Here is a 94,244-nt window from a genome sequence, read left to right on the forward strand (position 1 = left end):
AGTTCGTCGTGCGATACACAGGTGCGGCAGGTTTGGGCATCACGCCCATCTATCCCACTCGATTCCCTACGTGAATCCCCAACGTCAGTTTTGCAACAAAGCCCCTTTTTTGGCCAGATCGATTATCAGCCAATCGACCTGATCAGTATCACCGCGGGCGGTCGCTACACCCATGAGAAAAAGACCTTCGAAGGCGGCCAGCAGGACCTGAACGGTTTCAACTACAAGCTGTTCGGTTGCTCCGACGCGAACGGCAACGTTACGCCCAACGGGCCCTTTCCGCTTGCGCCGATCACGTGCTTCCAGGGGTTGAGCTACCCCGATCCGAGCAATCCGGTTCGGGTCTACGTGCCTGGCGTAAACCGCAAATCGTTCAACAATTTCTCGCCGAAGATCGGAATCCAGCTTCATCCGGCCGATCGGTTGCTGGTCTATGGCAGCTGGTCGAAGGGGTATAAGACCGGGGGCTGGACCACCCGGCTGACCAATCCGCAAGGGAATTTCGCGCCGGATTTCAACGAAGAAAAGGCGACAACCTGGGAATTCGGCGTCAAATCGACTTTCCTCGATCGCCGATTGCAAGTGAATGCGGCCGCCTTCACCACGGATTACAAGGACATTCAGCTCAATATCCAGATCGGCACCTCACCGACGATCGCCAACGCGGGCAACGCGCGCATTCGCGGGATCGAACTTGAGGTCGTCGCCGAACCGGTCGACGGGTTCAGGATCAATACCTCGCTCGGCTATATCGATGCGGTCTATACCTCGGTGTCTGCCGCTGCCGCCGCGGTCGGGGGTGCCAATGCCTTCCAGGCCGGAACGCTGGTCGGCACGAGCCTGCCCAAAACGCCCAAGCTGAAGCTCAACATCAGCCCGCGCTACAAGCTCGGGCTCGGCAATGGCGGGGCGCTGGTGCTGCTGGGCGACTATACCCACACCAGCAGCGTGTGGAACGATACGCAGCGGACTTTCCTGCTGCAACGCGTGCCAAGCGACATCTTCAACGCCAACCTGACATATCAGGACCCGCACGACAGCTGGACGCTGACGATCGGCGCCACCAACCTGACCGACAAGAGGTTCCTCACCGCGGGCAGCTCCAATCTCGCCGACGGCATTATCTATGGTACTTATAACCGGCCGCGCGAATGGTATGCGAGGGTCGGCTTCAAGTTCTGATTTGCGGCGATGCGCGAGATCGAAGCAGCGGTGGTCGAAGCACCGGGAGCGGCCTTTCGCATAGAAATGCTCGCGCTCGGTGCGCCTGGGCCCGATCAGATCCTAGTGGCGATCCGCGCTTGCGGAATCTGCCATACCGATCTGATCATGCGGGATGGTCATTTGCCGGTGACCTTTCCGAGCGTGTTCGGGCACGAGGGCGCTGGCATCGTTGCGGCGGTGGGAACCGACGTCCAGTCGGTCCAACCCGGCGATCATGTGCTCATCAGCTTCCACAGCTGTGGCCGGTGCGGGGCGTGCCATGATCACCAGCCCGGCTATTGCGTGGAGTTTGTACCGCGCAACTTCCTCGGCGTGTCCGGCCCCGACGATGGCCGGCTGTGGCGGGGCGGCGCGCCGATCGGCGGAGAGATTTTCGGGCAGTCGGCGTTTGCGACCCATGCTTTGGCGCATGCCCGCAATGTCGTGAAGATCGATCGCGATCTGCCGCTGGAGATCCTCGCGCCGCTTGGCTGCGGCGTCCAGACGGGCGCGGGCACCGTTTTGGAAACGCTGAATGTGCAGCCCGGCGAGTCGGTTGCCGTCCTGGGTGCGGGGGCCGTCGGCCTGTCGGCGGTGATGGCGGCGGTGATCGCCAAGGCCGGGCGTATTGCCGTGCTGGACAGGCACCAGCACCGCCTCGCTTTGGCAAGCGTGCTGGGCGCGACGGTGGTGACAGACGATCTCGCCACGCTTGGCGATGGTTTTGACCATATCATCGATACAACGGGCGCCGTCGATCTGGTGGCAGCGAGCATCGACAAACTCGCGCTCCGGGGTACGCTGGCGCTGGTCGGCGCTTATCCGGGCGACCCCCGGCTCGCGCTCGATTTATCGGCGATCATGAGCATGGGGCGGAAAATCATCGGAGTGGTCGAGGGCGGCATCGATCCGCAGCGTTTCATCCCCCGCCTGATCGACCACTACCGTGCCGGCGCTTTGCCGCTCGAAAAACTGATCCGCACCTATCCGTTCGCCGCCATTGCCGAAGCCGTGGCCGCTTCGGAATCGGGCGCGGTGGTCAAGCCGGTATTGATCATGGATAACCGCTCTAGCTGATTGGCTGTTGCTAGCCACGCCGATGAAATGCCGGAAAATAGCCCTACATTGGATCTTAAACTTCTGAGGGCCCGTTGGCATGACCAAGCATATGCAGATCGATTTCGTGTCCGACGTATCGTGTCCGTGGTGTGTGATCGGGTTGAAGGGGCTTGAGCAGGCCTTGGCCAATGTCGGCGATCTGGTCGAAGCGGACATCCGCTTTCAGCCGTTCGAGCTCAATCCGCAAATGCCGGCCGAGGGCCAGGATATTGCCGAGCACATCCAGCAGAAATACGGATCTACGCCCGAGCAATCCGCTGCCAATCGAACGATGATCCGTGACCGCGCCGCGGAGCTTGGATTTACGATGGCGATGTCGGACGGCAGTCGCATCTACAACACGTTCGACGCGCACCGCTTGCTCCATTGGGCCGGGATCGAGGGCCGACAGCGTGAACTGAAACACGCGCTGTTCGAGGCGTATTTCACCGATGGCCGTAATCCGGGCGATATCGCGGTGTTGGTCGCCACGGCGGAAAAGGCCGGCCTCGACGGGCCTGCCGCCCGTGCTGTCCTTAGCTCGGGGCAATATGCGGACGACGTCCGCGCGGACGAGCGGCTGTGGCAATCGCAGGGTGTGTCGGCGGTTCCTGCGGTGATCATCAACCGAAAATATCTGATCTCGGGCGGGCAGCCGCCCGAGGCGTTCGAGCGCGCGCTTCGCAACATCGCCGCCGAAGAATGACCCACGGAACCTGACAGGCGGTCGGACAACGCCGCCGACCTGGCGTCAGTTCGCCATGTCGATCCCGACCGCCGCCAGAATTGCGCTTATGCGGTCGCCAGTTCCAGCGTCTCGCTGATCTCGAACCACACGCTTTCCGCCGCATCGAGTTTCTTCGACACCTGCACATGTTGCTTGGCCAGCTCGGCGGGGCTGAGCCGCGCGAGCCATGCTTCCGCCGTGCTCGGATCGAGCAATGCGCGGTCGATCGCGTCGCGTTGCTTGGTCAGCTTCACGACCAACGCCTCCGCCTCATGCGCGCGCTTCTGGAGCGCGACTGCCGCGGCGCTGATCTGCGGTTTTTCGTCCTTTTTGACGGCGGTCTTGGTCTTGCCCGCGTCGCCTTCGCCCGCCAGCACGAAGGCGATGTAATCCTCCATGCTGCCGGCATATTCCTTCGCCGTGCCGTTATCGACCAGCACCAGCCGGTCGGCGGTCAGCTCGACCATGTGGCGATCGTGGCTGACCAGAATCACCGCACCGTCATAGGCGTTGAGCGCCTGCACCAGCGCCTCGCGCGCATCGACGTCGAGATGGTTGGTCGGCTCGTCGAGGATCAGCATGTGCGGCGCGTCGCGCGTGATCAGCGCGAGCGCGAGGCGCGCGCGTTCGCCGCCCGAGAGTTTGCCGACCTTCTGCGTCGCCTTCACCCCCGAGAAACCGAAGCGCCCGAGCTGCGCGCGAACGGCGCCCGGCGTCTTGCCCGACATCATGCGCGTCATATGTTCGAGCGGGGTGTCGTCGCCGTCGAGTTCCTCGACCTGATACTGTGTGAAGTATCCGACGCGCATCTTGCCCGACGCCGTCATCGCGCCGTCCATCGCGGGCAATTGCGCCGCGAGCAAGCGCGCGAGCGTGGTCTTGCCGTTACCGTTGCGTCCCAGCAGCGCGACGCGGTCGTCGGGATCTAGCCGCAAGTTCAACCGCTGCAGGATCGGCTTATCCGCATACCCCACCGCCGCCATGTCGAGCGTGATCAACGGCGGCCGCAGTTCCTCGGGCGAGGGGAAGTCGAACGACAGCGTCGAATCCTCCGCCATCGACGCGATCGGCTGCATCTTCGCCAGCATCTTCTGGCGGCTCTGCGCTTGCTTCGCGGTCGAGGCGCGCGCCGAATTCTTGGCGATATATTCGCTCAATTTGGCACGCTGCGCATCCTGCGACGCCTTGGCCGCGGCAAGCTGCGCGACACGCTCGGCGCGCTGCCGCTCGAAACTGTCATAGCCGCCGGTGTAGAGATGCACCTTGCCGCCTTCGAGATGCAGGATCGTATCGACGACATTGTTGAGCAAATCGCGCTCATGGCTGATGACGACCATCATCGCCGGATAGCTTTTCAGGAAGTTCTCGAGCCACAGCGTCGCTTCGAGATCGAGATGGTTTGACGGCTCGTCGAGCAGCAGCAGATCGGGTTCGGAAAACAGCAGCGACGCCAGCGCCACGCGCATCTTCCACCCGCCCGAATAGCTGTCGAGCGGACGCTGCTGCATTTCCTCGTCGAACCCCAGCCCGACCAGGATCCGGGCCGCGCGCGCCTCGGCGGTGTACGCGTCGATCGCGGTCAGCCGGTCATACACCGCGCCCATCCGGTCGGGATCGGTGCAGGTCTCCGCCTCCAGCATCAGCGCCGCGCGCTCGGTATCGCCCGCCAGCACCGCTTCGATCGGCGTGGTCGTGCCCGACGGCGCTTCCTGCGCGATATAGCCGATGCGCGTGCCGCGCGGCATTTCGATCTCGCCGAGATCGGGCTCGAGCTGCCCGATCATCACCTTCATCAGCGTCGATTTGCCCGCGCCATTGCGCCCGATCAGCCCGACACGGCTTTTCGGCGGCAAGGCGGCACTCGCGCCGTCGAGGATCGCGCGCCCGCCAAGGCGCACCGTGATACCATTGATGTTGAGCATAGGCCGCGCGCCTAGCAGATTGTTGCGCTGCACCCAAGGGGCGGGTTTGTGCGTTAGCGCCGATCTGCACATCGGTTTGGTGTAGGGAAGACACAAAGTGCTGACAAAGGACCGTATATGAGCGTAGCCTTCCGCCGCGAAAGCGACGAAGAACATCTCGAACCCAAATTCGAACGCCCGATCGCGCCGGGGCCGAACCTCGTCACCGCCAACGGCCTAGCGCTGATCGGCGAGAAAGTCGTGGCGCTCGAAACCGCAATTGCCGCCGCGCCCGAGGAAGACCGCGCCGCGCTCCAGCGCGAACTCCGCTACTGGCACACCCGCCAGACCACCGCCGAAGTGGTCCCCCCGCCGGCACCCGGCACGGTCGGTATCGGCAGCCGCGTGACCTATCGCCTGAACGGCGCCGAGCGCACCGCCCACATCGTCGGCGGAGATGAAGCCGATCCCGCCGCGGGCCGCATCGGCTTCCAGGCCCCACTCGCGCGCGCCCTGATCGGCGCGGAGGTCGGCGAGCGCGTGGATTTTGCGGGGAAGGACGAGGCGATTGAGGTGATGGCGGTGGGGTGAGGGGGGACGGCAGGTTCCGCCCCAAACGCAGACGTGCGGAAAGCTTCGCGGAGGGCGCTTCGAGCCAACTGGTCTCGTCCAGTTGTTACGCCTCCGAAAGGAGCGTATCGTGCCAACTTCCCGGAAGCGTAGCTGATCAGCGCAAGGGATGTTTCGGACGTAAACCTTTCGCAGGAGACGCAAGATGAAGAACTTTGTGCTTGGATCGGCGGCTGTCGTTCTGGCTCTGACCGGAGCTGCACCGGGCGTTGCTCAGACACAAAAGCGTCAGAACGCAAGTGTCGAACTGCGGGTGACTGACGCTGCAGGAAAAGGTGTTGAACTCCGCGCGTTGCCCCAAGAGGAGCAGCAGCGGATCAATAGCCTAAGAACCAGCCTTCAGGAGTGGGGCAACCAGCAACCGCAGCGGGTGCGGATCACGATCGAGTGTCGGTTCAAACCATTCGGTTGCACGATCACCGTCGCGTTTTAATCGCATCGTAGGCGCAGCACTCCGGTGCTGCGCCGAATGGTTGCAATGTCCGCTTTCAAAATCGGCCATGCGCCAATCTTCCCACCCGGAAGTCTGTCCTACAAACCCGCACAATGTCATAGTGCCGTCGCGGGCTTCTCGCCTAACGTTCTTTGACCCCGTCGCTCTCCTCAATCCCACCGCGCGGGACACCTGCGTCAAAACGCGTTTATCCCTAACTTTAGCCTAAACTTCCGCCGCCCCCCGTCACCGCACCAGAACAATCCGCGCCACCATCCCGCCGCCGTCGCGATTCTCCAGCGTGATATCCCCCCCCGCATCGCGCACGATCGTGCGGGCGAGCGCCAGGCCCAGCCCGATCCCGCCGGTCTCCTTGTTGCGGGAGGTCTCGATCCGGGTGAACGCTTCGAATACATCGCCGAGGCGATCGGGCGGGATGCCGGGGCCGCGGTCGCAGACGGCGATCGTCACGGTGCGCGCGTCCGCCGTGACCGACACCTCCGCCGCGCCGGCATATTTCAGCGCATTTTCGATCAGATTGCGCACCGCGCGGCGCATCAGGCCGGGACGTAGCCGCATCGTCAGCCGCGCGCCGGCCTCGAACGCCACGTCCGCGTCCAAATCGCGGAAATCCTCGACCACGGCGTCGACCAAAGCGGCGAGATCGACTTCGGTCGGCGGTTCGCTCGGGCGGCCGAGCCGCGCCAGCGACAGGATGTCGTCGAGCGTCGAATTCATCTCGGCGATCGTGTCGGCCATCCGCAACCGGTCGTCTTCATCCTCGACCGATTCGATGCGGACGCGCAAAGCCGCCAGCGGCGTGCGCAGATCATGCCCGATCGCGCCGAGCATCCGGTCCTTCTCATCGAGCATTGCCGTCACGCGCAGGCGCAGCGCGTTGAACGCAACGATCACGTCGCGCACGTCCTGCGGCCCGCGCGTTTCGACCGGATCGACCGCCGCGCCCGGCTGAAAGTCGCGCGCGGCAATGGCGAGGCTGCGCAGCGGCTGCGAGATGCGCCGCGCCGCCCACAGCAGCGGGGCGAGCGCGACGCCGTAGAGGATCAGCGTCTGCGCGATCAGCCGCCAGACAATCAACGCGTCGCTGCGCGACCACGGCAAGTTGAGGATCAGCCACTGCCCGTCGGGCCGCTCGACTGCCACCATCAGTTCGGCCCCGGCGCGCAGCAGCCGCTCGACGCGCGGCTTGCTGACATAGCGCAGCCGCGGGTCGTTGCGGTTGATCGGCAGCACTTGCGTCTGGATGCGCCCGACCTTGACGCCGGCATCGTTGAGCGCTCCGCGCAGCGCAATTTCGACCTCGGGCACGTGCTGCCCGCCCGCGACGACAGGAGAGGCGGCGGCAAGCTGTACGCGGCCCCAATTTCCCCCGCCGAGCGGGCGGCCGGCGTCGATCCGCTCATCGGCATCGATGATCCGCGTGACGACCGGGCCGGTCGCCTGGTCGAGCCGGGCCTGGCGGCGTTCTGACAAGAGCAGAGTGAAGTTGATTGCTTGCGCGACGAACAGCGCTACCGCGATCAGCAGCGCCATTTGCCCCGACAGGCTGCGCGGCAACAACCTCCCCGCGCCCCGCCTCAAAGTCGCGTTACTTCGGCGGCCAGCGTATAGCCGCCGCCCCACACCGTCTTGATCAGGTCGGGGGTCTTGGGATCGGCCTCGATCTTGCGGCGCAAGCGGCTGACCTGATTGTCGATCGCGCGGTCGAACGCGGCGGCCTCGCGCCCTTGTGTCAGGTCGAGCAACTGGTCGCGCGTCAGCACTTGCCGCGGGCGGGTGACGAGCGCGTGGAGCAAATTATACTCGCCGGTCGACAGCGGCACCGACACGCCCTCGCGATCGACCAAAGTCCGCTCGCCCGATTTGAGGACCCATCCGGCAAAGGCGAAGGAGCCGGTCTCGGGTGCATGCTGGCGCGCGCCCCCGGCGGCAGCGCGCCGCAGGATTACTTTCACGCGCGCCGCCAGTTCGCGCGGCGAGAACGGCTTTACGACATAATCATCCGCCCCCATTTCGAGCCCGACGATGCGGTCGGTTTCCTCGGTGCGGGCGGTGAGCAGGATAACGGGAATCTCGCCAGTTTCGCGGATGTGGCGGGTGAGCGACAGGCCGTCCTCGCCCGGCATCATGATGTCGAGGATGACGAGGTCAATGGCATAGGCCGTCATGCGGGCACGGGCACCTTCGGCATCGCCCGCTTGCGTGACGCGAAAGCCCTGCCGGGTCAGATACTGTGCGAGTGGCTCGCGGATCGAGCGTTCGTCGTCGACGAGCAACAGATGTGGCGTGTCCCCCATAGTGTCCGTCTGTAGCATGGCTGGATTTTCTGGAAAGGAGGGGGCGTTCCGTGGGGAATGCCGGACGAGCAACAGGGGAGGCGCTCGTCCGGCGTCCGGGCCCGGAAGGGGTTTACTGGCCCGGATTGGGTGCAGGCGCGGGCGCTGCTGGCGCGATGGCATCGGCCGGATCGGCGTGGCGTTGCCCGGCCATCGCGGGGGCTCGGTTCTGCCATACATCGAGCTCCGCGGGTGAGAGCTGCCCGTCCTTGTTCGTATCGATGCGGGTAAAGCGACGGTCGGCCTGCGCCATGAACTCGGCGCGCGTCATTGCTTCGTCACCGGCGCCGGCGCGTGCCATCATGCGGCCACCCGGGCCCTGCCGTTCATCGGCGGTGAGCGTGCCGTCCTTGTTGGCGTCCATCCGGTCGAAGTGGGCATTGGCCTGCGCCATGTCCTCGGCCCGGGAGATCATGCCGTCGCCATTGGTATCGGCGCGCATCATGCCCATCCCGCCGCCTTGGGCGAAGGCTGTCGTTGCTAGGACGGTGACGGCAAACGACGCGAGGAAGGTGTAGCGCATGATCGGGACTCCGCTCGACAGGATCGGGACGGCGCCCGGTTCGCGCTCCTTATGCTGCCCGAACTGTCGCGCCGCTGTGCCGGTAGGCGGGACAAAGTGTCGCAAAATGTCGCAACTATGCCCTTCCGTCACCCCGGGCTAGTGCCGGGGTCCACTGTGCCGCGTGCGCCGCGCCCACGATCATGAACTTGTACCAGGCCGCTTGGTGGACCCCGGCACAAGGCCGGGGTGACGGTGGAGCGGTGCGTGCGTTTACCCGAAGATCGCGACGCTCTGCATGCCCTGCGCGATCGGCACGCCATCGGCGTTCCACAGCATCATCGTTTGGCTCGATCCGCCGTTCACCGCGTGCTGCGATTCCGCCGAGAGCAGCCACCAGCCGTCGGTCGTCGCCGGGGCCGGGGTCAGCAGATTGACGATCCACGTCACCGAGCTGAGCGGCACGAAGTCCTTGCCGAACAGCTTGAACGCGGCGGGGGGGAGCGCGTCGGCGAGCGCCAGCACCTCGACCATCGGATCGAGCCCGGCATAGTCGCGCAGCCGCGCCCAGCGCAGCCATTCGGCCTCGCCCTTGGCCGCGTCCTTCATGTCGAGAAAATTGAAATTGCCGGTAAAAAACTCGTCCGGCCCGGTGTAGAGCGTCGCATCCGGGGCTGGCGGCGCGATGCTGCTGTCGAGGCGACCGGCCAATTCGACCCGTGAGGGCTGTTCGGCCATGAACACGAAGATCGCGCGGAAGCCGAGCCCTGCGTCGGACACGATATCGGCCTGAATGAAGGCGGCGGTGCGCCCGCGCCGCAACTTCGTCGCGGTGACGGTGACTGTACCCGACAGCGGCCCGATGAACGACACTTGTGCCGAGCGGAGCGGGGGAAGGTCGGGCTCGATTGCTTGCGCGGCATGCAAAGCGAGCGCGCTCGACAGGCCGCCATACGCGGTGCGGCCCTGCAGCCAGTCGCCCGGGATTTCGGCGCGGAACCCGCTTTCGAGCGGCGTCGCCTTGGCCAGAATCTCGCGGATCGGGGTCACGCTGCCGTCTCCGTCAGCCGGTCACGCAGTTCGCGTTTGAGCACCTTGCCAATCGCGCTGCGCGGCAATTCGTCGATCGCGTGCAGCGTCGACAAACGCTGGGTCTTGCCGAGCTGTGCATTGGTCCAGTCGAGAATCTCAGGGATACTCGCGTCGATCCCGGTATGCGGGACGTAGAAACCGACCGGCGTCTCGCCCCACGCTTCGCTCGCCACGCCGATCACGCTGCAATCGGCGACGGCGGGATGTTGTGCGAGCACGGCCTCAAGATCGGTCGGATAGATGTTGAACCCGCCCGAGATGATCAGATCCTTCTTGCGATCGAGCAGCGTGAGGAACCCGTCTTCGTCGAAGCGCCCGATGTCGCCGTGGCGGATGTAGCGATTGCCCTCCGCATCGAACCATTCGGCGGCCGACGTCGCCTCCTTGCGTCCGTGATACCCCGTCATCATCGCGGGCGAGCGCCCGACGACTTCGCCCATATCGCCCTGCGCGACTTCGGTGCCGTCCTCATCGATCAGCCGGATATCGTGCCCCTCGACCGGGCGACCGACGGTGTGGAGCTTGTCGGGGAATTGATTGGCGACGAGCAGGCATGTGCCGCCACCCTCGGTCATGCCGTAATATTCGACCAGCAAACCGGGCCAACGCGCCAGAACATCGGCTTTCAGCGCGGCGGAAAAGGGGGCGGAGGTGCAAGTTTTGAACTGGAAGCTCGCCAGATCGAACCGGTCGAAATCGGGCAGCGCCATCAGCCGCTGATATTGCACCGGTACCAGCATCGTGTGCGTCGCGCGGTGCCGCTCGGCGAGCGTCAGATAGCCGCGTGCATCGAATTTCTTCATCAGCACGACGGTGCCGCCCCAGCCGAGCGTCGGCAGGAAGCTGACCAGCGTTGTATTGGAGTAAAGCGGCGTCGCGATCATCGTGACGGCATTGCCGAAGCCCGCGGTGGCATTGCGGTTGATATGCGCCCAGCGCATCGCGTGGCTCTGCACGATGCCCTTGGGCGTGCCGGTGGTACCCGAGGAATAGATGATGTTGAAGCCGTCCTCGGGCCGGATCGTGACGGGCGCGGGGGTGGCCCCGGCGGGGGCGAGCCACGGCCCGAGCGACTTCAGATGGACGAGCTTGCCCGGAATATGCTGCCCCGCCAGCGCGGTCGCCGCCTCGGCATCGATAAAAGTGATCGGCGCGGCGCAGTCGGCGATCATCGCCACGATGCTCTCGGGCGTCCCCGATGGCGCGAGCGGCGTCGCCACGCATCCGGCGCGCAACGCACCCAGGAACACGGCGGCATAATCGATGCTGGCCGAGGCGACGATCGCGACGGCATCGCCTTGCTGCACGCCGTCGCGTTGGAGCGCGGCGGCGATGCGGTCCATCAAGCCACCGAGGCTGGCATAATCGAGTTCGCCGCTCGCATCGGCCAGCGCGACCTTGTCGCCGCGTTCGGCGGCATGCGTCCGGATCAGGTCGGGAAGGGTGGCGAAATCGCTTTCGAGCATTTCGGCGGCAGTCGTCATGCGTGGTTTTTCCGATACCGTAGCCGCGATCCGCTAGGCGAGACGGGACCAAAATGCCATACGCGACGTTCGAAAAAGCAGCGGGGCCAACCCAATATGATCCTTTACGACTCTCCAAACCCCGCGCCCAACCCGCGTCGCGTCCGGATTTATCTCGCCGAAAAGGGGTTGAGCGTGCCGCTGCAGACGATCTCGATCCGCGATGGGGAGCATCGCGGTGAGGCGTTCCTGCAGGTCAATCCGCTCGGGCAAACTCCTGCCTTGGTCCTCGACGGGGCCGACGTGCTGACTGAGAGCGTCGCGATTTGCCGCTTCTTCGAGACGCTGCATCCCGCGCCGCCGCTGTTCGGCAGTGGTGCGCGCGGCGTGGCCGAGGTCGATCAGTGGATCCGGCGTGTCGAATTGCGGCTGATGACACCGCTCGCGTTGGTGTGGCAGCATACGCACCCCTTCACCGCGCGCGTCGTGAAGCCGCAATATACCGACTTTGGCGAAAGCCAGCGCCCGCGCGTCATCGCGGCGATGCGCGAATTCGACATAGCACTCGCATCGCGCGACTGGCTCGATGGAAAGGGATACTCGATGGCCGATATCGTGCTGCTGACGACGATCGATTTCGCGGCCTTTGTCGGGATCGCCATGCCCCAGGACGCCACCGCCTTGCGCGCCTGGCATGCCCGCGCCACCGCCCGCCCGAGTGCGCAGGCATGAGCGCCGATATGCAGGGCGCGGTCGCGATCGTGACCGGCGGCGGCACTGGGATCGGCGCGGCGGTGGTGCGGCGGCTGGCGGCGCGCGGCGTGCGCTGCGTGGTCAACTATGCGTCGAGCAAGGACGATGCTGAGGCGCTGGTCGCTGAAATCGGCGCGGGTGCGATCGCGGTGCAGGCCGATATCGTCGAGGATGCCGCTTGCCATGCGCTTGCCGATGCGGCGATCACCGCGTTCGGGCGGATCGATTTTCTGGTCAACAATGCCGGCCGCACCAAATTCGCCAATCATGAAAATCTCGACGCGCTGAGCGCCGACGACTTTATCGACATCTACCGTCTCAACACGATCGCCCCGTTCCAGATGATCCGCGCCTGCGCGCCGGCGATGCGGGAAGGCGGTATCGGCGCGGTGGTCAATGTCGCGAGCGTTGCCGGGGTATTCGGCCATGGCTCGTCAGTCGCCTATGCCGCGTCGAAGGGCGCGCTGACAACGATGACCAAGAGCCTCGCGCGCGCTCTCGCCCCCGCGATCCGGGTCAATGCGGTGGCACCCGGCTATGTCGGGACGGGCTGGTTCGAGAAGCGCTTGGGCGAGGCGGGGTTCGCCGCGCTCAACGCGCGCATCGCCGCCGCGACGCCGATGGGCATGGCGGCGACGCCCGACGATATTGCCGGGCCGATCGTGATGCTGCTCGATCCCGCATCGCGCGTGATTACCGGCGAGACGATGCTGCTCGATGCCGGCGCGCATCTCGACGTTGGGCTGGCGCGGCGACCTGGGCGCGAAGTCTAGCCGCGCACGTTCACGCCTCTGCGACCGCCCCGGTCGTTGGGGGCACCGGTTGCAGCACCGTCCAGACGACGATGCCGAGCGCAATGACCGCGAAGCTCGCGGCGAGCAGAAAGGCCCCGCCGGGGAAACCGCGTTCGACCCCCGCTGCCAGCGCCTGCGTCATCAGGAATGGGCTGATTACCGAGGCGACGCTGCTCATGCTGCCGAGGCCCCCTTGAAGCGCGCCTTGCTGCGTCGGTCCGATTCGGCGTGACAGCAGCCCCTTCAATGCGGGCGCGACAAATCCCTGCAACGCCGCAGGCAGCATGATCACGTAAACCTGCCAGCCGACTTGCACGAAGGCGAACGCAAGGAACCCGGTAATTGCGCAGAGCAATCCGACGATGAGCGCGCCGCGATCGCCGATGCGTCCGATTGTCGGCGCAATGACAAAGATCTGAACGATGGCGGTCACCAGACCGACATAGGCCAGGCTCCAGCCCACCGCTCCCGGGCTCCAGTGAAAGCGGATGGTGGCCCAGAACGCCCAGGTGGTCGGATAGACCATATTGGCGAGCATCCACATCACGGTGGCGAGCAGGAGCGGCGCGGCGTTGCCCGTTTTGAACAGCGGCTTGAATGCCCCGACGATATGGGCGTCGCGCCAGCGGAACGGGCGGCGATGCGCGCGCGCCAGCGATTCGGGCATCAGCGCGACCATCACCGCGGCATTGCCAAGCGCGAGCACGGCCGCCGCGATGAAAGGTGCGCGTGGACCAAACCCCGCGAGCACCCCGCCGAGCGCTGGCCCAATGATAAAGCCGATCCCGAACGCCGCGTTCATGTACCCGAAGGCGGCGCTGCGTTTCTCGACCGGAGTCACGTCGGCGATCACCGAACTCGCCGGACCATAGACCGCCCCCGCTGCACCGGCGATCGCGCGTCCCAGGAACAGCCACGCCAGTGTCGGCGCGAGCGCCATCAGCGCATAATCCGCGCCGAACGCCAGCATCGACGCGATCAGCACCGGGCGACGCCCGAACCGGTCGCTCAAAGTGCCGAGCACGGGTCCTGCAAAGAATTGCGCCACCGCGAACGCCACCAGCATATAGCCTGCAATCCGCGTCGCATCGTCGATCCCCACGCGCCCGAGCCGGACGATGAGCGCGGGCAGAACCGGAAGCACGATGCCGAAACCGATCGTATCGATCAGCACGGCGGCCAGCACAATCGGTACGGCGCGATTCTCGAATCGCATCACGTCTCCCCCCAAACCCTTTCGTTGGAGCGAGCGTATTCGTTTGCGGCGGAATGTGCGAGACGGCGGGGATTTGGCCTTTCGCGCAAGCGCGATCTGTGCCATCGCCGGACCATACCCGATCTTCAGTTTTCGCCTTTCAGGAGAGGTTTTATGGCCACCGCGCCCGAACTCGATGTTGCAGCCAACCCGCTGGACAGCTTCCGCGCCGAAGCGCGTGCGTGGATCGCGGCCAATTTCCCGCCGTCGCTGAAAAACAAGGATAGCAGCCTGTCGTCGCTCGAAGGGCCGACCGATCTGTCGGCGGACGAAATCGCGTGGAAGACCGCGATGGGTGACAAGGGCTGGGGCGTGCCGGGCTGGCCGGTCGCGTATGGCGGCGGCGGGCTCGACAAAGCGCAAATTCGCGTGTTGCAGGAAGAGCTTGCGCGTGCCGGTGCCAGCAACCCGATCGGCGGGATGGGCATCATGATGTTCGGCCCGACGCTGCTCGAATATGGTAGCGAAGCGCAAAAGCAGGAGCATATCCTGGCGATCGCCAAGGGCGACGTGCGCTGGTGCCAAGGCTATAGCGAACCCAATGCCGGGTCGGATCTGGCGAATGTGCAAACCTTCGCCGAAGATGCGGGCGACCATTATATCGTCAACGGCCAGAAGACCTGGACGAGTGGCGGGCAATGGGCCGACAAATGCTTTGCTTTGGTGCGCACCGACAAGAGCCAGAAGCATGGCGGCATCAGCTTCCTGCTGATCGACATGACCGCGCCCGGCGTCGAGGTGAAGCCGATCCGGATGATTTCGGGCCAGTCCCCTTTCTGCGAAACCTTCTTCACCAATGTTAAGGTGCCCAAGGAAAATCTCGTCGGGCGCGAAGGGCAGGGCTGGGAAATCGGCACGCGGTTGCTCCAGCATGAGCGCAACAGCCTGTCGGGCGGCGGCGGTGCGTCGCGCTTGTTCGCGGGCAAGCCGATGGGCACGCTCGCCAAGGAATATCGCGGCGCGGACGATAAGGGCCGCGTGCCCGACAGCGATTTGCGGATGCGCATCGTCCGCCATGAAATGGACAGCCGCGCCTTTGCGCTGACGCTGCGCCGCGCCGCGCTCGAGGCGAAGTCGAACCAGGGCCCGTCGGCGGCGACATCGATCATGAAGAATGTCGGCGCGCGCATCACGCAGGACCGGGCGGAACTGTCGATCGAGATCATGGGCATGGCCGGGCTCGGCTGGGAAGGCGAGGGCTTCAGCGAAGACGAACTGACCCAGACCCGTACCTGGCTGTGGGGCAAGGCGGTGTCGATCTATGGCGGATCGACCGAAATCCAGAACAACATCGTGTCGAAGCGCATCCTGGGGATGCTCGATCATCAATAATTGACGTCCCTCTCCCCGCTTGCGGGAGAGGGTGGCCGAGCGAAGCGAGGTCGGGAGAGGGCAGTGCGGAGGGGGAAGTGCTTGTTGCGCTGCCCTCTCCCCGGCCCTCTCCCGCAAGCGGGAGAGGGAGTTTTTACAATGGCCGCACTGAACGACGAACAAACGATGCTGCGCGATATGGTGCGCGAATGGGCTGACAATGAATCGCCCGTGACCGCGTTCCGCAAACTGCGCGCGGCCGCCCCGGTCGAGGGCTATGACCCCGCGGCGTGGCGCGCGCTGTCCGAAATGGGACTGCCCGGCATCGTGATCCCCGAGGCATTCGGCGGCACCGCGTTCGGCTATCTGTCGCTCGGGCTGGTGCTCGAGCAGCTTGGGCGCAACCTTGCCGCCACGCCACTCGCCTCCACCGCGGCGGCGGCGAGCGCGATCGTGCTCGGCGGATCGGACGCGGCCAAGGCCGAATGGCTCCCTAAAATCGCCAGTGGAGCGGTCATTGCCACGCTCGCGATCGACGAAGGCCCGGTGCATGATCCGGCCAAGATCAGCGCGAGCGTCAGCGGCGGTAAGCTCAGCGGCACCAAGGCGTTCGTCGCGGAAGGCGACAGCGCGAGCGTGTTCGTGGTCGCTGCCAGCGATGGATTGTACTTGGTCACCGGCGATACCGGCGTGACGCGCGCGCCGCGCCACATGACCGATTCGCGCAGCCATGCGCAGGTGACGTTCGACGGCGCCCCCGCCGAGCGGCTCGGCGATACCAAGCTCACCGCCCAGGTGATCGACCGCGCGACCGCAATCACTTGCGCGGAAATGCTCGGCATGGCGGAGCAGGCGTTCCACACCACCAACGATTACCTGAAAACGCGCGTCCAGTTCGGGCAGCAATTGTCGACGTTCCAGGCGCTGCAACACCGCATGGCCAAGATGTTCACCGAGCTGGAATTGATGCGTTCGGCGGTTGAAGGCGCGCTCGAGGCGATCGATGCGGGCCGCTCTGATCTCGATCAGGCGGTGAGCCTTGCCAAGGCCGTGGCAAGCGACACGCTCCATCTCGTCAGCCGCGAGATGATCCAGCTCCACGGCGGGATCGGCATGACCGACGAGCATGACGCGGGCTTCTATATCAAGCGCGCGCGGGTGTTGGAGACGATGTGGGGCAATGCCGCTTTCCACCGGGAACGCTTCGCTCAGCTCAACGGCTATTGAACGACCTTCCAATCTCGCCGCATTGCAGCAAGAAATTCAAGGTTTTCGAACAAACGTTCTGGCCGAAACGGGAGTGTTGCCGGGGAGCAACAGGCCTTCCTATTAGCGGAAGGGGACATTGACGCGCGTCACGGAGCGCGGCATTGTCAGAATTCGATAAACCGGTACGGGACGCAGCGACGTTCCCGACCGCTTCGGGGAGAGTGCCGTGCTTAACCGTCTGCTGTATACCTGCGCTGTGTCGGCGCTGGCGCTCGGGATCGCTTCGCCTGCGATCGCGCAAACCGCGCCGGCTGCCACGCCGGCGCCGGCAGCAAGTACCGAAGATTCGAACGACGATATCGTCGTTACCGCGCAGGGTCGTTCGCAGTTGCTCGCCAACGTGCCGCTCGCCGTATCGGCAGTAACCGCGCAGTCGCTCTCGCTGTCCGGCGCGAACGACATTCGCCAGTTGAGCCAGCTCGCACCATCGCTGCTTGTTTCCTCGACCGGCAACGAAGCCAATGGTAGCCCCCGCATTCGCGGTATCGGCACGGTCGGCGACAATCCCGGTCTCGAAAGCTCGGTCGCGGTGTTCATCGACGGCGTCTATCGCTCGCGCGCTGGTATCGGCCTCAACGAACTCGGTGAGATCGACCGGGTCGAAGTCCTGCGCGGTCCGCAAGGTACGCTTGGCGGTCGCAATGCCTCGGCCGGTGTGATCAACATCTTCTCGAAGAAGCCGAGCTTCACCTTTGGTGGCAATGCCGAAGCGACCTATGGCAATTACGACTTCTACCGGCTTGCCGGCGCGATCAACGTGCCACTAACCGAGACGATCGCCGCGCGCGTCGATGCGGTCTACGTCAATCGGAAGGGCTTCTATAACGACACGACCAACAATACCGATGTCAACGACCGCAACCGGTATTTCGTTCGTGGCCAGATCCTGTATCAACCCAGCGCAGATTTCTCGCTCCGGCTGATCGGCGATTACACGCACCGTAACGAAAAATGCTGCGCTGCGACGTATGTCGGCAGCTCGGTCAATCCGTATATCGGCAACCTTAATACGCCAGCGACGCCGTTGCTCCAGCCGGGCGCGTCGCCTCCGCGGGTCAACGATAGCGGTAACAACATCATCAACGTGCTGAACGATCTCGGCCAGCCGCTTGCGGGTTTCAACCAGGGCTATTCGCGCAATATTTCGGTCAGCCCCGGGCGGAGTTTCGCCGGCCTGACCACCGATGCGGGAATCTCGGGAGAGGTCAATTGGAGCCTTGGCGGCGGGATCAATCTGACCTCCATCACCGCCTATCGCAGCTACAAAAACGATCAGGGCGGCGACATCGATTATAGCGCAGTCGACATCCTATATCGCGCCGCCGACGGCGGTTCGTCGCGTCAGTTCAAGACCTTCACGCAAGAGTTGCGGCTGAATGGCGAGGCTTTCAACGGTCATCTCGATTGGCTGGTCGGCGGTTTCTTCGCCAATGAAGACCTGACGGTGCATGACAACCTGAAGTTCGGCACCCAATATGGACGCTTTGCCACCTGCCGCATCATCTCGGGCGGCGGCCTTGCGGCCTTTTATTCGCCGACCAGCCCGGGCTGTTTCGCCCCGAGTGGTGCCGCCACGATCGGCGCGCTAAGCGGGTTGAGTGGGCCTGACGTGCTGGCCGGCTTCACCTTGCTCGATTCGCTCAACAATCTCGGATCAACCAACGATACGTACAAGCAGAACAGCCTGAATTACGCGGCGTTCACGCACAATATCATTCACGTCACCGATACACTCGATGTCACGCTCGGTGGCCGTTACACGCATGAACGCAAGAAGTTCGACGCGACGTTCGGCAACAACAACAACGTCTGCACGCAGCTGCAGGCCCGCCTGACCGACGACATCACCAACCCGCTGACGACGGCCACTGGGCGCGCGCTGGCCGGGTCGTTGGTCGGCCTCGGCTGCCAGGGCAATTCGACTGCCGAATTGAACGGCGTCAGCATCAATTCGCAGCGTAGCGAAAGCCGCTTCAGCGGCACTGCGATCGTATCGTGGAAGCCGATCAACCATCTGCTGGTCTATGCCAGCTATGCGCGCGGTTATAAGGCCGGGGGCTTTAACCTCGATCGTTCGGCCTTGAAGGCACCGATCACGGCGACCGGTACAACGACCTTTGCGGCAGCAGGCGGTGCGCAATCGCTGGCGGCCAATTTGCAATTCGCGCCCGAAACGGTGAACGCCTATGAAGTCGGTGCGAAATACTCGACCGGGCCCTTCTCGCTCAGCCTAGCGGCGTTCCGCCAGCAGTTCAGCAATTTTCAGCTGAATACCTTCAACGGCACCGTCTTCTTGGTGCAGAGCATCAACGGCTGCTCCTCCAGCCTGGCTGGCGGCGATCGCGATACCAACGCAGCAACCGGCGTGTGCCCGGCGGGCGATGTCGGTTATGGTGTGTTGTCGCAAGGCGTCGAGGCCGAGGCATCGCTCGTCCCGATCCGCAACGTCCGCGTCAATCTCGGCTTCACGTATCAGTCGAGCAAATATCGCGACAATCTGGTCGGCAGCGCGAGTGGCGGGGCGCTCGATCCGGCGCTTCGCAAATTGCCGGGAGACAATTTGTCCAACGCGCCGGAAGTGGTTGTGACAAGCTCGTTCGCGTGGACGCCGCGGATCGGTAATAGTGGCCTGTCGGGCTTGTTCTACATCGATAGCCGCCTATCGGGCGACTATAATACCGGGTCTGATCTGTTCCCGCAGAAGGAGCAGGATAGCTTTGCTTTGTTCAACGCGCGTGTCGGTCTGCGCGGCAAGGATGAGCAGTGGGCGATCGAATTCTGGGGCCAGAACATCTTCAACAAGGACTATGCGCAGGTCGCCTTCAACTCGCCGTTCCAGGCGGGTGCGACGTCGGCACCGTTCACCGATCCGCAATATCCCGGCGGCCGTCAGATCTTCTCGCAGTTCCTTGCAGAACCGCGGACGTATGGCGTGACGCTGCGGGGTAAGTTTTAAGCCGTAGCCCGGGAGACGGACCAGCGCCGCTGGCCCGCATCCGGGCAAGGCCGGGCGGCTCGCCGCGTCCGACGACATGGGCTTTGCCCATGTCCGGCCCGACCGATCAAAGGGCGCGTCACCCCGGTGACGCGCCCTTTGCCGTTTCCCCCACGCTCGCGTATCGCATTGCGCATGCCCAAATTCTCCAAGCCCGCCCCCGGCCTGCCGACCCGCGATCAGGTCCTCGCCTTCATCGCAAGTTCGGAAATACCCGCCGGCAAGCGCGAGATCGCCAAGGCGTTCGGGCTGTCGGCGCAAGACAAGATCCTGCTGAAAGCGCTGCTGAAAGACATGGCGGATGAGGGGCTGATCGATTCCGCCCCCGGTCGCGCGTTCCACAAGATGGGCGGGGTACCCAAGGTGACGGTGCTGCGCATCGCCGATGTCGACGATAGCGGCACGGTGTGGGCGGTACCCGAACGCTGGGAGGCGGAAACGCCTGCGCCGCGACTGCGCGTGCGTGAGCGTAAGCGCGGTGCGCTCGGCATCGGCGACCGTGTGCTCGCGCGAACCGAGGAGGCCGGGAATGGCTTGATCGCGCATCCGATGAAGGTGCTGCCCAAGGGCGAGGAATTGGTGCTCGGCGTGCTGCGGCAGGAAGGTGCGACGCTGTGGCTGCAAGGCGTCGAGAAGAAGGAGCGGCGGGAATTTCAGGTGTCCGATGCCGGCGACGCGCAGGTCGGCGATCTGGTGCTGGCCGAGAAGGCCGGTCGCCCGCCGCGCATCACGGTGCGCGTCACGCAAGTGCTCGGCGACCCGTTCGCGCCGCGCAGCTTCTCGCTGATCGCGATCCACAAGCTCGGCATTCCCGACGTGTTTTCAACCGACACGCTGGAGGAAGCGGTGCGTGTCGCCGCACAACCTTTGGGGGCGGGACGCGAAGACCTCCGCCATCTCCCCATCGTCGCGATCGATCCGGCCGATGCGCGCGACCACGATGACGCGGTATGGGCCGCGCCCGATGACGATCCCGCCAACGAAGGCGGGTGGAAGGCGATCGTCGCGATTGCCGACGTGTCCTTCTACGTCCGCCCTGGATCGAGCCTCGATCGCGAAGCGCGGCGGCGCGGCAACAGCGTCTATTTCCCCGACCGCGTCGTGCCGATGCTGCCCGAAAGCCTCTCGGCGGAGATGTGCTCGCTGAAAGAGGGCGTCGATCGCGCGGCGCTCGTCTGTCACCTGCGTATCGGCAAGAATGGCGCGCTGAAGTCGTGGCGCTTCACCCGCGCCGTCGTGCGGATCGCTGCGAACATCGCCTATGAGGATGCGCAGGCGATGATCGACTCTGCTCCCCCTCCCGCTCGCGGGAGGGGGCCGGGGGGTGGGGCTGCGGAGGACACAGGCGGTGCTCTGGATCATGTCGGGCCTGCCCACCCCCCAACCCCCTCCCGCGAGCGGGAGGGGGAGCTTTTGGCCGCCCTCCTGCCGCTCTGGTCCTGCTGGCACGCGCTCTACAAAGCCCGCACCGCCCGCGCCCCGCTCGACCTCGATCTCCCCGAACGCCGCGTCGTGCTCGACGAGAAGGGCCGTATTCTCTCGGTCGCGCCGCGCGAGCGGCTCGATTCGATGCGGCTGATCGAGGATTATATGATCGCCGCCAATGTCGCCGCGGCCAAGGCGCTCGAGGCGAAGAAGGCCCCCGTCATGTACCGCGTCCACGAGCAGCCGAGCCGCGAGAAGCTCGTCGCGCTGAAAGACTATCTCAAGACATTCGGCATCGAATTCGCGTTAGGGCAGGTGGTGCGGCCGAAGACCTTCAACCAGATCCTCGACAAGACGATCGACCGCGACGAGCGTCCGCAGATCATGGAGCAAGTGCTGCGCACGCAGACCCAAGCCTATTATGCGCCCGCCAATATGGGGCATTTCGGGCTCGCGCTGGGCAGCTACGGGCATTTTACCTCGCCGATCCGACGCTATGCCGATCTGCTGGTACACCGCTCGCTCGTTGCGGCGTACGATCTCGGCCCCGGCGGGCTAAGCGAGGGCGAGGCGGCGTCGATGGACAAGATCGGCGAGAGCATCTCGATGCTCGAACGCCGCGCAATGGAGGCGGAGCGCGACACGATCGACCGCTATGTCGCCGCGTTCCTGTCCGAAAAGATCGGCGAAGTGCTCGAAACGCGCATCACCGGCGTCACCAATTTCGGCTTCTTCGCAACCGTCGAGGGCATCGGCGGCGACGGGCTGATGCCGGTGCGCGATTTGGGCGGCGAATATTTCCGCTTCGACGAAGCCAGCCGCACGCTGATCGGCGATCAGTCGGGCATGGTCTATGCAAGCGGCCAGAAACTCCCTTTGCGGCTCGCCGAGGCCAACCCGGTGTCGGGCGCGTTACGCTTCGAAATGGTCGAGGGCAGGGGCGCGCGACCCGACCGCGACGACCGCGGCCCGAAGCGTGTGATCAAGCATCGCGGCCGTCCGGCGAACATCCGGCATCAGGGGAAGAAGCGCTAGCCGGTCTCAGTGGTGGGGCAACGTGATCGCCTCGCCGCCAAGCGCGGTCCGCTCGTTGAGGCGATACTGCGCTTGGGCGCTAAAGCCGAGCGTGTTGAGGGCGTTTGCCTCGATCAGTAGCAGATCGAGATCCTTGCGGAATCGGGTCCGGCCAGCGGCGCACAAAGCGACGACGCGCTCCTCCATGCCATGCGCCTCGCGTATCGCCTCGTGCAGGTCGAGCAGCGAATAATTGGCCGGCAAGCTGTCCGATGGCAGCGTCTGCGCGAAACTCCGGGTGCGCCAATTGGCGACGTCGTAGAGATGCGCGATTCCGCGGCCCAGCCGCTCGTCGCGCAGCGTCTCCAGGAAGACCAGATGCAGCGGGTGGCTGGCCGATCCGATATTCATGTGCTCGAAATCCTGTTCGAGATGACCGCCAGTATTCTGCATCATGTACAGCCGGACGCTGTCCGTGCCGAGCGCCTCCGCAAGATCGACCAACGCCGGCATTTCGTGAAAATTGTCGAGCTGGATCGTGGCGTTGATGTGGAATTCGCGGAAATCTCCGCGCGCGCGCTTGGCCGCGATAAAATGCAGGTTCGGCAGTAACTTGGCCCAGTTGCCGGGTCGGCGAACCGTGGCATAGACCCAAGGCGTGCACGAATCGATTGAGACGTTGACGGTCGGCTGATACCTTTCGAGCCCCGGATATTGCGCCCAGCGGCCTTCATTCATCAGCAGGGCATTGGTGTGCAGATCGAGCCGTGCATCGAGATGATGGTCCGACATGTAGCGCAGGATCGACCGGTAATGCGGGCTCGACCACGGATCGCCCTGACCCGAGACTGAGATCAGGACCTCGCCCTCGGCATTGAGCAGCGGGCCGAACACGTCGCGTTCGATGATCTCGAAGCGCCGCTCCTGATCCGCGTCGGCAACCTCGATGCCGCCGCGGCACGACGGGCACGCCAAGTTGCACGTCACGTCGTGCGCCAGGAACAACCAGCGCGGGCCCTTGGCAAGATCGGTGACGGTGTCGTCGATGATCGTGCGCAGATCGGGGTCGGTGATCGCGTCGCGCTTCGGAAGCACGTCGTCGATGATGAAGCTGCACCGCTGCTTGTTGCAATAGCGATAGCTGCCGTCGAGGATACTCGCGCGCATCGCTTGCGCGGCTTCGCTGTTCCAGATTTGCGCGAAGCTCTGACCGTCGAGATGGCCGAGCCGCTGCTGCGTCCAGATCGAGCAGCATGGCGCGACGGCACCGTCCATCAGCGTCTCGAACTTGACGAAGGGCGAGTCGCAGAAGCGGTCCGACAGATCGGCCGACGGGCCGGGCTGGCCGTGGCGCTGCACGAAGAAAAGCGCACCCGCGACTTGCGGACAAGAGGCGTGCTGCACCGCGAGCCGATCGAGGACGCCAAGACCGGCGTCGCGTTCGCCGCCAAGCGCGCGGAGGATGCCGAGCAGCACGGTCAGCGATTTGCGAACGGTGCCGGTCTGTCGATCGAGCAAACTCCCGGCAAGCGCGCGAAGGTCTGCGCTTTCCTGATCGGTAATGGCGCTCAGAAGCTGCCAGATGTCGGGGTGATCCAAGCCGTCTTCGAGCTGCGCGACGACACTCTGCAAGGTTGCCAGATAGTCAGTGCCCGGGTCGGCGATCGGGTCGCCTTGCTGAGTATCGCCGGATTGGTCGTGCTGGTGGTGCCCTGCGAAATCCATGACGGCCCGTTCTATGGTCTGCGTTACCTCCAATTATAGGGGATTGCCGGCCAGAACCGGCTGATGTCGGTCGTTGCGGGCGCAGGTTTTCACCCGCGTTACGCAAACAAGGCGAGCAAATTGCCGATGTTATGGAGCACGATCGGGATGAGCACACTTCCTGTCCTTAGCCGCAGCCACACCGCAATGAGCGCGGGCAGCGCGGTCAACGCCATGGTCAGCGGATCGAACGAGAAACTGCCATGCGCATAGCCGAAGGCGTGGGCGAGTCCGAACAGCGCGGACGAGAGAAGGGCACCCCAGCCCCAGTCGACCCCGAGAAAACGCCATCGCGCAAGAAACGCCCGGTCGAGCGCGAGCAGCAGGATACCGCGATAAAAGGCTTCTTCCTCGATCCCCGGCATCGTCAGTTGGAACGCGACGGTTTCGGTCGTTGGCGGATCGTTCGGCAGGATGTACGCCAAGCCGGCGAAGAACAGGCAGTAGAGCAAGGCGACCGGCAGGCAACGCGGCAGGCTGCCCTGAGCCTGGCGAATGGTCAGTCCCGAGCGTCGCCACCCGAAGGCGGGAAGGGCGGCGATCACGAGCGTGGCGGCGAGCGCTAGGATCTTGCCTTGCCAATTCCACGCCGAGGCGGGGAGCAGTTCGGGCAGCGCACCATAGCCCCGCGTCAGCATCACATCGTTTATGATGACCAGGCCAACCGCCGCGAACAGCCATTTCGCCGAAAATTGGTCGCGACGCGCAAGACCCAAGCCGCCGCCGACTAAAAGCAGCAGCGTGACGACGCCTGCAATCCCGATGATGCCGTTCATGGCCCCATTCGTCCAAACGATAAACCGCGGCTCACGCAACGCGCCGTTACGGGAGCGTATTGGCTTGAATCGGCGCCGTCAAATTGCGCTCAGCCCGCCCGGAACGTAAGCCCAGCGCGCGCCTGCAAGCGGTCCGCCAGCACTTCCCCCATCAGCGCGCCCGGCGTCCAGATGCCACCTTCGCCCGCGACATCCTCGACCAGACACAAAGCCGTCTCGGCGATCATCTTGCTGGTCGAGCCATAGCCCGGATCGCGGTCGCCGGTGACGACGCAATCGATCCGCTCTCCGCCCGGACCTTCGCCGATGAACAGCAGATCGTAGAAGCCGGCGTCGCGCTCTTCCTTGGAGGGGCCTTCGCCGGGTTTGGGGCCCTTGTCGCTGGAGAGTGGGTTCATCTTGGCGATCGCCTCGGCGGCGGCCTTGCCCATCTCGCCCAGGCCCGGCGCGACCATCATCTCGTCATAAACGAAGTCCGCGCCATAGCCCGCGCTTCCCAGCAGGAAATTGGTGCGGTGGACGTTCTTGGTGTTGATCGGCGCCATGATGAAGGGCGCGACCCACGCCTCGATCGTGCGGTCATATTCTGGCAGCAGGCCCTTGGGCTGGCTCGGCCCGGTAAAGCCGGGGGCCAGCGCGAACGGGTTGATCAGCAGGCCGAGCAGCGACGGATGCTTCGCCGCCGCCGCGAGCGTCGCCTTCAGGCTGGCCGCGGTGCCGCCGGAGAAGCCGCCCTGCATCTTTCGGACACGCCCCTTCACGCGCGGCATGGCGTGGCCGAATTTGGCCTTGGCCGCGTCCTGCAGCGTCAACACACCGAGATCGAACGGGATCGAATCGAAGCCGCAACTGAACACGATCCGCGCACCCGATGCCTTTGCGGTTTCGTGGTGTGCGTCGATCATCTGGCGCATCCAGGCGGGCTCGCCGCACAGATCGACATAGGCCGTGCCGGTCTCGGCGCAGGCGGCGACGAGATCGCTGCCGTAAAGCTGGTACGGGCCGACGGTGGAGATCACGACCTGCGTGCGTTGGCACATCGATCGGAGCGAGGCGGGGTCGTCCGAATTGGCAGTGACGAGCGGCGTATTGGCGGGCGCGCCGATCAGGTCGCGCACTTCCTCGAGCTTGGCGAGTGAACGCCCCGCCATCGCCCAGCGCTTCGCGCCGGTCTGCGTGAGATACTCGGCGACGAGCCGCCCGGTGAAGCCGGTCGCGCCATATACGATGATGTCGAAGTCGCGCATGTTACTGCTCCCCTCCCGCTTGCGGGAGGGGCTGGGGGTGGGCCTCTCTCTTCGCGCGGATCGTCAGCATCATGCCCACCCCTAACCCCTCCCGCAAGCGGGAGGGGGAATTAAGCCGCTTCGCTGAACTGCAAGCTCGCCAGCCGCGCATAGAGGCCGTTCTGGTCGACCAACGTCCCGTGCGACCCGCTTTCCACAATCCGTCCGTCATTCATCACGATGATGCGGCGCGCGGCGCGAACGGTGGCGAGGCGGTGCGCGATGACGAGCGTGGTGCGGGTCGACATCAGGCGTTCGAGCGCTTGTTGGACCAGCCGCTCGCTCTCGGCGTCGAGCGCGCTGGTCGCCTCGTCGAGCAGCAGGATCGGCGCGTCGCGCAGCAGCGCGCGGGCGATTGCCACGCGCTGACGCTGCCCGCCCGACAGCCGTGCGCCGCCTTCGCCGAGATAGGTATCGAGCCCCTCGGGCAGCTTGCGCAGGAATTCCGCGGCATTGGCTGCTTCGGCTGCCACCCACAATTCGTCGTCATGCGCGTCCCACCGGCCATAGCGGAGGTTGTCGCGCGCCGACGCGCCGAAGATCACCGTTTCCTGCGGCACCATTGCGATGCGCGCGCGGACTTCGGCCGGGTCGGCTTCGCGGAGGTCGACGCCATCGATCAGCACGCGGCCAGCATCGGGATCGTAGAAACGCTGGATCAACTGGAACAGCGTGGTCTTGCCCGCCCCCGACGGCCCGACGATCGCGACCGTCTCTCCTGGCGCGACCGCGAGCGAGAAATCGTGCAGCGCGGCGACATCGCGGCGCGTGGGGTAGCGAAATTCGACATGTTCGAACGCAAGCGTGCCGCGGGCCGGAACGGGCAGCGTGATCGGCTTGGCGGGCGCGCGGATTTCGGGTTCTTCGTTGAGCAGTTCGGCCAGCCGTTCGGCTGCGCCCGATGCGCGCAGCAAATCGCCATAGACTTCGGTCAGCGCGGTGAATGCGCCGGTCACGAGGCCCGCCGTGAAGATGAACGCGGTCAGCGATCCCGCCGACAACCGCCCGGCCGCGACATCGGCGAAGGTCGACCACATCAGCAACGTCACCGCGCCGAACAGCAAGCCGATGACCAGCGCGGTCATGATCGCACGGATCGTGATGCGGCGCTTGGCGGCGGCGAAGCTATTGTCGACCGCCTTGGCGAAGCGCTCGGCCTCGCGGCGTTCCTGTCCGAACGCCTGGACGATCTTCATCGCGCCGAACGTCTCGACCGCCATCGATCCGATATCGGCGATCCGGTCCTGGCTCGAGCGCGAATACTTCCGCACGCGGCGGCCGAGCAGGACGATCGGCAGCACGACGATCGGGATGCCGATGATCAGCATGATCGCGAGCTTGGGCGCGAGCGCGAAGAGCGAGATGATCCCGCCGATCCCGGTCAGCGTATTGCGCAGCGCGACCGAAACGGTGGTGCCGACCGCGACCTCGATCTGCGCGGTGTCCGACGTCAGGCGCGAGGCGACTTCGGACGGGCGGTTCTCCTCGAACCAGCGCGGCGCGAGCGTCAGGAGATTGGCCTGCACCGCCATCCGCACATCGGCGACGGTGCGTTCGCCCAGCCAGGAGACGAAATAGAAGCGCAGCGCCGTCGCGATCGCCAGCACCCCGACGACCGCGAACAGGCCGTAGAAGATCGTGTCGATATGGTGCGCATCGGTCGAGCCATGGGTGAAGCCTTGGTCGATGACCGACTTGATGCTCCACGGAATATACAGCGTCGCCGCCGATGTGGTCAGCAATGCGGCGAGGGCGATCAGCAATTGCGCGGGATAATGCGAGGCGAAGCGCCAGATCATCACCAGGCTGCTGAGTTTGCGCTTCTCGGGCGGCGCGGGCGTGGGCGTTGCTTCGATCGGGAAGGCGGGTTCTATATCGGCCATGCTGTTCGCCTAGCAGGACGCGGGGCCGGCCTCAATCCGCATCGCCGAAAGGATGGTAAACGATCATTGCCGTTTACCGCAGTGCGGCATAAGCTCACTATAACGTAACGATTGCCTTCTAGAAAGTCCGGTATGCTCTACAGTGCTTATGAAATGCAGAAATCGATGCTGGCCGGCGCGAGCGCGATGGCCGATTTCGGCGCCGAATTGCTGAATAACCCAGCCAATCCGTTCGCCTATTTCGGTGGCGGGCAGATATTGAGTTCCGCGCTCGAAGTGTTTGCGCATGCCGCGGCACCGCGCGGCAAGCCGGAGTTCGGGCTCGATAGCACGATCATCAACGGCAAGAGCGTTGCGGTGACCGAGGAGATTGTGCTGCGCAAAGCCTTCGGGCAGCTAAAGCGCTTTGTACGGGCCGGCGTGACGGGCGGGCCGAAATTGCTGATCGTGGCGCCGATGTCAGGCCATTATGCAACACTGCTGCGCGGCACGGTCGAGCGGATGTTGCCGGTGGCCGACGTCTACATCACCGATTGGCGCGATGCGAAGCTGGTGCCGCTGTCGGACGGCACCTTCGATCTCGACGATTATGTCGATTATCTGATCGAATTCCTCGAAGCGATCGGCCCGAATGAGGGGCAGGGCGGCGCGCACATGCTCGCGGTGTGCCAGCCCTCGGTGCCGTGCTACGCCGCCGCTTGCGTGATGAGCGCGGACAAGAATCCGTGCCGGCCCAAGACGCTGACGATGATGGGTGGGCCGGTCGACACGCGGATGGCGCCCACCTCGGTCAACACGCTGGCGACCGAGCGGCCGCATAGCTGGTTCAGCCAGAATGTGATCGCGACGATCCCGGCGCAATATCCGGGTGCGGGGCGGAAGGTCTATCCCGGCTTCCTGCAACTGACGGGGTTCCTGTCGATGAACCTCGGCAGCCACATGATGAGCCATTATGAGATGTTCAAACATCTGGTGCAGGGCGAAGACCTCGAGGCCGATCAGACCAAGGCATTCTATGAGGAATATCGCTCGGTCTGCGACATGACCGCCGAATTCTATCTCCAGACAATCGATGTGGTGTTTCAGGACCATGCGCTGCCCAAGGGCGAGATGCTGCACCGCGGGCGCCGCGTCGATCCGGCCGCGATCACCGACATCGCGATCCTCGCGATCGAGGGCGAGAAGGACGATATTTCGGGGGTGGGCCAGACCAAGGCCGCGCTCGACATCGCGACCAGCCTGTCCGATGCGAAGAAGCGCTATTACATGGCCGAGGGTGCCGGCCATTACGGCATCTTCAATGGTTCCAAATGGCGCACCAAGATCGCCCCCGTGCTTGAAGAATGGATCGCCGCGCACGGGTGATTGCCGGAACGGGCGAAGTCGCGTCGTCCGCTATGACGAGAGGCCATAAAAGGCGGCGGTTCGCGTAATTTCGGCCATCATATCTTTTAGCGCCACTGGTTTGCTGAGCAACGCATCGGCTCCCGCGCTCATGGCTTCGGCCAAGAGCGCGGCGTCAGCATGCCCTGTGAGCAATATGACTGGCGTATTCCCGTCCTCGGTTCGCAGGATGCGAGTCAGTTCGATGCCATTGGTCCCGGGCATCCGCACATCACTGACGACGACGCCGCACCCCTCCCGCCCCCGGGCGAGGAAATCGTCGGCGTCGACGTATGTTGCGGTGGTATAGCCGAACGCTTGCAGCGCCATGACAAGGGCATTGCGCACCGGTTCGTCATCATCGATGACACTCACGATCCAGGGTCTCGTCATGTGGTTATTGCGCCTCGCAAATCGGCAAAGTGAAGTGGAAACTGGTCCCCCGGGACGCGCCTGGCTCCGCCCAAATCTTGCCGCCATGATCTTCGACGATCGTGCGGCAGATCGAAAGACCGACGCCCATGCCCCTTTTCCCCTTGGCGCTGACAAAGGGCTCATACAGTCGCTCGACGACTTCGGCGCTGATCCCCGGGCCAGTGTCGCTGACCGTAATCATCGCCATGCCGTTGACACCGTCTTCGGTCGTGATGTGAATCTTCGACGCCCGCATTTCGCCCATGGCGTCCATGGCATTGCGCACCAGGTTCATGATGACCTGTTCGATTTGGACCCGGTCGGCGAAGACTGCAGTGTCTCTCTGCTTGTGTTCGAACGTCGTCGTGATGCCGCTTTCGCGCGATCCGATGAGCGCCAGGTTACAGGCCTCATCGACCAGCATCGTTAGATTTTCAGGGCATTTGAGGACCTCGCTGCCCGAAACGAACGACCGAACGCGCTTGATGATTTCTCCGGCGCGGTGGCATTGATCCTTGGCGAGGGCGAGCGAACGGAGCACCGGCTCCCGCTCGCCCTCGATCGCGAGCAAGGCACCAGCCGCTTCGAGATAGAGCGAGATTGCGGCGAGCGGTTGATTGATCTCGTGCGCGATCGCGGCCGCCATGTCGCCCATCGCCGTGCGCTTCGACACGTGAAGAAGTTCCTTGGCGAGCTCTTGGCGCTCGGTAATGTCGATCGACAGACTGACCAGGCCGGCGACCATTGCGTCGGATTCGAAAAACGGTGCCTTGGTCGACAGGAAGAGGCGCGGCCCGGTATCGCGTTCGTCGATGATTTCTTCAATCTCGCGGGTCGTGCCTTCCGCCATGGCACGACGATCGTTTTCCCGCACCGTCTCCGCCTGGTTGTCATTCCCGAAGATCGCGATATCCGGCCGGTGTTCGATCTCGGCGAAGGTCTTGCCGATCAGGTCGAGCGCAGCCTTGTTGGCGAACAAGATTCGTCCCTGTCGATCCTTGGCATAGATCGGGCCTGGGACAACTTCGACGACCGTATGCAACAATGCGGTCGATTGATTGAGTTCGGATGTGAGCCGCGCGTTGGCGGCGGTCCCACGCTTGACGTTCTCGATATCGGTACAGGTGCCGACCCATCGCAGGATCGAACCCGCTTCATCGCGAATCGGTCGTGCGCGCCCGAGCGTCCATCGATAGTCTTGTGCTTGATATCGAAGCCGAAATTCGATCTCAAACGGGTTGCCGGTCTCGACGCTGCTCCGCCAAAGCGCACCGGCGCGCTTGCGATCATCGACGTGCAACACGTCGTTCCACCCCGAGCCATCGCTCGACCCTTCCGGAACCCCCGTGACAGCGTACCAGTGGGCGTTAAAATAGTCGGGAAATCCATCTGCGCGTGCCGACCAGAGCATCTGCGGCATTGCATCGGCGAGCATCAGCGCGATGACGTCTGGGGGCGGCGGATGGTCTTGGTTCGCATCGTGATCCGTGGCCAACGGAGCGAGTCCTGCGCGCGCCGGATCGATTCCTTGGGGCGGGGATTCCGCCAGCACAGCATCTTGTGCTATGCGGTCGAGGCGACTTTCCCGTACCTGGTCATCCGTGGTCGATTCGGCTTCCCGGCGCGCAGCGGTCGCGCGTGTAACATAAACGTTTTGGTTGCGAATCTTCGGCATCGGCCCTCGCGCGATTGTGCGGGAGCGATCCAGGCTCTCAGTCTGCGGGATGCGTACACTGCCGCCGATCAGGTTTTGTAGCATGGCCGTGGGGTGCCGACCCCATCAATTCGAGGAAGTTGGCCGGTCGTTTCGGTAACGCTCATCTATGCCTCGGAGGCAGCTGGAGAAAAGCAAGACTGACGGTCGAACGTCGGCACCCGGCTCCGGCCCGCAACCGTTGATCCCAAAAAAAGCGGCGCCGGTTTCCCGACGCCGCTTCTCCTAACCCGCCCAAGCGCGCGCGATCAGAGGACTTCGAACAGCCCAGCCGCACCCTGGCCACCGCCGATGCACATCGTGACGACGACGTACTTCGCGCCACGACGCTTGCCTTCGATCAGGGCGTGGCCGGTCGCGCGGGCGCCGGTCATGCCATAAGGGTGGCCGATCGAGATCGCGCCGCCGCTGACGTTGAGCAATTCGTTCGGAATGCCGAGCTTGTCGCGGCAATAGAGCACTTGCACGGCGAAGGCTTCGTTAAGCTCCCACAGGCCGATATCGTCCATCTTCAGGTTGAAGCGCTCGAGCAGCTTGGGGATGGCGAAGACCGGGCCGATGCCCATTTCGTCGGGCTCGGTGCCCGCCACCGCCATGCCAACGTAGCGGCCGAGCGGCTGAAGGCCCCGCTTCGAGGCGAGCGACTCTTCCATCAGCACCGAGGCCGAGGAGCCGTCCGACAGTTGCGACGCATTGCCTGCGGTCACGTTCATGCCCGGACCCATGACGGGCTGGAGCGCCTGCAGGCCTTCGAGCGTGGTTTCGGGGCGGTTGCCTTCGTCCTTGGCGAGCGTCACGTCCTTATAAGTGACCTCCTTGGTCTCCTTGTTGGTGACGGCCATGCTCGCGGCTGTAGGCACGATCTCGGCATCGAAATAGCCGGCGGCCTGCGCAGCGGCGGTACGGCGCTGCGACTCCAACGCATATTCGTCGCAGGCTTCGCGGCTGATATTGTAGCGCTTTGCGACGACTTCGGCGGTGCCGAGCATCGCCATATACACGTCCTTGTGCATCGCGATCAGCTCGGGATCGGCGGCGACGCGCATTTGTGGCGTCTGGACGAGGCTGATGCTCTCGACGCCGCCGCCGATGGCGATCTGCATGTTGTCGGTGATGATCTGCTTGGCGGCCGTCGCAATCGCCATCAGGCCCGACGCGCACTGACGATCGACCGACATGCCGGGCACGGTGACCGGAAGCCCGGCGCGCAGCAACGATGTGCGCGCGATGTTGCCGGCCTGGTGGCCCTGCTGCAGCGCGCAGCCGAACACGACGTCATCGACCATGCCGCCCTCGATCCCGGCGCGCTCGACGGCGGCCCTGATCGCGTGGGCGGCGAGCGTCGGGGCGGGGGTGTTGTTGAACGCGCCGCGATAGGCGCGGCCGATCGGGGTGCGGGCGGTGGAGACGATGACGGCGGAACGCATGGGATTTCTTCCTTCTGCTTCTTGCTCCCCTCCCGCTTGCGGGAGGGGCTGGGGGAGGGCGTGTGGAGAGCGCCCGACAGGCCCTCCCCTAACCCCTCCCGCAAGCGGGAGGGGGATTTTGAGGGGGCGGGAAACTAAACGAAAATCTGCGACATCCATTCGGCGATCATCGCGGGCTTTTCCTCGCCTTCGATCTCGACGGTGAACTCGTTGGTCTGCTGCCACTGGCCGGGGCGTTTTTCGTCGAAGCTCAGCAGCTTGAAGCGCCCGCGCACGCGCTTGCCCGAGCGGACGGGTTGCAGGAAGCGGACTTTGTTGCCGCCGTAATTGACGCCCATTTTGACGCCTTCGATCGTTACGCCGTCGATGATCTTCGACGACAGCAACGGCATCAGCGAGAGCGTGAGGAAGCCGTGCGCGATCGTGCCGCCGAACGGCGTCATCGCCGCCATCGCGGGATTGACGTGGATGAACTGATGATCGCCGGTCGCGTCGGCGAACTTGTCGATCATTTCCTGGCTGACCTCGACCCACTCGGACACCTGTTCGGTGCCGATGCGGCCGGCCATTTCCTGGACTGTGATGCTGGTCACGGCATTCCCCTCAAGGACAAATCGTCGCATAGGCGCGTGGCGCGGCAAATGGCACCGAGGCTCGCCGCGCGCAAGCCTCACCCGACCGGAAACCGGAACATGACACCAGACGTAGCGTCCAATGCCCGCAAATCCATGCCCGCTTTGCACCGTGCGAGCGAACCCGATGTTCTAAAGCCGCTGCTGGAGCGTGCCGCGCTGACCCCCGAGTCGCGTGAACGGACGCTGGGACATGCGGCCGGGCTGCTGGCAGACTTGCGCGCGGCGCAAGGCAGGGGGTGGGTCAACCAGTTTCTGCAGGAATATCGGCTCAATTCGTCCGAGGGCGTCGCGCTCCTGTCGCTGGCCGAGGCGTTCCTGCGTGTGCCCGATCCGGAGACGGCGGATCTGCTGATTGCCGACAAATTGGGCGATGCCGACTGGCGCGCGCATACGGGCAAGTCGAACTCGACGTTGGTGAACTCGGCGACGTGGGGGCTGGTCGTCGGGCGCGCTTTGGTGGGCGAGGGCGAGAAGCAATCGGCCCTGCGTCGCCTGATCAGCCGCGCGGGCGAGCCGTTCGTGCGGCAGGCGGTCGGCGCCGCGATGCGGATGATGGGCGAGATCTTCGTGATGGGTCGCACGATCGACGAGGCGATGAAGCGGATGCGCAAGCCCGAGCATAAGGGCTTTACCGCGAGCTTCGACATGCTGGGCGAGGCGGCGCGGACGCAAGACGATGCGGCGCGGTACTTCCGGGCTTACACCGATGCGGTGGCGGCGGTGGGTCGCGACCCGGCGGCGGGGCATTCGATTTCGGTCAAGCTGTCGGCGCTGCACCCGCGCTATGAAGTCGCGCGGTGGGACGAATGCGTGCCGGCGCTGACCGAAATGCTCGAGGCGCTCAGCGTTCAGGCGGCGGGGCTGGGGATCGCGCTAACGGTCGATGCCGAGGAGAGCGAGCGGCTCGAGATGAGCCTAGATATCATCGGCACCGTCGCTGGCTTGCCAAGCCTGAAAGGCTGGGACGGTTTCGGCATGGCGGTGCAGGCTTACGGCAAGCGCGCGCGACCGGTGGTGGCGTGGGCGGGTGAGCTTGGCCGGACCATGAACGTGCGGCTGGTGAAGGGCGCGTATTGGGATTCGGAGATCAAGCGGACGCAAGTCGAGGGGCTGTCCGACTATCCGCTGTTCACCCGCAAAGCCGCGACCGATGTGTCGTATCTGGCGGTGGCGCGCGACATGCTCGATGCGCCTGCGATTCGCCCGGCCTTTGCGAGCCATAATGCGCTGACGGTGGCGACGATCATGGAATGGGCGGGGAATTCGCGCGATTTCGAATTCCAGCGTCTGCATGGGATGGGCGACGGGCTGTACGAACGGCTGGTGCGCGAGAATGGCTATCATTGTCGGGTCTATGCGCCGGTCGGCGGGCATCGCGATCTGCTAGCGTATCTGGTGCGGCGACTGCTGGAGAATGGGGCGAATTCGTCGTTCGTGCATCAGCTTGCGGATGAGCGGCTGACTGAGGCGGAGATTTTGGCGGACCCGGTGGCGAAGATCGCGGCGGTCGGTGGTGCGCGGCATCCGAGTATTCCGCTGCCGGTGGATTTGTTCGGGGCGGAGCGGCGAAATTCGGCCGGGCTGGATTTGGCGGATCGGGCGGTGCTGGAGGCGACGGTGGCGGCAATTGCCCACCAACCCGGCGAAGGCCGGGGCCCAGTTGCGCCGGCGGATGTACCTGAAGACGGCGCCCGCCAATCAATCTCTGCGCGACTGGGCCCCGGCCTTCGCCGGGGTGGTACAGTCGGAGAGGCCATCACCCGCGTCCACGCGGCTTTCGCCGATTGGGCCGGTCGCTCGATTGAGGATCGCGCGGGGATCATCGATCGCCTCGCCGACCTGCTTGAGCAGCACCTCGACGAGCTGATGGCGATTTGCGTGCAGGAGGCCTTCAAGACCATTCCCGATGCGCTCGGCGAAGTCCGCGAGGCGGTCGATTTCTGTCGTTACTATGCGCAGCAAGCGCGCGACGGGTTGCAGCCGGTCGAACTCCCCGGGCCGACCGGTGAGCGCAACGTGCTTCGTTTCGAGGGGCGCGGGGTGTGGGCGACGATCGCGCCGTGGAATTTCCCGCTGGCGATTTTCCTCGGGCAGACCGTCGCGGCATTGGTTGCAGGCAATACCGTGGTCGCCAAGCCTGCGCCGCAGACGCCGATGATCGCCGCGCGTGCGGTGGAGTTGGCTCATGAGGCGGGCGTGCCGACGGATGCGCTGATCCTCGTCCCCGGTGGCCCGGAGGTCGGTGCGGCGTTGACGGCCGATCCGCGCATCGCTGGCGTCGCCTTCACGGGCTCCACCGCCACCGCGCGAAAGATCGCGCGGTCGTTGCTGGAGGATGACGCCCGTCCGATCGTGCCGCTAATCGCCGAGACTGGGGGCATCAACGCGATGATCGTCGATTCGACCGCTCTGCCCGAGCAAGTGGTGGCCGACGTCATCACCTCGGCGTTCCGCTCGGCCGGACAGCGCTGTTCGGCGCTGCGGCTGTTGTTGTTGCAAGAGGAAATCGCCGATACCACGATCGAAATGCTCAAGGGCGCGATGGATACGCTGCGGCTTGGCGACCCGGGCGACCCGGCGACCGATGTCGGGCCGGTGATCGACCAGGCGGCGTATGACAAGCTGATGGCGTACCGCGCGGGGGCGAAGATTGAAAAGACGCTCGATGCGCCCGCCGAGGGCCTGTTCGTGCCGCCGACGCTAGTTCGGATCGACAGGATCGATGCGCTGACGCAGGAATGGTTCGGCCCGATTCTGCATGTCGCGACCTGGCCGGCGGGCAAGCTCGCCGAGACGATCCGCGCGGTGAATGCCAAGGGCTATGGGCTGACGATGGGCCTCCACAGCCGCATCGCCCGCGCGGCGGACGAGACCCAGGCGCTGGCCAATGTCGGTAATCTCTACGTCAACCGCTCGATGATCGGCGCAGTGGTCGGATCGCAACCGTTTGGCGGGGAGGGGCTGTCGGGCACGGGGCCGAAGGCGGGTGGGCCGCATTACCTCCACCGCTTCGTGGTCGAACGCGCGGTCTCGATCGACACGACGAGTGCTGGCGGGAATGCGACGTTGTTGAGTTTGGATGAGGGCGGGCTTTAGCGAGACTGCGCCACCCCGGCGAAGGCCGGGGCCCAGTCGCGCGCGTTCAGTTGGTGAGGACAGCCCTCACTTGCCGACCTCCCGCTACTGGGCCCCGGCCTTCGCCGGGGGGGGCACAAGGTGGCGCGGATCACCCTTCCGGCTCGCTCGCCTTGCCGAGCGTCGATTGGTCGGCAGTAAGGCGCGCAGTGTCGGTCGAAATCGTGACTACGGGCGCGGTGGCCTCGGCATAGGGCAAGATCAGCCCACCTTCGGGCGCGGCGGTGAAGGCGGTCTGGGTCGGGTAGGCAAGCGCGATCCCCTCATCGTTCATGCGCGCGATGATCGCAACGCCGACCGCGTGGCGCGCGTCGAAGAATTCCTTGAAGCCGGCATGTTCGGAATCGAATTCGAGATCGAAATTATAGCTGCTATCGCCGAACTTGACGAAACCGGCGCGGACGAACTTCTGCTCGCAGCTCTCCACCACTTCCTTGAGCAAGGCGGGGAAGCGCTTCAGCGTTTCGACCGGCGTCCACTGCACCACGCCTAGCGTGAAGATGATGCGACGATAATCGCGCTGCGTGATGTTCTGGATTTCCTTTTCGAGCAACTGCTTGTTGGCGATGATCCGCTCTTCGCCGGTCGCGGCGCGGATGCGGGTCGATTTGAGGCCGATGCTTTCCACCGTTCCGGTGGTCGCGTCGTAGGAGATGGTGTCGCCGCGCCGGAACGGCCGGTCGAAGATGATCGCGAGTGCGGCAAACAGATCGGCGAAGATGCCTTGCGCCGCCAGACCGATCGCAATGCCGCCGACGCCAAGCCCGGCGACCAGCCCGGTCACGTTGACGCCGAGATTGTCGAGGATGACGATGACCGCGATCGCGAACACCGCGAAGCTGATGAGCAAGCGGATGATGCCCATCGCGCTGCCGATCGCCTCGCCCGCATAATGGTCGCCGGCGGTACGGTGTTCGATCGCGCCGAGGATGATTTCGCGCGCCCAGATCGCGACCTGGAACCAGGCGACAAGCGTCCACAGGAACGTGATCGTCGCGGCCACTTCGACCGGCGTCGCGGCGAAATTCGCGGCAGTGACGATCTTTGCGGCGGCCAGCACCATGAAGACATTGCCGGTCTTTTCCAGCGCGCGCGCGATCACCGCGGCCCAGCCGCTCGGCCCGGTGCGGCGTGCGCAATAGTTGCGGGCAAGCCGACGGACGAAGTGAAACAGGATGACGAGCAGGCTCGCGACGCCGACCGCGATAAGGATTTGCAGCCAGTGCGTGCCGACCCATTGCACGGTCGAACCGAACAAAGCGCGCGTTTGTTGATCGACATCCTGCACCTTGATCGGCGGCAGGATCGCATTGCTGGTGTTACCGGTCTTCATATCAAAACTTTCACGCGGCGCGCTGGACCGCCGCTGGCGCGCCGGGTTGGAGGAACGCGATCAACCCGCGCTCGGCGCGCGATAGATAGAGGGTGCGGCGTGGCAAGCGCAATCGAGCGCGGAATTCGGCTTGGCCGGTCTTCACCAGCGCGAGCAAGGCGGGGTGCACATAGGATTTGCGCGCGATTGCTGGGGTATTGCCGAGCGCTTCGCTGACCGGCAGCAGCAGCGTCTTCAGACCGATATCGGCGCGCGCGGTGGCCAGCGTCTCGAACGCGAGGACGCTCGCCGCCCAGGTGCGGAAATGTTTGGCGGTGAAATCGCCACCGCTCGCCGCGCGGATATATTCGTTGACGTCAGAGGAGGAGACCGGATGCGGTTCCCCCTCAGCGTCGAGCCACTGGAAGAGATGCTGGCCCGGCAAATCCTGACATTTCTTGACGAAGCGGCTGAGCGTCTTGTCGGTGATCGTCATCACGCGCTCCTTGCCCGATTTCGCACGGAACTTGAGTTTCAGCGCGTTGCCTGCGACCTTGACGTGGCGGTTGCGCAAGGTGGTGGCACCGAAGCTGTTATTGGCTTTTGCATATCCTTCATTGCCGACGCGGATGTGGCCGAGATCGAGGAGCCGCACGACCGCTGCGACCGCCTTTTCGCGGCTCACGCCGGGCAGCGCCAAGTCGGCGGCGACGCAGGCGCGTAACTTGGGCAAACTTTGACCGAACGCCGCACAGCCTTCGTATTTCGCTGCCTCCTGCGTTTCGCGAAAGCCGGTGTGATAGCGATATTGCTTGCGGCCCTTCTCATCCCAGCCGACCGCCTGAATATGGCCGTTGGGTTTGGGACAGAACCACGCATCGCGGTACGCCGGGGGCAGGCCGATGGCGTTGAGCCGATCGATCTCGTCGCGCTCGGTGATGCGCGCACCGCTCGCGTCGAAATACCCCCAGCCGTGGCGCATTTTCTTGCGCGTGATGCCGGGCGCGCTGTCGTCGTGATAGCTGATCTTGGCCATGGCCGATGAGAATGCACGGGCCGTCGCATCGTTCCGGAACGTCTTGGGTGGCTTATCGGTTGAGCGGCGCGGACCCCCCAACCATTATCAAAGCCGGAGACACCCAATGGCCGACCTTTCCACCGCGCACGTCCTGATCCTCGCCACCGACGGATTCGAGCAAGCCGAACTGTTCGAGCCGCGCCAAGCCTTGCTCAATGCCGGCGTCAAGGTGACGCTTGCCTCGATCAGGACCGATCCGATTCAAGGCATGCAACACGACGTGAAGGGCGAAACGATCACGCCCGACCTGCTGCTCGAAGACGTCGAGACCGAGGATTATACCGCGCTGCTGCTGCCCGGTGGCGTCGCCAACCCCGATACGTTGCGGATGAACGATCGCGCGATCGAGATCATCGAGGAATTCGTCGATGACGACAAATTGGTCGCGGCGATCTGCCACGCGCCGTGGTTGTTGATCGAGGCCGATGTGGTCGAGGGCAAGCGCATGACGAGCTGGCCGTCGCTGCGCACCGATCTCGCCAATGCCGGGGCCGACGTGGTCGACGAGGAAGTCGTCCGCGACGGCCAGTTCATCACCAGCCGTAATCCCGACGATATCCCCGCCTTCAACGCGGCGATCCTGGCCGCGCTTCAAGAAGAACTGGCGGACGCCTGAGCCGGATCGGCTCCCCGCCAGCGGACGGGGAGCCGATTCAACCACGCCTGCGCAGGTCGCTCCACGAGATGGTATAGCGCGACCGAACTGCCCAGGACGAGCGCGAGATACAGCGCCACCAATATTGGCGGGATCGCGTGCGCGTCATCGACGAACGCGAGCTTGAACACCACGAATAGCAGGAAATGGCCGAGATAGGTCGCGTAGCTGATTTCGCCGAGATAGTGGATCGCGCGGGCATTGAGCAGGTTGCCGCGCCATTCCGAAGCCAGCGCGAGCGCGAGCAGGAGCGCGGCAAAGGCGGCAGGGATGGTCAGCGTTTCGGGCGCGCCAGCCGAACGCGCCGCCAGCATCGCACCCGCGACTGTCACTGCAGCGGCGACGGCGCGGGCAGGGGCATCGCGCCACCGCAACCACAACGCGCACAGCGCCGATCCGACCGCGAATTCGATCACGCAGCGCCGCAGCCCAAAGGTCCAGATATCGGTGCCGAGCGTCGGGGCGTCGGCCATCAGCGCGTGGAGCAAGACCAGCGCCGCCGTAATCGCGCCGACCACCGCCCAACTCGGCACGCGCCGCCAGTCGACGCCGAATGCGAGCAGCGGAAACAGCAGATACGCCGCCCATTCGGTGCTGATCGACCAGCTCGGGTCATTCCAGGCGAGATGATCAGTGAAACCCCAATTCTGCAGCAACAGGATGTGGAGTGGCAGCTCGGCGAACGGATAATCGACCGGATCGTGCCGTCCGAGCGCGGCGAGCAAGAGCGCGAGTAGCGCGGCACACCCCAGCATGAACAAATGGAGCGGCCAGATCCGTGCGATCCGCCGCCACAGGAACCCAGGCACTGCGCGCAATCCGCCGTCGCGCAGCCGTTCGCCCCAGCTCAAATAGATCACGAATCCCGAGAGCAGGAAGAAGAAATCGACCGCCAGATAGCCCTTGGCAAAGACCCCGACCCAGACCGGTGGCAGACCGGCGATCGATAGGCGGATATGGTACAGCACGACGAACCACGCTGCGATCCCGCGCATGCCGGTCAGCGCGCGCAGTTGGTATTTTCTAAGCCCCTCCCCTTCAGGGGAGGGGTTGGGGTGGGGCCTCTCCCACATTCTGCCATTGGGCATTTGCGGCACGGCCCCACCCCCAACCCCGCTCCGGGTGAACAGCGCCCCGCGCTGTTCAGGCGATGCCGGGGGCATCGCCGACTCGGAGCGCCTAAAGGGGAGGGGCTCAGATGATTGCGCCTCGCTCACGCCACCACCTCGACCGCCGTCGCGCGCGGCTTGCGCAACGGGCGCCATGCCGCCTGGCTCCGCTTGCGCGCCAGATAGGTATCGAGCCCGATCTGCGCGCCAATCAGCATGTAGACGAACGGCTGAAACGCGATCGCAATGAACGCCGCGCCGAGCAGATAGACGATGTGCGCCGACTGCAACGCGCCCGCCAGCGGCGTGATCCATGCCTGATCCGGCCCCGCCTTGCGATAGCGTTGCCGCAGCACTTCCATCCGGATGATGCCGATCAGGTTGATCAGCAGCCAGATCGCCAGACCGGGAAAGCCCTGTTCGCCGATCATCTCGAAATAGGCACTGTGGAAGGCGCGCGCCTTGTCGACGGTTAGCTTCTTGTCGATCGTTGCATTGGCGGCGGTGCCCCCGACCTTTTCGGTATCGTAGCGGATCTGGTTCTGGCGGTACATTTCGAAGCCGCCGCCCAGCGGGTGCTCCTTGGCATATTGCCAAGTCCAGCCCCACACCGCGAGCCGGGTCGAGGCGGATTCGTCGGCCTTGTAAGTCTTGATCGTGCTCATCCGGTCGGTGAAGGAGGCGGGCAGGAATGGCACTGCCATCAGCCCGGCTGCGCCGAGCACGCACAGATACAGCACCTTGCGCTTGGTATCGCGCAGCATCAGCACCGCAACGAGGCCGATGCAGAGCAACCCGGTGCGCGTCGAGGTGCCGACCGGGATCAGCAAGCAGGCGAAGACCAGCGCGTAGCAGAAGCCCTTCACTTTCCAGTCGGGCGGAAAGATCGTGCCGTATTTGGTGAACCACAGGATCAGCGGGATGATCGCGACCGCGACGGTCGAGATGGTCGATCCTTCGTACAGCCCCGAATTGTTCGACACCATCAAGTTGAGCGTGCCGTATCCCCCACCGCCGCTGGCGATCGTTTTGATCCCGCCGATGATGATGATCGAGGATGCCGAGGCAATCATCACCAGCAGCAGCGATTCGATCCGCAATTTGGTGCGCAGCGTCAGCGGCAGGAAAGCGGCGAAGGCCAGGCATTTCCAGACCCAATCCCATTTATCCAGCGCCTCGACCGGGAAATCCGCCGTGCGTGTGGTGATGCCGCAATAGAGCAAGAGCAGCACGATCAGCGCCTGACGCGGGGCGACGCGCGTGTCGGTCTTGTCGTCGGCCAGCATCCATCCGCCGACCGTGAGCGCGACCGCCATCAGCGAAATCGGGATCGCGTTGAGCAACAGATAGGTCAGCCGCTGCGGGCTGACGATGTCGATATAGACATAGGCAAGCACAAAAATGAACGGCTTGCGAAAGCCTGCCGCGAAGAAGGCACCCAGAAAGGCGACGAAGACGAGATCACGCACGCGGGCGCCCCTTCGGCTTGCGTAAGTCCTGCTCGGGGGGCGGGGAGTCTTCGCGGTCGAGGTCGGGGCGACGCAGCAGCACCCACACCGTCAGCGCGATCAAGCCATGGCTGATCGCGAGCGCGAGATTGTCGATCATGGCTGCGATCCGCCTTGCATCCGCCCGCCCTACGCGCGAGCGGGTTGAGGCTACGTTAAGCAGTCGGCGTTAGGGAAAGCGGATGCGCATTCTCCACCTCCTGGATCATGGCCTGCCGTTGCAGAGCGGCTACACCTTTCGCACCCGCGCGATCCTGAAGAGCCAGCAGCGGCGCGGGTGGGAGGTCGCGGCGGTGACCGGGCCACGAAACGGTCCGCGCGACCTGGCCGAGGAAACGGTCGATGGGATCGATTTTTACCGCACCGATCCGGTTCCCGAGACGATCAGCCCGTTCGGTGAACTGCGCGAAATCCGCGCCTTTGCCCGCAGGATCGATCAGGTCGTCGCGCAGTTCAAACCCGATGTGTTGCACGCGCATTCGCCGGTGCTCGATGCGCTGGCGGGTTTGCGCGTGGCGCGGCGACGCAAGCTGCCGATCGTCTATGAAATCCGCGCCTTTTGGGAGGACGCCGCCGTCGGCAATGGCACCGGCACCGAGGGATCGCTGCGCTATCGGGCCACCCGCGCGCTGGAAACCTGGGCAGTGAAGCGCGTCGATGCGGTCGCGGTGATTTGCGACGGGCTGCGGCACGATCTGATTGGGCGCGGGATCGATCCGGGCAAGCTGACCGTCTCGCCCAATGGCGTCGACATGTCGGTTTTCGGGGAGCCCTTGCCGTATGACCACGCACTCGCCGAGACACTGGGAGTGCAAGGGGCCGAGGTGATCGGCTTCATCGGCAGCTTCTACGATTATGAAGGGCTCGACGATTTGATCGCGGCGATGCCGTTGCTTGTCGACGACCGTCCCTCGGCGCAACTCGTGTTGGTCGGTGGCGGGCCGATGGAGGCCGCATTACGCGCGCAGGCAGCAGCCTCCCCGGTGGCACAGCACATTCATTTCATCGGGCGCGTCCCGCATACCGAAGTCGACCGCTATTACAGCATCGTCGATGTGCTCGCGTATCCGCGCAAGCGCATGCGGTTGACCGATCTCGTGACCCCGCTGAAACCGCTCGAGGCGATGGCGCAGCGGCGGCTGGTCGCGGCATCCGACGTTGGCGGGCACCGCGAATTGATCCGCCACAACGACACCGGCACACTGTTTCCGCCCGATGATCCCGCCGGCATGGCGCGGGCCCTGGCTGCGTTGCTGGCCGATCGCGACGGTTGGGAGGGGCGGCGCGCGCGGGGTCGTGCGTTTGTCGAGGCGGAACGCAATTGGGCGTTGAACGTGGATCGTTATGCGCCTGTTTACCAGAAACTTACCGATGGTATGGCATCCCATAAACCATGGCCGAGTCCCCCCGCTCTAAACATGTGATATTGCCGATTGCGCCGCTTGCCGCGAGTGTGATCGGCGTGCTCACCGCCGCGATGTTCGCGCTCATTCCAACCGATCTGCTCGAATCGATGGTCGTCGACAGTGGGATTGCGTCAGTGCTGTCCGCCGCCGAGCCGCCGCTCGGCTTTACCGCTCGACTGGCGCTGGTGCTGGTATGCGGCGGCGGGGTTGGCGCGATTGCGTGGTTTGGCTTGTTTCTGAGCTTCGGCGCGCGGACCATTGTCGTGCACCGTCGACAAAAGGGCGATGGCGCTGCTCCGGTCTCTGCGCCAGTGTTGCGCCGCGCCGATTCGCATCCCGACGCGCCCGCGCGGCGGCCGCTGTTCGCCAATACCGATTTGGGGACCCCGTTCCTCGAAGTGCGCGCCCGCCCCGTGCGGGGTCCGGTCCATGTCGATGTTGCGGCAGTGGAGCCAACCCCGGCGCCTGTTCCGGTCGAGCAGCCGCTGCCGATCGATCTGGATCAGCCCCTCGCGGCGTATGATCCCGCCGCCGTGCCGGAAGCGCCTCTCGACTGGTTCCCGGCACCCGTTGCGGTCACCATTCCCGAGCGCCGCCAGACCTTCGACCCGGGCGAGCGCTTCGAGACCTTCGCGCTGACCCCGATGGTGCGACCCGCCGCACCGCCCCATGACGCGCCAGCCCCGGCCCGGGCGGATCCGTCGGAGACGGTCCAGGCGCTGCTTGAGCGGCTCGAACGCGTCGCTGCGGCGCGCCGTCACGTTAAAACTGACCCTGCCGAAGCGGTCGCGGAGCCAATAGTTGCTGAGCCGGTTACGGAAACGATTGAAGACACGCTTTCGACCTTGCGTCGGATGGCGATGCGCTGAGCGCTGCCCCCCAGCATTCGCTGGGCGGTGCAGGCGCGACCAACACCAAAATCGGGAAACTTATCCCCGCAATTCGCGCTGCGACGGTTTGACCCGAACCGACGCGTCTGGGAGAAGGCGCGATGGCCACCGCATTTGCATCTCCGCCCGTTTCCCCGCCCGGTCCCGAAGGCGTTTCGCTGCCGCAAAATGTCGAGGCCGAGGCCGCGATGCTCGGCGCGATGATGATCGACAACCGGCTAGCCGATGATTTGATCGATGCGCTCGATCCCGATCATTTCTTCGAGCCGCTGCACGGGCGCATTTTCGCTGCAATCCGCACGCTGCGCGGGAACGACATGCTGGCCAGCCCGGTCACGCTGCGCCCGATGTTCGATGCCGATGTCGGGATGCGCGAGCTGGGTGGTCCCGCCTATCTCGCGCAATTGACCGGCTCTGGCGCAGGCCTGCTCGGCGCGCGCGAATTCGCCAAGCAAATTTACGATCTCGCGATGCTGCGCACGCTGGTGACGGTCGGGCGTGGCCTCGTCGAACGCGCGATGGACACGTCGGAAGAGGTCAACCCGCGCGCGCAAATCGAGGCGGCCGAGGAGGAACTCTACAAGGTCGCAGCCGACGGCGGCAGCGATTCGCAGATCAAGACCTTCGTCCAGGCCTCGACCATGACGATCAAGATGGCCGAGATCGCGCTCAATTCGGGTGGGCATATCTCGGGCATTACGACCGGATTAGACAGTCTGAACGCCAAGATCGGCGGGATGCACCGCTCCGATCTGATGATTCTCGCGGGACGCCCAGGCATGGGCAAGACGTCGCTTGCCACCAACATCGCGTACAATGCCGCGCAACGCTGGATGCGCGACATGGCCGACGGGATCGAGCCGGATCGCTCGCTCGGGGCCAAGGTCGCGTTCTTCAGCCTCGAAATGTCAGCGGATCAGCTCGCCGGGCGTATTCTCGCCGAGCAATCGGGGATCAATTCCGAGGTGCTGCGATCAGGCAAGATCAGCCATGCGGAATTCCACAAGCTCGCCGCTGCCGCCGCTAGCCTCGAGAGCTTGCCGCTGTTCATCGACGATAGCGCCGGTCTGTCGATCGGTGCGCTGCACACCCGCGCGCGGCGGCTGCAGCGCAAGCTCAACAATCAATTGGGCCTGATTGTCGTCGATTACCTGCAATTGCTGTCGGGCACTGCGAAGAGTTCGGGCGACGGGCGCGTGCAGGAAATCTCCGAGATCAGCCGCGGTCTCAAGAACATCGCCAAGGATTTGAACGTGCCCGTGCTGGCGCTGTCACAGCTCAGCCGCGCGGTCGAGAGCCGCGAGGACAAACGGCCTTTGCTGTCGGATCTGCGCGAATCGGGGTCGATCGAGCAGGACGCCGACATGGTGATGTTCGTGTATCGCGAGGATTATTATCTCAACATGAGCCAGCCCGAGATTCCCAATGCGAGCAGCCCCGGCGACGTGCAGGACAAGCATGCGAAATGGTCCGAGCATCTGTCGCGGGTGGACGGATTGGCGGAACTGATCGTCGCTAAACAGCGTCATGGCTCGACGGGTAAGGTGATGCTGAAGTTCGAGCCGAGCATCACGAAGTTTTCGGACTTTGTCGGCGCCGGGTATTGAGGGGGAGTTTTCCCCAACTTTAGCGCTTCCCCGGCGAAGGCCGGGGCCCAGTCGCGTCCGGTGAGAAATTTGAACGCCGCGCGCGGTTACCTAAACCTCCGCGACTGGGCCCCGGCCTTCGCCGGGGAAGCGCAATTTCAACGATTGAAACGCAGCCCGAACGCGAACGCTACACGCGCTCAGGCCGCCAACCTAAAATCCCCGCGCGCGATGTCGAGATCCAGCTCTAACTTGACGCAAAGCACTTCATGGCCGCGCGCACGACAATATTGCGGCTCGATACGCCCAGTTGGGGTGAAGCCGAGCTTCGAAAGCACGCGTCCAGAGGCAGGGTTGTCGACATAATGTCCTGCACGGAGGCGTTTCAGTCCCAACGCGTGCCGCGCAATCTGGACCATGTGCTGCCCAGCCTCGGTCGCGTAACCCCGCCCCCAGGCGTCTGGCGTCAGCCAATACCCCAGCTCGTGTGCGTCGCCCTCGGGATGAATCCCGATGCATCCGATGATCCGGGGCGTTCCCGTGTCGAGCGTGGTGATAAGCAAGGCGCTATCGGCGGAAGCTTGTCTGCGGGTCAAAAACGCGCGCGCGTCGTCCTCGGTGTACGGCCAAGGCGCACGCGAGATTTTGGTCACGACATCCTTATGCGCAATCGCCGCCGCAAGCGCCGGAGCATCCTCCGGCCAGCCGGGCCGCAGCGTCAGTCTCTGGGTACGAGCGAACATCGCTTACTCTCCTCGTCGCCGTCGCTTGCCCGTATCTCGTGACGGGCAAGCGACAATGGGTGGGGAGGGAGCATGAAAAAAGGGAGACCGGGGCGACCCGTCTCCCTTTTTCGATAGTACGAAGACTATCCGGATCGCCCTGGTGGGCAACCCGTCCGGTTACCCGATGTTATTCAGCCGCAATCGCAACCGGCATTTCGACCGAACAGAATTTGCGGCCAAGCTTGCCTTGATGGAACGCGACTCGGCCCTCGGTTAGCGCAAACAAGGTATGATCCTTGCCAATGCCGACATTGGTGCCGGGATAGAATTTGGTGCCGCGCTGACGCACGAGGATGTTGCCCGGAATGACGGCTTCGCCACCGAACTTCTTGACGCCAAGGCGACGACCGGCCGAATCACGACCGTTGCGCGACGAACCGCCTGCTTTCTTATGTGCCATCTCGAATTACTCCTTACGCCTGAGCGGCCGGTGCTTCGGCGTCCGCCGGAGCTGCCTTGACGGCCTTCTTCATCTCTTCGCCACCGATCGCGGTGATGCGCAGGATCGTATGCTGCTGGCGATGGCCGTTCTTGCGGCGATAGTTATGACGACGGCGCTTCTTGAAGACGATGATCTTGTCGGCCTTCGCCTGCGCGATGATCTCAGCCGAGACGGTGAGGCCTTCGACCGAGTGCAGCTCCGAGCCTTCACCCGCCAGCAGGATGTCGCCGAGCGTGATCGACGCCCCGGCTTCGCCTTCGAGCTTCTCGACGACGATCTTGTCTCCGGCGGCAACGCGGTACTGCTTGCCGCCCGTGCGCACGATTGCGAACATGGGCCTACATCACTTTCAAAAATGCCGTGCCCCCGGCGGGGCAAAAATACCTGTACCCCACGCACGGCGAGCCGAGCGCGGGAAAGAAGCGCCAGCTATGCGAGGAGCGCGCCGCTGTCAACCGCCACGGCGCAATCGAGCTCGGCGAAAGCGTTGCCGAAACGCCATAGTTAGGGCCGAAAACGCCCTAATCTGGACGATGTGGCCGAAATTGGTGAACTTTATGTTGCAATGGATAAGCCGATATGGCGTCATTCGTGACGGGACAGATGAGGCGATCGGGACTTGAGCAACCTAGTTGTGCTCGACAAGGATTAGCCCCGCGTAAATTCCCCAAGCAAAGTCCGGTTCTACCGATTTTATCTGTTTGGTGCGGCCGGATACAAAGAAGTTCGCAGGTCTACCGGTTGTCGCCTTTGCGGAAGGGGAACGAGTGTTTGCTGATGTCGACAAAACTGGTCGGCGCGGAGCGAGTCTTCGTGTCGTCTGCGCGAAATCGTGTCGACCGACTGCAACGTGTTTTCATCTTTGGGGGATTTGACCGTGATCTACAGAAACGCGATTTCACTCTTAGCCTTGGCCGTCGGGAGCGTGGCCACGCCGGCGTTCGCGGAAGCGGGCAGCGCCGAACGCACGACGCCTGGCGTTCAGGCTGGCGAACCAGCACCCGTAGCTGCCGATGAGAAAGACACCGAGATCGTCGTTATCGGCACGCGCCGCACCGATCGATCGGTCACTGAATCGGCATCCCCGATCGATGTGATCAGCGCAGCCGAGCTGGCTGCGCAGCCGGCCGTGAATATGCTCGACGCGGTCAGGAACCTCGTTCCGTCCTTCTTCGTCCCGCAAAACACCATTTCCGACGCATCGACCTTCGTGCGCGCGCCGTCGCTGCGTGGCCTGGGTGCGGATCAAATTCTCGTCATGATCAACGGCAAGCGCTACAATCGTTCGGCGCTCGTCAACGTCTACACTGGTGCCGACACGGCGCTGTCGTTCGGGTCGCAGGGTGCCGACATCGGCAACATTCCTGCGATCGCGGTTGGTAATTTGCAGGTTCTGCGGGATGGCGCGACCGCGCAATATGGTGCCGACGCGTTGGCGGGCGTGCTCAACTATTCGATCCGCAAGGACGTCGGCATCGAGGCGCAGGCGCTTTACGGACAGACCTATCGCGGCGACGGCGAAAGCAAGATCTTTTCGGGATATGGCGGGCTGAAGATCGGCGACCGCGGCTTCGTCAGCGTTGCGGGTGAATATTATGATCAGGGCCAGACCAGCCGTGGCGTGACGCGCGCCAGCGCGATCACCATCCAGGCGAACAACCCGTCCGTCGCCGTGCCGAACCCGGCGCAGATCTGGGGAACGTCGCCAGGCCATGGCTATAAGCTGTTCGCCAATGCGGCGCTCGACGTCGGCGCGCAGAGCCAGATCTATTTCACCGGAAATCTGGCGCACAGCGAGACCAACCAGAGCTTCAACTATCGTCCGTCGCAGACGAACGGTGGGTTCGTCCGTAGCGATGGCACGACCAACTCAACGGTGACATTGAACCGCAACGGATCGTTCAACCCGATCTTCACGACGGCATGCCCTGCCGGTAATGCGACCTGCCCGACGGGTGGTTTTGTCAACAGCCCGAACGCGACGTTCGCCAATATCAACAACGGCGCGACGTTCAGCTTTACGAGCATCTATCCGGGCGGCTTTACCCCGCGCTTCATCGGTAAGGTCGATCAGATCTACGGAACGCTGGGCTTCAAGGGCAAGGCCGACAGCGGCTTTACCTACGACCTGTCGGGTACGTTGAGCCGCAACTCGCTCGACCTGTCGATGACCAACTCGCTGTCGGCGTCATACGGCCCGCAGAGCCAGACGAGCTTCCAATTTGGCAAGCTGATCCAGAGCGAAATCACGTTGAACGCCGATTTCACCTATCCGGTCGAAGTCGGCTTCGACAGCCCGATCGTGCTGGCGGCAGGTTCGGAGTATCGCCGCGAGCGTTATGAGAAGACGACCGGTGACCTGCAATCCTACGGAGCAGGGCCCTTCGCCTCGCAGCCGCTCTATGACCAGATCGCACCGGGCGTGTATCAGCGCACGATCGTCCGCGACGCGGCAGGCGCGCCGGTCCTGCTCAACGGTGCCGTCCAGCCTGTCACCGCGACCCAGTCGCCGGCCGCGAGCGGCTATGGCGGCACCAGCCCGAACTTTGCCGGCGTATCGACCCAGAAAAGCTACGCCTTTTACGTCGCTGCCGAAACCGACATCACCAAAGCGCTGACGGTCGGCTTTGCGGGCCGGTACGAGAATTACAACACCTTCGGCGGCGTCGTCGTGGGCAAGGCCAACGCGCTGTATCGCATTACTGACGCGGTTTCGATCCGCGCGACGGTCGGCAACGGCTTTCACGCACCGTCGCCCGGCCAGAACAACACGCAGGTCGTCACGACGAACTTCCTCGGCGGCAACCAGGTGCAGACCGGCACCTATCCAACGTCGAGCGCGATCGCGCAATTCTATGGCGCGGGGCTGCTCAAACCCGAGCGGTCGACCAACTATGGTGCGGGTATCGTGCTGAAGCCGACCAGCGCGCTATCGCTGACGGTCGATGGCTATATCATCGAGATCAGGAACCGCATCGGCATTTCGCAGAACTTCACGGTGACTCCGGCGAACATCACGGCCCTGCCGTCGCTGGCGTCGGTGGGTCTCGGCGGTGTGGTGAACTATTTCACCAACGGCTTCGACGTCTCGTCAAAGGGGATCGAGGCGGTGGCGAACTATCGCACCAAGCTGCTGGGCGGGCCGCTCAACTTCACGCTGGCCTATAGCTACAACAACCTAAAGGCCAAGAACATCAAGCTGACGACCAGCGGACAGCCGCTGGTCAGCCTGCAGCAACAGTATAATATCGCCAACCTCGCCCCGCGTAACCGCATTACCGCCTCGGCGGGGTGGCAGGTCGATAACTTCACGATCAACGCTCGCGCCAATTATTATGGCGAATGGTCTAACGCGTTGGAATACAATTTGCGGGCGCCGCTGCCGACCGACACGACAGCACCGCCGTCGCAGATCTTCAGCGGAAAGACGCTGTTCGACCTCGACGTCAGCTACACCGTTGCGAAGCATTACACGTTGACCTTGGGCGCGAACAATTTGTTCAACATCTTCCCCGACAAGGTCCAGGCATCGCCGGTCAACCCGATCTATGCGCTTTCGGGCGGGCTGAACGACGGGCAGGTCTACCCCCGCTCGGGCGGACCGTTCGGCATGAACGGCGGGTTCTATTACGCCCGCCTCCGCGTCAAATACTAACAGTAGCCGGGGCCGGGGGCAGCAATGCTCCCGGACGGCTGCGCGGTCCGATACGACCGACGTAAAAATGGCGGCGGATTAGAACATCCGCCGCCATTTACTCCATTCCGCGATCGGCCGCGATCAATGCCGGTGTTCGCGCCGCAGTGGATATTTGCCGTCTTCATAGTCGCCGAACAGGCCAGCGATGGCGGGATGGTCGATCGGTTCGTCGCTATCGTCGGGCACCAGATTCTGCTGGCTGACATAAGCGACGTAGCTCGATTCCGTATTCTCGGCGAGCAGATGGTAGAAGGGCTGGTCCTTAGGCGGACGGAGCTTCTCCGGGATCGCGTCATACCATTCGTCGCTGTTGGCGAAGATCGGGTCGACGTCGAAAATGACACCCCGGAAATCGAACATGCGGTGGCGCACGACATCACCGATCGCAAAGCGCGCATGGCTGACGGGCGGCAAGGGAATCTCGGCGGAAAAGGGCGGAGTCGTGATCGGGGAACGTTGCATCATGTTAACTTAGGCCTTGTTCGGCGCTGCACAAGAGAATGCTGCGCCCAAACGCTTGCTAGACCGAGAGCAGTGCGTTAGAGGCCCGCGCTCACCGACCGGTGTCGTTTGGCTGTACCCCCAAAAAAGCGGCATCATAAGACCTCGCGGAGAGGTGGCAGAGTGGTCGAATGTACCGCACTCGAAATGCGGCGTGCCCTCACGGGTACCGTGGGTTCGAATCCCACCCTCTCCGCCATTTCCTTCTCTCGACGATAAGGCTAAAGCCCGCCGCATGGCATCTTACAAAGAACCCACCTTCCAGGACCGCGCGGCCCTTTCCGCCGACGCAAAGCAGCGCGCGCTCGAAAAACTGAAGGCCAAGCCTCCGGTCGATCCCGCGGTCGCCGCTGCCCGCGCCGCTGCGCGCGAGGCCAAGGAAGCCGCCGAAGCAAAGAAGCGCGAAGAGAAAAAGCTCGCGATCGAGCAGGCACGACTCGACAAGCTCGCCAAGGCCGAAGCCGCTGAACAAGCGATCAAGGATGCCGAGCAAGCCGCGGTCCAAGCCGAGATCGACAAGAAGGCGGCGCGCGACGCGCGCTATGCCGCGCGTAAGGCGAAGCGGTAGTACCATAATCCGTCACCCCGGCCTTGAGCCGGGGCCCATCGTGGGGCTTGGTCGGACGTAAATGCACTGGGTGCGTTCGTTGAACCATGGGCCCCGGCCCAAGGCCGGGGTGACGAATCACGGCAACCCGCGCGCCAGTTCCTCGAGCCAGACCCGCGCCGTTCCGTCCGACGGTGCCCGCCAGTCGCCGCGCGGGCTGAGCGCCCCGCCGCTTGAGACCTTCGGCCCATTGGGGATCGCCGAGCGTTTGAACTGGCTCGTCGCGAAGAAGCGCACGAGAAACTTCTCCAGCCAACCGGCGATCGTCGGCAGATCGTACGCCGCCCGCGCCGCCGGCGGGAAATCGCGCGGCCACTGCCCCGCGGTTGCATCGCGCCAGGCGTGCAGCGCAAGGAAGGCGATCTTCGACGGCGCCATGCCGTGCCGCACGACATGATGCAGGAAGAAATCGTTAAGCGGATACGGCCCGATCTTCGCTTCAGTGCTCTGGATCGCGCCGTCGGCCCCGGCGGGCACCAGCTCGGGTGAAATCTCGGTGCCAAGAATCGCTTCGAGGATCGCGTCGGTCTCGCGGTCATATTGGTCGGTGCGGATGCACCAGCGAATCAGGAACTGGATCAGCGTTTTGGGGACGCCGGCGTTCACCGCATAATGGCTCATTTGATCGCCGACACCGTAGGTGCACCAGCCGAGCGCCAACTCCGACAGGTCACCCGTGCCGACCACCAGCCCGCCGCGCTGATTGGCGAGGCGGAAGAGATAATCGGTGCGCAAGCCCGCCTGCACATTTTCGAAGGTCACGTCATAGACCGGTTCACCGCTGGCGAACGGGTGACCCATATCGGCGAGCATTTGCGTCGCGGCGGGACGAATGTCGATTTCGTCGCCGTCGACGCCGAGCGCGCGCATCAGCGCCCAGGCATTGTCTTTGGTCGCATCGCTCGTCGCGAAACCCGGCATGGTGAAGCCGAGGATGCGGCTGCGCGGTAGCCCGAGCCGGTCCATCGCCTTGGCCGCGACGATCAGCGCGTGGGTCGAATCGAGCCCGCCCGATACGCCGATCACGAGCCGCTCGGCATGCGCGGCTTCGAACCGCTTCAAGATACCCTCGACCTGAATGTTGAAAGCCTCGTAGCAATCTTGATCGAGCTTTTCAGGCGTGTCGGGCACGAACGGGAAACGGCCTTGTTCGCGCAGCAGGCCGATATCGGCGAAGCTAGGCTGGTGCGTGAAGCTGACCCGGCGGAAACGCTTCTCCGGATCGTCGGCGAGGCGCGCGGCGTCGTTGAAGGTACCGACCCGCATCCGTTCTTGCGCGATCCGCTCGGCGTCGACATCGGCGAGGACGAGTTTGGACTCGCGCCCGAAACGGGTCGATTCGGTGAGCAATTCGCCGAGTTCGTGGATCATGCCCTGGCCGTCCCACGCCAGATCGGTCGTGCTTTCGCCGGGGCCAGCCGCGGAGAAGACATAGGCACAGATCGCGCGCGCAGACTGTGCCGCGCACAGCATCGCCCGCTCGCGCGCCTTGCCGACCACGATATTGGAGGCGGAGAGATTGCAGCAGATCAGCGCGCCTGCCAGCGCACCCATCGTCGAGGGCGGGGTGGGGGCCCAGAAATCCTCGCAGATTTCGGCGTGGAAGATGAAATGCGGCAAGTCGCTCGCGGCGAAAATCAGGTCGGTGCCGAAGGGTGCCGTCTGTCCGGCGAGCGTGATCTCGCAGTCGCCGGTCATCCCCGCGCCGCTCGCAAACCAGCGTTTCTCATAATATTCGCGGTAATTGGGCAGGAAAATCTTTGGCACCACGCCCAGGATGCGCCCGCGCGCGATCACCACCGCGCAATTGTACAGCCGCCCGTTGCGCGGCAGCGCCGCCCCCACCAGCAGCACCGGCCGCAGCTTGGCGCTCGCCGCCACCACTGCGCCGATCGCCGCTTCGGTCGCGCGATGCTGCGCGGTCTGCAAATGCAGATCGTCGATCGCATAGGACGTGATGTTGAGCTCGGGGAACACTAGCAAGTCCGCACCCCTAGCGTGGCCGTCCTTCGCCAGCGCGATCACCGCCTCGGCATTGGCGACGGGGTCCCCAACGCTGGCGCGCGGGGTGCAGGCACCGACGCGCACGAAGCCGTGGGTGTGGATCGAATGGAACGGGTGCGGCTTCGCCATGTCTGCGACCTAACGCGGTTTGCGCCGCTTTGCCACCTGCCAAGGTTTTGGGCTAGAACCCCGGCCATGCGGGTCGGCAAGCTCAAGATCAAGGCGCAGCTCTATTGCGGCGACGAACTGGCGATGGGGCCGGGCAAGGCCGATCTGCTCGAGGCGATCGACCGCGCGGGATCGATCTCGGGCGCTGGCCGCGCGATGGGGATGAGCTACCGGCGCAGCTGGCTGCTGGTCGACAGCATGAACCGCTGCTGGCAAGAGAAACTGGTCGAGACGGTCGCGGGCGGCGGGCATGGGCGCGGGGCGTCACTCTCGCCGACGGGGCAGGCGGTGCTGGCGGCGTATCGGCGGCTCGAGGCTGGGCTGGCGGAGGCGGCGAGCGGGGCGGTGTTGGCAGAACTCGGCAATTTGCTGCGGGAGGCGCCGCTGCCGCCTACTTCGGCTGGGGTCGGTGAAGTTGCGTAACTCGCGCTACGCCTGCACTTCCCTCCCTTTGTCATCTCCGCGAAAGCGGGGACCCATCACGTGCCGCCGGAGCTGGGTCCCCGCTTTCGCGGGGATGACAAAAAGCGGTGTGCGTCCGTGTGTCCTTAAGATACCACCCGCCGCGCTTCGCCGACCTGCCACGCCAGCAGCGCCGGGACCGCGATGATAACGTCGCGCGCGCGCTTGAGCAGCGACAGGGCGAGCGCGGTCGCGGGCGGTAGGCCGACGAGCGGGCCGATTAGCACATAGGCAGCTTCCTGTACGCCGATCGCGCCGGGAATCGCGAAGGCGACGCTGCGCAGCGTGAAGATCAGCGCTTCGATCATCAGCACCGCCCAGAGCGGCGTGCCCACGCCCATGAAGCGGAGCGCAATCCACGCCCCCGCCGCGCTTGCCAGCCAGGCGGCGAGGTTGAACAGGAAGGCGGCGATCACGCGTTTCGGCTCGCGGTAGATCAGATCGAGCTGGTCGCGGATCGCATCGGTCATCGCGACCGAACCGGGCAGGATGCGTGCGCCGAGCTTCCCCGCGAGCGCCAGCACCGGCTTTTGCGCGAAGACGAACAGCGCCATCAGTGCGACCATCGCGACGACCCCGCCGAGCGCGAGCGGCACAAGGCCCTGCTGCACCGACTGATCGGTCAGCACCATCAGCAGCACTGCGACCCCGGCCAGCGTGAAGAGCAATTGCGCCGCCATTTCGGTCGTGAGGTCGGCGATCATCGAAGCGTAGATCACCGGCTGCGGCACGCCGAACGCGGCCAGCGTCCGCGCACCGACGACGAGGCCGCCGAGCTGCGAAAAGGGCAGGATATCGGTCGCCGCCTCACGCGTGGTCCGTGCCCAGACGAAGCGTGCGGCGTGCGTGACGGGTTCGCCGGGCGCGACCGAGACCCACGCCATGCCGAGTAACCCGAGCACGCCGCCTGACCACAGAACGAAGCTCGCCATGCCGACCCAGCCGATCGTCGCCATCGCGGTGGTGACTTGGGCGAGCCCGACGCTGCCGACGGTTGCGGCGGCGACGGCGAGGCCGATCATGGTCGCGAGCAGCAGCCCGATGTGCGCCGAGCGGTTCACAGATCGGCGAAGCGCGCGAGGGTGATGCCGCGCTCCGCCACGATCGCGCGCGCGGCGGGGTCGGTCAGCGCAGCGAGTTCGGCCTCATACTGATAGGTTGGTGCCGATAGCGGGTAATGGCCGGTCGCGGGGTGGAGGTAGATTTCGTTCACCCCCTCGGGCAGCGTTTCGAGAATGCCGCGCAGGCGTTCCGCGTGCATTGCGCCCGACCAGGCGAGGCCGAAGGTGCGATCGGGTACTTTCACTCCGGCGGCGCGGGCCGTGCGCTGCACACGGCGCGCGAAGGGCTTGGCGATGTCGAAGCCACTGACCGGCTCGGCCAGCAGCGCGCGTTGCTCGACCGGTGCGCGCAGCGCCTTCATGCCGTGGCGCAAGCCCACCTTGATCAGGATCGCGGCGATCACCGGGTGCAGATGCATATGCTTATGCGTGTTGACGTGATCGAGCTGCAGGCCGGTCGCGGCAAACAGCGCGAATTGCGCTTCGATCTCTGCTTCGAGCTGACGCCGCACCGCTGGGCGCGCGACGAGCGCGAGCGCGACGGGGAGCGATTCGATGCGGAATGCGCCGTGTTCGTCGACCAAGTCCGGAATTTGCTTGGGCGGCAGGGCAGGGGGCGTCTCCGCCAGCGCGACGTGCAGGCCCACGCCGAGTATCGGGTTCGCCCGTGCCCGTGCGACCGCGTCTGCCGCCGCCGTGCCCGTTACCATCAGGCTGGTGACGGTTAGGATGCCCTCACGGTGCGCTTGTTCGACCGCCTCGTTGACTTGGCGCGAGACGCCGAAATCGTCGGCGGTGATGATCGCGGTTTTGCTCATTTCTCCCTCTCCCAGCTTGCGGGGAGAGGGCAGGGGAGAGGGGGAGTAACGCGGGCGTCGAGGTTGCGCACTGCCCCTCTCCCGACCTCGCTGCGCTCGGCCACCCTCTCCCCTGAAGGGGAGAGGGAGAGATGCATCACGCCGCCTCTTTCCGCCGCCGCAGGAAGTCGAAGAACTCGACGCCCTCGCGCAGACGGCGCTTCATCATCTGCCAATCGGTCAGCATCTCGCGCACGATTTCCCAGATCTTGGACGGGCGGAAGTAGAAGCGCTTGTAGAATTCCTCGACCTTGTCGAAAATGACCGCCGAGGACAGATGCGGGTAGGAAAGCTGGGCGATCTGGTTGCCGTCATCGGTCAACAGATCGTGGCTCTTGACGAACCAGCCATTCTCGATCGCCTGCTTGTACAGGAACGTGCCGGGATAGGGCGCCGCCAGCGACACCTGGATCGTGTGCGGATCGATTTCCTTGGCGTAATTGATCGTTTCCTCGATCGTCTCGAGCGTCTCGCCGGGCAGGCCGAGGATGAAGGTGCCGTGGATCGTCAGGCCGAGCGCATGCGCGTCCTTGGTGAATTGCCGCGCGACATCGACGCGCAGGCCCTTCTTGATGTTGTGCAAAATCTGCTGGTTGCCGCTTTCATAGCCGACCAGCAGCACGCGGCAGCCGCCTTCCTTCATCGCCTTCAGCACCGGATAGGGCACATTGGCCTTGGCGTTGCAGCCCCAGGTGACGCGGAAACCGGGCGTGCCGAAGCCCAATTTGCGCAGTTCGCCCGACAGTTCGACGACGAAGTCATGCGCATCGGCGAGCGTGTCGTCGTCGAAGAAAATTTCGTTGATCTCGGGCATTTCGCGGAGGATGTATTTCACTTCCTCGATCACCTTGCCCGCGCTCTGGTGACGATAGCGGTGCCCGCTGATCGTCTGCGGCCACAGGCAGAAGGTGCAGCGGCTCTTGCAGCCGCGCCCGGTGTAGAACGAGATATAGGGGTGGCGCTGATAGCCGCCATAATATTTCGAGGTGTCGAGGTCGCGCTTATAGATTGGCGAGACCATCGGGAGGATGTCCATATCCGCGATCTGTGCGCGGTCCTTGTTGCGGATGATCTCACCATCGAGCCCGCGCCACGTGATGCCGTCGATGTCGGCGAAGGGGCGGCCCTCTGCGAGCTCGACGCAGGTGAAATCATATTCCTCGCGGCAGACGAGATCGATCGCCTCGCACGCCTCGAGGCTGGCCTTGTCCTCGATCATCACCTTGGCGCCAACGAACGCGATGATGATCTTCGGATTGCGCTCCTTGATCAGGCGGGCAGTGCGGATGTCCTGGTTGAAGCTCGGCGTCGAGGTGTGGAGGATAACCAGATCGCGCGTGTCGAATTCATGCGCGATGTCCTCCCACGACTGTTCGTGCGCGGGCGCGTCGATCAGCTTCGATCCCTCGACCATCGCGGCGGGCTGCGCGATCCAGGTCGGATACCAGAAGGACTTCACCTCGCGCTTCATCTGATAGCGCGCACCGGCGCCGCCATCATAGCCGTCGAACGACGGTGCCTGCAGGAAAAGGGTGCGCATCATGCCCGTTGCTCCGTAGCGGCCGCAATTCGACCGTCGTCCTTCATTGTAAGCGTCGCCCCGCGCCAATCAACCGAGCGCACGAAGAAGCCCGCGATATAGACCGCAAAGCTCATCAGGTCATGCCCCGGCACCATCCAATACGGTGCGACCTGCTCCCCTACCGCCGCATCGACGGTTCGCACAACTACGAAGCGTGCGATCAGCGCTGCGAAGATCAGCATGAGGCCGATTGTGGGCGCATAGAGGCTCGCCAGACACGCCAGCGGCAGCGGGAGCGCGACGATCACGCCGACATAGGACCATAAGGCGACGCCGCGCACCGTCGCGTGCCAGCGTACCTCATGCCGCCACAGCGCGGCGAGGCTGGTTTCTTCAAAGGCATGCGTCACGAACATCGGCGGGACCGAGAGTGTGAGGCCCAGCGCGATCACCGCCTGGCCAATCGCGTGATCGTCGGCGAGCGTATCGGCAAAGCGCGCGAAGCCGCCGGTGCGATCTAGCGTCGCGCGGCGCAGCGCGATCGTCGATCCCATGCACGGATCGGCGAGTTTGTAAGCGACTGCGATCACGACCCCAATGATGAACTGGTAGGTCAGCCCCGCCGCGCCGAAGCGCGACCAGAAACCGGCATCGCCGCGGCCGCGGTACAGGCATGACACCAAGCCGACCCCCGGCCGATCGAGCGCGTCCAGAATGCGTGCCAGATAGTCCGGCGCGACCGCGATATCGCTGTCGCTGAGAACCAGAATGTCGTGCTGTGCCACCGCCATCATGTTGATGAGGTTGGAGACCTTGCCGCTCGCGCCGTGGGACGTGGCGTCGATGACGAGATCGATTTGCGCCGCCGGAAAGGCCACCTGTAAGGCTTCGACGACGGCAATCGCCGGGTCGTCGGGGCGCTGGATGCCGCACACCATTTGCACCGGGCCATCATGGTCCTGCGCCAGGAAGGTCGCGAGATTGTCGAACAGGCGTGGTTCGGAGCCGTAAAGCGGCTTGAGCAACGTGACCGCGTCGCTGCAGCGCGGAGCGGCAGGCGGATTGGCGAAAAAGCGGCGTAGCGCATTGGCGGCGAACAGTTGGTAAACGATACCCACCGCCGCCAGCGCGATCGCCAGCGAACCAAGCGTTGCGCCTGCAATAGCAAAAATATGCTCCACGATTCTCCCCGTAGCGCCGCACCGTGTCGCAAGCTAGACCGCCGAAATGAGTAGCGCCGACATCACGCTCGTCACGGGCGTTTCCGGGTTTGTCGGATCGGCGGTCGCGCGGCGGCTGGCGGCCGGGGGTGTCGCAGTGCGCGGGTTGGTGCGGGCGAGCAGCGCGCGGACCAATCTCGACGATTTTCCGGGACATCTGGTCGAAGGCGACGCGCGCGATCCCGGCGCAATGGCCGAGGCGATGGCCGACGTGCGCTATCTCTACCATGTCGCCGCCGATTACCGGATCTGGGCGCGCGACCCTGAAGATATCGTGCGCAACAACCTCGCCAGCACGCGCACGGTGATGGACGCCGCGCTGGCGGCGGGGGTTGAGCGGATCGTCTATACCAGCAGCGTCGCGACGTTGCGGCCCGGTGATAGCGCTTCGGGGGGCCGCCCTGCCGACGAATCGCGCCCTGCCACGCCCGAACAAGCCGTCGGCGCGTATAAGCGTAGCAAGGTCGTGGCGGAGCGCCTGGTCGAGGCGATGGTTGCCGAGCGGGGGCTGCCCGCGGTCATCGTCAATCCCTCGACCCCGATCGGCCCGCGCGACGCGCGCCCGACGCCGACTGGGCGAATCATCGTCGAGGCGGCATCGGGCCGAATGCCGGCCTTTGTCGAGAGCGGGCTGAACCTCGTCCATGTCGACGACGTTGCCGAGGGGCACCTTGCCGCGATGCTGCGCGGGCGAATCGGCGAACGCTATGTGCTGGGCGGGCAGGACGTCAGCTTGCAGGAGATGCTCGCGGTGGTGGCGGGGCTGGTTGGGCGTAAGGCTCCGACGATCCGCATCCCGACCGCGCCGCTGTTTCCGCTCGCCTGGGCCAATGAACAGCTTGCGCGCCTTACCGGCAAGGATCCGTTTCTGACGCTCGATTCGCTGCGCATGGCGGCGCACGACATGTATTTTTCGAGTGCCAAGGCGGAAGCGGAACTGGGCTACCGCGCCGGGCCCTATCCCGAGGCGCTGGCCGATGCGATTGCGTGGTTCCGTCAGGCGGGAATGATCAGGTGATTGGGTTAGCGGTGGCGCTGCTGTCGTTGGCGATCTGGGTCGCCTTGGTGTTCGCGCGCGATGGGTTCTGGCTGACACGCGAGCGGGATACCTTCTCCGATCAGGTGTCATCCCCACGAAAGCGGGGACCCATCACCGATGGCACGAGCTGGGTCCCCGCTTTCGCGGGGATGACAGAGAGCGACTATGACGGTGAGCAGCCAAGTGCTTGGCCCTCCGTCACCGCCATCGTCCCCGCGCGCGACGAGGCCGATGTGATCGCGCGCTCGATCGGCAGCCTCGCCGCGCAGGATTATCCGGGTGCCTTCCGCATCCTGCTCGTCGATGATTCGAGCAGCGACGGCACCGCCGAGATCGCGCGGGGGCTCGGCTCGGATCGCGTCAGCGTTGTGACTGGCGCGCCGCTTGCGGCGGGGTGGACCGGGAAATTATGGGCGGTCTCGCAAGGTGTCGCTGCCGCGGGGGATACGCCCGAATACCTCCTGTTCACCGACGCCGATATCGCGCACGCACCCGATACGGTGCGCAGCCTCGTCGCGCGCGCGGTGGAGGACGATCGCGTGCTCGTATCGCTGATGGCGCGGCTGCGCTGCGAGAGCTTTGCCGAGCGCGCGCTGATCCCGGCATTCGTATGGTTTTTCCAGATGCTCTACCCGTTCGCCAAGGTAAACCGGCGCGGCAACGGTTTCGGCGCGGCGGCGGGCGGGGTGATGCTCGTCGAGCGGAGCGCCCTGGAAGCCGCAGGCGGCATTGCGGCGGTGCGATCGGCGCTGATCGACGATTGCGCATTCGGGGCGCTGATGAAACGTCAAGGATCGGTCTGGCTCGGGCTCACGGATCGCGCCGTCAGCATCCGGCGATACGACACATGGGACTCGGTCGCGGCGATGATTTCGCGATCGGCTTATGCGCAACTCGGCTATTCCCCGATCGTGCTGGCGGGGACGACGCTCGGTCTCGCGCTCACCTATCTCGTGCCGCCGGTGCTCGCGATTGTCGCGCGCGGCCCAACCCAATGCGCCGCGTTGGGTGCCTGGGCGTTGATGGCGCTGGCGTTTCAGCCGATGTTGCGCTTTTACCGGCGCTCGCCACTTTGGGGACCTGCTTTGCCGTTGATCGCGACTTTCTATGCGGGATGCACCTTGCTGTCGGCGTGGCAGCATGTGCGCGGACGCGGTGGCATGTGGAAGGGCCGCGTTCAGGCGGACCTGACCGCATGACCGCCGCCGCCCAACTCGCCTCAGGCAAGGGATATAAGGACGAGAATTTCCCGGTCGCCTCGGCGCTGCTGAAACGCGAACACCGTGCGCCGGTGATGGCCTTCTACCGCTTCGCGCGCGCGGCGGACGATGTAGCGGATAACGAAACCGCCTCGGCCGACGAGAAACTCGCTCTGCTCGGCGCGATGCGCGCGACGATCGCCGGGACGCACGACGCCGATGCGCCCTCAGTCGCTTTGCGTGAAACGATGGCGGGGCATGATCTGAGCGCGCAGCACGCGTTCGATCTGCTTACGGCGTTCGAGCGTGATTGCAGCATCGATCGCTATGCCGACTGGCCCGCCTTGATCGACTATTGCCGTTACTCGGCGATGCCGGTCGGGCGTTACGTGCTCGACGTGCATGGCGAGGATCCGGCGACCTGGGCCGCCAACGATGCGCTGTGCGCGGCGTTGCAAGTGATCAACCATTTGCAGGATTGCGGGAAGGATTATCAGGCGATCGGGCGGGTGTATCTGCCGCTCGACGTGCTGGCGGCGCACGGGGCCGAAGTGAGCGATCTCGGCAAGCCCGTCGCCACGCCGCAATTGCGCGCGGCGCTGCGCGATCTGGTCGCGCGGACCGAGATTTTGCTGGTGCGATCGGCCGGCTTTGCGCGCGCGATCCGCGACCGACGGCTTGCGATCGAGGTTGCGATCATCCACCGCCTCGCGCGCGATCTGACGCTGCGGCTGAAGACGCACGATCCGCTGTCGCAGCGCGTCCACCACGGCAAGGCGGAGATGTTCGGCCTCGCGACATTGGCGGCAGCCGCGCAGTTGGTTAAGGGCCGGGGATGAACCCGGACTCCACTCCCGCTGCGTTGCAGGCCCAAGTCTCGGGTAGTTCCTTTTATGCCGGCATGCGCGTGCTGCCGAAGGCGCGGCGCGAGGCGATGTATGCTGTGTACGCCTTTTGCCGCGCGGTCGACGACATTGCCGATGACGAGATTGGCAACCGGGCAGAGCGTACTGTGCAGCTTGAAGCATGGCGTGCCGATATCGAATCGCTTTACGCCGGTGGTGATCCGGGTCAGGCGGCGCTCGTCGCTGAGGCTGTGCGAGAGTTTGCGCTCGACAAGGCCGATTTCCTCGCAGTGATCGACGGCATGGCGACCGATGTCGCGCGCGACGTGCGCTGGCCGACCTTTGCGGAACTCGACCTGTATTGCGACCGTGTCGCTTCGGCAGTTGGGCGCTTGTCGGTCAAGATTTTTGGGATGGAGGATGCGGTCGGCATCGACCTTGCCCACCATCTCGGCCGCGCGCTGCAATTCACCAACATCCTGCGCGATGTCGATGAGGATGCCGACATTGGCCGCGTCTATTTGCCGTCCGAACCGCTCGTCGCGGCGGGGATTGATTTGCTCGATCCGATCACGGTCGTCGGTGATCCCCGCGTCGATGCTGCGTGCCGCTTTCTTGCCGCAAAGGCGCACGAACATTTCCGCGCCGCCGAGGCGATCCTGGCGAAGCGTCCGCAAGGCCATCTGATCGCGCCGCGTCTGATGGCGGCGGTCTATGCCCCAATCCTTCGGCGGATGGAGGCGGTCGGCTGGGCCCCGCCGCGCAAAAGGGTCAAGACGAACAAGCCGGCGTTGCTGTTCACGGCCCTGAGGCTGTGGCTGTTCCGGTGAGCCCATGCGTGCGGATTATCGGCGCGGGCATGGCGGGCCTGTCGGCTGCGGTCGAGCTCGCGCGGCGTGGGATTGCCGCGGAGGTGATCGATGGCGCAGCGCACGCCGGAGGTCGCTGCCGCAGCTATTACGATCCGCAGCTTGGCCGCACGATCGACAATGGCAATCACCTCGTTCTGTCGGGAAATCGCGCGGTGGCCGATTACCTCGCGACGATCGGCGCGAGCGATCGGCTGAGCGGGCCGCTCCACGCCGATTTCGCCTTTGTCGACCGGGCGACCGGTGCGCGCTGGTCGGTGCGGATCAATGACGGGCCGGTGCCGTGGTGGATTTTTCGCGACGGCAGGCGTGTGCCGGGCACGCGGATGTGGGACTATTTGCGACTCGCAGGCTTGCTGTCGGGCAAGCCGCGGCAGACCGTGGGGGAGCGGATCGCCCCGCACGGTGCAGTGTGGGACAAATTGCTCGAGCCGGTGTTGCTCGCCGCGCTCAACACAGCCGCAGCCGACGGATCGGCGGCGCTAGCGGCGGCAGTGATTCGCCAATCATTGGGCAAAGGCGGTCGGGCGAGCCGTCCGCGTATCGCCGAGCCGACGCTGGCGGCGGCGTTCGTTGATCCTGCGATCGACTGGCTGGCGAAGCACGGGACTGCGCTCACGCTCGGGCGACGCTTGCGGGCGTTGCGCTTCGATGGGGACCGGGTCGCAGCGCTCGATTTCGGGGCAGGGGATGAGCCGGTTGCGGTGGACGAAACGATCATTCTCGCGGTGCCCCCGTGGGTCGCGGCGGCGCTGGTGCCCGGGCTCACCGTTCCCGATGATTTCCGTGCGATCGTCAACGCGCATTTCGCCTTTGCGCCCCCACCGGGCACCGCGCCGATGATCGGCGTCCTTGGCGGCGCGGCGGAATGGATCTTCGCCTTTCCCGATCGGCTGTCGGTCACGGTGAGTGCCGCCGACCACCTCGTCGATACCGACCGCGCAGACCTTGCCGCGCGTTTCTGGGCAGACATTGCCAACATCCATAACCTGCCAGTGACGTTGCCGCCGTGGCAAATCGTCAAGGAAAAGCGCGCGACCTTTGCCGCGACGCCCGCGCAGGATGCGAAGCGTCCGCCTGCGGCGACGCGCTTCCGCAACCTGTTTCTGGCGGGGGATTGGACGCAGACCGGTCTGCCCGCGACGATCGAGGGTGCGATCCGATCGGGCGAGAGCGCGGCGCGCTTGGCGTCGGGTGCCACGCTCGGCTAAGGTGGAGCAATGGAGACCGATACGATCGAACGCATGAGCCTGGTCGATGCGGCCGACGCGACCGCAACGCGCGCTGCGACGGCGCTCGGCGGGCTGCAGCGGGCCGACGGGCATTGGGTGTTCGAACTCGAGGCCGATGCCACGATCCCGGCCGAATATGTGCTGCTGCGCCATTATCTGGGCGAGCCGCGCGATGCCGAGATCGAGCGCAAGATTGGCGTGTATCTGCGCCGGATCCAGTCCGAGGCGCATCACGGCTGGGGCCTGTTCCACGGCGGTGCGTTCGACGTGAGCGCGAGCGTGAAGGCGTATTTCGCGCTGAAGATGATCGGCGATGACGTGGATGCACCGCACATGGCCGGCGCTCGCGCGGCGATTCACAAGGCGGGCGGGGCCGCGGCGGTTAATGTGTTCACGCGCATTCAGCTCGCTTTGTTCGATGCGGGGCCTTGGTCGGTGGTGCCGACCTTGCCGGTCGAGCTGATCCTGCTGCCACGCTGGTTTCCGGTGCATCTGTCGAAAATGTCGTATTGGGCGCGCACCGTGATCGTGCCGCTGCTGGTGCTGGCGGCGAAGAAGCCGGTCGCGCGCAACGCATCGGGCGTGAAAGTCGACGAGCTCTACACCGCCAAGCGCGCGCCGCTGGTCAGCAAGGCGGCGGGGACGCAGCGTGCGTGGACCGCCTTCTTCAACGGGCTCGATGTGGTGCTGAAAGCAGCCGAGCCGCTCTGGCCCAAGGGCACGCGCGAACGGGCGGTTCAGGCCTGCATCACCTTCGTCACCGAGCGGCTGAACGGCGAGGACGGCCTCGGCGCGATTTATCCGGCAATGGCGAACAGCGTGATGATGTTCGATTGCCTGGGCTATCCGGCAGACCATCCGGCGCGGGCGCTGGCGCGGGCCTCGGTCGAAAAGCTGCTCGTGGTCAAGGACGACGAAGCCTATTGCCAGCCGTGTGTCTCGCCGGTGTGGGATACCGCGCTCGCCGCACATGCGATGCTCGAAGCGGGTGGCGACGACGCCGAGGCCCGGGCCGCGGCGGGGCTGGCGTGGTTGAAGCCGCTGCAAGTCCTCGATGTGAAGGGCGATTGGGCCGACGAAAAGCCCGATGTTCGCCCCGGCGGCTGGGCGTTCCAGTATAACAATGCGCATTATCCCGATCTCGACGACACCGCGGTGGTGGTGATGGCGATGGACCGGGTTAAGGCGCGGATTTTTGCTAGCCCATCCCCTTTAGGGGAGGGGTTGGGGTGGGGCCTGTCAGCGGACCCGGCGCTGACGGCTTGCGGCACGGCCCCACCCCCAGCCCCTCCCCTGAAGGGGAGGGGAGATGGTTTTGACGCAGCGGTCGCGCGCGGGGTGGAGTGGACCGTCGGCTTGCAAAGCAAGGACGGCGGCTGGGGCGCGTTCGACGCTGACAACAGCTATCACTACCTCAACAACATCCCCTTTGCCGATCATGGCGCTCTGCTCGATCCGCCGACCAGCGACGTAACCGCGCGCTGCGTCTCGATGCTCGCGCAATTGGGCGAGACCGACAGTCCGCGGATGCAAGCGGCGCTGGCCTTTCTCGAAAAGGAGCAAATGCCCGACGGGTCGTGGTTCGGGCGCTGGGGGGTCAATTACATTTATGGCACCTGGTCGGTGCTGTGCGCGCTTAATGCCGCGGGTCTGGGCGACAAGCATCCGATGGTGCGAAAAGGGGCGGACTGGCTGTTGTCGATCCAGAATCTCGACGGTGGTTGGGGCGAGGATTGCGAGAGCTATGCGCTCGATTACAAGGGTTACACCCCTGCACCGTCGACTGCGTCGCAGACCGGCTGGGCGCTGCTCGCGCTGATGGCGGCGGGGCGGGTCGATCATCCGGCAGTCGAGCGTGGCGTGCGGCATTTGATTGCGACACAGGCAGCGGACGGATTGTGGGGGCAGGAGAAATATACCGGCGGCGGTTTCCCACGCGTGTTCTACCTCCGCTATCATGGCTATCCGGCGTATTTTCCGCTCTGGGCGGTGGCGCGGTTTCGCAATTTGAAGCGGTCGAACAGCGCGCATGTGGCGTTCGGGATGTGACGCTGCTCGTCGCGTGCGGGTTGCAGCGCGAGGCGGCGATCATCGCGCGACCGGGCTGGGTGGTGGTGGCGGGCGGCGGCGATGCGGCGCGGCTGGAGGCGGAGCTTGAGGCGGTGGTCGCGCGCGGCGGGGTTAGTGCGGTGCTTTCATGCGGGGTTGCAGGTGCGCTCGATCCTAAGCTGCGGGCGGGGGATGGGGTGGTCGGCGAGCTTGCCCCCCCGATACGCTTCCCCGGCGAAGGCCGGGGCCCAGTAGAGACTTCGGCTGTTGCTGAGCGCAGCGCTTCATCCCAGCCACCTTCGCAACTGGGCCCCGGCCTTCGCCGGGGAAGCGCTTTGTTGGCATGGCTCGCCCAAAACCTCCCCCACGCCCATCGCGGCACAGTGGTCGGCGCGGACGCGATCATCGCCTCGGTCGCCGAAAAAGCCGCACTCTACGCGACGACCGGCGCGATTGCCGTCGATATGGAATCGCACATCGCCGCACACGTGGCGCAACGTCACGGCCTCCCCTTCGCGATCCTCCGCACCATCTCCGACACCGCCGATCACGCACTGCCACCTGCCGCACTGGTCGGCATGAAACCCGATGGCGGCGTCGCGCTCGGCGCAGTGCTAGCGTCGCTGGCGCGCGATCCGCGCCAATTGCCCGCGCTGATCCGCACCGGGCGCGATGCGGGTGCGGCGTTCACCAGTTTGCGCCGCGCGGTGGAGGCGTTGCCGCCCCATCCTTGATCAGCCGCGAAACGATGCGATCGTTGCCGCGACGCCAGTTTCGAACGGCGTCGCATCGGACCAGAAGCGCGCCTTCCACTTCGCGGCATCGACGCGGTACGGCCGATCCCATTGAAAGCGCATCTCGCGCAATTCGCGCAAGAACGGCACGAACGGTGCCAGCATATCCAGCAGGAACGGGGGAATATTGCGCAGCTTCAGCGGCACGCCAGCCGCACGCGCACCCATGGCGAGGATTTGGCGCGAGGTGAGTGTTGGCGCGCACGGCATGTGCCAGACCTGCCCAAAGGCAGCATCGTCGGCATCGAGCAAACTCACCATCGCGCGCCCGATATCGGGGATATAGGCGAAGTCATGCGGCTGATCGGGCGGGAAGACGAAGCTTGCCGCCTTGCCCCTGGCGATGGCGGCGAGACCGGTTTCGCCGACGTGCGACAGCAGAACACCAGGCCCGTAAAAATCCGGTGCGCGCAAGGCAGCGACGCGAACGCGGCGATCCTGCTGCCACATCCGCGTGATGCGTGCCCTCGCGGCGGGTTTGCGCTTGCGGTCGCTCAGCGGCATCGTCTCGACCAACGGCGCGTGCTGCGGGCCGTACATGTAGAGATTGTCGAGGAATACCATGCGGATATTCTCGGCGGCGCAGGCGTCGAGGAGGTTTTGCATCGCGACTGGCCAGACCTTTTCCCAGACTGCCCCGAGATATTCGAAGCCGATCGCCACCGCCACTTGGGCGGCGCCCTCAATCGCTGTGCGAACCGAGCGGGCGTCGAGCACGTCGCACGGCGTAAACGGCACGGCGGCGGCCAAGTCGGCCGGGCGCGACCGCTGCGCCACGCGCACCGCGCGGCCCTTGGCAAGTAGCGCAGCGACCGTTGCGCGCCCGACCGGTCCATATCCCAGAATCACGATTTCGTTCGGCATCGTCTGTCTCCTTGTGACGCCCAAACAGATAGGCCCGGCTTGACTATGTGTGAAATGCAAGATCATCATAGCAATCATGCTTGAGAAACATCTTCGTGCGATCGATCTGAACTTGCTGCCGGTGCTGGAAGCCCTTTTGCGCCACCGCAATGCGACGCGCGCGGGGGCGGAAGTCGGGCTGAGCCAGCCGGCGATGAGCCGCGCGCTCGGGCGGCTGCGGCACTTGCTCGACGATCCGTTGCTGGTGCGTGCGCCGGGTGGGCAAATGCTGTCGCCGCGCGCCGAAGCGCTCCGCCAGCCGCTCGCGGCGATGCTGACCGACTTGCGTGGATTGCTTAGCGAGCCGGCGTTCGATCCTGCGGCCGAGCGCCGCACGCTGCGGCTGGCGATGACCGATGCGCAAGCGACGCTCCTGCTGGCGCCACTGGTCGTGCGCGTGGCGGCGGCGGCACCGGGGGTGATCGTCGAATGGGTGCCGATCAGCGCGGGCCTGCCCGAACGGATGCTCAGCGGCGCTGTCGATCTGACGCTCGCGCTCGATACGACGCCGTTACCGCGCGGCGCGGCGTCGGAGCCGTTGATGGAAGACGCGTTATCGGTTGTCGTGCGTGCCGGTCATCCGTGTGGCGGCGTGTGGCCGATCGCGAACTATGGCGCGTATCCCAGCGTTATCGTGTCGCTGCTCGGCGACCGCGCGTCGGATATGGATGCTGAACTGGCAGCGGCAGCGATCGAGCGGCCGATCGCCGCAATCGTCCCGACCTTCCGTGCGGCGGCGGAGATCGTCGCGCGCACCGATGCCGTCACGACGATTTCGCACGCCTTTGCCCAGAGCGTCGCCGGGCCGCTCGCGCTGCGTCTGATCGCGCCGCCTTTGGCACATGACCGGCTGGGCGTCGTCGCGGTCTGGGCGACGTATCGCGGCAGCGATCCGCTGCTCACCTGGTTCCGCGCGATGCTGCAAAGCGTCACGCAGGAGCGTCAAGCCGCGCGCTGTGTCCGCTTATAGCCGTCCGGGTCCGCTGCCTTGATCTTGGCAAGTTCGGCCTCGACATGCGTCGAATGGACGTCCTCGGCCGGGCGGGCGTGGCTCAAGTCGATATCCGGTGCCATTGGGCCTTCGGTGCGGATGCCGCGACGGCCGACGGTGAACATTTTGAGCGGATTGCGCACAGCATCCGCCGCCGCCGTGCCCTCGAACCCGCAATGAACCATGCAATTCGAACATTTCTCATATTTGCCGACGCCATATTGGTCCCAATCGGTCCCCTCCATCAGTTCGGCGAAGGTCGGTACATAGCCTTCGCCGACGAGGTAGCATGGCTTCTGCCAGCCGAAGACGGTGCGCAGGGGCATCGACCACGGCGTGCATTCATAGGTCTGGTTGCCCGCCAGGAAATCGAGGAACAGCGGCGAATTGGTGAAGGTCCAGGCACGCGCGCCGTCGCCGCGCTTGAACACGTCGCGGAAGAAGTTCTTGGTCCGCTCGCGCGTCAGAAAATGCTCCTGATCGGCGGCGCGTTCGTAGGAATAGCCGGGCGAGATGGTGATTTCGACGCCGCGCTTTTCCATTTCATCGAAGAAGCTGGCCAGCCGCTCGGACGAGGCACCGTCGAACACGGTGCAATTGACCTGGACGCGGAAGCCCTTGGACTTCGCCAACTCGATCGCCTCGATCGCGACATCGTAGGTGCCGTCCTGATCGACCGCGTGATCGTGCATGCCCTGATCGCCGTCGAGATGGATCGACCAGGTGAAGAACGGCGACGGCTTGTAATCGTCGATCTTCTTCTTGAGCAGCAGCGCATTGGTACAGAAGATCACGAATTTCTTTTTCGCGAGATAGCCCTGAACGATTCGCGGCATGTCGCGGTGGAGCAAGGGCTCCCCGCCCGCGATCGACACGGCGGGTGCGCCGCATTCGTCGATCGCCTCCATGCACTGCTCATAGCTGAGCCGCTGGTTGAGGATCGCGTCGGGATAATCAATCTTGCCGCAGCCGGGGCAGGCAAGATTGCAGCGCAGCAGCGGTTCCAGCATCAGCACGAGCGGGTATTTGCCGCCCTTGATATGGTTCTTGAGCGTGTAGGCGCCAATGCGCATGAGCGGGGCGAGGGGGAGCGTCATGGCTGTTCCTATGCGCCGATCGTGGCGAATTTGGTAGAGGCAGCTTTCGCCGGGGCCCCGCGCAATTCACGCGGCAGCCCGAATTCGAGCGATTCCTCGACGCCGTCGAGTTGGGTCACTTCAACCGGACCGAGCTTGCGTAACGCATCGATGACGCTGTCGACCAGTTCGTCAGGGGCCGAGGCCCCCGCCGTCAGGCCGACGCGCAATATGCCTTCGAACCAGGCCGGATCGATCGCATTGCCATCGGCGACGAGGTAGCTCGGCAAACCTTCATCTGCGCCGAGATCGCGCAGCCGGCTCGAGTTCGAGCTGTTTTCCGATCCGACGACCAGCAGCAGATCGGCAACCTTGCACAGGTCGCGCACCGCGCTCTGGCGGTTTTGCGTGGCGTAGCAAATCTCCGACACGTCGGGCCCCACCAGATTGACGAAGCGCCTGGCGAGCGCCGCGATCACGCCTTTGGTGTCGTCCACGCTCAGCGTCGTTTGTGTGATATAAGCGACTGGGGCATCGTCGGGCAGGTCGAGTGCGGCAACATCGGCCTCGGTCGAGACGAGCAGGACCGGCGCGTCGACTTGGCCGCGCGTACCGACAACTTCGGCATGGCCCTCATGCCCGATCATCACCAGCGTGCGCCCCGCCTTGGCATAGCGGCGTCCCTGAAGATGGACCTTCGTGACCAGTGGGCAGGTGGCGTCGAACACGGGCAAGCCGCGCGCGCGCGCTTCCTCTTCGACCGTGCGGGCAACGCCGTGCGCGCTGAACACCGTCATCGCGCCATCGGGCACGTCGGACAATTCTTCGACGAACACCGCACCCTTTGCGCGCAGCGTATCGACGACGTGGCGGTTATGGACGATTTCGTGCCGGACATAGACCGGCGCGCCATAGCGATCGATCGCGCGCTCGACGATCTCGATCGCGCGAACGACCCCGGCGCAAAAACCGCGCGGGTTGGCCAGAATTACTTGCAAGCAAAGTCCCTTCCGTCCGCTCGAATGCCGCCGACACCGCGCCATGCTTTACAGCGTGGCGGTGCGAACGTCACCTATGCCTCCCGGATAGTTATTCTAGCCGCATCGCAACATAAAGGAAGCGCGAAAACGCGTCCTCTCCGCGCCCGCATCCGTCGCCTCGGCTCTTAACCGGAGACGACGCTTGGTTCATCGGCGCGACAGCGGTTTGTGCTATCGCGACCGCGGTGATACCGCCCTGCCGAAGAAAGAAGGGCATCGCCGAATATCGCAAAGGAGCTTTCGATGACGTTTCGCAGTCGTATTTCCATGCGCGCGGGCCTCTCCGTGGTCGCGCTTTCGGTCGCTGGCCCGGCGCTGGCACAGGCCGATCCGGCTCGCGCACCCGTGCAAATACTCGACGATGGCTTGCTGGCGATCATGAAGGGTGGAAGCGGCCTTGGTGCGGCCGGTCGCGCGGCGAAGATCGGCCCGGTGGTCGACCAGACCTTCGACATCGGTTTGATCACGCGGCTGTCGGTCGGGCCGGATTGGGTGAAGGTTGCGCCGGCCGATCAGACGGCGCTTGTGGCGGGGATGCGGCGTCTGACGGTGGCGCAATATGCGGCAAATTTCAGCAGCTATTCCGGCCAGAGCTTTACGATCGACCCCAAGATCGAAACGCGCGGGGCGGACAAGCTGGTGCGCACCACGCTGTCCGCGCCGAAGGACGACAGCGTCGCGATCGGCTATCGCTTGCGCCAGAGCGGCGGCAAATGGCGGATCGTCGATGTCTATTATCGCAACGCGATCAGCCAGCTGGCGACACGGCGGGCCGATTTCGAGAGCATCTTTGCCAAGGGTGGGGCGAAGGCACTGATCTCACACCTCGACGCGCTTGCCGCGAAAACTGGACGCTAACGCTATGCGGACCCGGGGGGGGAGCGTTGCCCTGGCGCTGACGATCGCGCTGACGAGTGTCCCGGCGGCGGGGCAAGAGGTTGTGCGAGCGCCGGCCGCGGTCGCCGCGCAGGCGCAGCCGCCAGCGGCGATGGCTGCCGAGCCGGCTGCCAGAACCAGGCGTCGCCATGCCAAGGGCGATTCGCTCGAGGGTTTCAACCGGGCGATGTTTTCGGTCCACCAAGTGCTCGACCGCATTTTCTTTCGACCAGTGTCGATGGCGTATAAGAAGATCGTGCCGAAGGTGGTGCGCAAGGGCATCCGGCATTTCTTCTCCAATATCGGCGAGCCTTTGGTGTTCGCGAATGACATGCTCCAGCTGAAGCCCAAGCGCGCAGTGAAGACGTTCGGGCGTTTCCTGATCAATTCGACCGTCGGCATCGGCGGCGTGCTCGACGTGGCCAAGACGCGGGATTTCCGGCTGCCACACCACGACAATAGCTTTGGCGATACGCTTGGCCGCTACGGGGTCGGGCCGGGGCCTTATATCTTTCTGCCACTGGTTGGACCGAGCACGCTGCGCGACTTTACCGCCGGATTCGCGCAGGGGCAGGTGCTGCCCTACACGATTGATACGCCGTTCGGTCGCGCGGAATATCGCGTCGCGCAAGGTGCGCTGACGGGCCTCGATTTGCGCGCCGAATCGGATGATGCGTTGAAGGCGTTGCTGGGCAGTGCGATCGATCCCTATGCGACGCTGCGGTCAGCCTATCTGCAGGATCGGGCGGCGTCGATTGCAGATGCGCGCCGCAGCGATACGCCCAAGGCGGCCAACCCGCTCGACGACCCGTTGACCGATCCGGCGGCGGGTCCGGCGCAGACCGCGCCCGCACCGGCCGATGATTTTCCGGTCGATCCGGCGCCGCCGCCGGCCGAGGCTGCTCCGTCGCCCGAAGCCGCTCCTGCGCCGCCCGCGCCCTAAGCTTTCTTCGCGCGCGGCGGGCCGAGCAGGGCGGGTTCGAAGATCAACGCGCACACCAACGTCCAGGCGAGCGAGATCATCAGGATCTTGCCCATGCTCGCGGTGCCGGGATGCTGCGACAGCCACAGGCTACCAAACGCGCTGCCGGTCGCAAGCGCGCTAAACAGGACGGCGCGGGCGAGACTCGATTGCAGCAAGTCGGTCGCGCCCGCGCGCCATGCCATCACGAAATAGATGTGGAACGCGACGCCGACGCCGAACAGCAACGGAAAGGCGATGATGTTGGCGAAGTTGATTGGTTGCCCGATCAAGACGCAACTACCCAAAGTCAGGAACCCCGACAGCACGACCGGGGCCAGCGTAAACGCGACCTCCTTCGCGTCGCGGAGCACGAGGAAGAGCAGACCGCTAACGAGCGCAAGTGCGAGGATACCAGCTTCGACGAAGGCCCAGGCGACGGTGCCTGCCGCCTCCTGCGTCGCGACGGGCAGGCCACTGGCGGTCGGCGCGACGACGCGGACGGCCTTGGTGAAGCGGCGCAGCACGACATTGTCGTTGCTATCACCTTTGGGAAAGACCTGCACAAGCGCGCGGCCGTCCTTGGCCACCCAGTTTCCAGCGATTTCGGGCGGCAGCGTCTCGCGCGTGACTGCCTCGGCTTGCAACGCCGAACGGATCTGGTCGAGCATGGTGCCGAGCGGGGTGACGAGTAGCAAAGTCGCCTTGTCGCGTTCAGCCGGAGCGAATTTTGCCAACCGATCGAAAGCGACAGCGAGGCGGAGCGCACTCCGCGCCGCCGGATCGGTCCCTTGTGCTGCGGCCGCCCGAAGCTTTTCCGCCACGCGCGCAAACGCCGCCCCATTGGCAGCATCGCTCGGCGGCGGGGTCAGGTCGAACGGGTTGACCGTCGCGTCGAGCAAAAGCGCTGCGTCCTGCACGACTGCCAGCTTGGCGTCCTGATCGGCGGGCACGAAGCTGTCGACCGACACCGCCTCGGCGACCTCGGGCAGCGCCGAGAGCTTTGCGGTCAGCACGCGCGCGGCCTCCGGGTTCGCGGTCAGCACGTTGATCGTGTTCGGGGTGCGCAGCGGATCGCGCATCAAATCCATCAGTGCGATCATCGCCGGGCCGTCCTTCGCGCGCAAATGCAGCGGGTTGAAATCGAACTGGACGAGTGGCAGCAAGGCGATGCTGCCCGCCATCGACAGACCGAACGCCCACAGCACGGCTTTGCGATGCGTCCCTAGCCAGCGATCGAGCGGTGCCGCTTCGCTGAAACCCACCTCGCGGCGCGGCGCACCGGGTTTGAGCAGCATCAGCATCGCCGGAAGCACGGTGACGCTAGCGACCAGCGCGACGATCATGCCGAGGCCAGCGATGATGCCAAGCTCCGCGATCCCGATATAATCGGTCGGCAGGAACGCCCCGAAGCCGAGGAACACCGCCCCCGCCGCGAGCGCGAGCGGCGCGCCGAGTGCGACCGCCGCGCGCTCGAACGCCTCGCCGGTCTCCGCCCCATCGAGCCGTTCGGCATTGAAGCGCACCGCGATCTGGATCCCGAAATCGACGCCGAGCCCGACGAACAGCGGGATGAAGGCGACCGAAATTAGGTTGAGCGCGCCGACTGCAGCCAGCCCGAGTGCGGTCGTCAGCACAAGCCCCGCGACGATCGTCCCCACGATCGCCGCGACGATCTTCGCCGAGCGCGTGGCGAACCAAAGCGTCACCAGCATTGCGGCGGCCATCACCAGCCCGACAAAGCCGATATTCTCCTCAAGCGTCGCGAATTCCTCGTCGGCGAGCGGGACTTCGCCGGTCGTGCGCACCGTGATGCCGTGCGCCGCGTCGAGGCCGAGTGTCTTCGCCTGCGCGGCAATCGCCGCGACCGCATCCTCGCCCGGCTGTAGCGCGCCATAATCGAGCTTGGGCTGCGCGAGGATCAGGCGGCGGCGCGGGGGAGCGGTGCTGGCGCCGGGTTCGGCGAACAGGTCCTGCCAGGAGAAATAGGCCGGCTTGCCTTGCGCCGAGGCATCAAGCGCATCGGCCATCGCGCGCATCGGGCGATCGATCCGCGACAGCGGAATGTCACCGCGCTCGACCCCGGTCAGCATCGTCGCGAAGGCATTGGCCACGCCGCGCAGCGACGGGTCGCTCGCCAGCGGACCGAGCAGCGGCTGCGCGTCGATCAATGCCTTGGTCGATGCGCGGACTTCGGCGGGCGATCCGAACAGCAGCCCTTCACGATCGAAGAAAGCGCCGCCATCGGGGCGCTGGACGCTGCGGAAATGCGCGGCGTCGACGGCGAGGGCGGCGGAGAGCTTCACCGTCGCCGCTTCGGCCAGTTCGGGCGTCTTGCCGTCGACCACCACCAGCAACACGTCGCGAAGCTGCGGGAAGGCGGTTTCGACCGCTTTCTCATTCTTGCGCCACTCGATCTCGGGCGAGATCAGCGCGGCGGTATCGGTGGTCATCGCAAAGTGGCTAGCGGCGAACAGCGTTGCCCCTGCCACGAGTGCGAGGCACGCGGCCAGCACCGCAAAGGGCCGCCGCACGCCGAGCGCGACGAGCTGTTGGAGCGCGCGTGCGATCACCGTGCGGCAGTTGCCGTCGGTGCATCCGGGCCCGAGAAGTAGCGCAACCGCAACCGAATCGTGCGCTCTTGCCCGTCATAATCGAAATAGGCCTCTTCCCACTTGGGCGGACCGAGGCGGATCTTGGCGTCGTTGGAGAAGCCGACCCCTTCCTTGGGAATGCCGAACAGCGCGCGATCGACCTTGCCATTGCCATTCTGGTCATAAAACACCTGCGCGGCATAGCGGCCCGGCTTGAGCCCGGTCAGCGTAACAGTCGATTGGCCGATATGCGCCGGGGCATCGGCGGCGACCGGGCAATCGTTCAGGAACTGCTTTTGCGTGCACAAATCGACATGCACGCGGCCGGTGCGATCGCGCACATTATCGACCGCGACGTGCAGCACGCCGCTCGATTGACCGGCCGACACCGGGCACAGCGGCAGCGTGGCCAGGAGGAGCGTCGCCGCGCAGACGCGCGTACCGGGAGCGAAACGAATCATGACGGGCCCTTTAAACCAGGTTAGGGCCGGAATGGAACCATGGCCGCAAGGCCGCGCGCTTTTGCGGATTGCTGCTGAACGCCGGATTAAGCCGCGACGCCTCAGCCGAAAATCTCGCCCAGCGCGGCCGTCGCAGGACCGTCCTTCCAATCGCGCAGTTCGACATATAGCGCGGTCTGGATCGCGGCGGCAAAGGTGATCGACACGGTGTTGAACGCCGCCGACAGGATCGTCGAAAGGCTGCCCGGACCTGCCGCCTGTGCGGCAGCCAAATTCTGTACGCCGCCAACCGCGAAAATGGCGACGATCCCAGCGACCGCGATGATGGCGTACAGCACTAAGAGCAGGATCAACTGGAGGCCAAAAATGCTCCAGCGCGCGCCCTTGGTCAGTTCGGCACTTCGCCCCAACGCGCGGAAGATCCCCGTATTCTCCGCCACCAGCACCGGCGCGGCGACCGACCACACGACATAGAGAATCATCCCCGGGACAAGCAGCAGCAGCGATGCGAAGCCGATCGCGATCGCCATCAGCAGGACCAGGACGAACAACGGCACAATCTTGCGCAATCCGGCGAGGGCTGCGTCACCGAACGCCACCGATTCGCCGTCGCTATAGGCGACAGTCACGCGCACCAGCGCACCCTGTGCGAGGATCGAGAAGGCGATCGCGAGCACCCCAACGCCCACCGACAGCGCGATGCTGGTCGGGCTGAGCGGCGTGGCTTGCGTGATTCTGGAAGCTCGTACGGCGAGATTTACCAGCAGGCCGGGCAGCGCGCCGAACAGGAACGCGATTCCGAACATCAGCACCGGCTGCGCGCCGATTGTTCCGAAGGCGCGGCTGAACACGCGGCCAATCGACATGCGACGATCCGACATTTCTGCGATACTGGCCATGCTAAGTCCCCTTGGTCTCTGGCATAACGGTCTGCCGGTGCGCTTCGCCGCTGTCCAGCGCATTTTGCCAATTGCGCGGGCGCGGACTTGCTTTAATCTCAGTCAGGTAGCGATGCATGCTACGGGGGAATTCAAGGTGAGCGGGGCGACAGCGCAGCAGGTGGCAACCGCTACCGACCGGTTTGCCGCTGCCCATGCCGCGTTGAAGGCCGATCCCACCGTGCAGTTCACGTTGCGGCGCGCGCCGCCGCCGCCGCAGCCGCCGACTTGGCTCGAACCGTTCTTGAAATGGCTTGAGCGGGTGTTCGAGCCGGTCGGGCGTTTCTTCGCGTGGATCGACAGCTTTTTCCCGCACTGGCCGTATGCGCGCATTTTCCTGTGGAGCGTGCTGGCGGTGGTTGTCGCGCTGGTTGCGTGGGGGGTGTATCAGCGCATCCGCTATGGCGAATGGCGCTTGCCGCGCCGTATCCGGCTGCGCGCGACGGCGGTTGTGGTGGACGAGGAAGCGTGGTCCCCCGACGCGGCGCCGGTGCGCGAATGGCTGCGTGAGGCCGATGCGATGGCGGCGGCGGGGCGCTATGCCGAGGCGGTGCACCATTTGCTGTTCCGGTCGATCGAGGACATCGCCCGGCGCCGGCCGAGACTGGTGCGTCCCGCACTGACCAGCCGCGAGCTGAGCGCGTCCGACGCGCTTCCGCCGTCCGCGCGCGATTTGTTCGCCGGGATCGCGCGGCTGGTCGAGCGCAGCCTGTTCGGTGGGCGCCCGGTTGATGCCGTCGACTGGACCGGCGCGCGCGCCGCATATTCTGATTTCGCGTTGCCGGGGACGTGGCGCGCATGAGCGACGTCGCGATCGGAGCGCCATCGGGCGCGCGCGCCGGGGGCGCTTTCACGACTCGGACCGTCGCGATTCTGGTCGCGGTCGGCATATTGACCTTTGTCGGCATGCTCGTGCTTGGGGCCTATGCGCCCGATTTGCGATCGGGCCGCAATGGCGGCGCGCATGCGCTGTCGAACGCCGCGATCGGCTATAGCGGGATCGTGCGGCTGGCCGAAGCGACGGGACATAACCCGCAGATCGTCCGCGACCCGCGCAAGCTCGCTACCGAAGATCTCGTCGTGCTGACGCCCGAGGCGGCCGCGACCGACATGACCAAGATGATTGAGGTCCGGCAGGGCAAGCCGACGCTGGTGATCCTGCCGAAATGGGAAACCGCGGCGGATCAATTTCATCCGGGCTGGGTCCGTTTCGTGGATCTGAAAAGCACGTCGGAGCCCGATGGCGTGCTCGCCCCCAAAAACGTGTTGAAGACGCGGCGCTATTCGAGCGGCGGGCGGCCGCTGCTCGGCGTTTCGTGGATGCCGGCCACCATTCGTTTTCGTGGACCCAAGCCGGTCCAGACGATTTCGGGTCCGGACCTGACGCCGCTCATCACCGACGATCAGGGGCACATCGTGCTCGCCCAGATTGGTGAACATCCTTTCTACGTGCTGGCCGATCCCGATTTGCTGTCGAACATCGGGATGCGCGATGCGGGCCAAGCGCGCGCCGCGCTGGATCTGCTCGATTTCCTCAATGCGACGGGCGCGAAATCGATTGCTTTCGACGTGACGCTCAACGGCTTCGGCCATGGCCCCAGCCCGTTGAAACTGGCGTTCGATCCGCCGTTTCTCGCGATGACGCTGGCGATCGCAATCGCGGTGCTGCTGGCGGGGATTCAGGCGACCGCGCGCTTCGGTGTGACTCAGCGGCGCGCGCGCGCGATCGCGTTCGGCAAGACCGCGCTGATCGACAATACCGCCGCGCTGGTGCGAAAAGCCGGGCGGCACGGCGCGCTCGGCCCGCGCTATCTCGATCTGGTGCGCGAGCGGGCGCGGACCGTGTTGGGCGTGCCGTCGCGGCTGCGTGATCAGGCGTATGACGCCTATCTCGACCGGTTGGGTGGGCGCGCGCGCTTTTCCGAACTGGCCGAACAAGCACGGGTCGCCACTGATCCGCGCGCGATGTTGCAAGCGGCGCAAGCGCTGCACCACTGGTTATGGGAGAAGTCACGGTGACAGTAGAAGACGTCAAGGCGCTCGCCGAGGATATCCGCGCCGAGATCGGCAAAGCTGTGGTCGGGCAGGAGGCAACGGTCGACATTCTGCTCGTCGCCTTGTTTGCCGGGGGGCACGTGCTGCTCGAAGGCCCGCCGGGCACCGCCAAGACGCTGCTCGCGCGCAGTTTTGCGCGCGTGATCGGGCTCGATTTCGGGCGGATCCAGTTCACCCCCGATCTGATGCCGGGCGACATTATCGGCGCGAACCTGTTCAACTTTCAGACGAGCACCTTCACGCTGACGCGCGGGCCGATTTTCACCGATCTGCTGCTCGCCGACGAAATCAACCGCACCCCGCCAAAGACGCAAGCGGCATTGCTCGAGGCGATGCAGGAGCGCACCGTGACGATCGACGGTGAAAGCCTCGCGCTCGGCGCGCGCTTCATGGTGGTGGCGACGCAGAACCCGATCGAACAGCAAGGCGTCTATCCACTGCCCGAGGCGCAGCTCGACCGCTTCCTGTTCAAGCAGACGGTCGATTATCCGAGCGCCTCGGAGGAACGCCGCATCATCGCCGCGCACGGGTCGCACGGCAATGCAATGGCGCCCGAAGAATGGGGCGTGGAGGTGATCGCCAATGCGAGCGTGATCGGCGAAGCGATCGCTGCCGTCGCGCAGGTCCGGTTGGTCGATGAAGTGATCGACTATATCGCCGCGCTGATCCGCGGCACGCGCGATGTCGCCGATCTGGAAAGCGGCGCGAGCCCGCGTGCGGGCGCGATGCTGGCGGGGGCGGCACGCGCCCGCGCGGCGCTCGACGGGCGCGATTTTGTGATTCCCGACGATGTGAAGGCGCTTGCGCCCGCGTTGCTGCGCCACCGGCTGATCCTGTCGCCCGCCGCCGAAATCGATGGTCGCGCGATCGAGGATGTGGTGACGAGCATCATCGAAACGATCGAAGCGCCGCGGTGAGAGGTTTTTCGGTTTCGCTCCCCAGCTTATCCGCTTCCCCGGCGAAGGCCGGGGCCCAGTTGCGATGTCTTTTTTTGGGTAGCGCAGCATCCGACAATGACCGTCTCGCAGCTTGGCCCCGGCCTTCGCCGGGGAAGCGTCTGCGGGCATGATCTACCCCACGCGCATGGCGGTGCTGGCGGCGGCGGCGGGCGCGCCGTTTGCTTTGCTGGTGGCCGTGGCATTGCCCGATCGTTGGTTCGTCGGGCTTGCCTGGCCGGTCGCGGTGCTGGCGTTAACGCTGTTCGATGCGCTGAACGGGTTGCGGGCCGGTACGGTCACGCTCGCGCTGCCATCGAGTGCCGCGGTCGGTGCGACGATCGAGGCGACCTTGAGCGTCGTGATAGAAGGCGCGCGTCCGCCCGCCAGCGCCGAAGTCGCGATCGGCGCGAGTCCGTTGCTCGAGGTCGAGAATGATGGGCGCGCCTGGGTCGCGCTGGCGGGCGGGCGTGGCGCGGTGCTGCTGCCGATGACGACGCTCCGGCGCGGGACGGCGCGGATCGAGACGCTGTGGCTGCGCTGGCGCGGGAGCCTTGGATTGGCGTGGCATCAGCGCACGATCCCGGCCGACGCCGCGTTGCCGATTCTGCCTGACATTCGCATGGTCCACGAACAGGGCGCGCAGATTTTCCAGCGCCACGCGCTGCAAGGGCTGCTGACGCAAATCGACCGGGGCGATGGCACCGATTTCGATGCGCTGGTCGAATTTCGCTCAGGGATGGACCGCCGCGGGCTCGACTGGAAGCAGTCGGCGCGGCACATGAAGCTGCACGCCAAGGAGTTTCGCAGCGAGCGCAACAACCAGATCGTCTTCGCGGTCGATGCCGGGCGGCAAATGTCGGAGCCGGTCGCGGGCTTGCCGCGGGTCGATCGCGCCGTGTCGGCGATGCTGCTGACGGCGTGGATCGCGCTCAAGCTGGGTGATCGAGTCGCGCTCCACGCCTTCGATTCGCGGCCGCGCATTGCCAGCGGTTTGGTGTCGGGCGTGCCCGCTTTTGCCAGCTTGCAGCGCCTTGCCGCGCAGATCGAGTATAGCGGCGAAGAAACCAATTATACCTTCGCGCTGACCACGCTCGCGACGCGGCTGACGCGGCGCTCGATGATCGTGTTGTTCACCGAATTCACCGATCTTACCTCGGCGGACTTCATGGTCCGCGCCGCTGCCCGCATCGTGAACACCCATCTGCTGCTGGTGGTGGTGCTGCGCGACGAGGAGGTCGAGCGTATCGCCGACCGCGCCCCTGCGACGAGCGAGGATGTGACGCGCGCCGTCACCGCCGCTGCATTGCTGCGCGATCGTAAGCTGGTGTTGACGCGGCTGCAGCATCTCGGCGTGCATGTGATCGAAAGCGAGCATGACCGCGTCGGTGAGCGGCTGGTGCAGGGCTATGTCGATCTCAAGCGGAGGAATTTGCTGTAATGGCCACGGCGCTTGCCCCGGCCCAGCCGATGCTGGTCAATGCCAGCCGCTTTCGCGCCGCGCATGCGGCCGAATGGGAGCGGCTCGAACGGCTGGTCAGCCGAATCGAGAAGCGCTCGATTCGGGCGCTGAACGATGACGATTTGCTGGCGTTGCCGCTGCTGTATCGCTCGGCCTTGTCGTCGCTGTCGGTGGCGCGCGAGACGTCGCTCGACCGGTCGCTGGTGGTGTATCTTGAGCAGCTCTGCACGCGCGCTTATTTCCAGCTTTACGGCGTGCCGACCTCGGCGCTCAGCCAATTGGGGCGCTTTTTCGTGCATAGCTGGCCCGCCGCGATGCAAGCGCTGTGGCGCGAGACGCTGGTTGCGTCTCTGCTGACGGTTGCGGCCGCGATCGTCGGCTATGTGCTGGTGCGCGGCGATCCGAGCTGGTTTTTCGGCATCGTCGGCGATGGCATGGCACAGGGCCGCGATCCGTCCGCGTCGGTCGAAACGCTGCGCCAGACGCTATACGGCAAGCATTCCGACATGCTGGCCACCTTTGCCGCCTATCTCTTCACGCATAATGCCCAGATTGCGATTTTTGCCTTTGCGCTGGGTTTTGCCTTCGCCGTGCCGACCGTCTTGCTGATTGTCTATAACGGGCTGATGCTCGGTGCATTCATGGCCGTGTTCGTGCCCAAGGGGTTGGGGTATAATTTTACCGGCTGGATCATGATCCATGGCACGACCGAATTGTTTGCGATCATCATCGCAGGTGCGGCCGGATTCCGGATCGGCACCGCGATCGCCTTCCCCGGTCGCCAGGCGCGCAGCGATTCGGCGGTGCAGGCGGGTAGGACCGGTGCGACCGCGATGGGCGGGGCGGTGGTCATGCTGGCGGTCGCCGGGTTGCTCGAGGGGATCGGGCGGCAGACCGTGCTCGACGATCTCAGCCGCTATGGCATCGGGCTGACGATGCTGGGGGCTTGGTTGCTCTATTTCTATTTGCCGAGGAGCCGCAATGGCGTGGTTCCGGCGTAACCGCGACAGCAAGCGGCCCAAGGGCCCGCCGTCGCTGCGGCGGAGCTTCGTCACGCCCGAGGGGGTCGATTTGCAGATCGAACTCGGCGGGGCGGGGGTGCGCGCGGCGGCGTTCATGCTCGATGCGCTGGCGATGTTGATTCTGCTGATCATCGCCACGATCGTGATCGCCTTGCTGCTCGTGGCGAGCAAGGAGACCGCCTTTGGAATATTGTGGCTGATCGGCTTTTTCGTGTTGCGGAATGGCTGGTTCACTCTGTTTGAAATGGGCGGTCGCGGCGCGACGCCGGGAAAGCGGATCATGGGCCTGCGCGTCGTCGCACGCGACGGGGCGCGGTTGACCGGGGGCGCGGTGATCACGCGCAACGCGATGCGCGAGATCGAGGTGTTCCTGCCGCTTAGTTTCCTCGCTGCCCAAACGGCGCAAGGGCTGGCCGACAGTTTCCTGACGATCTTTGCGTTGTGCTGGAGCGGGATTTTTCTGTTCTTTCCGCTGTTCAATCGCGACCGGTTGCGGATCGGCGATGTGTTGGCGGGCACGTGGGTGGTGCGGACGGTGCGCGGCGAACTTGGCTCCGACTTGGCGATTTCGGTCGCGCGCGAACGCCGCGTGTTCAGCGAAGCGGCACTCAGCCTGTACGGCGTATACGAACTGCAAACGCTCGAAGAGGTGCTGCGCAGCGGGCGCGAGGATGCGATCGCTACCGTCGCCGCGACGATCCGCCGCAAGGCCGGGATCGCCGATGACGCTGACGACAGGGGATTTCTGAGCGATTATTATGCGGCATTGTGCGTGCGGTTGGAACGGGGTTTGATGGTAGGGCGCCGCCGCGCGGACAAATTCGCCTGAAAAGTTCTGCGCGGCACGGTTTTCACGGATTTAGGACAGTCAGGCGGCAAGGTTCTGCATAAGCCTTGCGAAGGACCCTCCGCGTGCCAGCACTCAATTGGTCGAAGACGCCTCATTGGCGCAACTACCACCGGACGCAGGACCGAAGCCAAGTCGACACGGCCAAGCTCGTTCCAAATGGTGCCCCGCTCGGCGCGATCGCCGCTTTGCGCCAGACTGCGGCGCAGTTCGGCTTCGTGCTTGCAAGTGCGGCGCGGCAGAAGCTGCCGCTCACCGCACTCGGCTCGGCCTGGTCGTTCAGCGACATCACCAAGAATAACGGCTTCCTGCTCCACACGGGCCTCGCGCAGCATATCTGGCAGGTCGATGCGGCCGATCTTGGCCCGGCGGCGGTGCACCGCGACCGGATGGTGTTGGTCCACGGAGGGACGACGATCCACGAACTCAACGCGTTTCTGGAACCCGATCTGTCGCTGATCACCACGGGCGCGCATGACGGGCAAACGGTCGGGGGCATGCTCGGCACCGGAGTGCACGGATCAGTGCTGCGCTATGGCGGCTTCCAGAATCATGTCCGCGGGGTCCACATCGTCACCGGTCCGGGCGAATCGTGGTGGATCGAGCGCGGGCCGATGCCGTGGCTGGCCAGCGCGACCGCAGCGGCTCTGGCCAATCATGTCGTGCTCGAACCCGATCTGTTCGATGCCGCGCTCGTGCATCTCGGTGGTCTGGGCATCATCAACGCCGTGCTGATAGAAGCAGCACCGGGCTATGTCGTCGATGTCGTACGCGTAAAACACCCGCTGACCGCGGCGTCGATCGGTCTGCTTGAAAAAGGCGATTTTGCCGCCTTTGCGCGCGAAGTATGGGCGCCCAGCCGTGAGGAACCCTATTATATCGAGGTAATCCTCGACCCGTTCCATCCGTATGCGGGCTATCGCGGCGCGGCGCACAATGCTCTGATAACCTTGTTCTATAAACGCGAACCCGATCGCAGCATAACGCGCAGCTTGGCGGCCAACGGCGCGTCGGTGGTCGAAGCTGCGCATGAAACACTCAATCTGCTTGCCAAGGCGCTGTCTGCCCAGCCCGAGCAGGACTTGTTGCTGCCATTGCCGCAAGCCGTCGCGTGGCTGGTCGCGCAGGAGTTTCATCCGGAACCCGCAGCCGGTACGGTGCCCCGTCGGATGACGTGGGGGAAGGCCAACGGGCCGCACGTCCGCCAGGAAATTCTCGGCTGGGACATCGAATTGTACAATGCGGCCTATGCGATCGAGCGCCAGCATTTGACGACGACGCTCAAGACCATGCTCGATGCGTTTCACAGCAATGGCGGCGGCCATCAAGTGTTCACGCTGCGCTTCGTGACGAAGGCGGCGGGGCTGATGGCGTTCACGCGCTTCGACGATAGCGTCGTGATCAACATGGACGGTCTGCGCACGCTCAACAGCTCGGATGCTGCGCGTAACGTCGCGCTGGCGCTTGAGCGTACGGCGATCCCGTTCAGCCAGCATTGGGGGAAGCAGGGCGTTATCACCAGCACGCGCGTCGCGCGCGATTTCGGGTCGCCCGCCGATCCCACCACGCGCGCCGGGCGCTGGCGGGCGGCGCGTTACCGGCTGTTGTCGCCTGCCATGCGCGAAACGATCCGCAGCGATGCTTTGTCGGCCTGGGGCTTGGCGTAACGCGCCAGGATCGCGTCGAGCGTTGCGCGCAATCCCGGATCGCGGATCGCCGCGCGGACCGCTTGTCCGCCGCCCAGGGCGTCCAGCCGCGCGACGAACGGCGCTGCCCCCGCGTGATCTCCATCCAGTGCGTAGACCAGGATCAAACCCGCGAGCGTGACGGGGGAATGGGGCATATATTGCACCGCATCGCGGAGTGCGGAGCGCGCAGCCCCCAGGTCGCCGAGCACGAGCTGTCCGATCCCGATCCCGGTCATCGCCAGCGGCCGTACCGCCGAGCGCGGGTTCATGCGGAGCGCCGATTCGAACCGCACGATCGCGCGCGCGGGCTTGCTACAGGCGAGATCGACCCAGCCGCCCCAGAACAGGCTCGCGCCCGAGGCCGGGTGAATCGCCAGCGCACGCTCGATCAACTGGTCAGCAATCTCGACATCGCCGCCGACCCCGATCAGCGCACCGGCCGCATAGCCGAGCACGAAGGGATCGCTTTCGCCATGGCGCAGGCAATGTTCGTAATGGCTGAGGGCAGCAGCGCGAGTAGCGTCGGGGTCATCCGCCCAGCCGAAGGTAAAGACGATCGAATGACAGAAAGCAGCAAGCGCGCTCGCCCATGCATTGTGCGGCTCGAGCTCGAGTACTTGCTGCGCGGTTGCGATCGCTTCCAACATGGAACCCCGCTCCCATTGTCGAAACAGCGCGTTGGCGCGCCAGTAGAGGTGATAGGCGTCGGGAGTCGTCACGCGCTGCGTGACCGCCCTGGTGCGTTCGGCGATTTCGACCGAAGAATCGATCTGCTGCGCAACCGTTTGCGCGATCTCTGACTGGACCGCGAACAGCTCGGCAAGCGTCGCCTCGAAGCGCTGCGCCCAGATTTGCTCGCGCACCACGCCGTCGGTCAGCCGAACCTGGATTCCAATCGTGTCGCCGTCCCGCGCGATGCTGCCCTCGAGCAGATAGCGCACGCCGAGTTCGCGGCACAGCGCGCTATGATCCACCGGTCGTTCGGGCCGCGGACCCGCCAGTGCCACAAACAGCGTCGAAAATCGCGACAGAGCATCGCCGATCTCGTCGGTCATCCCGTCCGCAATCGCGCGGTCGTCCTGATCGCTCGTGCGCAGCGTGAAGGCGACCACCCCGACCGACGGTTTTCGTCCTGACGGCGTGGCACTGCCATTCGCTGAGTCGTCCGCCGGATCGGCGAGCGAGACGCGCTCCCAATCCTGAATCTGGAGCTGCGCGATCAGCCCGGCGACATGCTGGCGCTGTTCGCGCAGCCAATCCTCAAATCCTTCCTCACCCGGCACGTCGAGCCCTTCGAGCAAGGCACCGGGATCGGTGAGCGAGGCGCGCCGGGCATTGGCGACATTGGCGTTCAGCTCGCGAACATCGATATCGAGCCGCGCAAGATCGAGTCGCACGCGCCGCGAGTCCGCAATCAGGAGCGGAGCCCCCTGCGATGGGTTGATCGCGAGGCGTAAATTGGAAAGTTCGCGCCGCAAGCTTGCGCGCGCCTGATCGGGCTCACGCGAACCCCATAGTTGCGATTGCAGCCACGTCCGCGAACGCTCGCCCGAGCGCGCTAGCGCGACCAAAGCGAGCAGCGCGATACTCTTGCGGCTGGTGATCGGCAGCCGCGTGCCATCGGGCGCGAAAAAACCGAATGACCCAAGCAGGCGCAAGCGATGTCGCGCGCCATCGTGCGAAGGCCAGTCCCCCATCACTCCGTCCCTTCGACCCCGCGTCGGCATTTTCTGACGCCCTGATGGGAACTTGGGCGCATCCATGCCGTCTCGCAAGGGGCAGATCAGGCGCGCGGGTGCCGCGTCGGCGCTTCGGTGTCCGCAGCGCGATGCTCCGCCTGCCATGCTGCTGCCACGCCGCGCAGATAGCCGCGCACGGCATCGTCCTCGGTCAAGCCGATCGCGGTTTGCAGTGCGTCTTGTGCATCCGCAGCGCGCGATGCCGCGTGGAGGACGTGCGCGCGTGTGACCCAATAGGGCTGATACCGGACAGCCGTCGAAGCAGGCAGCGCGTCGAGTTGCCGCAGGGCGGCTGCCGGATCGCCGGCGTCGAGTGTTGCGGCGGCACGCCCGACCAGCACGCCGAGGCTAGGCGCGTGCGTGGCCAGCAGGTCGTAAAGCGTCCGGAGCGCTTGGTGATGAGCGCGGCCGGTTATTGGCCGCTGGATATGCACCGATTGCAGTGCCGCTTCGCACTGGAACCGCCCGAAGCGCGCCGCCTGCGCCGCCGTTGTCAACAAACTCTCGGCTTCGATGATATGGTCGCGCGACCAAAGCGCGGCATTCTGGTCGCGTAAGGGGACGAAGCGGCCCGCGGCGTCGCGTCGCGCGGTGCGGCGTGCCTCGCAATAAAGCATCAGCGCCAGCAACCCGCGCGCCTCGGGCTCGTCAGGCATCAGCTCGACCAGCAAGCGCCCGAGATAGAGGGCTTCGTGCGACAGGTCCTGCGTACCGACCGTTGCGCCCGGAACATCGTCCCAGCCGGTACCATAAGCAGCATAAATCGCATTCAGGACGTCGCTGAGCCGATCGGGCAGGTCCTCGCCGCTTGGCGGTTCGAAGCGAAGGCCAGAGTCGCGGATCTTGGCTTTCGCGCGGACGAGCCGCTGGCCCATGGTGGAAGGTGCGACCAGGAAGGCGCTGGCGATGCGTCCGGCGTCTAGACCAAGCACCGTCTGCAGCATTAGCGGGGTGCGGATCGCCGGGTCGATCGCGGGATGCGCGCAGACGAACAGCAGTTTCAGTCGCTCGTCGGGGAAGGCGGCCGCTTGCTCGGTCGCGGGATTGAAGCGGCGCTCAAGCTCGGGCATTGCGGCCTCCGTCACAGCCGCGTGACGATAGGCATTGCGCAACCGGTTGCGCGCCGCGGTCATCAGCCAGCCATCGGGATTGGCCGGGACGCCGCTTTCGGGCCATGTCGCGAGCGCCGTCGCAAACGCCTCCGCAAGCGCGTCTTCGGCCCCGGCAATATCGCGCGACCATGCCACCAGCAAAGCGAGCAATCGTCCGTAGGAAACGCGCGCCGCCACCTCGGCGGCGCGGCGCGCGTCCTCCCCCATCACGCCGCCGCGGAAGCCGGTGGTGGCATCACCGGTCGCACTTCGACCGACCCAGACGAGGCCGCTGGCGAGCGCGCTGCCCATTCGAGCGCGGTATCGAGATCGGCCACCTCGATGATGAAATAGCCGCCAAGCTGTTCCTTGGTATCGGCGAACGGGCCGTCCTCGACGGTGCGCTTTCCGTCGCGGACGCGCACCGTCGTGGCGGTATGCGGGAGTTGGAGGCCATCACCGTTGACGATAATCCCGGCCTGCGCCATCGCGCCGATAAAGGCGTTCCAGCCGCCCCAATAGGCATCGGCATGGACGGGATCGTTGCGCTTGCCGGATTCGGATTCGGGTTCGCACATTAGGATCATGTATTGCATGGTCGGTCTCTTTCTCTCGGGTTGAGTGTGTCGAAAAGGGCTGCCCAGCGCCATGACATTCGAGCGCCCACGATTTCGACACGTGCATGAAATTTTTGTGGGAGGTAGTAAGCGAGCGCGGAGAAACGCAGGAGCACCCGCATGACGATTCTATACGGCATCCCCAATTGCGACACGGTCAAAAAGGCGCGAACGTGGCTCGCCGCGCAGGGTATCGACTATGCCTTCCACGATTATAAAAAGGCCGGGGTCGATGCGGCGGCGCTGCGCGGCTGGGTCGATCGGCTCGGGTGGGAAGTGCTGCTCAACCGCGCCGGCACGACCTTTCGCGCGCTGCCCGATGCCGACAAGGCCGATCTCAACACCGACACGGCGATCGCGATCATGTTGGCCAACCCCTCGACGATCAAACGCCCCGTGCTCGAATCGGGCGATGTGCTGCTGGCAGGGTTCAAGCCGGATACCTATCTGTCTGCCTTCAACCGCTAGGAGACTCGATCATGCCGACAGCAACTTGGAACGGCACCGTCATCGCCCAGTCCGACGACACCGTGATCGTCGAGGGCAATCACTATTTCCCCGCCGACAGCATCGTGGCCGAGTATTTCGAGCCAAGCCCGACGCATTCGCATTGCCGGTGGAAGGGCGAGGCAAGCTACAAGACGATCGTCGTCGACGGCAAGCGCAACCCCGATGCCGCCTGGTACTATCCCGACCCCAAGCCGAAGGCGGCCGAGATCAAGGATCGCTTTGCGTTCTGGAAGGGCGTTACCGTAGCGTAACTGCCTGAACATTTGGGGAAATGGTGCGCCCGGAGGGAGTCGAACCCCCGACCGAGGAGGTAGAAGCTCCTTGCTCTATCCAACTGAGCTACGGGCGCACACCAATACGGTCTTTAGCGCGGATTGCGGAGCGGCGAAACCGGCTTCATACTTGCCCCCGAGTAGCGAAACAGGGGCATTATGGACGGCTTGCAGACGATCGACGCACGCGAGACCGCGGGCCGCGAATTCCGCTATTACGACTTCGTGATGGTGGCATTCGTCGTCATCCTGCTGTTGTCGAACGTGATCGGGGCGGGGAAGCCCGCGGTCGTCGATTTGCCCTTCATCGGGGCGTGGCCGTTCGGGGCGGGGATCCTGTTTTTCCCGCTCAGCTATCTGATCGGCGATATCCTCACCGAAGTTTATGGCTATGCCCGCGCACGGCGGTGCGTTTGGGCTGGGTTTGCCGGGCTGATCTTTATGGCCTTCATGGAGCAGGTCGTCGTAGCGCTGCCCCCTGCATCGGGGTGGACCGGGCAAGCCTCGTACGAATATGTCTTCGGTAAATCGATTTTCGTCAGCCCCGAGGCGGCGACGGGTTTGCGCATCATCCTCGCCTCTATCACGGCCTTCTGGGTCGGCGAGTTTGCCAACAGCTTCGTCCTCGCCAAATTGAAAATCCTGACCAACGGCCGGATGCTGTGGACGCGCACCGTCGGGAGCACGGTGGTGGCGCAGGGGTTCGACAGCCTGATCTTCTATCCGCTCGCCTTTTACGGGATGACCGATTGGCCCGCCGCACAGATCGGCGCGGTGATGCTGAGCCAGTTCGTGCTGAAAGTGTCGTGGGAGGTGCTGCTGACCCCCGTTACCTATGCCGTCGTCAACTTCCTGAAACGGCGCGAGGGCGTCGACGTGTATGACCGCGGGACCGATTTTTCGCCGTTCAAGGCGCGGGTTTAGGGCGCGAGCAGCGCATCGAGCGCAGCGCGATTGGCGGGGTTGAAGGGGTTTAGCAGCGTCATCCCGTCGATCGTCGCGCCGTCCTGCATGTCTTCTGTCAGCATTACCTCGACATCGGACGATCTTGCGACAGCGATGATCAGACTGTCCCAGAATTGCAATTTGTAACGATCCGCCAGCCGAGCGGCAGTCAACAGATGGGCGCTTTTCGTGTCGACGACCGAAAACAAGCTTGACCAACTCTCGACCAACGCGATGGCATCCGCTTTCACAGCGGGGTTTTTGCGGCTTACGGCATTGATGAATTCGCCTAATACCTGCGTTGTGATGACGACATCAAGCGCTTGAAGGCGAAGGAAAATATCGGCGGCGATCCGGCGTTTTGCCGGTTCGCTGCTATCGAAGGCGTAGAACAGAACGTTTGTATCGAGCGTGAGCATTACAACCGGGCGTCACCGTAACGATCTTCCATCGTTAAGGGGCCGCCGCCCAGATCTGCACCCTTTTCCATCAAAGCGAGCATGCGGTCGTAACGGTCGTGCCACGCCGCGTCGCGCACGGGGCGCTTCGGGCGCATCTCCGCAACAATTTTGCCGTGCTTGCTGATGTCGAGCGTCTCGCCCTTTTCGACGCGCGCGATCGCTTGCGAGACGTTAGCGTTGAGTTCTCGAACGGTCATGATACCCATCGGTCGTTCCACTTGTTGCAACAGATGGAACATATCGACAATCCGGCGATCAGGCAACCAGCTCGAACAGCCCCTCGAACATCCGCCGCCCGTCATTGCCGCCATGCGCCGCCGTTTCGATCCGGCGTTCGGGGTGGGGCATGAGGCCTAGGACATTGCCGGCGGCGTTGAGGATGCCGGCGATGTTGCGGGCCGATCCGTTGACCGAAGTTGCATAGCGGAACGCGACGCGGCCTTCGCCTTCGAGCCAGTCGAGCGTCGCTTCGTCGGCAGCGTAATTGCCGTCGTGATGCGCGACCGGGATAACGATGCGTTCGCCCGCGCCGTAGCGGCTGGTGAAGGCACTCTGCGCATTCTCGACCGTGAGCGGGACGTCGCGGCAGACGAAATCGAGCCCGGCGTTGCGCATCAGAGCGCCCGGCAGCAGTCCTGCTTCAGTAAGGATCTGGAAACCGTTGCAAATGCCGAGCACCGCCACGCCGCGCTCCGCTGCCGCGGTCACTGCTGCCATAATCGGCGAACGCGCGCCGATTGCGCCCGAGCGGAGATAATCGCCATAGGAGAAGCCGCCGGGCAGCGCGATCAGCCCAACGCCGTCGGGCAGCGCGGTGTCGGCATGCCATACCATCGTCGGCGCGGTCCCGCTCACGTCGCGGAGCGCCACCGCAATGTCGCGGTCGCAATTCGAGCCGGGAAAGACGATGACGGCGGTTTTCACGCCCGTTCCACCCGGTAATTCTCGATCACGGTGTTGGCGAGCAGCTTGCGGCACATCGCGTCGATTTGCGCGTCGCTGACGTCATCGGCGACATCAAGTTCGATCAGCTTGCCCGCGCGCACATCATTGACGCCGGCAAAGCCAAGGCCACCCAGCGCCTTGTGGATCGCGCGGCCCTGCGGATCGAGCACGCCGGGCTTCAGCGTGACGAAGATGCGGAGCTTCATGGGCGTATCCTAAATCCAGTGTTGCGCGCGCTATGGCCGCGTGCGGCCCCGCTCGCAACCGCCCCCGCAACCGCCCGCGTCATTTTCCCTTGCTCAGCCGATGCTTTTCTAGGTCGAGGACCGCGCCGTCGGCACCTTCGGGAAGCAAGCCCAGACGCCGGGCGACTTCCTGATACGCCTCGACCTCACCGCCGAGATCGCGGCGGAAGCGATCCTTGTCGAGCTTTTCGTTGGTCTGCATGTCCCACAGGCGGCAGCCATCGGGGCTGATCTCGTCGGCGAGGATGATGCGCGGATAGTCATTGTCCCAGACGCGCCCGAATTCGAGCTTGAAGTCGATCAGCCGAATCCCGATCCCGGCGAACAGGCCGCAAAGGAAATCGTTCACGCGAATGGCGAGGTCGGCGATGTCGTGCATCTCCTCCTGCCCCGCCCAGCCGAACGCGGCGATATGTTCATCGGTGATCATCGGATCGCCGAGCGCATCGTCCTTATAATAATATTCGATGATCGTGCGCGGCAGCTGCGTGCCTTCCTCGATGCCGAGTCGAGTCGAGATCGATCCCGCCGCGACGTTGCGGACGACGACTTCGATCGGGATGATCTCGACCTGGCGGATCAACTGCTCGCGCATGTTGAGGCGGCGGATGAAGTGCGTCGGCACGCCGATCAGCCCGAGCAGCGTGAAGATATGCTCGGAAATCCGGTTGTTGAGCACGCCCTTGCCGCTGATCGTGCCCTTTTTCTGGGCGTTGAAGGCAGTCGCATCGTCCTTGAAATATTGGATCAAAGTACCCGGCTCGGGACCCTCATAGAGGATCTTGGCCTTGCCTTCGTAAATCTGGCGGCGACGTGCCATGTGTGCAGATACCCTTAGAAAACGAGTGGCCCCGGCGACGCGGGGAAAACGCGGGCCGGGGCGCTAAGCTCTTGGCTATATCGGAAGCGGAAGGGGGGTGCAATCAGCTTGGGGCGATGTGTACCGTTGGGCGTGAGGGCCCGCGCGCGGCGTCATTCGGCCGGTTCGTGTTCCCGCGTCTCGTCGCGCTGGAACCAGCGCTGCACAACGTTGCGATTCGATTCGGCGTCGGGCGCCGGGGCGCGCGGCAGGACGGGGGGCGCAGTGTTCTCGGTCCGGGCGAGCAGCCAGCGCAGGCCGAGCGCGCCGCCGAGCAGTAGCACGAGCCACGGCCCGATCCCGGCGAGCACCACCAGCAGCCCCGCGAGCGAGGAGAGGAACGTGTCGCCCGCGCTGGCCAGTGTCGCCTCAGGCGATGCACCGATCCCGGGGATGCCGCTGCTGGATGTGTAGGTAAAAATTACGGGCGCGGTGGCGGCCGAGCTTCCGGCTGCCGCGTCGACCTCGCCGATCGTCGCGATCGCATTGCGGAACCGCTCGGCCTTGCTGCTCGCCTGCGCCTTTTGCTCGGGCGTGGCCGCGGCACGGACGCGCGCGTCGGCGGTCGCCAACGCCTGCTGCAATTTTGCGAGCACGCCGTCGCCGCGCCCGCCTGCGGTCGTCTCGACGCCCGCGACATCGGCATCGGTCATCGTGCCGCGCGCGTTGGTGACGGTCACCGCGGCAGCACGGCCGAAGGCGCGCGCGATCGCCGGATCGAGTGTCAGCGTCAGCACGGCGGTGATCGTGTTATCCTGCCCGACGGTGTACCGCATCGCGGTGATGTGACAGCGCGCAGGGCCGAGCTGATCACAGCCGCGCGCGTGGCTTTCCTGCACGGCTTCAATGCGGCTGGCGGGCAAGCGAAAGGCGTAGCGATAATCGAAGCTGCCATCGGCGGCGTGGATCGCCGCATTGGCGGCGGTCGCCTTGCCGCCAGCCTGCGCTCCGGTGAGGTTCGCCGAATCGCATCCGCCCAACAGCAGCAAGGCCGCGAGAGCACCCAAGAGTCGCATAATCGATCTCCCCCCGAAACCGGCCATAGCAGTTTTGGTTAACGCGTGCACTGCTGCTTAGAGGCTGTCTCGAAACGGCGGCGTAATGATAGTGGACGATCGAGCTCCGGTATGATTCCAGAGGGTTGCGACACCTGATCTGGAAGAACCGATGTGGAA

Annotated in this window: 84 protein-coding genes and 2 tRNA genes; 41 read left to right on the forward strand and 45 right to left on the reverse strand. The window is 64.7% G+C overall.

Annotated features, from left to right (window positions below; translation table 11 throughout):
• The first annotated feature begins 90 nt into the window (after positions 1–90).
• The 3 genes from IEV62_RS12265 to IEV62_RS12275 all read left to right on the forward strand — a co-directional run bounded on the left by IEV62_RS12265 (position 91) and on the right by IEV62_RS12275 (position 3,007).
• Complete coding sequence (locus IEV62_RS12265; RefSeq protein WP_229733086.1) at positions 91–1,182, forward strand: TonB-dependent receptor; 1,092 nt, start codon at positions 91–93, stop codon at positions 1,180–1,182.
• 9 nt (positions 1,183–1,191) lie between these two features.
• Positions 1,192–2,280, forward strand: coding sequence for an NAD(P)-dependent alcohol dehydrogenase (locus tag IEV62_RS12270; protein ID WP_188447879.1), 1,089 nt, complete (start codon positions 1,192–1,194; stop codon positions 2,278–2,280).
• Between the two features lie 79 nt (positions 2,281–2,359).
• Entirely contained in the window at positions 2,360–3,007 is a 648-nt protein-coding gene (locus IEV62_RS12275) for a DsbA family oxidoreductase (RefSeq protein WP_188447881.1), read from the forward strand.
• Between the two features lie 86 nt (positions 3,008–3,093).
• Here the strand turns inward: IEV62_RS12275 and IEV62_RS12280 are convergent, their stop codons facing one another.
• The gene (locus IEV62_RS12280; RefSeq protein WP_188447883.1) at positions 3,094–4,950 is read right to left on the reverse strand and encodes an ABC-F family ATP-binding cassette domain-containing protein; all 1,857 of its coding nucleotides are present in this window, start codon (positions 4,948–4,950) and stop codon (positions 3,094–3,096) included.
• 117 nt (positions 4,951–5,067) lie between these two features.
• Here IEV62_RS12280 and IEV62_RS12285 point away from each other — a divergent pair, with 117 nt between their 5' ends.
• Both IEV62_RS12285 and IEV62_RS12290 read left to right on the forward strand, forming a co-directional pair.
• Complete coding sequence (locus IEV62_RS12285; RefSeq protein ID WP_188447884.1) at positions 5,068–5,520, forward strand: GreA/GreB family elongation factor; 453 nt, start codon at positions 5,068–5,070, stop codon at positions 5,518–5,520.
• A gap of 184 nt (positions 5,521–5,704) precedes the next feature.
• The gene (locus IEV62_RS12290; protein ID WP_188447886.1) at positions 5,705–5,992 is read left to right on the forward strand and encodes a hypothetical protein; all 288 of its coding nucleotides are present in this window, start codon (positions 5,705–5,707) and stop codon (positions 5,990–5,992) included.
• A gap of 246 nt (positions 5,993–6,238) precedes the next feature.
• Here the strand turns inward: IEV62_RS12290 and IEV62_RS12295 are convergent, their stop codons facing one another.
• The 5 genes from IEV62_RS12295 to IEV62_RS12315 all read right to left on the reverse strand — a co-directional run bounded on the left by IEV62_RS12295 (position 6,239) and on the right by IEV62_RS12315 (position 11,427).
• Positions 6,239–7,546 (reverse strand): sensor histidine kinase, encoded by a 1,308-nt coding sequence (locus IEV62_RS12295; RefSeq protein WP_188448023.1) that lies wholly within the window; start codon positions 7,544–7,546, stop codon positions 6,239–6,241.
• A 44-nt stretch (positions 7,547–7,590) separates the two neighbouring features.
• Entirely contained in the window at positions 7,591–8,310 is a 720-nt protein-coding gene (locus IEV62_RS12300; RefSeq protein WP_188447888.1) for a response regulator, read from the reverse strand.
• 112 nt (positions 8,311–8,422) lie between these two features.
• Positions 8,423–8,872 (reverse strand): EF-hand domain-containing protein, encoded by a 450-nt coding sequence (locus IEV62_RS12305; protein ID WP_188447890.1) that lies wholly within the window; start codon positions 8,870–8,872, stop codon positions 8,423–8,425.
• Between the two features lie 252 nt (positions 8,873–9,124).
• On the reverse strand, positions 9,125–9,901 hold the full coding sequence (locus IEV62_RS12310) for a thioesterase family protein (protein ID WP_188447892.1): 777 nt from the start codon (positions 9,899–9,901) through the stop codon (positions 9,125–9,127).
• Entirely contained in the window at positions 9,898–11,427 is a 1,530-nt protein-coding gene (locus tag IEV62_RS12315; protein WP_188447895.1) for a class I adenylate-forming enzyme family protein, read from the reverse strand. The genes IEV62_RS12310 and IEV62_RS12315 overlap by 4 nt, the downstream gene beginning before the upstream one ends.
• 96 nt (positions 11,428–11,523) lie before the next feature.
• On the opposite strand from IEV62_RS12315, the gene IEV62_RS12320 reads away from it, so the two are divergent.
• Positions 11,524–12,138 (forward strand): glutathione S-transferase family protein, encoded by a 615-nt coding sequence (locus IEV62_RS12320; RefSeq protein ID WP_188447897.1) that lies wholly within the window; start codon positions 11,524–11,526, stop codon positions 12,136–12,138.
• The gene (locus tag IEV62_RS12325; protein WP_229733089.1) at positions 12,135–12,932 is read left to right on the forward strand and encodes an SDR family NAD(P)-dependent oxidoreductase; all 798 of its coding nucleotides are present in this window, start codon (positions 12,135–12,137) and stop codon (positions 12,930–12,932) included. The genes IEV62_RS12320 and IEV62_RS12325 overlap by 4 nt, the downstream gene beginning before the upstream one ends.
• A 10-nt stretch (positions 12,933–12,942) precedes the next feature.
• On the opposite strand, the gene IEV62_RS12330 is transcribed toward IEV62_RS12325, so the two are convergent.
• Positions 12,943–14,169: an MFS transporter gene (locus IEV62_RS12330; protein ID WP_188447899.1), complete on the reverse strand. Its 1,227-nt coding sequence runs from the start codon at positions 14,167–14,169 to the stop codon at positions 12,943–12,945.
• A gap of 153 nt (positions 14,170–14,322) precedes the next feature.
• On the opposite strand from IEV62_RS12330, the gene IEV62_RS12335 reads away from it, so the two are divergent.
• The 4 genes from IEV62_RS12335 (at position 14,323) to IEV62_RS12350 (ending at position 22,243) form a co-directional block, all read left to right on the forward strand.
• Entirely contained in the window at positions 14,323–15,540 is a 1,218-nt protein-coding gene (locus IEV62_RS12335; RefSeq protein WP_188447901.1) for an acyl-CoA dehydrogenase family protein, read from the forward strand.
• Positions 15,541–15,678: 138 nt separating this feature from the next.
• Positions 15,679–16,746 carry an acyl-CoA dehydrogenase family protein gene (locus IEV62_RS12340; protein WP_188447903.1) on the forward strand — a complete coding sequence of 356 codons (1,068 nt, stop codon included), beginning with the start codon at positions 15,679–15,681 and terminating at the stop codon, positions 16,744–16,746.
• 208 nt (positions 16,747–16,954) lie between these two features.
• Positions 16,955–19,744 (forward strand): TonB-dependent receptor, encoded by a 2,790-nt coding sequence (locus IEV62_RS12345; protein ID WP_229733091.1) that lies wholly within the window; start codon positions 16,955–16,957, stop codon positions 19,742–19,744.
• Between the two features lie 174 nt (positions 19,745–19,918).
• Positions 19,919–22,243, forward strand: a complete 2,325-nt coding sequence (locus tag IEV62_RS12350; protein WP_188447905.1) for a ribonuclease R family protein — start codon at positions 19,919–19,921, stop codon at positions 22,241–22,243.
• A 6-nt stretch (positions 22,244–22,249) separates the two neighbouring features.
• Here IEV62_RS12350 and IEV62_RS12355 read toward each other — a convergent pair whose 3' ends face one another.
• The 4 genes from IEV62_RS12355 to IEV62_RS12370 form a co-directional block, all read right to left on the reverse strand.
• Positions 22,250–23,947 carry an SPASM domain-containing protein gene (locus IEV62_RS12355; RefSeq protein ID WP_188447906.1) on the reverse strand — a complete coding sequence of 566 codons (1,698 nt, stop codon included), beginning with the start codon at positions 23,945–23,947 and terminating at the stop codon, positions 22,250–22,252.
• 98 nt (positions 23,948–24,045) lie between these two features.
• The gene (locus IEV62_RS12360; RefSeq protein WP_188447908.1) at positions 24,046–24,762 is read right to left on the reverse strand and encodes a CPBP family intramembrane glutamic endopeptidase, BDIM_20840 family; all 717 of its coding nucleotides are present in this window, start codon (positions 24,760–24,762) and stop codon (positions 24,046–24,048) included.
• Between the two features lie 89 nt (positions 24,763–24,851).
• Complete coding sequence (locus IEV62_RS12365) at positions 24,852–26,009, reverse strand: saccharopine dehydrogenase family protein (RefSeq protein ID WP_188447910.1); 1,158 nt, start codon at positions 26,007–26,009, stop codon at positions 24,852–24,854.
• Positions 26,010–26,119: 110 nt separating this feature from the next.
• Positions 26,120–27,931, reverse strand: a complete 1,812-nt coding sequence (locus IEV62_RS12370) for an ABC transporter transmembrane domain-containing protein (RefSeq protein ID WP_188447912.1) — start codon at positions 27,929–27,931, stop codon at positions 26,120–26,122.
• A 132-nt stretch (positions 27,932–28,063) separates the two neighbouring features.
• Here IEV62_RS12370 and IEV62_RS12375 point away from each other — a divergent pair, with 132 nt between their 5' ends.
• Positions 28,064–29,296 (forward strand): polyhydroxyalkanoate depolymerase, encoded by a 1,233-nt coding sequence (locus IEV62_RS12375; RefSeq protein ID WP_188447914.1) that lies wholly within the window; start codon positions 28,064–28,066, stop codon positions 29,294–29,296.
• A gap of 30 nt (positions 29,297–29,326) precedes the next feature.
• Here the strand turns inward: IEV62_RS12375 and IEV62_RS12380 are convergent, their stop codons facing one another.
• The 4 genes from IEV62_RS12380 to IEV62_RS12395 all read right to left on the reverse strand — a co-directional run bounded on the left by IEV62_RS12380 (position 29,327) and on the right by IEV62_RS12395 (position 33,438).
• On the reverse strand, positions 29,327–29,689 hold the full coding sequence (locus tag IEV62_RS12380; protein WP_188447916.1) for a response regulator transcription factor: 363 nt from the start codon (positions 29,687–29,689) through the stop codon (positions 29,327–29,329).
• Between the two features lie 22 nt (positions 29,690–29,711).
• Entirely contained in the window at positions 29,712–31,223 is a 1,512-nt protein-coding gene (locus tag IEV62_RS12385; RefSeq protein ID WP_188447918.1) for a PAS domain-containing sensor histidine kinase, read from the reverse strand.
• Between the two features lie 467 nt (positions 31,224–31,690).
• Positions 31,691–32,869 carry an acetyl-CoA C-acyltransferase gene (locus tag IEV62_RS12390; RefSeq protein WP_188447920.1) on the reverse strand — a complete coding sequence of 393 codons (1,179 nt, stop codon included), beginning with the start codon at positions 32,867–32,869 and terminating at the stop codon, positions 31,691–31,693.
• A gap of 134 nt (positions 32,870–33,003) precedes the next feature.
• Complete coding sequence (locus tag IEV62_RS12395; protein WP_308511022.1) at positions 33,004–33,438, reverse strand: MaoC family dehydratase; 435 nt, start codon at positions 33,436–33,438, stop codon at positions 33,004–33,006.
• A 123-nt stretch (positions 33,439–33,561) separates the two neighbouring features.
• On the opposite strand from IEV62_RS12395, the gene putA reads away from it, so the two are divergent.
• The gene (gene putA / locus IEV62_RS12400; RefSeq protein ID WP_188447924.1) at positions 33,562–36,600 is read left to right on the forward strand and encodes a bifunctional proline dehydrogenase/L-glutamate gamma-semialdehyde dehydrogenase PutA; all 3,039 of its coding nucleotides are present in this window, start codon (positions 33,562–33,564) and stop codon (positions 36,598–36,600) included.
• 130 nt (positions 36,601–36,730) lie between these two features.
• On the opposite strand, the gene IEV62_RS12405 is transcribed toward putA, so the two are convergent.
• A complete protein-coding gene (locus IEV62_RS12405) occupies positions 36,731–37,972 on the reverse strand; it encodes a mechanosensitive ion channel family protein (protein WP_188447926.1) in 1,242 nt (413 codons plus the stop codon).
• A 10-nt stretch (positions 37,973–37,982) separates the two neighbouring features.
• Complete coding sequence (locus IEV62_RS12410) at positions 37,983–38,987, reverse strand: DNA topoisomerase IB (protein ID WP_229733093.1); 1,005 nt, start codon at positions 38,985–38,987, stop codon at positions 37,983–37,985.
• Between the two features lie 106 nt (positions 38,988–39,093).
• On the opposite strand from IEV62_RS12410, the gene IEV62_RS12415 reads away from it, so the two are divergent.
• Positions 39,094–39,645, forward strand: coding sequence for a type 1 glutamine amidotransferase domain-containing protein (locus IEV62_RS12415; RefSeq protein ID WP_188447928.1), 552 nt, complete (start codon positions 39,094–39,096; stop codon positions 39,643–39,645).
• Here the strand turns inward: IEV62_RS12415 and IEV62_RS12420 are convergent.
• The 3 genes from IEV62_RS12420 to IEV62_RS12430 form a co-directional block, all read right to left on the reverse strand.
• Positions 39,621–40,757, reverse strand: coding sequence for an acyltransferase family protein (locus tag IEV62_RS12420; protein WP_229733095.1), 1,137 nt, complete (start codon positions 40,755–40,757; stop codon positions 39,621–39,623). The genes IEV62_RS12415 and IEV62_RS12420 overlap by 25 nt on opposite strands.
• A gap of 140 nt (positions 40,758–40,897) precedes the next feature.
• A complete protein-coding gene (locus IEV62_RS12425) occupies positions 40,898–42,262 on the reverse strand; it encodes a putative O-glycosylation ligase, exosortase A system-associated (protein ID WP_188447930.1) in 1,365 nt (454 codons plus the stop codon).
• On the reverse strand, positions 42,255–42,401 hold the full coding sequence (locus tag IEV62_RS12430) for a hypothetical protein (protein ID WP_188447932.1): 147 nt from the start codon (positions 42,399–42,401) through the stop codon (positions 42,255–42,257). The genes IEV62_RS12425 and IEV62_RS12430 overlap by 8 nt, the downstream gene beginning before the upstream one ends.
• A gap of 82 nt (positions 42,402–42,483) precedes the next feature.
• Between IEV62_RS12430 and IEV62_RS12435 the strand changes: the two genes are divergently transcribed.
• The 3 genes from IEV62_RS12435 to IEV62_RS12445 all read left to right on the forward strand — a co-directional run bounded on the left by IEV62_RS12435 (position 42,484) and on the right by IEV62_RS12445 (position 46,204).
• Complete coding sequence (locus IEV62_RS12435; protein ID WP_188447934.1) at positions 42,484–43,725, forward strand: TIGR04063 family PEP-CTERM/XrtA system glycosyltransferase; 1,242 nt, start codon at positions 42,484–42,486, stop codon at positions 43,723–43,725.
• Positions 43,695–44,576 carry a hypothetical protein gene (locus IEV62_RS12440; protein WP_188447936.1) on the forward strand — a complete coding sequence of 294 codons (882 nt, stop codon included), beginning with the start codon at positions 43,695–43,697 and terminating at the stop codon, positions 44,574–44,576. Before IEV62_RS12435 ends, IEV62_RS12440 begins: the two co-directional genes overlap by 31 nt.
• 122 nt (positions 44,577–44,698) lie before the next feature.
• On the forward strand, positions 44,699–46,204 hold the full coding sequence (locus tag IEV62_RS12445) for a replicative DNA helicase (RefSeq protein ID WP_188447938.1): 1,506 nt from the start codon (positions 44,699–44,701) through the stop codon (positions 46,202–46,204).
• 179 nt (positions 46,205–46,383) lie between these two features.
• Here the strand turns inward: IEV62_RS12445 and IEV62_RS12450 are convergent, their stop codons facing one another.
• From IEV62_RS12450 to rplU, 3 genes are all read right to left on the reverse strand, one after another.
• Positions 46,384–46,926 carry a GNAT family N-acetyltransferase gene (locus IEV62_RS12450; protein ID WP_188447940.1) on the reverse strand — a complete coding sequence of 181 codons (543 nt, stop codon included), beginning with the start codon at positions 46,924–46,926 and terminating at the stop codon, positions 46,384–46,386.
• A gap of 169 nt (positions 46,927–47,095) precedes the next feature.
• Positions 47,096–47,368 carry a 50S ribosomal protein L27 gene (gene rpmA, locus IEV62_RS12455; protein WP_188447942.1) on the reverse strand — a complete coding sequence of 91 codons (273 nt, stop codon included), beginning with the start codon at positions 47,366–47,368 and terminating at the stop codon, positions 47,096–47,098.
• A 13-nt stretch (positions 47,369–47,381) separates the two neighbouring features.
• Positions 47,382–47,744 (reverse strand): 50S ribosomal protein L21, encoded by a 363-nt coding sequence (gene rplU / locus IEV62_RS12460; RefSeq protein WP_188447944.1) that lies wholly within the window; start codon positions 47,742–47,744, stop codon positions 47,382–47,384.
• Positions 47,745–48,320: 576 nt separating this feature from the next.
• Between rplU and IEV62_RS12465 the strand changes: the two genes are divergently transcribed.
• The gene (locus IEV62_RS12465) at positions 48,321–51,065 is read left to right on the forward strand and encodes a TonB-dependent receptor plug domain-containing protein (protein WP_229733098.1); all 2,745 of its coding nucleotides are present in this window, start codon (positions 48,321–48,323) and stop codon (positions 51,063–51,065) included.
• 123 nt (positions 51,066–51,188) lie between these two features.
• Here the strand turns inward: IEV62_RS12465 and hspQ are convergent, their stop codons facing one another.
• Positions 51,189–51,569: a heat shock protein HspQ gene (gene hspQ / locus IEV62_RS12470; RefSeq protein ID WP_188448033.1), complete on the reverse strand. Its 381-nt coding sequence runs from the start codon at positions 51,567–51,569 to the stop codon at positions 51,189–51,191.
• 148 nt (positions 51,570–51,717) lie between these two features.
• Between hspQ and IEV62_RS12475 the strand changes: the two genes are divergently transcribed.
• Together IEV62_RS12475 and IEV62_RS12480 are read left to right on the forward strand one after the other, a co-directional pair.
• Positions 51,718–51,807, forward strand: a tRNA-Ser gene (locus tag IEV62_RS12475).
• A gap of 36 nt (positions 51,808–51,843) precedes the next feature.
• The gene (locus IEV62_RS12480) at positions 51,844–52,176 is read left to right on the forward strand and encodes a DUF6481 family protein (protein ID WP_188447948.1); all 333 of its coding nucleotides are present in this window, start codon (positions 51,844–51,846) and stop codon (positions 52,174–52,176) included.
• A gap of 117 nt (positions 52,177–52,293) precedes the next feature.
• Here the strand turns inward: IEV62_RS12480 and IEV62_RS12485 are convergent, their stop codons facing one another.
• Positions 52,294–54,348: an NAD(+) synthase gene (locus IEV62_RS12485; RefSeq protein WP_188447950.1), complete on the reverse strand. Its 2,055-nt coding sequence runs from the start codon at positions 54,346–54,348 to the stop codon at positions 52,294–52,296.
• A gap of 66 nt (positions 54,349–54,414) precedes the next feature.
• Here IEV62_RS12485 and IEV62_RS12490 point away from each other — a divergent pair, with 66 nt between their 5' ends.
• Positions 54,415–54,810, forward strand: a complete 396-nt coding sequence (locus IEV62_RS12490; RefSeq protein ID WP_188447952.1) for a winged helix-turn-helix domain-containing protein — start codon at positions 54,415–54,417, stop codon at positions 54,808–54,810.
• Positions 54,811–54,935: 125 nt separating this feature from the next.
• On the opposite strand, the gene IEV62_RS12495 is transcribed toward IEV62_RS12490, so the two are convergent.
• The 4 genes from IEV62_RS12495 to hpnI all read right to left on the reverse strand — a co-directional run bounded on the left by IEV62_RS12495 (position 54,936) and on the right by hpnI (position 59,470).
• Positions 54,936–55,910, reverse strand: coding sequence for a lysylphosphatidylglycerol synthase domain-containing protein (locus IEV62_RS12495; protein ID WP_188447954.1), 975 nt, complete (start codon positions 55,908–55,910; stop codon positions 54,936–54,938).
• Positions 55,907–56,728 (reverse strand): hopanoid biosynthesis-associated protein HpnK, encoded by an 822-nt coding sequence (hpnK, locus tag IEV62_RS12500; protein WP_188447956.1) that lies wholly within the window; start codon positions 56,726–56,728, stop codon positions 55,907–55,909. Before hpnK ends, IEV62_RS12495 begins: the two co-directional genes overlap by 4 nt.
• Before the next feature lie 136 nt (positions 56,729–56,864).
• Positions 56,865–58,310 (reverse strand): hopanoid biosynthesis associated radical SAM protein HpnJ, encoded by a 1,446-nt coding sequence (hpnJ, locus tag IEV62_RS12505; RefSeq protein ID WP_188447958.1) that lies wholly within the window; start codon positions 58,308–58,310, stop codon positions 56,865–56,867.
• A complete protein-coding gene (gene hpnI / locus IEV62_RS12510) occupies positions 58,307–59,470 on the reverse strand; it encodes a bacteriohopanetetrol glucosamine biosynthesis glycosyltransferase HpnI (protein ID WP_188447961.1) in 1,164 nt (387 codons plus the stop codon). Before hpnI ends, hpnJ begins: the two co-directional genes overlap by 4 nt.
• A 46-nt stretch (positions 59,471–59,516) precedes the next feature.
• Here hpnI and hpnA point away from each other — a divergent pair, with 46 nt between their 5' ends.
• From hpnA to IEV62_RS12545, 7 genes are read left to right on the forward strand one after another with little or no spacing between them, the layout of a single operon-like run.
• Positions 59,517–60,527, forward strand: coding sequence for a hopanoid-associated sugar epimerase (gene hpnA / locus IEV62_RS12515; RefSeq protein WP_188447963.1), 1,011 nt, complete (start codon positions 59,517–59,519; stop codon positions 60,525–60,527).
• Positions 60,524–61,747 carry a glycosyltransferase gene (locus tag IEV62_RS12520; RefSeq protein WP_188447965.1) on the forward strand — a complete coding sequence of 408 codons (1,224 nt, stop codon included), beginning with the start codon at positions 60,524–60,526 and terminating at the stop codon, positions 61,745–61,747. Before hpnA ends, IEV62_RS12520 begins: the two co-directional genes overlap by 4 nt.
• A complete protein-coding gene (hpnC, locus tag IEV62_RS12525) occupies positions 61,744–62,586 on the forward strand; it encodes a squalene synthase HpnC (protein WP_188447967.1) in 843 nt (280 codons plus the stop codon). The genes IEV62_RS12520 and hpnC overlap by 4 nt, the downstream gene beginning before the upstream one ends.
• Positions 62,583–63,422, forward strand: coding sequence for a presqualene diphosphate synthase HpnD (gene hpnD / locus IEV62_RS12530; RefSeq protein WP_188447969.1), 840 nt, complete (start codon positions 62,583–62,585; stop codon positions 63,420–63,422). The genes hpnC and hpnD overlap by 4 nt, the downstream gene beginning before the upstream one ends.
• A gap of 8 nt (positions 63,423–63,430) precedes the next feature.
• Positions 63,431–64,672, forward strand: coding sequence for a hydroxysqualene dehydroxylase HpnE (hpnE, locus tag IEV62_RS12535; protein ID WP_268234241.1), 1,242 nt, complete (start codon positions 63,431–63,433; stop codon positions 64,670–64,672).
• A 9-nt stretch (positions 64,673–64,681) separates the two neighbouring features.
• On the forward strand, positions 64,682–66,742 hold the full coding sequence (locus tag IEV62_RS12540) for a terpene cyclase/mutase family protein (protein WP_188447971.1): 2,061 nt from the start codon (positions 64,682–64,684) through the stop codon (positions 66,740–66,742).
• On the forward strand, positions 66,739–67,476 hold the full coding sequence (locus tag IEV62_RS12545) for a phosphorylase family protein (protein ID WP_188447973.1): 738 nt from the start codon (positions 66,739–66,741) through the stop codon (positions 67,474–67,476). Before IEV62_RS12540 ends, IEV62_RS12545 begins: the two co-directional genes overlap by 4 nt.
• Here the strand turns inward: IEV62_RS12545 and IEV62_RS12550 are convergent, their stop codons facing one another.
• Entirely contained in the window at positions 67,477–68,400 is a 924-nt protein-coding gene (locus IEV62_RS12550) for an NAD-dependent epimerase/dehydratase family protein (RefSeq protein ID WP_188447975.1), read from the reverse strand.
• Between the two features lie 76 nt (positions 68,401–68,476).
• Here IEV62_RS12550 and IEV62_RS12555 point away from each other — a divergent pair, with 76 nt between their 5' ends.
• Complete coding sequence (locus IEV62_RS12555; protein WP_188447977.1) at positions 68,477–69,409, forward strand: LysR family transcriptional regulator; 933 nt, start codon at positions 68,477–68,479, stop codon at positions 69,407–69,409.
• Here IEV62_RS12555 and hpnH read toward each other — a convergent pair.
• Positions 69,382–70,527, reverse strand: a complete 1,146-nt coding sequence (gene hpnH / locus IEV62_RS12560) for an adenosyl-hopene transferase HpnH (RefSeq protein WP_188447978.1) — start codon at positions 70,525–70,527, stop codon at positions 69,382–69,384. The two genes, IEV62_RS12555 and hpnH, sit on opposite strands and share 28 nt — an antisense overlap.
• An 8-nt stretch (positions 70,528–70,535) precedes the next feature.
• Positions 70,536–71,549, reverse strand: coding sequence for a 4-hydroxy-3-methylbut-2-enyl diphosphate reductase (gene ispH, locus IEV62_RS12565; protein WP_188447980.1), 1,014 nt, complete (start codon positions 71,547–71,549; stop codon positions 70,536–70,538).
• Positions 71,550–71,789: 240 nt separating this feature from the next.
• Between ispH and IEV62_RS12570 the strand changes: the two genes are divergently transcribed.
• The gene (locus IEV62_RS12570; RefSeq protein ID WP_188447982.1) at positions 71,790–72,404 is read left to right on the forward strand and encodes an ABC transporter substrate-binding protein; all 615 of its coding nucleotides are present in this window, start codon (positions 71,790–71,792) and stop codon (positions 72,402–72,404) included.
• 4 nt (positions 72,405–72,408) lie between these two features.
• The gene (locus tag IEV62_RS12575) at positions 72,409–73,365 is read left to right on the forward strand and encodes an MlaA family lipoprotein (protein ID WP_188447984.1); all 957 of its coding nucleotides are present in this window, start codon (positions 72,409–72,411) and stop codon (positions 73,363–73,365) included.
• On the opposite strand, the gene IEV62_RS12580 is transcribed toward IEV62_RS12575, so the two are convergent.
• From IEV62_RS12580 to IEV62_RS12590, 3 genes are all read right to left on the reverse strand, one after another.
• Positions 73,362–75,956: an MMPL family transporter gene (locus IEV62_RS12580; protein WP_188447986.1), complete on the reverse strand. Its 2,595-nt coding sequence runs from the start codon at positions 75,954–75,956 to the stop codon at positions 73,362–73,364. The two genes, IEV62_RS12575 and IEV62_RS12580, sit on opposite strands and share 4 nt — an antisense overlap.
• On the reverse strand, positions 75,953–76,438 hold the full coding sequence (locus IEV62_RS12585) for a DUF2141 domain-containing protein (RefSeq protein WP_188447988.1): 486 nt from the start codon (positions 76,436–76,438) through the stop codon (positions 75,953–75,955). Before IEV62_RS12585 ends, IEV62_RS12580 begins: the two co-directional genes overlap by 4 nt.
• 101 nt (positions 76,439–76,539) lie before the next feature.
• Complete coding sequence (locus tag IEV62_RS12590) at positions 76,540–77,337, reverse strand: hypothetical protein (RefSeq protein ID WP_188447990.1); 798 nt, start codon at positions 77,335–77,337, stop codon at positions 76,540–76,542.
• Positions 77,338–77,473: 136 nt separating this feature from the next.
• Between IEV62_RS12590 and IEV62_RS12595 the strand changes: the two genes are divergently transcribed.
• The 7 genes from IEV62_RS12595 to IEV62_RS12625 all read left to right on the forward strand — a co-directional run bounded on the left by IEV62_RS12595 (position 77,474) and on the right by IEV62_RS12625 (position 85,364).
• A complete protein-coding gene (locus IEV62_RS12595) occupies positions 77,474–78,178 on the forward strand; it encodes a DUF4129 domain-containing protein (RefSeq protein WP_229733102.1) in 705 nt (234 codons plus the stop codon).
• Positions 78,175–79,395: a DUF4350 domain-containing protein gene (locus IEV62_RS12600; RefSeq protein WP_188447992.1), complete on the forward strand. Its 1,221-nt coding sequence runs from the start codon at positions 78,175–78,177 to the stop codon at positions 79,393–79,395. The genes IEV62_RS12595 and IEV62_RS12600 overlap by 4 nt, the downstream gene beginning before the upstream one ends.
• Positions 79,392–80,348: an AAA family ATPase gene (locus IEV62_RS12605; protein WP_188447994.1), complete on the forward strand. Its 957-nt coding sequence runs from the start codon at positions 79,392–79,394 to the stop codon at positions 80,346–80,348. The genes IEV62_RS12600 and IEV62_RS12605 overlap by 4 nt, the downstream gene beginning before the upstream one ends.
• Positions 80,349–80,496: 148 nt before the next feature.
• Positions 80,497–81,807: a DUF58 domain-containing protein gene (locus IEV62_RS12610; protein WP_188447996.1), complete on the forward strand. Its 1,311-nt coding sequence runs from the start codon at positions 80,497–80,499 to the stop codon at positions 81,805–81,807.
• Positions 81,807–82,829, forward strand: coding sequence for a stage II sporulation protein M (locus IEV62_RS12615; RefSeq protein WP_188447998.1), 1,023 nt, complete (start codon positions 81,807–81,809; stop codon positions 82,827–82,829). The genes IEV62_RS12610 and IEV62_RS12615 overlap by 1 nt, the downstream gene beginning before the upstream one ends.
• Positions 82,810–83,679, forward strand: coding sequence for an RDD family protein (locus tag IEV62_RS12620; protein ID WP_188448000.1), 870 nt, complete (start codon positions 82,810–82,812; stop codon positions 83,677–83,679). Before IEV62_RS12615 ends, IEV62_RS12620 begins: the two co-directional genes overlap by 20 nt.
• 83 nt (positions 83,680–83,762) lie before the next feature.
• Positions 83,763–85,364 (forward strand): FAD-binding protein, encoded by a 1,602-nt coding sequence (locus IEV62_RS12625; protein ID WP_188448002.1) that lies wholly within the window; start codon positions 83,763–83,765, stop codon positions 85,362–85,364.
• Here the strand turns inward: IEV62_RS12625 and IEV62_RS12630 are convergent.
• The 3 genes from IEV62_RS12630 to IEV62_RS12640 all read right to left on the reverse strand — a co-directional run bounded on the left by IEV62_RS12630 (position 85,292) and on the right by IEV62_RS12640 (position 88,811).
• Complete coding sequence (locus tag IEV62_RS12630) at positions 85,292–87,082, reverse strand: hypothetical protein (RefSeq protein WP_188448004.1); 1,791 nt, start codon at positions 87,080–87,082, stop codon at positions 85,292–85,294. The two genes, IEV62_RS12625 and IEV62_RS12630, sit on opposite strands and share 73 nt — an antisense overlap.
• Before the next feature lie 86 nt (positions 87,083–87,168).
• Entirely contained in the window at positions 87,169–88,527 is a 1,359-nt protein-coding gene (locus IEV62_RS12635) for an RNA polymerase sigma factor (protein ID WP_229733105.1), read from the reverse strand.
• The gene (locus IEV62_RS12640) at positions 88,443–88,811 is read right to left on the reverse strand and encodes a YciI family protein (protein WP_188448006.1); all 369 of its coding nucleotides are present in this window, start codon (positions 88,809–88,811) and stop codon (positions 88,443–88,445) included. The genes IEV62_RS12635 and IEV62_RS12640 overlap by 85 nt, the downstream gene beginning before the upstream one ends.
• A gap of 141 nt (positions 88,812–88,952) precedes the next feature.
• Between IEV62_RS12640 and IEV62_RS12645 the strand changes: the two genes are divergently transcribed.
• Positions 88,953–89,300, forward strand: coding sequence for an ArsC family reductase (locus IEV62_RS12645; RefSeq protein WP_188448008.1), 348 nt, complete (start codon positions 88,953–88,955; stop codon positions 89,298–89,300).
• A gap of 11 nt (positions 89,301–89,311) precedes the next feature.
• A complete protein-coding gene (locus tag IEV62_RS12650) occupies positions 89,312–89,593 on the forward strand; it encodes a DUF427 domain-containing protein (protein WP_188448010.1) in 282 nt (93 codons plus the stop codon).
• A 21-nt stretch (positions 89,594–89,614) separates the two neighbouring features.
• Here IEV62_RS12650 and IEV62_RS12655 read toward each other — a convergent pair.
• A tRNA-Arg gene (locus IEV62_RS12655) sits at positions 89,615–89,691 on the reverse strand.
• Between the two features lie 82 nt (positions 89,692–89,773).
• Between IEV62_RS12655 and IEV62_RS12660 the strand changes: the two genes are divergently transcribed.
• Positions 89,774–90,538, forward strand: coding sequence for a queuosine precursor transporter (locus tag IEV62_RS12660; protein WP_188448012.1), 765 nt, complete (start codon positions 89,774–89,776; stop codon positions 90,536–90,538).
• Here IEV62_RS12660 and IEV62_RS12665 read toward each other — a convergent pair.
• The 6 genes from IEV62_RS12665 to IEV62_RS12690 form a co-directional block, all read right to left on the reverse strand.
• The gene (locus IEV62_RS12665; RefSeq protein WP_188448014.1) at positions 90,535–90,978 is read right to left on the reverse strand and encodes a PIN domain-containing protein; all 444 of its coding nucleotides are present in this window, start codon (positions 90,976–90,978) and stop codon (positions 90,535–90,537) included. The two genes, IEV62_RS12660 and IEV62_RS12665, sit on opposite strands and share 4 nt — an antisense overlap.
• Complete coding sequence (locus tag IEV62_RS12670) at positions 90,978–91,259, reverse strand: type II toxin-antitoxin system Phd/YefM family antitoxin (RefSeq protein WP_188448015.1); 282 nt, start codon at positions 91,257–91,259, stop codon at positions 90,978–90,980. The genes IEV62_RS12665 and IEV62_RS12670 overlap by 1 nt, the downstream gene beginning before the upstream one ends.
• A 16-nt stretch (positions 91,260–91,275) precedes the next feature.
• Complete coding sequence (purQ, locus tag IEV62_RS12675; protein ID WP_188448017.1) at positions 91,276–91,944, reverse strand: phosphoribosylformylglycinamidine synthase subunit PurQ; 669 nt, start codon at positions 91,942–91,944, stop codon at positions 91,276–91,278.
• Positions 91,941–92,171, reverse strand: coding sequence for a phosphoribosylformylglycinamidine synthase subunit PurS (purS, locus tag IEV62_RS12680; protein WP_188448019.1), 231 nt, complete (start codon positions 92,169–92,171; stop codon positions 91,941–91,943). The genes purQ and purS overlap by 4 nt, the downstream gene beginning before the upstream one ends.
• Before the next feature lie 79 nt (positions 92,172–92,250).
• Complete coding sequence (gene purC, locus IEV62_RS12685; RefSeq protein ID WP_176496575.1) at positions 92,251–93,030, reverse strand: phosphoribosylaminoimidazolesuccinocarboxamide synthase; 780 nt, start codon at positions 93,028–93,030, stop codon at positions 92,251–92,253.
• A gap of 152 nt (positions 93,031–93,182) precedes the next feature.
• Positions 93,183–94,085, reverse strand: a complete 903-nt coding sequence (locus IEV62_RS12690; RefSeq protein ID WP_188448021.1) for a hypothetical protein — start codon at positions 94,083–94,085, stop codon at positions 93,183–93,185.
• Positions 94,086–94,244 lie beyond the last annotated feature (159 nt).

Origin of the sequence: Sphingomonas psychrolutea (assembly GCF_014636175.1) — a bacterium.
GTDB lineage: Bacteria > Pseudomonadota > Alphaproteobacteria > Sphingomonadales > Sphingomonadaceae > Sphingomonas > Sphingomonas psychrolutea.

Excerpts from the sequence above, each read along its gene's own strand:
- hpnA (WP_188447963.1), top strand. The coding sequence starts at position 59,517 with ATGAGTAGCGCCGACATCACGCTCGTCACGGGCGTTTCCGGGTTTGTC.
- IEV62_RS12405 (WP_188447926.1), bottom strand. The coding sequence starts at position 37,972 with ATGAAGACCGGTAACACCAGCAATGCGATCCTGCCGCCGATCAAGGTG.
- IEV62_RS12350 (WP_188447905.1), top strand. The coding sequence starts at position 19,919 with ATGCCCAAATTCTCCAAGCCCGCCCCCGGCCTGCCGACCCGCGATCAG.
- IEV62_RS12445 (WP_188447938.1), top strand. The coding sequence starts at position 44,699 with ATGGCCACCGCATTTGCATCTCCGCCCGTTTCCCCGCCCGGTCCCGAA.
- IEV62_RS12415 (WP_188447928.1), top strand. The coding sequence starts at position 39,094 with ATGGCCGACCTTTCCACCGCGCACGTCCTGATCCTCGCCACCGACGGA.
- IEV62_RS12335 (WP_188447901.1), top strand. The coding sequence starts at position 14,323 with ATGGCCACCGCGCCCGAACTCGATGTTGCAGCCAACCCGCTGGACAGC.
- IEV62_RS12540 (WP_188447971.1), top strand. The coding sequence starts at position 64,682 with ATGGAGACCGATACGATCGAACGCATGAGCCTGGTCGATGCGGCCGAC.
- IEV62_RS12610 (WP_188447996.1), top strand. The coding sequence starts at position 80,497 with ATGATCTACCCCACGCGCATGGCGGTGCTGGCGGCGGCGGCGGGCGCG.
- IEV62_RS12300 (WP_188447888.1), bottom strand. The coding sequence starts at position 8,310 with ATGGGGGACACGCCACATCTGTTGCTCGTCGACGACGAACGCTCGATC.
- IEV62_RS12315 (WP_188447895.1), bottom strand. The coding sequence starts at position 11,427 with ATGACGACTGCCGCCGAAATGCTCGAAAGCGATTTCGCCACCCTTCCC.
- IEV62_RS12620 (WP_188448000.1), top strand. The coding sequence starts at position 82,810 with ATGGCGTGGTTCCGGCGTAACCGCGACAGCAAGCGGCCCAAGGGCCCG.
- IEV62_RS12660 (WP_188448012.1), top strand. The coding sequence starts at position 89,774 with ATGGACGGCTTGCAGACGATCGACGCACGCGAGACCGCGGGCCGCGAA.
- IEV62_RS12645 (WP_188448008.1), top strand. The coding sequence starts at position 88,953 with ATGACGATTCTATACGGCATCCCCAATTGCGACACGGTCAAAAAGGCG.
- IEV62_RS12570 (WP_188447982.1), top strand. The coding sequence starts at position 71,790 with ATGACGTTTCGCAGTCGTATTTCCATGCGCGCGGGCCTCTCCGTGGTC.
- rpmA (WP_188447942.1), bottom strand. The coding sequence starts at position 47,368 with ATGGCACATAAGAAAGCAGGCGGTTCGTCGCGCAACGGTCGTGATTCG.
- IEV62_RS12600 (WP_188447992.1), top strand. The coding sequence starts at position 78,175 with ATGAGCGACGTCGCGATCGGAGCGCCATCGGGCGCGCGCGCCGGGGGC.
- IEV62_RS12275 (WP_188447881.1), top strand. The coding sequence starts at position 2,360 with ATGACCAAGCATATGCAGATCGATTTCGTGTCCGACGTATCGTGTCCG.
- IEV62_RS12365 (WP_188447910.1), bottom strand. The coding sequence starts at position 26,009 with ATGCGCGACTTCGACATCATCGTATATGGCGCGACCGGCTTCACCGGG.
- IEV62_RS12640 (WP_188448006.1), bottom strand. The coding sequence starts at position 88,811 with ATGCAATACATGATCCTAATGTGCGAACCCGAATCCGAATCCGGCAAG.
- IEV62_RS12280 (WP_188447883.1), bottom strand. The coding sequence starts at position 4,950 with ATGCTCAACATCAATGGTATCACGGTGCGCCTTGGCGGGCGCGCGATC.
- IEV62_RS12435 (WP_188447934.1), top strand. The coding sequence starts at position 42,484 with ATGCGCATTCTCCACCTCCTGGATCATGGCCTGCCGTTGCAGAGCGGC.
- IEV62_RS12390 (WP_188447920.1), bottom strand. The coding sequence starts at position 32,869 with ATGCGTTCCGCCGTCATCGTCTCCACCGCCCGCACCCCGATCGGCCGC.
- hpnC (WP_188447967.1), top strand. The coding sequence starts at position 61,744 with ATGACCGCCGCCGCCCAACTCGCCTCAGGCAAGGGATATAAGGACGAG.
- IEV62_RS12485 (WP_188447950.1), bottom strand. The coding sequence starts at position 54,348 with ATGGCGAAGCCGCACCCGTTCCATTCGATCCACACCCACGGCTTCGTG.
- hpnD (WP_188447969.1), top strand. The coding sequence starts at position 62,583 with ATGAACCCGGACTCCACTCCCGCTGCGTTGCAGGCCCAAGTCTCGGGT.
- IEV62_RS12555 (WP_188447977.1), top strand. The coding sequence starts at position 68,477 with ATGCTTGAGAAACATCTTCGTGCGATCGATCTGAACTTGCTGCCGGTG.
- IEV62_RS12575 (WP_188447984.1), top strand. The coding sequence starts at position 72,409 with ATGCGGACCCGGGGGGGGAGCGTTGCCCTGGCGCTGACGATCGCGCTG.
- IEV62_RS12440 (WP_188447936.1), top strand. The coding sequence starts at position 43,695 with ATGGCCGAGTCCCCCCGCTCTAAACATGTGATATTGCCGATTGCGCCG.
- IEV62_RS12450 (WP_188447940.1), bottom strand. The coding sequence starts at position 46,926 with ATGTTCGCTCGTACCCAGAGACTGACGCTGCGGCCCGGCTGGCCGGAG.
- IEV62_RS12370 (WP_188447912.1), bottom strand. The coding sequence starts at position 27,931 with ATGGCCGATATAGAACCCGCCTTCCCGATCGAAGCAACGCCCACGCCC.
- IEV62_RS12375 (WP_188447914.1), top strand. The coding sequence starts at position 28,064 with ATGCTCTACAGTGCTTATGAAATGCAGAAATCGATGCTGGCCGGCGCG.
- IEV62_RS12410 (WP_229733093.1), bottom strand. The coding sequence starts at position 38,987 with ATGGCCAAGATCAGCTATCACGACGACAGCGCGCCCGGCATCACGCGC.
- IEV62_RS12670 (WP_188448015.1), bottom strand. The coding sequence starts at position 91,259 with ATGTTCCATCTGTTGCAACAAGTGGAACGACCGATGGGTATCATGACC.
- IEV62_RS12480 (WP_188447948.1), top strand. The coding sequence starts at position 51,844 with ATGGCATCTTACAAAGAACCCACCTTCCAGGACCGCGCGGCCCTTTCC.
- IEV62_RS12290 (WP_188447886.1), top strand. The coding sequence starts at position 5,705 with ATGAAGAACTTTGTGCTTGGATCGGCGGCTGTCGTTCTGGCTCTGACC.
- hpnH (WP_188447978.1), bottom strand. The coding sequence starts at position 70,527 with ATGACGCTCCCCCTCGCCCCGCTCATGCGCATTGGCGCCTACACGCTC.
- IEV62_RS12665 (WP_188448014.1), bottom strand. The coding sequence starts at position 90,978 with ATGCTCACGCTCGATACAAACGTTCTGTTCTACGCCTTCGATAGCAGC.
- IEV62_RS12420 (WP_229733095.1), bottom strand. The coding sequence starts at position 40,757 with ATGTGGGAGAGGCCCCACCCCAACCCCTCCCCTGAAGGGGAGGGGCTT.
- IEV62_RS12320 (WP_188447897.1), top strand. The coding sequence starts at position 11,524 with ATGATCCTTTACGACTCTCCAAACCCCGCGCCCAACCCGCGTCGCGTC.
- IEV62_RS12340 (WP_188447903.1), top strand. The coding sequence starts at position 15,679 with ATGGCCGCACTGAACGACGAACAAACGATGCTGCGCGATATGGTGCGC.
- IEV62_RS12355 (WP_188447906.1), bottom strand. The coding sequence starts at position 23,947 with ATGGATTTCGCAGGGCACCACCAGCACGACCAATCCGGCGATACTCAG.
- IEV62_RS12285 (WP_188447884.1), top strand. The coding sequence starts at position 5,068 with ATGAGCGTAGCCTTCCGCCGCGAAAGCGACGAAGAACATCTCGAACCC.
- ispH (WP_188447980.1), bottom strand. The coding sequence starts at position 71,549 with ATGGCGCGGTGTCGGCGGCATTCGAGCGGACGGAAGGGACTTTGCTTG.
- purS (WP_188448019.1), bottom strand. The coding sequence starts at position 92,171 with ATGAAGCTCCGCATCTTCGTCACGCTGAAGCCCGGCGTGCTCGATCCG.
- hspQ (WP_188448033.1), bottom strand. The coding sequence starts at position 51,569 with ATGCAACGTTCCCCGATCACGACTCCGCCCTTTTCCGCCGAGATTCCC.
- IEV62_RS12330 (WP_188447899.1), bottom strand. The coding sequence starts at position 14,169 with ATGCGATTCGAGAATCGCGCCGTACCGATTGTGCTGGCCGCCGTGCTG.
- IEV62_RS12305 (WP_188447890.1), bottom strand. The coding sequence starts at position 8,872 with ATGCGCTACACCTTCCTCGCGTCGTTTGCCGTCACCGTCCTAGCAACG.
- purC (WP_176496575.1), bottom strand. The coding sequence starts at position 93,030 with ATGGCACGTCGCCGCCAGATTTACGAAGGCAAGGCCAAGATCCTCTAT.
- IEV62_RS12590 (WP_188447990.1), bottom strand. The coding sequence starts at position 77,337 with ATGGCCAGTATCGCAGAAATGTCGGATCGTCGCATGTCGATTGGCCGC.
- IEV62_RS12360 (WP_188447908.1), bottom strand. The coding sequence starts at position 24,762 with ATGAACGGCATCATCGGGATTGCAGGCGTCGTCACGCTGCTGCTTTTA.
- IEV62_RS12430 (WP_188447932.1), bottom strand. The coding sequence starts at position 42,401 with ATGATCGACAATCTCGCGCTCGCGATCAGCCATGGCTTGATCGCGCTG.
- IEV62_RS12635 (WP_229733105.1), bottom strand. The coding sequence starts at position 88,527 with ATGGGCAGCGCGCTCGCCAGCGGCCTCGTCTGGGTCGGTCGAAGTGCG.
- IEV62_RS12270 (WP_188447879.1), top strand. The coding sequence starts at position 1,192 with ATGCGCGAGATCGAAGCAGCGGTGGTCGAAGCACCGGGAGCGGCCTTT.
- hpnJ (WP_188447958.1), bottom strand. The coding sequence starts at position 58,310 with ATGATGCGCACCCTTTTCCTGCAGGCACCGTCGTTCGACGGCTATGAT.
- IEV62_RS12630 (WP_188448004.1), bottom strand. The coding sequence starts at position 87,082 with ATGGGGGACTGGCCTTCGCACGATGGCGCGCGACATCGCTTGCGCCTG.
- IEV62_RS12295 (WP_188448023.1), bottom strand. The coding sequence starts at position 7,546 with ATGGCGCTGCTGATCGCGGTAGCGCTGTTCGTCGCGCAAGCAATCAAC.
- IEV62_RS12650 (WP_188448010.1), top strand. The coding sequence starts at position 89,312 with ATGCCGACAGCAACTTGGAACGGCACCGTCATCGCCCAGTCCGACGAC.
- IEV62_RS12690 (WP_188448021.1), bottom strand. The coding sequence starts at position 94,085 with ATGCGACTCTTGGGTGCTCTCGCGGCCTTGCTGCTGTTGGGCGGATGC.
- IEV62_RS12550 (WP_188447975.1), bottom strand. The coding sequence starts at position 68,400 with ATGCCGAACGAAATCGTGATTCTGGGATATGGACCGGTCGGGCGCGCA.
- IEV62_RS12615 (WP_188447998.1), top strand. The coding sequence starts at position 81,807 with ATGGCCACGGCGCTTGCCCCGGCCCAGCCGATGCTGGTCAATGCCAGC.
- hpnK (WP_188447956.1), bottom strand. The coding sequence starts at position 56,728 with ATGAGCAAAACCGCGATCATCACCGCCGACGATTTCGGCGTCTCGCGC.
- IEV62_RS12325 (WP_229733089.1), top strand. The coding sequence starts at position 12,135 with ATGAGCGCCGATATGCAGGGCGCGGTCGCGATCGTGACCGGCGGCGGC.
- rplU (WP_188447944.1), bottom strand. The coding sequence starts at position 47,744 with ATGTTCGCAATCGTGCGCACGGGCGGCAAGCAGTACCGCGTTGCCGCC.
- IEV62_RS12395 (WP_308511022.1), bottom strand. The coding sequence starts at position 33,438 with ATGGCCGGCCGCATCGGCACCGAACAGGTGTCCGAGTGGGTCGAGGTC.
- IEV62_RS12585 (WP_188447988.1), bottom strand. The coding sequence starts at position 76,438 with ATGATTCGTTTCGCTCCCGGTACGCGCGTCTGCGCGGCGACGCTCCTC.
- IEV62_RS12490 (WP_188447952.1), top strand. The coding sequence starts at position 54,415 with ATGCGGGTCGGCAAGCTCAAGATCAAGGCGCAGCTCTATTGCGGCGAC.
- putA (WP_188447924.1), top strand. The coding sequence starts at position 33,562 with ATGACACCAGACGTAGCGTCCAATGCCCGCAAATCCATGCCCGCTTTG.